General features: G+C 65.8%; 101 protein-coding genes and 1 pseudogene (1 of these 102 cut by a window edge). 61 read left to right on the top strand and 41 right to left on the bottom strand.

The window, feature by feature from the left end:
• The 6 genes from ACSFCA_RS25325 to ACSFCA_RS25300 form a co-directional block, all read right to left on the bottom strand.
• On the bottom strand, positions 1-62 hold the beginning of the coding sequence (locus ACSFCA_RS25325; RefSeq protein WP_258354963.1) for a polysaccharide biosynthesis/export family protein. 1,150 nt of this gene lie to the left of the window's left edge; the window shows 62 of its 1,212 coding nt (coding positions 1-62); the start codon lies at positions 60-62; its stop codon lies beyond the left edge, outside the window.
• 67 nt (positions 63-129) lie between these two features.
• Positions 130-1,062 carry an alpha/beta hydrolase family protein gene (locus ACSFCA_RS25320; protein ID WP_435461435.1) on the bottom strand — a complete coding sequence of 311 codons (933 nt, stop codon included), beginning with the start codon at positions 1,060-1,062 and terminating at the stop codon, positions 130-132.
• Position 1,063: 1 nt separating this feature from the next.
• Positions 1,064-1,885, bottom strand: a complete 822-nt coding sequence (locus ACSFCA_RS25315) for a serine aminopeptidase domain-containing protein (protein ID WP_258354961.1) — start codon at positions 1,883-1,885, stop codon at positions 1,064-1,066.
• Complete coding sequence (locus tag ACSFCA_RS25310; RefSeq protein WP_435461434.1) at positions 1,882-2,655, bottom strand: 4'-phosphopantetheinyl transferase family protein; 774 nt, start codon at positions 2,653-2,655, stop codon at positions 1,882-1,884. Before ACSFCA_RS25310 ends, ACSFCA_RS25315 begins: the two co-directional genes overlap by 4 nt.
• Before the next feature lie 5 nt (positions 2,656-2,660).
• Positions 2,661-7,658, bottom strand: a complete 4,998-nt coding sequence (locus ACSFCA_RS25305) for an amino acid adenylation domain-containing protein (RefSeq protein WP_435461433.1) — start codon at positions 7,656-7,658, stop codon at positions 2,661-2,663.
• Entirely contained in the window at positions 7,655-14,968 is a 7,314-nt protein-coding gene (locus ACSFCA_RS25300) for a hybrid non-ribosomal peptide synthetase/type I polyketide synthase (RefSeq protein ID WP_435461432.1), read from the bottom strand. The genes ACSFCA_RS25305 and ACSFCA_RS25300 overlap by 4 nt, the downstream gene beginning before the upstream one ends.
• A gap of 630 nt (positions 14,969-15,598) precedes the next feature.
• On the opposite strand from ACSFCA_RS25300, the gene ACSFCA_RS25295 reads away from it, so the two are divergent.
• From ACSFCA_RS25295 to ACSFCA_RS25275, 5 genes are all read left to right on the top strand, one after another.
• Positions 15,599-16,396 (top strand): class I SAM-dependent methyltransferase, encoded by a 798-nt coding sequence (locus tag ACSFCA_RS25295; RefSeq protein ID WP_435461431.1) that lies wholly within the window; start codon positions 15,599-15,601, stop codon positions 16,394-16,396.
• Positions 16,397-16,492: 96 nt separating this feature from the next.
• The gene (locus tag ACSFCA_RS25290) at positions 16,493-17,227 is read left to right on the top strand and encodes a peptidoglycan DD-metalloendopeptidase family protein (RefSeq protein ID WP_258354956.1); all 735 of its coding nucleotides are present in this window, start codon (positions 16,493-16,495) and stop codon (positions 17,225-17,227) included.
• 105 nt (positions 17,228-17,332) lie between these two features.
• Positions 17,333-17,515 carry a hypothetical protein gene (locus ACSFCA_RS25285; protein WP_258354955.1) on the top strand — a complete coding sequence of 61 codons (183 nt, stop codon included), beginning with the start codon at positions 17,333-17,335 and terminating at the stop codon, positions 17,513-17,515.
• Positions 17,516-17,614: 99 nt separating this feature from the next.
• Positions 17,615-18,727 carry a metallophosphoesterase family protein gene (locus ACSFCA_RS25280; RefSeq protein WP_435461430.1) on the top strand — a complete coding sequence of 371 codons (1,113 nt, stop codon included), beginning with the start codon at positions 17,615-17,617 and terminating at the stop codon, positions 18,725-18,727.
• A complete protein-coding gene (locus tag ACSFCA_RS25275; protein ID WP_435461429.1) occupies positions 18,724-21,351 on the top strand; it encodes an AAA family ATPase in 2,628 nt (875 codons plus the stop codon). Before ACSFCA_RS25280 ends, ACSFCA_RS25275 begins: the two co-directional genes overlap by 4 nt.
• 58 nt (positions 21,352-21,409) lie before the next feature.
• Here ACSFCA_RS25275 and ACSFCA_RS25270 read toward each other — a convergent pair whose 3' ends face one another.
• Positions 21,410-21,601: a hypothetical protein gene (locus tag ACSFCA_RS25270; protein ID WP_143062559.1), complete on the bottom strand. Its 192-nt coding sequence runs from the start codon at positions 21,599-21,601 to the stop codon at positions 21,410-21,412.
• A 300-nt stretch (positions 21,602-21,901) separates the two neighbouring features.
• On the opposite strand from ACSFCA_RS25270, the gene ACSFCA_RS25265 reads away from it, so the two are divergent.
• The 17 genes from ACSFCA_RS25265 (at position 21,902) to ACSFCA_RS25185 (ending at position 36,326) form a co-directional block, all read left to right on the top strand.
• Positions 21,902-22,504, top strand: a complete 603-nt coding sequence (locus ACSFCA_RS25265) for an aspartyl/asparaginyl beta-hydroxylase domain-containing protein (protein WP_435461428.1) — start codon at positions 21,902-21,904, stop codon at positions 22,502-22,504.
• 6 nt (positions 22,505-22,510) lie between these two features.
• Positions 22,511-23,536: a hypothetical protein gene (locus tag ACSFCA_RS25260; RefSeq protein ID WP_435461427.1), complete on the top strand. Its 1,026-nt coding sequence runs from the start codon at positions 22,511-22,513 to the stop codon at positions 23,534-23,536.
• Positions 23,533-25,275 (top strand): Mur ligase, encoded by a 1,743-nt coding sequence (locus ACSFCA_RS25255; RefSeq protein WP_435461426.1) that lies wholly within the window; start codon positions 23,533-23,535, stop codon positions 25,273-25,275. Before ACSFCA_RS25260 ends, ACSFCA_RS25255 begins: the two co-directional genes overlap by 4 nt.
• A 210-nt stretch (positions 25,276-25,485) precedes the next feature.
• Positions 25,486-25,632: a hypothetical protein gene (locus ACSFCA_RS25250; protein WP_177192718.1), complete on the top strand. Its 147-nt coding sequence runs from the start codon at positions 25,486-25,488 to the stop codon at positions 25,630-25,632.
• 16 nt (positions 25,633-25,648) lie between these two features.
• Entirely contained in the window at positions 25,649-26,233 is a 585-nt protein-coding gene (locus ACSFCA_RS25245; RefSeq protein WP_258354949.1) for an A24 family peptidase, read from the top strand.
• Between the two features lie 33 nt (positions 26,234-26,266).
• Positions 26,267-27,109, top strand: a complete 843-nt coding sequence (cpaB, locus tag ACSFCA_RS25240; RefSeq protein WP_258354948.1) for a Flp pilus assembly protein CpaB — start codon at positions 26,267-26,269, stop codon at positions 27,107-27,109.
• Between the two features lie 25 nt (positions 27,110-27,134).
• Positions 27,135-28,670: a type II and III secretion system protein family protein gene (locus ACSFCA_RS25235; RefSeq protein WP_435461425.1), complete on the top strand. Its 1,536-nt coding sequence runs from the start codon at positions 27,135-27,137 to the stop codon at positions 28,668-28,670.
• An 11-nt stretch (positions 28,671-28,681) separates the two neighbouring features.
• On the top strand, positions 28,682-28,975 hold the full coding sequence (locus ACSFCA_RS25230) for a hypothetical protein (protein ID WP_435461424.1): 294 nt from the start codon (positions 28,682-28,684) through the stop codon (positions 28,973-28,975).
• 145 nt (positions 28,976-29,120) lie between these two features.
• Positions 29,121-29,330: a Flp family type IVb pilin gene (locus ACSFCA_RS25225; RefSeq protein WP_258354945.1), complete on the top strand. Its 210-nt coding sequence runs from the start codon at positions 29,121-29,123 to the stop codon at positions 29,328-29,330.
• Between the two features lie 106 nt (positions 29,331-29,436).
• Positions 29,437-29,613 (top strand): Flp family type IVb pilin, encoded by a 177-nt coding sequence (locus ACSFCA_RS25220; protein ID WP_258354944.1) that lies wholly within the window; start codon positions 29,437-29,439, stop codon positions 29,611-29,613.
• A gap of 42 nt (positions 29,614-29,655) precedes the next feature.
• Positions 29,656-30,927 (top strand): pilus assembly protein TadG-related protein, encoded by a 1,272-nt coding sequence (locus tag ACSFCA_RS25215; protein WP_435461423.1) that lies wholly within the window; start codon positions 29,656-29,658, stop codon positions 30,925-30,927.
• A 5-nt stretch (positions 30,928-30,932) separates the two neighbouring features.
• Positions 30,933-31,391 (top strand): TadE/TadG family type IV pilus assembly protein, encoded by a 459-nt coding sequence (locus tag ACSFCA_RS25210; protein WP_435461422.1) that lies wholly within the window; start codon positions 30,933-30,935, stop codon positions 31,389-31,391.
• A complete protein-coding gene (locus ACSFCA_RS25205) occupies positions 31,388-31,816 on the top strand; it encodes a TadE family protein (RefSeq protein ID WP_258354941.1) in 429 nt (142 codons plus the stop codon). The genes ACSFCA_RS25210 and ACSFCA_RS25205 overlap by 4 nt, the downstream gene beginning before the upstream one ends.
• 19 nt (positions 31,817-31,835) lie before the next feature.
• On the top strand, positions 31,836-32,987 hold the full coding sequence (locus ACSFCA_RS25200; protein ID WP_435461421.1) for a CpaE/TadZ family protein: 1,152 nt from the start codon (positions 31,836-31,838) through the stop codon (positions 32,985-32,987).
• 42 nt (positions 32,988-33,029) lie between these two features.
• Positions 33,030-34,400 carry a TadA family conjugal transfer-associated ATPase gene (locus ACSFCA_RS25195; protein ID WP_435461420.1) on the top strand — a complete coding sequence of 457 codons (1,371 nt, stop codon included), beginning with the start codon at positions 33,030-33,032 and terminating at the stop codon, positions 34,398-34,400.
• Positions 34,401-34,409: 9 nt separating this feature from the next.
• On the top strand, positions 34,410-35,402 hold the full coding sequence (locus ACSFCA_RS25190) for a type II secretion system F family protein (protein WP_435461419.1): 993 nt from the start codon (positions 34,410-34,412) through the stop codon (positions 35,400-35,402).
• A 12-nt stretch (positions 35,403-35,414) separates the two neighbouring features.
• Entirely contained in the window at positions 35,415-36,326 is a 912-nt protein-coding gene (locus ACSFCA_RS25185) for a type II secretion system F family protein (RefSeq protein WP_258354937.1), read from the top strand.
• Positions 36,327-36,369: 43 nt separating this feature from the next.
• Here the strand turns inward: ACSFCA_RS25185 and ACSFCA_RS25180 are convergent, their stop codons facing one another.
• The 5 genes from ACSFCA_RS25180 to ACSFCA_RS25160 all read right to left on the bottom strand — a co-directional run bounded on the left by ACSFCA_RS25180 (position 36,370) and on the right by ACSFCA_RS25160 (position 41,996).
• The gene (locus ACSFCA_RS25180; protein WP_258354936.1) at positions 36,370-37,059 is read right to left on the bottom strand and encodes a response regulator; all 690 of its coding nucleotides are present in this window, start codon (positions 37,057-37,059) and stop codon (positions 36,370-36,372) included.
• A gap of 35 nt (positions 37,060-37,094) precedes the next feature.
• Positions 37,095-38,774 (bottom strand): sensor histidine kinase, encoded by a 1,680-nt coding sequence (locus tag ACSFCA_RS25175; protein ID WP_435461418.1) that lies wholly within the window; start codon positions 38,772-38,774, stop codon positions 37,095-37,097.
• A gap of 332 nt (positions 38,775-39,106) precedes the next feature.
• Positions 39,107-39,586, bottom strand: a complete 480-nt coding sequence (locus tag ACSFCA_RS25170) for a hypothetical protein (protein WP_258354934.1) — start codon at positions 39,584-39,586, stop codon at positions 39,107-39,109.
• A 224-nt stretch (positions 39,587-39,810) separates the two neighbouring features.
• Positions 39,811-41,166 carry a DUF5666 domain-containing protein gene (locus ACSFCA_RS25165; RefSeq protein WP_435461417.1) on the bottom strand — a complete coding sequence of 452 codons (1,356 nt, stop codon included), beginning with the start codon at positions 41,164-41,166 and terminating at the stop codon, positions 39,811-39,813.
• Positions 41,163-41,996: a DUF6502 family protein gene (locus ACSFCA_RS25160; RefSeq protein ID WP_258354932.1), complete on the bottom strand. Its 834-nt coding sequence runs from the start codon at positions 41,994-41,996 to the stop codon at positions 41,163-41,165. The genes ACSFCA_RS25165 and ACSFCA_RS25160 overlap by 4 nt, the downstream gene beginning before the upstream one ends.
• 185 nt (positions 41,997-42,181) lie before the next feature.
• On the opposite strand from ACSFCA_RS25160, the gene ACSFCA_RS25155 reads away from it, so the two are divergent.
• Positions 42,182-42,703 carry a hypothetical protein gene (locus ACSFCA_RS25155; protein ID WP_435461416.1) on the top strand — a complete coding sequence of 174 codons (522 nt, stop codon included), beginning with the start codon at positions 42,182-42,184 and terminating at the stop codon, positions 42,701-42,703.
• 35 nt (positions 42,704-42,738) lie between these two features.
• On the opposite strand, the gene ACSFCA_RS25150 is transcribed toward ACSFCA_RS25155, so the two are convergent.
• The 3 genes from ACSFCA_RS25150 to ACSFCA_RS25140 all read right to left on the bottom strand — a co-directional run bounded on the left by ACSFCA_RS25150 (position 42,739) and on the right by ACSFCA_RS25140 (position 46,103).
• The gene (locus tag ACSFCA_RS25150; protein WP_435461415.1) at positions 42,739-43,455 is read right to left on the bottom strand and encodes an alpha/beta hydrolase; all 717 of its coding nucleotides are present in this window, start codon (positions 43,453-43,455) and stop codon (positions 42,739-42,741) included.
• Positions 43,452-45,125 carry an AAA family ATPase gene (locus ACSFCA_RS25145; RefSeq protein WP_435461414.1) on the bottom strand — a complete coding sequence of 558 codons (1,674 nt, stop codon included), beginning with the start codon at positions 45,123-45,125 and terminating at the stop codon, positions 43,452-43,454. The genes ACSFCA_RS25150 and ACSFCA_RS25145 overlap by 4 nt, the downstream gene beginning before the upstream one ends.
• An 81-nt stretch (positions 45,126-45,206) precedes the next feature.
• Positions 45,207-46,103: a LysR substrate-binding domain-containing protein gene (locus ACSFCA_RS25140; protein WP_435461413.1), complete on the bottom strand. Its 897-nt coding sequence runs from the start codon at positions 46,101-46,103 to the stop codon at positions 45,207-45,209.
• Between the two features lie 163 nt (positions 46,104-46,266).
• Here ACSFCA_RS25140 and ACSFCA_RS25135 point away from each other — a divergent pair, with 163 nt between their 5' ends.
• The 4 genes from ACSFCA_RS25135 to ACSFCA_RS25120 all read left to right on the top strand — a co-directional run bounded on the left by ACSFCA_RS25135 (position 46,267) and on the right by ACSFCA_RS25120 (position 50,378).
• A complete protein-coding gene (locus tag ACSFCA_RS25135) occupies positions 46,267-47,238 on the top strand; it encodes a Bug family tripartite tricarboxylate transporter substrate binding protein (protein WP_435461412.1) in 972 nt (323 codons plus the stop codon).
• 13 nt (positions 47,239-47,251) lie between these two features.
• Entirely contained in the window at positions 47,252-48,367 is a 1,116-nt protein-coding gene (locus ACSFCA_RS25130; protein ID WP_435461411.1) for a DSD1 family PLP-dependent enzyme, read from the top strand.
• A gap of 21 nt (positions 48,368-48,388) precedes the next feature.
• A complete protein-coding gene (locus ACSFCA_RS25125) occupies positions 48,389-49,855 on the top strand; it encodes an N-acyl-D-amino-acid deacylase family protein (protein WP_435461410.1) in 1,467 nt (488 codons plus the stop codon).
• 88 nt (positions 49,856-49,943) lie between these two features.
• Positions 49,944-50,378 (top strand): hypothetical protein, encoded by a 435-nt coding sequence (locus tag ACSFCA_RS25120; protein WP_435461409.1) that lies wholly within the window; start codon positions 49,944-49,946, stop codon positions 50,376-50,378.
• On the opposite strand, the gene ACSFCA_RS25115 is transcribed toward ACSFCA_RS25120, so the two are convergent.
• Together ACSFCA_RS25115 and ACSFCA_RS25110 are read right to left on the bottom strand one after the other, a co-directional pair.
• Positions 50,347-51,480, bottom strand: coding sequence for a sigma-54 interaction domain-containing protein (locus ACSFCA_RS25115; protein WP_093074343.1), 1,134 nt, complete (start codon positions 51,478-51,480; stop codon positions 50,347-50,349). The two genes, ACSFCA_RS25120 and ACSFCA_RS25115, sit on opposite strands and share 32 nt — an antisense overlap.
• On the bottom strand, positions 51,477-52,664 hold the full coding sequence (locus tag ACSFCA_RS25110) for an acyl-CoA dehydrogenase family protein (protein WP_435461408.1): 1,188 nt from the start codon (positions 52,662-52,664) through the stop codon (positions 51,477-51,479). Before ACSFCA_RS25110 ends, ACSFCA_RS25115 begins: the two co-directional genes overlap by 4 nt.
• A gap of 256 nt (positions 52,665-52,920) precedes the next feature.
• Here ACSFCA_RS25110 and ssuD point away from each other — a divergent pair, with 256 nt between their 5' ends.
• The 10 genes from ssuD (at position 52,921) to ACSFCA_RS25060 (ending at position 63,652) form a co-directional block, all read left to right on the top strand.
• The gene (ssuD, locus tag ACSFCA_RS25105; RefSeq protein ID WP_435461407.1) at positions 52,921-54,084 is read left to right on the top strand and encodes an FMNH2-dependent alkanesulfonate monooxygenase; all 1,164 of its coding nucleotides are present in this window, start codon (positions 52,921-52,923) and stop codon (positions 54,082-54,084) included.
• Positions 54,081-55,271: an acyl-CoA dehydrogenase family protein gene (locus ACSFCA_RS25100; protein ID WP_435461406.1), complete on the top strand. Its 1,191-nt coding sequence runs from the start codon at positions 54,081-54,083 to the stop codon at positions 55,269-55,271. Before ssuD ends, ACSFCA_RS25100 begins: the two co-directional genes overlap by 4 nt.
• Before the next feature lie 341 nt (positions 55,272-55,612).
• Positions 55,613-56,215 carry an FMN reductase gene (gene msuE / locus ACSFCA_RS25095; protein ID WP_354336142.1) on the top strand — a complete coding sequence of 201 codons (603 nt, stop codon included), beginning with the start codon at positions 55,613-55,615 and terminating at the stop codon, positions 56,213-56,215.
• A 37-nt stretch (positions 56,216-56,252) separates the two neighbouring features.
• Complete coding sequence (sfnG, locus tag ACSFCA_RS25090; RefSeq protein ID WP_258354919.1) at positions 56,253-57,389, top strand: dimethylsulfone monooxygenase SfnG; 1,137 nt, start codon at positions 56,253-56,255, stop codon at positions 57,387-57,389.
• Between the two features lie 8 nt (positions 57,390-57,397).
• On the top strand, positions 57,398-58,288 hold the full coding sequence (locus ACSFCA_RS25085; protein ID WP_435461521.1) for an ABC transporter ATP-binding protein: 891 nt from the start codon (positions 57,398-57,400) through the stop codon (positions 58,286-58,288).
• Entirely contained in the window at positions 58,288-59,184 is an 897-nt protein-coding gene (locus tag ACSFCA_RS25080; RefSeq protein ID WP_435461405.1) for a branched-chain amino acid ABC transporter permease, read from the top strand. The genes ACSFCA_RS25085 and ACSFCA_RS25080 overlap by 1 nt, the downstream gene beginning before the upstream one ends.
• Before the next feature lie 3 nt (positions 59,185-59,187).
• The gene (locus tag ACSFCA_RS25075) at positions 59,188-60,201 is read left to right on the top strand and encodes a branched-chain amino acid ABC transporter permease (protein ID WP_435461404.1); all 1,014 of its coding nucleotides are present in this window, start codon (positions 59,188-59,190) and stop codon (positions 60,199-60,201) included.
• Between the two features lie 54 nt (positions 60,202-60,255).
• A complete protein-coding gene (locus ACSFCA_RS25070; protein ID WP_258354915.1) occupies positions 60,256-61,578 on the top strand; it encodes an ABC transporter substrate-binding protein in 1,323 nt (440 codons plus the stop codon).
• 51 nt (positions 61,579-61,629) lie between these two features.
• Complete coding sequence (locus ACSFCA_RS25065; RefSeq protein WP_435461403.1) at positions 61,630-62,889, top strand: SfnB family sulfur acquisition oxidoreductase; 1,260 nt, start codon at positions 61,630-61,632, stop codon at positions 62,887-62,889.
• Position 62,890: 1 nt separating this feature from the next.
• A complete protein-coding gene (locus ACSFCA_RS25060; protein ID WP_435461402.1) occupies positions 62,891-63,652 on the top strand; it encodes an ABC transporter ATP-binding protein in 762 nt (253 codons plus the stop codon).
• Between the two features lie 9 nt (positions 63,653-63,661).
• Here the strand turns inward: ACSFCA_RS25060 and ACSFCA_RS25055 are convergent, their stop codons facing one another.
• The 4 genes from ACSFCA_RS25055 to ACSFCA_RS25040 all read right to left on the bottom strand — a co-directional run bounded on the left by ACSFCA_RS25055 (position 63,662) and on the right by ACSFCA_RS25040 (position 70,665).
• Positions 63,662-64,741 (bottom strand): hypothetical protein, encoded by a 1,080-nt coding sequence (locus ACSFCA_RS25055; RefSeq protein ID WP_435461401.1) that lies wholly within the window; start codon positions 64,739-64,741, stop codon positions 63,662-63,664.
• Between the two features lie 88 nt (positions 64,742-64,829).
• The gene (adeC, locus tag ACSFCA_RS25050; RefSeq protein ID WP_435461400.1) at positions 64,830-66,260 is read right to left on the bottom strand and encodes an AdeC/AdeK/OprM family multidrug efflux complex outer membrane factor; all 1,431 of its coding nucleotides are present in this window, start codon (positions 66,258-66,260) and stop codon (positions 64,830-64,832) included.
• A gap of 10 nt (positions 66,261-66,270) precedes the next feature.
• Positions 66,271-69,438 carry an efflux RND transporter permease subunit gene (locus ACSFCA_RS25045; RefSeq protein ID WP_258354910.1) on the bottom strand — a complete coding sequence of 1,056 codons (3,168 nt, stop codon included), beginning with the start codon at positions 69,436-69,438 and terminating at the stop codon, positions 66,271-66,273.
• Between the two features lie 15 nt (positions 69,439-69,453).
• Positions 69,454-70,665 carry an efflux RND transporter periplasmic adaptor subunit gene (locus tag ACSFCA_RS25040; protein ID WP_097199272.1) on the bottom strand — a complete coding sequence of 404 codons (1,212 nt, stop codon included), beginning with the start codon at positions 70,663-70,665 and terminating at the stop codon, positions 69,454-69,456.
• Between the two features lie 142 nt (positions 70,666-70,807).
• Here ACSFCA_RS25040 and ACSFCA_RS25035 point away from each other — a divergent pair, with 142 nt between their 5' ends.
• Complete coding sequence (locus tag ACSFCA_RS25035) at positions 70,808-71,431, top strand: TetR/AcrR family transcriptional regulator (RefSeq protein ID WP_435461399.1); 624 nt, start codon at positions 70,808-70,810, stop codon at positions 71,429-71,431.
• A gap of 137 nt (positions 71,432-71,568) precedes the next feature.
• Positions 71,569-73,629, top strand: a complete 2,061-nt coding sequence (fusA, locus tag ACSFCA_RS25030) for an elongation factor G (protein ID WP_435461398.1) — start codon at positions 71,569-71,571, stop codon at positions 73,627-73,629.
• Positions 73,630-73,665: 36 nt separating this feature from the next.
• On the opposite strand, the gene ACSFCA_RS25025 is transcribed toward fusA, so the two are convergent.
• Positions 73,666-74,109: a universal stress protein gene (locus ACSFCA_RS25025; RefSeq protein ID WP_093058412.1), complete on the bottom strand. Its 444-nt coding sequence runs from the start codon at positions 74,107-74,109 to the stop codon at positions 73,666-73,668.
• 105 nt (positions 74,110-74,214) lie between these two features.
• Between ACSFCA_RS25025 and ACSFCA_RS25020 the strand changes: the two genes are divergently transcribed.
• A complete protein-coding gene (locus ACSFCA_RS25020) occupies positions 74,215-74,487 on the top strand; it encodes a heavy-metal-associated domain-containing protein (protein WP_435461397.1) in 273 nt (90 codons plus the stop codon).
• Positions 74,486-75,259: pseudogene (locus ACSFCA_RS25015) on the top strand (radical SAM protein); the annotation flags it as partial. The gene ACSFCA_RS25020 and the pseudogene ACSFCA_RS25015, both read left to right, overlap by 2 nt.
• A 388-nt stretch (positions 75,260-75,647) precedes the next feature.
• Here the strand turns inward: ACSFCA_RS25015 and ACSFCA_RS25010 are convergent.
• A complete protein-coding gene (locus ACSFCA_RS25010) occupies positions 75,648-76,265 on the bottom strand; it encodes a LexA family protein (protein WP_258354898.1) in 618 nt (205 codons plus the stop codon).
• Between the two features lie 209 nt (positions 76,266-76,474).
• Here ACSFCA_RS25010 and ACSFCA_RS25005 point away from each other — a divergent pair, with 209 nt between their 5' ends.
• The 3 genes from ACSFCA_RS25005 to ACSFCA_RS24995 all read left to right on the top strand — a co-directional run bounded on the left by ACSFCA_RS25005 (position 76,475) and on the right by ACSFCA_RS24995 (position 77,603).
• Positions 76,475-76,813, top strand: a complete 339-nt coding sequence (locus ACSFCA_RS25005) for a hypothetical protein (protein ID WP_258354897.1) — start codon at positions 76,475-76,477, stop codon at positions 76,811-76,813.
• A complete protein-coding gene (locus tag ACSFCA_RS25000) occupies positions 76,810-77,346 on the top strand; it encodes a hypothetical protein (RefSeq protein ID WP_354336173.1) in 537 nt (178 codons plus the stop codon). Before ACSFCA_RS25005 ends, ACSFCA_RS25000 begins: the two co-directional genes overlap by 4 nt.
• An 83-nt stretch (positions 77,347-77,429) precedes the next feature.
• Positions 77,430-77,603 carry a hypothetical protein gene (locus ACSFCA_RS24995; RefSeq protein ID WP_256216638.1) on the top strand — a complete coding sequence of 58 codons (174 nt, stop codon included), beginning with the start codon at positions 77,430-77,432 and terminating at the stop codon, positions 77,601-77,603.
• Between the two features lie 165 nt (positions 77,604-77,768).
• Here ACSFCA_RS24995 and ACSFCA_RS24990 read toward each other — a convergent pair whose 3' ends face one another.
• A complete protein-coding gene (locus ACSFCA_RS24990) occupies positions 77,769-79,349 on the bottom strand; it encodes an oleate hydratase (protein WP_435461394.1) in 1,581 nt (526 codons plus the stop codon).
• 185 nt (positions 79,350-79,534) lie between these two features.
• Here ACSFCA_RS24990 and ACSFCA_RS24985 point away from each other — a divergent pair, with 185 nt between their 5' ends.
• Positions 79,535-80,359, top strand: a complete 825-nt coding sequence (locus ACSFCA_RS24985; RefSeq protein ID WP_435461393.1) for a universal stress protein — start codon at positions 79,535-79,537, stop codon at positions 80,357-80,359.
• Positions 80,360-80,553: 194 nt separating this feature from the next.
• On the opposite strand, the gene ACSFCA_RS24980 is transcribed toward ACSFCA_RS24985, so the two are convergent.
• Positions 80,554-81,207: a BON domain-containing protein gene (locus ACSFCA_RS24980; protein ID WP_435461392.1), complete on the bottom strand. Its 654-nt coding sequence runs from the start codon at positions 81,205-81,207 to the stop codon at positions 80,554-80,556.
• A 53-nt stretch (positions 81,208-81,260) separates the two neighbouring features.
• Positions 81,261-81,764 (bottom strand): Rossmann-fold NAD(P)-binding domain-containing protein, encoded by a 504-nt coding sequence (locus ACSFCA_RS24975; protein ID WP_093060163.1) that lies wholly within the window; start codon positions 81,762-81,764, stop codon positions 81,261-81,263.
• 236 nt (positions 81,765-82,000) lie between these two features.
• Between ACSFCA_RS24975 and ACSFCA_RS24970 the strand changes: the two genes are divergently transcribed.
• Positions 82,001-82,753 carry a Crp/Fnr family transcriptional regulator gene (locus tag ACSFCA_RS24970; protein ID WP_093074280.1) on the top strand — a complete coding sequence of 251 codons (753 nt, stop codon included), beginning with the start codon at positions 82,001-82,003 and terminating at the stop codon, positions 82,751-82,753.
• Between the two features lie 17 nt (positions 82,754-82,770).
• On the opposite strand, the gene ACSFCA_RS24965 is transcribed toward ACSFCA_RS24970, so the two are convergent.
• The 3 genes from ACSFCA_RS24965 to ACSFCA_RS24955 all read right to left on the bottom strand — a co-directional run bounded on the left by ACSFCA_RS24965 (position 82,771) and on the right by ACSFCA_RS24955 (position 88,080).
• Complete coding sequence (locus ACSFCA_RS24965; protein ID WP_435461391.1) at positions 82,771-84,885, bottom strand: PAS domain S-box protein; 2,115 nt, start codon at positions 84,883-84,885, stop codon at positions 82,771-82,773.
• Positions 84,878-85,606 (bottom strand): winged helix-turn-helix domain-containing protein, encoded by a 729-nt coding sequence (locus ACSFCA_RS24960; RefSeq protein ID WP_258354891.1) that lies wholly within the window; start codon positions 85,604-85,606, stop codon positions 84,878-84,880. The genes ACSFCA_RS24965 and ACSFCA_RS24960 overlap by 8 nt, the downstream gene beginning before the upstream one ends.
• A 101-nt stretch (positions 85,607-85,707) precedes the next feature.
• On the bottom strand, positions 85,708-88,080 hold the full coding sequence (locus ACSFCA_RS24955; RefSeq protein ID WP_258354890.1) for a phosphoketolase family protein: 2,373 nt from the start codon (positions 88,078-88,080) through the stop codon (positions 85,708-85,710).
• 191 nt (positions 88,081-88,271) lie between these two features.
• Here ACSFCA_RS24955 and ACSFCA_RS24950 point away from each other — a divergent pair, with 191 nt between their 5' ends.
• Entirely contained in the window at positions 88,272-88,646 is a 375-nt protein-coding gene (locus tag ACSFCA_RS24950) for a hypothetical protein (protein ID WP_435461390.1), read from the top strand.
• Positions 88,647-88,769: 123 nt separating this feature from the next.
• Here the strand turns inward: ACSFCA_RS24950 and ACSFCA_RS24945 are convergent, their stop codons facing one another.
• The 4 genes from ACSFCA_RS24945 to acs form a co-directional block, all read right to left on the bottom strand.
• Complete coding sequence (locus ACSFCA_RS24945; protein ID WP_435461389.1) at positions 88,770-89,573, bottom strand: response regulator; 804 nt, start codon at positions 89,571-89,573, stop codon at positions 88,770-88,772.
• A 19-nt stretch (positions 89,574-89,592) separates the two neighbouring features.
• Positions 89,593-89,856: a BON domain-containing protein gene (locus ACSFCA_RS24940; protein ID WP_354336187.1), complete on the bottom strand. Its 264-nt coding sequence runs from the start codon at positions 89,854-89,856 to the stop codon at positions 89,593-89,595.
• Between the two features lie 40 nt (positions 89,857-89,896).
• Positions 89,897-90,346 (bottom strand): host attachment protein, encoded by a 450-nt coding sequence (locus ACSFCA_RS24935; protein WP_435461388.1) that lies wholly within the window; start codon positions 90,344-90,346, stop codon positions 89,897-89,899.
• Between the two features lie 211 nt (positions 90,347-90,557).
• A complete protein-coding gene (gene acs / locus ACSFCA_RS24930; protein WP_435461387.1) occupies positions 90,558-92,534 on the bottom strand; it encodes an acetate--CoA ligase in 1,977 nt (658 codons plus the stop codon).
• A gap of 125 nt (positions 92,535-92,659) precedes the next feature.
• On the opposite strand from acs, the gene ACSFCA_RS24925 reads away from it, so the two are divergent.
• Positions 92,660-92,980 (top strand): DUF485 domain-containing protein, encoded by a 321-nt coding sequence (locus tag ACSFCA_RS24925; RefSeq protein WP_258354884.1) that lies wholly within the window; start codon positions 92,660-92,662, stop codon positions 92,978-92,980.
• On the top strand, positions 92,977-94,704 hold the full coding sequence (locus ACSFCA_RS24920) for a cation acetate symporter (RefSeq protein WP_258354883.1): 1,728 nt from the start codon (positions 92,977-92,979) through the stop codon (positions 94,702-94,704). Before ACSFCA_RS24925 ends, ACSFCA_RS24920 begins: the two co-directional genes overlap by 4 nt.
• 36 nt (positions 94,705-94,740) lie before the next feature.
• Here the strand turns inward: ACSFCA_RS24920 and ACSFCA_RS24915 are convergent, their stop codons facing one another.
• Positions 94,741-95,667, bottom strand: coding sequence for a histone deacetylase family protein (locus ACSFCA_RS24915; protein ID WP_435461386.1), 927 nt, complete (start codon positions 95,665-95,667; stop codon positions 94,741-94,743).
• Positions 95,668-95,909: 242 nt separating this feature from the next.
• On the opposite strand from ACSFCA_RS24915, the gene ACSFCA_RS24910 reads away from it, so the two are divergent.
• From ACSFCA_RS24910 to ACSFCA_RS24895, 4 genes are all read left to right on the top strand, one after another.
• Positions 95,910-97,094 (top strand): DesA family fatty acid desaturase, encoded by a 1,185-nt coding sequence (locus ACSFCA_RS24910; protein WP_435461385.1) that lies wholly within the window; start codon positions 95,910-95,912, stop codon positions 97,092-97,094.
• A 39-nt stretch (positions 97,095-97,133) separates the two neighbouring features.
• On the top strand, positions 97,134-98,090 hold the full coding sequence (locus ACSFCA_RS24905) for a hypothetical protein (protein ID WP_435461384.1): 957 nt from the start codon (positions 97,134-97,136) through the stop codon (positions 98,088-98,090).
• A gap of 81 nt (positions 98,091-98,171) precedes the next feature.
• Entirely contained in the window at positions 98,172-99,209 is a 1,038-nt protein-coding gene (locus ACSFCA_RS24900) for a zinc-dependent alcohol dehydrogenase family protein (RefSeq protein ID WP_435461383.1), read from the top strand.
• 180 nt (positions 99,210-99,389) lie between these two features.
• Positions 99,390-100,928, top strand: a complete 1,539-nt coding sequence (locus tag ACSFCA_RS24895; RefSeq protein WP_435461382.1) for a bifunctional aminoglycoside phosphotransferase/ATP-binding protein — start codon at positions 99,390-99,392, stop codon at positions 100,926-100,928.
• A gap of 4 nt (positions 100,929-100,932) precedes the next feature.
• On the opposite strand, the gene ACSFCA_RS24890 is transcribed toward ACSFCA_RS24895, so the two are convergent.
• Complete coding sequence (locus ACSFCA_RS24890; protein WP_435461381.1) at positions 100,933-101,439, bottom strand: universal stress protein; 507 nt, start codon at positions 101,437-101,439, stop codon at positions 100,933-100,935.
• Between the two features lie 165 nt (positions 101,440-101,604).
• On the opposite strand from ACSFCA_RS24890, the gene ACSFCA_RS24885 reads away from it, so the two are divergent.
• Complete coding sequence (locus ACSFCA_RS24885) at positions 101,605-102,189, top strand: hemerythrin domain-containing protein (protein ID WP_093060135.1); 585 nt, start codon at positions 101,605-101,607, stop codon at positions 102,187-102,189.
• Positions 102,190-102,247: 58 nt separating this feature from the next.
• Here ACSFCA_RS24885 and ACSFCA_RS24880 read toward each other — a convergent pair whose 3' ends face one another.
• Positions 102,248-102,775 carry a flavodoxin family protein gene (locus ACSFCA_RS24880; protein WP_435461380.1) on the bottom strand — a complete coding sequence of 176 codons (528 nt, stop codon included), beginning with the start codon at positions 102,773-102,775 and terminating at the stop codon, positions 102,248-102,250.
• A gap of 194 nt (positions 102,776-102,969) precedes the next feature.
• Here ACSFCA_RS24880 and ACSFCA_RS24875 point away from each other — a divergent pair, with 194 nt between their 5' ends.
• From ACSFCA_RS24875 to ACSFCA_RS24845, 7 genes are all read left to right on the top strand, one after another.
• Complete coding sequence (locus ACSFCA_RS24875) at positions 102,970-103,392, top strand: universal stress protein (RefSeq protein WP_354336213.1); 423 nt, start codon at positions 102,970-102,972, stop codon at positions 103,390-103,392.
• A gap of 147 nt (positions 103,393-103,539) precedes the next feature.
• Complete coding sequence (locus ACSFCA_RS24870) at positions 103,540-103,698, top strand: hypothetical protein (protein WP_435461379.1); 159 nt, start codon at positions 103,540-103,542, stop codon at positions 103,696-103,698.
• A complete protein-coding gene (locus tag ACSFCA_RS24865) occupies positions 103,695-103,952 on the top strand; it encodes a high-potential iron-sulfur protein (RefSeq protein ID WP_435461378.1) in 258 nt (85 codons plus the stop codon). The genes ACSFCA_RS24870 and ACSFCA_RS24865 overlap by 4 nt, the downstream gene beginning before the upstream one ends.
• A gap of 489 nt (positions 103,953-104,441) precedes the next feature.
• Positions 104,442-105,440 (top strand): tyrosine-type recombinase/integrase, encoded by a 999-nt coding sequence (locus tag ACSFCA_RS24860; protein ID WP_435461377.1) that lies wholly within the window; start codon positions 104,442-104,444, stop codon positions 105,438-105,440.
• Positions 105,437-106,960, top strand: a complete 1,524-nt coding sequence (locus ACSFCA_RS24855; RefSeq protein WP_435461376.1) for a tyrosine-type recombinase/integrase — start codon at positions 105,437-105,439, stop codon at positions 106,958-106,960. Before ACSFCA_RS24860 ends, ACSFCA_RS24855 begins: the two co-directional genes overlap by 4 nt.
• Positions 106,947-109,283, top strand: a complete 2,337-nt coding sequence (locus ACSFCA_RS24850; protein WP_435461375.1) for a hypothetical protein — start codon at positions 106,947-106,949, stop codon at positions 109,281-109,283. The genes ACSFCA_RS24855 and ACSFCA_RS24850 overlap by 14 nt, the downstream gene beginning before the upstream one ends.
• Positions 109,276-109,704: a hypothetical protein gene (locus ACSFCA_RS24845; protein WP_435461374.1), complete on the top strand. Its 429-nt coding sequence runs from the start codon at positions 109,276-109,278 to the stop codon at positions 109,702-109,704. Before ACSFCA_RS24850 ends, ACSFCA_RS24845 begins: the two co-directional genes overlap by 8 nt.
• Before the next feature lie 16 nt (positions 109,705-109,720).
• Here the strand turns inward: ACSFCA_RS24845 and ACSFCA_RS24840 are convergent, their stop codons facing one another.
• The 5 genes from ACSFCA_RS24840 to ACSFCA_RS24820 all read right to left on the bottom strand — a co-directional run.
• A complete protein-coding gene (locus tag ACSFCA_RS24840) occupies positions 109,721-110,917 on the bottom strand; it encodes an SH3 domain-containing protein (protein WP_435477451.1) in 1,197 nt (398 codons plus the stop codon).
• A 236-nt stretch (positions 110,918-111,153) separates the two neighbouring features.
• Positions 111,154-112,350, bottom strand: coding sequence for an MFS transporter (locus ACSFCA_RS24835; protein ID WP_435461372.1), 1,197 nt, complete (start codon positions 112,348-112,350; stop codon positions 111,154-111,156).
• 16 nt (positions 112,351-112,366) lie between these two features.
• The gene (locus ACSFCA_RS24830) at positions 112,367-112,492 is read right to left on the bottom strand and encodes a hypothetical protein (protein WP_435461371.1); all 126 of its coding nucleotides are present in this window, start codon (positions 112,490-112,492) and stop codon (positions 112,367-112,369) included.
• Entirely contained in the window at positions 112,482-113,540 is a 1,059-nt protein-coding gene (gene arsB / locus ACSFCA_RS24825) for an ACR3 family arsenite efflux transporter (protein WP_435461370.1), read from the bottom strand. The genes ACSFCA_RS24830 and arsB overlap by 11 nt, the downstream gene beginning before the upstream one ends.
• 4 nt (positions 113,541-113,544) lie before the next feature.
• Positions 113,545-114,025 (bottom strand): arsenate reductase ArsC (locus tag ACSFCA_RS24820; RefSeq protein WP_435461369.1); only part of this gene is annotated, 481 nt, incomplete at its 5' end.

The following is a 114,025-nucleotide window of genomic DNA, read 5'->3' as shown; positions in this document are numbered from 1 at the left end:
TGGGCACGGATTGCGAGAGGGCGCGTTCCGCATGACTGCGTCGCTGGATCTTTGCGTTGCATGGTGATCTCCTTGACGGCCGGTTGAAGGTGGGTGCTCGGGGTGAATGAAAGGGTGAGAGGGCTCGCCTCAGGGCGCAGCCCAGGTGGTGGGCATGGCGTGTTCGGCGCCCGCGAGCGGGCGGCTCTGGCTGCGTCGTTCGGTGCTGGCGCCGAAGCAGCGGTCGGTGACCCAATCGCCGACACACTGGAGGAACAGCCGCTGCCCCTTCTCCGTGCAGACGGTGTGATCGACCTCGCCCATGAACTCGTACTGCACTGCCTGCGTGAAGGGCAGGCGGGCGAAGGCGCCGAGCTGGTCGCGGCCGCGGTCGCATACATGCAGCGAGCCCGAATACAGCAGCTGCACCGCCACCTTGCGTTCGACCAGGCTCTGCAGCGCAGTGCCGAACCAGGCCGCATTGACTTCAGGCGCGCGCTTCTCCGCGAAGAAGCCGGGCAGCGCTGTTGTCGAGTGGCTGCGCGAAAAGTGGCGCTGCAGCCAGCGCCTGGCCTTGCCGGGAAAGGACGGGTGCGCGGGCGCGGCCAGCGCGCGGCGCAGGTTGCGCTCCCAGCGGGCGCGCCGCTCGGGGAAGGCGAAGCCGTCGAACAGCGACACCGCCACCACGCGCGCATCGGCCAGGGCCGCCGACATGGCATGTTCCACGCCCGAGCACATGGCGACGATCACGAACTGCCGGGCACCCAGCATGCGTTCGGCGATGTCCATGGCCGCCTGCAGGCCGTGCACGGCACGCGCCTGCAGGTCGGGCGAGGTGTCGAGCGCGTCGCTGTCACCCACGCCGCCCAGGTCGAAGCGCAGGCTGCTCACGCCGCGCGCGGCCAGCACGTGCGCCAGCTTCACGTTGATGCGGCGCGGGCCCACGCGGTGGTTGGCGCCCATGTTGAACATGAGGCAGGCAATGCCGCCCGGCGTCTGCTGCGCGGGCGCCGTAAGCATGCCCACCAGCGCCTCGCCGGGGCCGAAGCGCATCGGCGTCTGCGTTGCTCTTGCTGTCGTCATGTCATTCATGAAGAGCCCCCTGGAGGCGGTTGAGCGCATCGGCCGGGACCATCGCGCTGTTGGGATACGGGTCGGAGGCCCAGTCGAGCTGGTGCTTGAAGTACGCGAGGCGAACCGGCATGTGGCGCGATTGCTGGTCGGCCGCCCATTGCGCGGTGCGTTCGTCGTCGGGCTCGGCCAGCACCAGCGTGTCGTGCAGGGCAGTGAGCGGCAGCGACTCGGGAACCAGCGCCGCGAGTTGCGCGCGCAGCGCGGGCGAGAGCGCGGTGCCCAGGGCCTCCTCGGGCAGCGCGTCGGGCTCCTGCACGAGGCCGCGGCGCCAGGCCAGGTCGGGAATGCAGAAGGTCGTGTCGATGGCGGCCACGTGCTGTTCGCGCAGCTGCCGCGCATAGCGGCGTCCGTCGATCACCGGTTCCCACAGCACCAGCCGCACGGGGTCGCAGCGTCCGCCGCGCGCGGCCAGCACGGCGAGCGTGGCGCCGAGCCGTGCGCCGATCCACACGATGGAGGCGCCCGGCGCGCGCCGGCGCAGTTCCTCGTGCGCCGAGCACAGGTCGCGGCGCCAGCCGTCGAGTTCGCCCTCGCTCTCGTCGCCGGGTGAGTCGCCCGATCCGTAGAAGTCGAAGCGCAGCGTGGCGATGCCGGCGCGCGAGAGGCGCTCGGCCAGCACCTTGAAGAAGCGATGGGTGCGCAGGCCCTCCTGCCCGAAGGGCGGGCACAGGAGCACCGCGGTGTTCTCGGCCCGGTCTTCGTCGGCGGCATGGAACACGCCGAAGACCTGGCGCGAGGCCGGTCCGAACATGAGCGGCGTGAAGCGGGTCATTGCGCGGCCCCTGCGTAGCGCGCTGCGGTGTTCGCCTTGGGAGCGGTCAGCTGGCTCATGCGCGTGCCGCCGTCATCCGACCCGAACGACTGGGCGCGGGCTTCGGTCTGGCGCCATTCGGCGAGCGAGCCCACGCAGTCGAGCCGCTCGGGTGCCGGCCCCACCACCAGCCACAGGATGCGGCCGGCCACCGACAGCTCGACGCTGCGGCGCTCCGGCGTCAGGCCCACCTCGAAGGTCTGCGACGACACCAGCAGGCCCACGCCGATAGCCTTCAGGCAGGCTTCCTTGCGGCTCCAGCAGGTCAGGAAGGCACGGTCGCGCTCGTGCGCGGGCAGGGCGGCCAGCGCTTCCTGTTCGCGGTGGGTGAAGTATTCCGCCGCGAGCACCGCCGCATCCGGCACCGGTCGCAGCAGCTCGACGTCGGCGCCCAGCGGGCCGCGCCCGCCGATGGCGATCAAGGCCAGGCCCTGGCTGTGGCTCAGCGAGAACTGGGTGCGCGTGTGACCCGACAGCGAAGGCCTGCCGAAGGAGCCGGTGGACAGTTGCAGCGCGGCGTTGTGCAGGCCCGTGTACTCGCTGAGCGCCTGCCGCAGCGCGATGTGCGCGGCCACAAAGCGCTGGCGGTCGATGGGGGAACGCAGGTTCTCGGCGCGCGCGCATTCTTCTTCGGAGAGCACCTGGGCGGGCAGCAGGTCGGTGAAGCTGTCCAGATCGACGTACCGGCAGACCGGCGCGTCGATGGAAAGTGCGTAGGCGGAGCTGTTCATGCTCTTCACCCCTTGCGCAGCCAGTGGCCGAGGGCGCCGAACAGCCCGCCGCGCTGTGCTTGCGCGGCCGTGCCGGCGGCCAGTTCCGCGAGGTCCGAGGGCACGCCCTGCGGCGCGGCATGGGCCGAGGAAGCGATCTGCCCGAGGTTCTCGAACAGGTAGCGGCGCGGCTCCACGCGGTGCCCCAGCATCTGCGCGGCCTGCTGCACTGCGCGCAGCACCAGCAGCGAGTCGCCGCCGAGGTCGAAGAAGTTGTCGCTGGCGCGGATGTCGCTCACGTCGATGCCGATCACGCCGGCCCAGATCTGGGCGAGCTGCGCCTGCTCGGGGTTGAGCAAGCTCTGTGGCGCCTTGTGCCCATTGCCATTGATGGCATCGGCCGGCGCGCTCTTGTCCGCATCCGCAGCTGCCAGCTTGCGCAGGTAGGCCGCGCTGGTCGAGCCTTCGGTGCTGGCGATTTCCGCGAGCGTGGCGGCGGGATCGTCGGCAACACGGCGCAGCACTTCGAGATAGCGCTCGCGCAGCTGGGCGCCGGTCTCGCGCAGGTACACGTCGGCGTTGTAGATCAGCGCGCCTTCCAGGCCGTGCGGCTTGTCCATCAGCCACACGCCGATGTCGTCGGTGGCGCCGTGCTGCATCACGTGCATCTGGCGGGTCTGCAGGCTGCCGACGCTGCGGGCGCGCTCGCGTGCATCCTGGAACGAGAACATCGCCTGGTAGGGCCCGGAGGTCTTGATCTGCCCCGCATAGCCCGGCTCGGCCATCAGGCGCTCGAACGGCACCTGCTGGTTGTTCATCATCGACAGCAGCTCCTGCTTCACGTAGCGCATGAAGGCGGGCAGCGGCAGCGACTGGTCGACCGCGAGCGAGACCGGCAGCACGTTGTTGAAGAAGCCCATGACGTCTTCCGTCTCGGCCTGCTGGCGTCCGCGCACCGGGTTGGCGATGACGATGGTGTCGTTGCCCGTTACCTGCGCCATGGTCAGCGCGTAGATGCCGAAGGTCAGCATGCTGAGCGTCACGTCCATGTCGCGCGCGATCTCGCGCAGATGCTGCGTGCTCTGCAGGTCGACGTGGATCCAGTGCGCGCCGCCCTGGCCGCTCTTGCCCGCGCGGCGTGGCATGTCGGTCTTTGGCGGGCGCACGGCCTTTGCGCCTTCGAGCCGGCCGCGCCAGAACGCGAGCTGCTCCTCGCAGGCAGGCTCGGTCAGCCACTTCTCCAGCCACTCGGCATAGTCGCCGTGGGTGGTGGCGAGCGCGGGCAGGTTGTGCGGACGGCCGCGTTCGGCGGCGTCGTACAGCGCGCCCAGCTCGCGCTGCATCAGGTCAAAAGACCAGCCGTCCCAGATCAGATGGTGCGGCACGAACAGGAAGACGTGCTCGTTGTCGTCGAGCTGGAACAGCGTCGTGTTCATCATCGGCGCGCGATGGATGTCGATCGGCCGGTCCGACATTTCCTGCATGCGTTCGGCCAGCTCGGCCTCGCGCTGGTCAGCAGGCAGGCCGCGCAGGTCGACCAGCGGCAGGGCGAATTCCACAGACTCCGCGATCATTTGCACCGGCTTTCCGCTCTGCGCATCGATGCCGATGGAAGTGCGCAGCGAGGGCTGGCGGCGGATCATTTCGCGCAGCGCGCCTTCGAAGCGCGCCGCATCGAGCTGCCCGGTCAGGCGCTGCGCCGAGGGCGCGTTGTAGACAGAGCGGCCCGGGTGCAGCTGCTCCATGAAGCGGATACGTTCCTGCGCAAGCGTGAGCGGTGCGCTGCGGCGCTCGCTGCGGAGGGCAATCGGCGCCTCCAGGCCGACGCCCGCGCCCTGCAGGGCCTGGATGGCGGCGGCCAGCTTCTCGGCCGTGGGCGCCTCGAACAGGGTGCGCAGCGGCAGCGTGACCTGGAACTCGCGGCTCAGCAGCGTGGTGAGCCGCGCGGCCAGCAGCGAGTGGCCGCCCATGGTGAAGAAGTTGTCGTGCATGTCGAGGCCGGGCAGGCTCAGCACCTTTTCCATGACGGCGAGCACCTTGCGTTCGTGCTCGTTGCGTGGGGCGGCGCCGCGCCGTACCTCGTTGCGTGCAACCGCTTGCGGCGGCGGCAGCGAGACGCGGTCGATCTTTCCGTTCGGCAAGGTCGGCAGCGCGTCGAGCGTCACCACGTGCTGCGGCAGCATGAAGGCCGGCAGGTGCTTGCGCAGGTGCACCATCAGCGCATCGAGGTCGAAGCCGGCGCCCTGGGCGAGCGCAAGGTAGGCCACCAGGCGCACGTCACCGGGGTTGTCTTCGCGGGCCACGACCACGCTGCGCGAGACACCGGCCACTTCGCAGCAGCGCACTTCGATCTCGCCGGGCTCGATGCGGTAGCCGCGCACCTTGACCTGGAAGTCGAGCCGGCCGAGGTGGTCGAGCAGCCCGTCGTTGCGCCAGCGGCCGCGGTCGCCCGAGCGGTACACCTTCTTCGCGGTGCCGAAGATGCGCACCGTGACGAAACGCTCGGCGGTCAGCTCGGGGCGGTCGAGGTACCCCAGCGACACGCCTTCGCCCGCGATGCAGATTTCTCCCGGCACGCCGATGGGGCAGGGCTGCAGGTTGGCGTCGAGGATCCAGATTTCAGTGTTGTCGACGGGCTTGCCGATCGACACGCCGCGCGATGCGATCTCTTCGGGACGAACGTGCCAGGCCGTGGAGTACACCGTTGTCTCGGTCGGGCCGTAGCCGTTCCACAGGCCTTCCATGCGCTCGCACAGCGCCAGCGCCATGCTCGGGCGCAGCGCTTCGCCGCCGGTCCAGCCACGAAAGCCGGGGGCGCCGCCGGCCCACTGGGCATCGAGCAGGAGCTGCCACATGCCGGGGGTGGCCTGCAGGAGCGTGATCTGCTCTTCTTCGAGCGCTTTGGAAAGGCGGTTGCCGTCCATGGCGACTTCGCGCTTCACCATCACGAGCTCGGCGCCCGCCGCCAGCGGCAGCAGCAGGTCGGGCACGGCCATGTCGAACGACAAGGTCGTGACGGCAGCGATGCGGTCGGCCGGGCCGATGCCCGATTCGCGCTGCATCCACTGCAGCAGGTGCGCTACGCCCCGGTGATGGGCGATGACGCCCTTGGGCAAACCGGTCGAGCCGGAGGTGTAGATCACATAGGCAGCGTCTTCGGGTCCCGGGTCGTCGGTGCTCGGCGGCAGCGCATCGCCGGACAGCTTGAGCCAGGCGGTGTCGCGGTCGATCTCGAAGACCCGCAGGGCCGCGTCGGCACGCCAGCCGCGCGGCGCTGCCGCGATGTCCGACGTGGTCAGCATCTGGCTGAGGCTGGCGTCGGTCGCGTAGTGGTCCAGCCGCGCCTGCGGAAACGCGGTGTCGAGCGGCACATAGGACGCACCCGCCTTCAGGATGCCGAGCATCGCGACGACCATCTCCAGGCTGCGCTCCAGGCACAGCCCCACGCGCTGGCCGCGGCCCACGCCGCGCATGCGCAGTGCACGCGCCAGACGGTTGGATTGCGCATCGAGCTCGCCGTAGCTGCAGCTTCGCGCGCCGTCGCGCACCGCCGGGTGGTTGGGTTGCCGCGGCACGCGTGCAAGAAAGCCGGCATGCGCCAGCGGCTCGCCGACCAGCGGAACGCGCGCGGGCTGCAGCGCCAGCAGCGAACGCGCGGCGGTGCTGGACAGCACTTCGAGCCGGCCGACCGTTTCGTCAGGCTTGTGCGAGGCCGACTGCAGCACGCACTCGAACATGCCGAGCCAGCGCTGCACGCTGACCTCGTCGAACAGGTCGGTGTTGTACTGGACCTCCACTTGCAGACCGCCATCGAGCGGGCGCAAGTTGACGAACAGTTCGAAGTTCTCGTACTGGCGGGCGATGGTGTCCTGCACGACGTCGAGGGTCGTGAACGCCTGCGCGCTGCTCGCCACGTCGGGGTCGACGTTGAAGGCCACGCTCACCAGCGGCAGCCGGCTCGGGTCGCGCTCCAGCGAAAGTTGGCCCAGCAGCGCGCCATAGGTAAGCGCCTGGTGGTCGAAGGCATCGAGCACGGCGGTGCTGCATTCATCCATCAGCGCGTCGAAGCGCATACCCGAATGAGCGGCGATACGCAGCGGCAGCAGGTTCACGCAGTGGCCGACCAGGCCGGGCATGTCGTGCGCGAGCTGGCCCGACGCCGGAATGCCGACGACGATGTCCTCATGGCTCGTGAGGCGGTGCAGCGTGGCAACGAAGCCGCTGAGCAGGCCCGTGAAAAGGCTGACGCCGGCCCTGGTGCTCGCCGTGCGCACGGCACTGACCAGGCGTTTGTCGAGCAGACGCTCGGCGCGGCGCGAATTGAAGGTGCGAACAGCAGGACGCGGGCGATCCAGCGGCAGGTCGAGCACCGGCAGCGTGTTGCCGGAGAAGCGGCCCAGCCAGTAGTCGATGTGCGGCTGCATGTCGGCACTCGCGGCAGCGGCGGCTTCCTCGGCGGCAAAGTCGGCGAAGAGCGGCGCGGTCTTGAGCTTCAGGCCAATGCCGGTTTCCTCGGCATAGAGGTGGCCCAGCTGCTCGGTGATGACGGCCCACGACCAGCCGTCGCACACTACGTGATGCGCCGACATCACGAGTTCGTGCTCGGCATCGTCCAGGCGGTACAGCGCGGCCCGGAAGAGCGGGCCATGCTCCAGCGAGAAGGGCGTGCACACCGCATCGTCGTGGGCGTCGCGCAGTGCCTGCGCACGGGCTTCAGGCTCGAGACTGCCCAGGTCCTGCTCCAGCAGCAGGTTTTCGCCCGGAGGGCTGACCAGCATGTAGGTGCCGTCGGGCGAGATGGTGGCGCGCAGCGCCTGGTGGCGCTCGAGCAGCCGGGCCATGGCACGCGCCAGGGCCGGGCAGTCCAGCGCGCCGCGCAGGCGCAGCACGACCGACTCGTTGTAGGCCATCGAGGCTTCTGTGCTCAAGGCTGCGCCGAGCCAGACTTCGCGCTGCGATTCCGTCGTCGGAATGATGCATTCGATGACACCACCGCTGGCGGTGGGCTTGAGGACGGCGTTCATGCTGCGGCCTTTCCATTGATGAGGTGTTGATGGGAGGCGGCGTCCTCGGGCACGTACCAGAAGGGCTGGCCGTCGATGTCGCGGGCCAGGACGCAGCCGTCCTCGACGGGCTTGCGCACGTCGAAGCGGGTGGGGGCGGGAGCGCGGCGCGGCAGGAAGCCGGATTCCTGCATCTCGGCGACCGAGTCCTTGAAGGCGCGCTGGATGAAGGCGATGTCCTCGGCGCTGTGCGCGCTCGTGAGGAAGCACGGGAAGTTGTCCAGGATGTGCACGCCGCGGCTGCGCATCATTGCGAACAGCAAGTCCTGCAGCGGGTGGTCTTCCAGCCAGCTCACGCGCCACAGCGAAGCGAAATGGCGGATCTCGATGGGCGCGCCGACTTCCTTGCACCAGCCCGAAAGCTCGGCTGCCATGGCGGCGGTGTTGCCCGTGAGCCCGGCCTGCAGCGCGGGCCCTGTCTCCTTCAGATGCGTGAGCGAGGCCTTGGCTGCGGCCAGCGCCAGCGGATGACGCACGAAGGTGCCCGCGAAGTAGGTCACGCCCACGCCGGGGATCGAATCGTCGCCGTACTGCCAGGGGCCGCCGTCGAGCGCGTCCATGAATTCGCGCTTGCCCGCGATCACGCCGACCGGAAAGCCGCCGCCGATCACCTTGCCGTAGGTGGCCAGGTCGGCGCGCACGCCGAACAGCTCCTGCGCGCCGCCCAGCGCGGTGCGAAAGCCGGTGATGACCTCGTCGAAGATCAGGCAGCAGCCGCTCTTGGCGGTGATGTCGCGCACCTCGTGCAAGAACTCGCGCGGCTGGAAGTCGGGGCGGCGGCTTTGCACCGGCTCGGCCAGCACGGCGGCCAGGTCGTCTGCGTTCTCGCGGATGAAGTCCAGCGCCTCGGGCGTGCCGTAGTCGAGCACGCGGATGTCGCCGAACATGCCGCTCATCACGCCCGGCGCGGCCGACAGGCCCTTGCCGCCCTTGCCGGCGCGCACCAGCACTTCGTCGAAGGTGCCGTGGTAGGAGCCGGTGAATACCACCACCGTGCTGCGGCCGGTGACGGTGCGCGCGATGCGCAGCGCGGCCATCACGGCTTCGGAGCCGGTGTTGCACAGGCCCGCGCGGTCGCTGCCGGTGAGCTCGCAGATCAGCGCCGTGACTTCGGCCGCCAGCGGGTGCTGCGGGCCGATCTCGTAGCCTTCGTCGAGCTGCTTGCGTACGGCGTCTTGCACGAAGTCGGGCTGCCAGCCGAACATGTTCATGCCGAAGCCGTTGAGCGCATCGACGTACTCGTTGCCGTCGAGATCCCACATCTTCGAACCCTTGGAGCGTTCGATGACGATCTGGTAGGTGATCTCTTTGGTGACCGGCCGGAAGCCGTTGACCACGCGCGGGTCGGCCATGTGGGCGCGGTTGGCTTCGGTGAACTGCTTGCTCTTCTGCGTGCGTTCCACGTAGCGCCGGATGAAGGCGGCGAGGCGCGCCTTCTGCCGGCCGCTGGGCTCGGCGTTGCGCTGGGTGTGGATGCGGGCGATGGCACCGAAGGCCTTGTTCACGTCGTAGCGCACGGGTTGCGCGGATTCTTCAGTTGGTGTCGCCGCAGGCGTGGCCGGTGCGGGCGCGGCCTGGGCCGGCATGGCCTGCAGCGTGACGATTGGTGCGGACGGAATGCCGCCCGACAGCAGTGCGAGCTGCTGGCGCATCAATTCCATTTGCTGCGAAATCAGCTGCGACAACTGGGCGTCGCCCGCATTGCTGCCCTGCATCGGCATGTACACCGGCATCTGCTGGCGCGGTGCGGCCTGCGGTACAGAGACCGCGTTTTCGACTGGTGCGGCTGCAACAGCCAGTGCAACCGCCGGCGCAGGCGCTGCCTCGGGCGGCAGGCTTTCGCGCAGGAAGGTGGAGAGCGCGTCGAAGCTGCGGTAGCTTTCCATCAGCTGGCGGAAGCTGAGGTTGACCTTGAAGTGCTTCTTGATCTGCGTGGCGGCCTGGGTCAGCGTGAGCGAGTCCAGACCCAGCTCGCCGAAGGGCGCATGTCCCTCCGCCTGCGCCATGTCGAGGCCGGAGATGTCCTCGAACAGGCTGCGCAGGCGCGCATCCACGTTCGAAGCGGGAGGATGAAGAGGCGAGGGCGTTGCTGCTGTCACGATCGACTCCAGAGCGGTAGGTGGAACAAGAGGGACGAAGGAAGGGGCCGGGGCGGCGGCGGGCGCGGCCACGGTGGCGATGGGCGGGACGGCGGCGATGTCGACCCAGAAGCGCTTGCGCTCGAACGGCGTGGTGGGCAGGCGCACGCGTTGCGCGCCGATGCGCGAGACGAGGCGCGACAGCTCGACATCGGCGCCGCAGGTCCAGAGGCGGCCCAGCGCCAGGTGCAGGGTGCGGGCCTCGTCGGCCGGCTCGCCCTGCAGCAGCGACACGACGCCGCTCGCGCCGTGCTGGCGCACCAGCGTGGCGAGCATGTTTCGCGGGCCTGATTCGACGAACAGCGGGTTTGCCACCTGCTCCATCGCGCAGCGCACGGCCGGCGAGAAGCGCACGGTGCCGCGCAGATGCCTGGCCCAGTAGGCTGGGCTGGTGGCTTCGGCGTCTTCGAGCGGCTGGCCGGTCAGCGTCGAGTAGATCGGCGTCTGCGGCGCGCGCAGCGCCACCTTGCTGACCAGCGCCTCGAAGGGCTCGACGGCCGCGTCCATCATGGCGGAGTGGAAAGCGTGCGAGGTCTGCAGCGGGCGGCTCGGAATGCCGTCTGCTTCCAGCGCTGCCTGCAGCGCCGCAATGGCGTCGAAGGGGCCGGCGGCGACGCAGGCCGTGGGGCCGTTCTCGGCGGCGAGCGAAATCTGCGGGCCGAGCCTGTCGAGCAACTCGGCCGCGCCCAGGCGCACCGACAGCATCGCGCCGGCCGGCTGGGCCTGCATGAGCGCGCCGCGGCGGGCGACGAGCTTGGCGGCGTCTTCGAGCCGCATCACGCCAGCGAGCACGGCCGCGACGAATTCGCCGACGCTGTGGCCGACCAGTGCATGCGGCCGCGCGCCAAGCGCCAGCAGCCGCCGTGCGAGGGCGTATTCGAGTGTGAAGATCGCGGGCTGCGTCGCGGCGGTGGGCGCCAGCGATTGCGGGTCGTCCGAGAACATGCGCTCGCGCAGGTCGAAATCGGTCGCGCCTTCGAAGGCAGCCATGCAGTCGTCGAATGCTGCCGCGAACACCGGGTCGTTCGCACGGAGGTTCTTGCCCATGCCGGCGTACTGCGCGCCTTGCCCGGGGAACATCAGCACGAGTTGCGGTGCGCGCGAGGCGATGCGGCCACTGACGCGGCGGGGCGAGTCGGCATTGCGCAAGGCTGCGATGGCCTCGGCGGTGTTGCCGGCCACGACAGCGCGGCGGAAGGCGTGGGCCTTGCGGCCGACCGCGAGGGTGTGGGCCACGTCGGCCAGCGGCAGTTCGGCGTGGGCTTCGAGATGCGCCGCGAGCTGCTCGGTGGCCAGCGCGAGCGCGGCCTCGGAGCGTGCCGACAGCGACAGGAGCTGGTCACCCATTGCGAACGGCGAGGCCGGCCGCGGCGGTGCCTCTTCGACGATGACGTGTGCATTGGTGCCGCCGACGCCGAATGAGCTGACGCCCGCGCGGCGCGGCAGGTCGGCACGGGGCCACGGCTGCAGGCTGGCGGTAACGTGGAAGGGCGTGCGCGCGAAGTCGATCGATGGGTTCGGCGCGTTGAAATGCGCGGTCGGCGGAATCTGTTCGTGGTGCAGCGCCAGCGCCGTCTTGATGAGGCCGGCCGCGCCCGCCGCCGTGACCATGTGGCCCACGTTGCTCTTGAGCGAGCCGAGCGTGCAGTAGCCGAGCGCATCAGTGTGCTCGGCGTAGGCCACGGCCAGCGCCTCGACTTCGATCGGGTCGCCCATCGGCGTGGCGGTGCCGTGCGCCTCGACGTACGAGATGCTGCCCGCATCGACATCGGCCGCCGCCAGCGCGGCGCGGATCACCGCGGCCTGCCCGTCGACGCTGGGTGCCGTGAAGCTGGCCTTGGAGCCGCCGTCGTTGTTCACGCAGGCGCTGCGCAGCACGGCGTAGATGGTGTCGCCGTCGGCTTGCGCATCGGCCAGCCGCTTGAGCAGCACCACGGCCGCGCCGTCGCTGAAGACGGTGCCCTGGGCCTTTGCATCGAAGCTGCGCGTGCGGCCGTCGGGCGAGAGCATCGAGCCCTCGTTGTAGAGATAGCCGCTGCGCGGCGGGCAGGTGACCGAGGCGCCGCCCGCGAGCGCCATGTAGCACTGGCCTGTGCGCAGCGCATGGAAGGCCTGGGCCACGGCCACCAGCGAGGTCGAGCAGGCGGTGTGCACGCTGACGGCCGGGCCGGTGAGGTTGAGCCGGTTCGCCACCCGCGTGGTGATGTAGTCCTTCTCGTTGGCCAGCATCACCTGGAACTCACCGACCGGCTCCACCAGGTCGGGCCGCGTGCTCACGTGGCGCTGGAAGTAGGTGGCGTTGTACATGCCGGCGTACACGCCGACCGGGCCCGGCGCTTCGTCGGGCACGTAGCCGGCGCGTTCCAGGCATTCCCAGCAGATTTCGAGGAACACGCGCTGCTGCGGGTCCATGAGCTGCGCTTCTTTCGGGCCGATGCCGAAGAAGGCGGCGTCGAAGTCTTCGATGCCGTCGATCACGCCGCGTGCGCGCACGTAGGCCGGGTCGCTGCGCAGGGCCTGGCTGATCCCGGCGTCGAGCGTGGCGTCGTCGAAGAAGCTGATGGTGTCGCGGCCTGCGACGAGGTTGTCCCAGAACTGCTCCACGTCGGCTGCGCCGGGGAAGCGGCCTGCGGTGCCGACCAGGGCAACGGCGTCATCGATGCCGCTGCCTGGCCGTGCCGAAAAGGTGGCCGCTGCGGTCGGTCGATCCTTGGAACCGGCCGCAGCGGCCATGGCGGGCTGATCGCCCGCCGGCTGCATCCGCTCGCCCATTGCTTTTGGCGTGGGATTGCGGAAGAAAAGGTTGGTCGACAGGGGCAGCTCGGTGCCGCGCTGCAGGTCGGCGAGCACCTGCAGCACCAGCAGCGAATCGCCGCCGAGATCGAAGAAGTTGTCGTTGCGCCCGACCTTCGAGATGCGCAGCGCACGGGCGAAGGCGTCGCACACCTGCTGTTCGATGGCGCCGCGGGCTTCTTCGAAGGGCTGCGCAAGTTCGGGGCGCGCGCCGGCCGGCTCGGGCAGCGCCTTGCGATCGAGCTTGCCGTTGGGCGTGACGGGGAGTTGCGCGAGCCACACCTGCGCGGTCGGCACCAGTGGGGCCGGCAGGCGGGCGCCGAGGTGGGCGCGCAGGGCGTCCCACGAGATCTTTTCCGAGCGCGCGACCAGATAGGCCACCAGGCGCAGCTGCCCGCTTTCGTCGGGCCGCGCGACCACTGCGCAGGACTGCACGGCGGGGTGCGCGAGGATGGCCGCTTCGACCTCGCCGGTTTCGATGCGGTGGCCGTGGATCTTCACTTGCCCGTCGCGGCGGCCGATGAATTCGACGGTGCCGTCGGGCAGCCAGCGCGCGAGGTCGCCGGTGCGGTAGAGCCGGTCATCGGGGCCGCCGAAGGGATCGGGCACGAAGCGTTCGGCGCTGAGCGCGGGTTGCCGCAGGTAGCCGCGGGCCAGCCCGTGGCCGCCGATGCAGAGCTCGCCCACGAAGCCGGTCGGCAGCAGCGCCATCGAAGGGCTCAGCACGCGCAGCACGGTGTCTTTGATGGGGCGCCCGAGCGGGACGGAACGCAGGTCTTCCGGCAGCGGCGAGGCAATTCGATGCGTGGCCGCGAAGGTCGTGCACTCGGTCGGGCCGTAGCCGTTGCTCAGCGTGAGGCCGGGCAGGGCGGCCAGCGCACGCCGCACATGCGGCACCGACAGCGCTTCGCCGCCGGTGAAGAGATGCCGCAGGCCCGCGAGGTGGGCCGGGTCGTCGTCGACCACGGCGTTGAAGAGCGCGGCGGTGAGCCATGCCGTGTGCACGTGGTGGCGCGCGATGGTTTGTGCGAGGCCGGCGCCGGTCGGCACGCGCTCTTCATGGATGACGCAGCAGCCGCCATTGAGCAGCGGACCCCAGATTTCGAGCGTGGCCGCGTCGAAGCCCAGCGGCGCCGCATGCAGCACGGCGAGGCCGGGAGCGAGCGCAACGTAGTCCACACCCACCACGAGCCGCAGGATCGAGCGATGGCAGATCTCTATGCCCTTTGGCGTGCCCGTCGAGCCCGAGGTGTACATGACATAGGCCACCGATTCGGCATCGAGGGCCGGAGGATTCCATGCAGTGCGATTTATGTTGTCTTCGTATTCGTCGAGCAACAAAACGCCGTGATGGGGGGGGACGAGGTGCTGGTGCGCCTGCGTCGTGAGCACGTGGTGCGCGCCGGCCTCGCCGAGCATGTAGGCGATGCGCTCGGACGGGAAATCCGTAGGCACAGGCACATAGGCGCCGCCGGCCTTGAGGATGCCGAGTTGGGAGACGACGGCCGCCATCGAGCGGTCGAGCAGCAGGCCGACGCCGTCGCCAGTGCGAACGCCCAGGCCCTGCAGGCGCTGGGCGAGTTCGTTGGAGCGTTGGTCGAGTTCGCCGTAGCTCATTTGCGCGTCGCCTTGCGCGAGGGCGATGGCGTCAGGGGCGACCATCACCTGGCGGGCGAACATGGCGGGTACCGTGAGGGCAGGGTCCACCGGCGCGAGGGCCGTGTTCCATTCGACGAGCTGAGCGGCCTGGTCGGCGCGCGGCAGCGTGTGGATGTCGTTCAGGGCCGCATCGGGGTGCTGCAGCAGGTCTTCGGCGGTGTCGACGAGGGCTGCGAGCAGTTGTTCGATCGCGGCGGCATCCATCAGGCTTGCGGCTGCATCTATATAGAGGGATGCCGAAGCAGCGTCGAAGCGCAGCCGCAGCGGGGCATCGGCATCGACTTCTTCGCGCAGCCACAGCGAGGTGGGCTGTGCCGTTGCTTGCGATGCCGAGCGGCGACCGAGATCCAGTTCGACCAGCCAGGCGCCAGCGGCCTTGGTGGCGTCGAAGGCGACGGTGGTCGAGCAGCGCATCGGCGCGGCGCCTGCCTCATGCAGCACGGGCCAGAGGCCTCCGAGCCAGCGCGACTGCAGCAGCAGCCATGCACCGGCGAAGAGGGTGTCCGGCAGCTGGCCGGTGGTGGCAAGCCACTGGGTCCAGCGCTGGGCGAAGCGGGGTTCGAGTGCCACCGAAGCGCTGCGACGGCTGACTGATCCCTCCGAATTGGATCGCGGCACGAACAGGTCTCCCAGAGCGAGGTCCGGAGTACCGAGTGCTTGCGAAACAGTTTGAATTTCCATGTAAATATCCCAAAAGAAATACAATGGAAGCAATTGGATGAATGGAAAATCCATTCACCCAATTAAATAAGGTGGAGCTGACTTGCGTTCTTTTCGTGTCTTCATCCTAGGAGGTTTCCCTTGGCCAATGTGTGCACTTTAGGCCTCGGTTACAACTGGATAAGGTTATTTCGAAAACGTACTACCCGAATCGTCCCGTTCGAGGTAACTGATGCGTGATTTGGAGGAAAAAGCCCGTCGCGCAGGCCCCGCAAGTGCCCGAAAGGGACCGCTGAAGCGGGGTACTCCTGGGGAGAAACAGCCGGCGCACAGGGGGAAATGTGCTGTCGACCGCTTTGCGCGCACGACCGCCCCGGGTCACGCGCTACGCCGGGGAGTCATGCGGAAAACGCACTGCCGTCACTGTCGAAAAGTGAAACATCCTTCCGGGCGTGACTGTTATGAATTGGATTAGTCTGTAACCGTATAAAAAATAACTGTACAAATTCTGAAAATCGAAAAGACTGAAAGAGTTATCGGCTTCAAATCTTCCGAGGGTAAAAAATGCTCCGCGACATCCTATTACCCGATGTAGTTCTCACGCGCTGTGATTGCTATTTGGAATCGATTCTCCCGAACAATTCAGATGCATTGACAGCCAACGCCACGTATTTCGGCAATGCGACGTGGGCCAAGGAATATCTGGACTACTGCCACCGCGACGCGCATTTCCGCAGCCGCTGGCTCGCCGCCGGGGGCGACTGGACGGACAAGGTCGTTATCGACCTGGGTTGCGGGCCGGGTAACCTCTTCGCCACGCTGGGCGGCAGGCCCAGGCTGCTGATCGGCGTCGACGTGGCCGGAGGCTCGCTGGAGCTGGCTGCGGGCCTGGGCTACACGGCCGTGCTGGCGGACGCGGCGCACACGCCGTTCCGCTCACAGGTGGCGGACATCGTGGCAATCAATGCGTCGCTGCACCACTGCGACGATATGAAAGCGGTGCTGCAGGAGGGCGCTCGCCTCGTTAAGCCCAATGGCTTACTTATTACCGACCACGATCCGCAACTCACAGCGTGGGACTACAAGGGCCTGGCCAGGCTGATGTGGGACGCGCGGCTGTGGGTCTACCGCGCGACAGGGCACGGTTTTCACAAGACCGGCAGCCAGCAGTCATGGGGGCTGAAGACCGAAGTGCATCACCGGCCCGGCGACGGCGTGACGAAGGAATTCTTCGAATCCACGCTGGAGCCGCTGGGCTTCGAGGTCCGCGTGCATCCGCACAACCACCAGATAGGAGCGCAGGCGCTGGCCGGCGACGTCGGGCCGGCGCAATGGAAGTACCGCATGGGCAATGTGCTGTCGGGCCGCGACCCGAAGGCACCCGCGAGCGCGCTGTCGCTGATGTGCGTTGCAAGGCGCAAGACCGCAGAAAAACCTCAAGCCGCCTGAACGCCAGGCGACTGCTGGTAGCCTTCCCGGATTCTTCGAGCGCGGCCCCGGGCACCCGGGAGCGCGAGATTCAGTTATCCAGGAAGGAATCCGGTAGTGGTTGTGACAGGAAGGAACTGGCGCGCGGGCATTGCGCTGACCGCGGCATTGATGGTGGCAGCGTGCTCCACCTCCCCCAAGGCGCCAGTGGCGGGGCCGGGCGAGTACGTCGTCCAGCCGGGCGACACGCTCTATCGCATCGCGTCGAAGACCGGGCGTTCGCCGGGTGACATTGCCCGCTGGAGCAATCTGCAGGACCCCGACAAGCTCGAAGCAGGGCAGGTGCTGCGCGTGGTGCCGCCCGGTGGCGGCTCATCGTCCGAGCCGCCTCCTCCCAGGAGCGCAGGTGCCGAGCGTCCGGAACGCCCTGAGCGTTCGAGGCCGCCCCGGGCCGCTGCGCCCGAACCCGTCGCACCACCAGCGTCGCGGCGCAGCGACTGGGCCTGGCCCGCGCAGGGCCAGGTCATTGCGGGCTTCAACGGCACCAGCAACAAGGGCGTCGACATCGGCGGCAGCGTCGGCGACCCGGTGGCATCCATCGGCGCCGGCAAGGTGGCAGTGACGGAAACGCTGCGCGGCTACGGCAGCGTGCTGATGGTCGACCACGGCGGCTCTTATATGTCGGTCTACACCAATGTGCGTACGGTGCTCGTGAAGCAGGGCCAGCAGGTGAAGCAGGGCCAGAAGATCGCTGAGATCGGCGGCGCGGACGGTGGGCGCGCCAGCCTCCACTTCGAGATCCGCTACCGCGGCAACGCGGTCGATCCGCGCCAGTACCTGCCGGCGAGGTGACTGGACGGGGCCGCCTCTGGCGAAAGGCATCCCCCAAATTGGCGATATCGCGGTGCCCGTGAAATGCGCAGACTCTCGCCCTTAGTCTGAAAAAAAGGGGCGGTAATGGAACTCGTGCATTGGCTGTTCATCATTTTTGGCATCGCGATGGCGCTGACCACGCAGTGGTGCCTTCTCGCACCGTTCAGCCTCGAGTGGAAGCCGCTGCGCGACCAGATCACCGAACAGGTCACGCAGTCGGCCGCGCTGCTCGAAGAGTGCGCATCGGGAATGGACGCCAGGCGCTAGCCTCCCGGCCGGTCCGGCCCGCCTGCAGCCCCAGGCCCTCTAAGATGCTCGCTCTTTCTGGATGACGTGAAGACGCGAGAGGCAAAGGGAGGGCCACGCATGATTTCTTTGCTCCACACCGCGGACTGGCAGATAGGCCGCGTGTTCTCGCAGTTCGAACCCGACGACGCCGCGGCACTGTTCGAGGCGCGTTTCAAGGCGGTCGAGCGGCTTGCCGCCATCGCGGCCGAACGCAATGTCGATGCCGTGCTGGTCGCAGGCGATGTGTTCGACCTGCAGACCGTGTCGGACAAGACCATCCGGCGCATGTTCAACGCCATGCAGGGCTTTACGGGCCCCTGGCTGCTGATTCCGGGCAATCACGACTCGGCGCTGAGCGAATCGGTCTGGAGCCGTGCGCAGCGGCTGGGCGCCATTGCACCGAACGTCACCTGCTGCCTGGAGCCGAAGCCCCACACGGTGGTGGGCAAGTTCACGCTGCTGCCGGCGCCGCTCACGCAGCGCCATACCTACGGCGACCTCACCGACTGGTTTGCCACCGCGCCAAGCGAAGAGGGGCTGCCCCGCATCGGGCTGGCGCACGGCTGCGTGCAGGGCATCCTGTCCGAAGACATCGATTCGGCCAATCCCATCGCGACCGGGCGTGCGGCGCAGGCTCGGCTCGACTACCTCGCGTTGGGCGACTGGCACGGCACGCGGCAGATCGACGACCGCACCTGGTACGCGGGCACGCCCGAGACCGATCGTTTCAGAGCCAACGATTCGGGGCAGGCGCTGCTGGTCGGCGTCTCAGGTGCCGGGGCGGAGCCGACGGTCGAGGCTATCCGCACAGGCCAATTCGACTGGCAGCAATGGGAGCCGCGGCTCACGGTGCCTTCCGACATCGATGAACTGGTGGAAAAGCTGGAGCAGGTGAGCAGCAGCGACGTGCTGCAACTTCGCGCGCAGGGCGCTTGCGATCTCAGCGGCCACAACCGGCTGAGTACCGCGCTGGACGCCGCCCGCGCTCGCGCCCGTGCGCTGGTGTGGGACGGCGAAGCGCTTCGGTTGGAGCCGACAGAAGACGACATCCAGGCGTTGCACGCCGACGGCTTCGTCGGCGAGGCGCTTCAGGAGTTGCGCGCGCAGCAAGGCGATGCCGATGCTGAACTCGCCCGCGACGCGCTGCTCACGCTCGCCCGCATCCTCGACGCGCAGGGAGCCGCCGCATGAAGTTGCAGCGTCTTCGCATCGAGAACTTCAAGCTGTTTCGCGCACCGCTCGAAATCGACGGATTCACCGACGGACTGAATCTTTTCGCGGCGCCCAACGAGTCGGGCAAGTCCACCGTTGCCGAGGCCATTCGCGCGGCCTTCTTCGAGCGGCATCGCTCCAGCGCGGTCGAGCATCTGCGGCCGTGGGGCGAAAGCTCGGCAACGCCCACGGTCGAAGTCGATTTCGAACTCAACGGCAAGCCGTGCCGGCTCACCAAGGCCTTCCTCGGCAAGAAGCGCTGCGAACTGGTCATCGACGGCAAGTCCATGGACGGTGCGGTGGCCGAAGACCACCTGGCGGCGCTGCTGGGCTTTCGCTTTCCGGGCAAGGGTGCCAGCACGCCGGAGCACATGGGCATTCCGGGGCTGCTGTGGATCAAACAGGGCACCTCGCACGACATTGCCAGCGCCGTGGGCTTCGCCAGCGACCACCTGCGCAACGCACTCGGCGAATCGCTGGGCGAACTGGCCTCCAGCAACGGCGATGCGGTGCTGAAGGCAGCGGAGAGCGAGCGCAACGAACTGCTCACGCCCGCCGCCGGAACACCGCGCGGCGCCTTCGCGGACGCCATCAGGCTGCGCACGGAACTCGAAGCCGACATCGAACGGCTGCGTGCCGACATCGAGTCTTATCAGTCGGGCGTGGACCGTCTCTCCGGTCTGCGCCGCGATCACCAGCGCGACGAAGCCGTGCGGCCCTGGACGGCGTTGCGGGAGCAGCTTGCCACCGCACGGCAGCGGCTGGACGAAGCCAAGGGCTTGAACGACAGGAAGACCGCGCAGGACGCCGCGCTCAGGCAGGTCGTCGCGCAGGTGAATTCCTGGCGCACCCAGCTCCAGGCGATGGAGCGCGAGGAAGCCACGGTCGTCCTGCGTGAGAAGAATCTGCAGGCGGCGCAGGAAAGCTTGGCCAAGGCGCAGGGCGAACTGCAGGCATGGGAGCCTCGCCACGCGGCCGCAGCGAAGGCCGATGTCGGCGCGCGAGAAAACCTCCGCCTTGCGCGGCAGGCCGCCTCCCGCATTGCGCAGGAGAAAACCGTCGAGAGCCTGGCCGAGCAGCTTGAGGCGCTCGCACAGAGCCACGAGAAGGCAAAGGGCGAGCAGGACAAGGTCACGCGCCTGCAGGCCGAGGCACAGGCGCTCGCGGTGCCGGAGGGCGAGCTCAAGCGGCTTCAGCGCTGCGCCGACGCGCATCGCACGGCGCAAGCCAGGCTCGATGCGGTGGCGACGGCCCTGGAGTTCGAGCTGCAGCCCGCTGCGCGGGTCCGGGTCGCCGGCGCCGAACTTTCCGGCTCGAAGCGCCAGACCGTCATCGCGCGGACCGACATCGAGATCGAAGGCGTAGGCCGCATCACGGTGCTGCCGGGTGGGGCTGATCTGGAAAGCCTCGCCATCGAACGGGACCGTGCACGCGACGAACTCGCCGGGCTGTTGCAGGCCCTGCGCGCGGAGAGCGTCGCAGCCGTCGAGGAACGCATGCGGCTGCAGGCGTTGCGCAAGGGCGAAGCCGGTGCGGCGGTGGCCGTGCTGGCTGCGCTGGCACCGAAGGGGCTGAGCGCGCTTGCCGCGGACATCGCCATGCGCGAGGCCCGGCTGGCTGAAGCAAGGCAGGTCCTGCAGGGCATGCCGCCGGCCGACGCGGCGATGCCGTCGAGCGCGCAGGCCGAATCGGAGGAGGGCGCCGCGCGCGCGGCGCTGGAGGCGGCATCCGCGGCGCTCAACGACGCCAAGGTCGCCGCTGGCAATGCGCGCGAGCAGGTCAAGGCCGCTGAAGACGAACTCGCGGCGGTCAAAGCCACGCTGAACGACCCGATGCGCGCCAGCCGAAAGACGGAAGCCGGCGCCGCATTGACGGATGCGCTCGCGCAGCAGTCGGCCCTGCAAGACAAGGTCGTCGAATTGGCGCAGCAGTTGCAATCCGCCAACCTGCCGGTGCTCGCGCAGGACGTGGAACGGCTGGAGCAAAGCGTCAAGCAAGCCGAGGCCACGCACAGCCAGCGGGCCAACGAGATCACCCGGCTTGAAGCCGAACTCGAAGCCAGGGGCGCGCTGGGCCAGGAAGAAGCTGCGTCGGAAAAACAGCGCGAACTCGAGCACGCAACACGCCGTTGCGCCGAACTCGAACGCCGCGCGAAGGCGCTCGACCACCTGCTGAAGCTGCTGCGCGAGAAGCGCTCGGCCCTGGCGCGACGCCTGCGTGCACCGCTGCAGAGGCACCTCGACCACTATCTGCAGATTCTTTTCCCCGGTGCGCAGGTCGAGGTCGGCGACGATCTTTCACCGGGCCGCATCACGCGGCAAGGCCTGCGAGGTGCGCAGAGCGGCGCATTCGAAGAGCTCAGCGTGGGCGCGCGGGAACAGATGGGCGTCGTCGCCCGGCTGGCCTATGCCGATCTGCTGAAAGAAGCGCGCAAGCCGACCTTGCTCATCCTCGACGACGCGCTGGTCAACACCGACGAAGAGCGCCTGCGGCAGATGAAGCGGGTGCTGTACGACGCGGCAACGCGACACCAGATATTGATCTTCAGCTGCCATCCCGAGGCCTGGCGGGATCTCGGCGTGGTGGCGCGGAGCATCCCGTGATGTCTTGGCGTCGCGACGTCCACCTGCAATCACACTATCCAGAATATTCGGCCGGTCGCTAAACTGCGCCGTCATGCGTCGCTGGCTTTGTACGTCCGCAGTTATCGCCTTTCTGTGCTGTCACGGGCTGGCCGTGCTTGCCCAGAACATGGCGGGCTTCGGGCAGCACCAGGCCCACGTCGCGCAGGTGCATCAGGCAAGCGCCTGCGAGCTTCATCAGGGCCACGCTGGAGCTTCGGTCCTGGATCACGGCATCGACTCCGATGAAGTGGACCTTGCCGCCGGAAGGCGCGAGATTTCACTGCCGCTCCTTCGACCGGAAGCTCCCCCGGAATTTGCCGTGACGGTCTTGCCGTCCGCGCCTCTCGAGCGGCCCATGCGGCCGCCACAACTCCTCTCCTTCCTCGCATAGGTCGTCCAGTTCGACCTGGGGCCTTCGGGCCCTGCTCATTGCGTGTGCTCGCGCCGTCGGCATTGATGGCCGTCCGATGCACATCGCCATCAAGAGGACGAAGAAGAGGAGAAAACAATGGAGCAATCGAGTGACGTGATGTTTGCCAGGCTGGCCGATTTCAGGATCGACGCCGAATCGCTGAGGCAGCATTTCCTGGTGCACGTCAAGCCGCTGCCGTCGACGCCATACCGCGACAACCGCGTCGACTACATCGGCTGGGCAGTCACCAGTCGCGACGGCACTCTGGTAGACGGCATCCGGCGGATTCCCGCAAAAAATGCGCGCGGCGTCACGCCGACAGACGCGTGCAGCGGCTACCTGGCCAGGGTGATGAATGCGCTGCGCAGCCATGGCCTGACGCCCTTCAGGGCCCGGATCATGCAGCTCGAAAGCGAGGGCGAGGAGATGCCGCTGCACAACGATGCAGCCAAGGAAACCTGGCGCCTGCACATCCCCATCATCACCAACCCCAATTGCTTCTTCGAATGGCAGCGCGCCGACGGCAGCATCGAGAGCGTTCACCTGCCCGCCGACGGCTCGGCCTGGCTGGTGCGGGTGGATGTGAGCCACAGAGCGGTCAATCGAAGCCAGCAGCCGTCCAACCGGGTTCATCTGCTGATGGGGCTGGATGCCAATCCATCTTTCGAGATGCTGACCGAGCCCTGGTTGCCTGTGCTCCAGCAGCAGTTGGTGGCTTGAGCTCGCATGACGAATGCGCGATGGCTGGTGTGCCTGGTGGCAGCCGTGCTACCAGTCACGGCGCAGGAAGTCGAGGCCGGCCGTTGCCGGGCGGAGCACAACGCGACGCTCTCCCAGCTCGACCGCGTCTACGTACGCGACGAGTTCCGCATCCGCTACACGCTGGAGGGAGCCCACGCGCTGCCGGACATGCGTGACCTCGACCGCAATGGCATACCCGACAAGGTGCAGGACGTGGCAACGCAACTGGTCGTGGGTCACAGGCTGTTCACCGATGTGATGAGGCTGACGCACCCCATGCGCCAGCCACGCTATGCCCGCGCCACCTCGATCGACGTGTTCCTGCTGAAGATGGAGAAGGGCAACGGAATGTCCTACGACGAGGTGATGAACTACCGCCTGGGCTCCGACGAAACGGCCGGCGGCTGTGCCCTTCGCATCGATCTGCTCAACCGCCACGCGAACCAGAACGTGACTCCGATCCACGAGCTTTTTCACCAGTACCAGTACGGCTACACCATGTTCAAGGCGCGCTGGTTCCTGGAAGGCACTGCGCGTTGGTCGGAGTACGCGCTACGCCCCGGAAGTGGACCGCAGCAGCCGTTGCCGGCCACACTGCCGGCACTGCGCGAGCTGGTGTTCTCGCAGACCTACGGGGCAAGCGGCATGTGGAACCGTCTGGCGGGCATGCTCGACCCCGACGGCCGGCTCAGGCTGCCGCCGGGCTTGGCGCAGACCACCTACGTCGATGGCAGCCTGGTCATCCAGGACGATCAACTGCACGGCGCGGCCTTCATCAAGGCGCTGCTGGAGGCGCTAGGCCCGCTCGACCGGCAGGTCGCGGCGCGAAATGGCTGGCCGGTATTTGGCTGGAAGGAGGAGGATCAGCGTTCTTCCGCGCACGACGCGGAGATACTCAAAGGCGTGCTCCAGGCGACGCGGACTGAAGCGGCGCGCTCGAAGGCCCGGAGATCGGCCGAACTGGAAGAATTTCTTGCACTGGAGGCGCTTGTGAAAAAGGATGTGCCATGAGTCTGGGTGAACTGCTGGCGTCGGCCAGGCCCGCGATTGCAACCTTGTGGGACGAATGCACGAGCGCCAGCGTCGGCATCGACGCAGAGGCCGTGGGCGTGCTCTTCATGTCGGTCTGCAACGGGAAGGAGCGGGCCCATGTCGTGACCATCCGCGGAAAGAATTTCGAGCAGGCATGGGTCAGGGGCGCGCAGTTGCTGAATGCCTGGCTGCGCAAGCAGAAGGGCGCCGCACCAATCTGGCTGCGGGTGGACGTGGTGCACACCGTGCACGCCATGTCCTGGCAGGAACTGAAGCGGGGCTTTGCGACAACCAAGCGCAACTACTTTCGCCATGGCATCGCGTTCAAGCCCGATTTTTCCCTGGCCATTCTGGAGCCCGAGATCGGCGCGCATGCCGTGCTGTACGACGGCGCACTCGAAGAGGCGACACCCAATGCGGCCAATCTCAAGCTCTACGGCAAGTACCGCTATGGGCTGGAGCTGGAGTGGCCGACCGACGCGCTGCAGCCGATCTGGGTCTTCGACACGCGGACGGTGTTCACCGACGGCAAGCAGCTTCACGCCATCGAGCATCAGGGCCGGGGCAAGGGCCATCGCGTCATGCCGAACTGGGATGCGAGCCACGTGCACGACATCGTCGCGACCAGCACCGCCTACCTCGCAAGGCAGGTCAAGCCGACCGGCCAGTACCACTACGGCTGGTTTCCCTGCTTCGACCGCCCCATTCCCACCTACAACGCGCTGCGGCACGCCAGCTCCACCTACGCGCTGCTCGAAGGCTGGGAGCTGACCCAGCGCCTCGAGCACAAGGCCGCCATCGACCGGGCGCTGGCCTATCTCACGCAGACGCTGATCCAGCGCGCCACGCTGCCCAGCGGAGAGCAGGGCGCTTTTCTCGTGGACGTCGACAACGGCAACGAGATCAAGCTGGGCGGCAATGCCGTGTGCCTGCTGGCGATGGTCAAGTACACCGAACTCACCGGCGACCAGCAATACCTGCCGCTGATGGAGCAGCTGGCCCTTGGCATCGTGCACATGCAGGACCCGGGTTCGGGCCGTTTCGTGCACGTGCTGAACCACCCCGACCTCAGCGTGAAAGAAGAGAACCGGATCATCTATTACGACGGCGAGGCCGCCTTCGGCTTGATGCGCCTGTACGGGCTGACCAATGATCCGCGCTGGCTGCAGACCGTAGAGAAAGCATTCGGGCATTTCATCGAAGCCAGACACTGGCAGGCCCACGATCATTGGCTGAGCTACTGCGTCAACGAACTCACCCTCTACAGATCGGACGAGCGCTACTACCGCTTCGGCCTGGACAACGTGCGCGACCATCTCGACTTCGTGCTCGAGCGCATCACCACCTTTCCGACGCTGCTGGAGCTGATGATGGCGGCGCAGAAGATGATCGTGCGCATGCAGGCCGACCCGCAGCACGACCACCTGCTGCGCGGCTTCGACATCGACAAGTTCTACCGGGCCCTGGAGCAGCGTGCGCGCTACCTGCTGACGGGCCACTTCTGGCCCGAGATCGCCATGTTCTTCAAGAACCCGGGGCGCATCGTGGGCAGTTTCTTCATTCGCCATCACAGCTACCGCGTGCGCATCGACGATGTGGAGCACTACCTGTCGGGCTACGTCGCGTACTGGAAGTACCTGCAAGGCGGCGGGCGGCCTTCCCTGACGCAACAGGAAGAGGCAAGGCAAGCGGCACCGGCCGCCATCGCGCAGACGTAGCGGTGCCTCCTGCTGCCCGGAAACGCTCCGGGTAGGCGTTTTGTCATGGTCCCGAGCCCAAGCGGGCAGGGCGCTTGACTCCCCTGCAAAGGGGCGCTTCGCTCATGTGCGAAGACAGCGTGATTCCTACAGTCATCCCCAGGCCGAACGCTTCTGTCCATACCGGGCAGACAGGCGGTTCAGGCCGGTCACGACAACCGGGGAACACGCATGGAACTGCTCGCATTGCTGCCGAGACCCTTCATGAACCTGCTGCGGGAAGACGCAGGCATGTCGTTCATGGAGTTCGCTCTGATCGGCGCTCTTGTGATGGTCGTGTGCCTGCTCCTGCTGCTCGCCATCCGGCGCAGCGCCTGAACCCACGGAGCCGACCATGCAAGAACTCGACGCCGTTCTCGAACTGCTGGCAATGCTGGCTACAGACGTTCGAATGCTCGCGCTTTTCGCGCTGCTCGGGGTAGCCGCCGTCAGCGACTGGCGCTCCTACCGCATTCCCAACTGGCTGACCTTCGGTGGCGCGCTCTTCGCGCTCATCTACGGCACTCTCGCTGCCCGCACGCCGGCCGCAGGTGCAATGAGCGCTTTCGGTGGCCTGGGTGTGGGCTTCGCCGCGATGCTGCCGTTCTATGTCCTGGGATTGATGGGGGCGGGCGACGTGAAGCTCATGGCCATGGCAGGGGCCTTCATCGGTCCGCAGCAGACGCTGATGGCGGTGCTCTTCACCTTCATTGCCGGTGGTATGGCGGCGCTGGTGTTCGCCATCCACCGTCGCCGCCTCGCTCACATGCTGGCCAACGTCAAGACGGCGGCACAAGGCATGGCGTTCTCGAGCATGGCGGGCATCCGCCCCACGGGGCACGTCCACATGAGCCAGTCCGTGGGAAAGCTGCCCTACGGCATCTGCATCGCGGCGGGCACGGTGGTCGAAGTGTTCGCGCATCAACTGGGCTATGTCTAGCCCTCCCATCTTTTACCTGCGACGGAGGTTCGTATGAAGAACATCAAGGCGATCGGGCTGATCCTTCTGGCCCTTCTGACGGGGCTGGCGGCCGCGGTCTACGCGGCCGGGTGGATCTCCAGGCAAAGCGGCATCGCGTCCAACAAGGTCGTGGTGGCCGCCGTCGACATCGAACTGGGCAGCCGCGTCAACGCGCAGATGCTGTCCACGGTCGACTGGCCCAGCGGCTCCGTGCCGAATGGCTCGTTCGGCGACATCAAGGCGCTGGACGACCGCGTGGTGAGGGTTGGCGTGCTGCGCGGCGAAGCGCTCATTGAAGGCAAGCTGGCGCCGGTGGGAACCCAGGGCGGGTTGTCTGCGGTGATCGCCAGTGGCAAGCGAGCCATGACGGTGCGCGTCAACGACGTGGTCGGCGTCGCCGGCTTCGCGTTGCCGGGCAACTACGTCGACGTGATGGTCAACGCCCAGCAGGACAAGGGCCGCGGTGAGGAGGCGTCGCAGATCAGCAAGACCGTGCTCGAGAAAGTGCTGGTGCTGGCGGTGGCGCAGGAGGCCAACCGCGATGACACCAAGCCCAAGGTCGTGAGCGCCGTGACGCTCGAACTCTCGCTCGAAGACTCGGAAAAGCTCGACCTGGCACGCAGCGTGGGAACGCTGTCCCTGGTGCTTCGCAACCAGATGGACAAGACCACGGTCGCCACCGGCGGCATCACCAAGGGCCAGTTGTTCGGCGCGAAGGAGATCGTGCAGGTCTCCACCGCTGCTGCGCCTGCCCCGGCCCGCCCGCGTATTCATCGTGCAGGCCCCGCCGCGCAGCCGGCTTCCCAGTGCGTGGAAGTCGTCCAGCACGCGGGCAGCTCGCTGACCTGTTTCTGATCCGGTTCATCAGGAGGAACACCAAGTGCGCCATCTCTCAACAACACTAGCCAGTCTGCTGGCGACCCTCGCGACAGTGGCGGCTCCCGCCATGGGCGCGGAGGTCGCGGCAACCGCCTCGGCCACGGCCGCCATGCCCGCCGCAGCACTTGCAACGCCTCCGGCGGCAGCGGGCAACGCCGCCAACGCCCGACGCTGCACCGCCATCATTCCGGACGACCAGCCGACCCAGGCCGTGCTGGGCAAGTCGGTGGTCATTCCGCTGAAGGCGCGCGTGGTGCGCATCGTGGTCGGCGGCCAGCCTTCGAACCGGGCGCCGGCGCCTGCGGCCGCGGCCGTGCCGGCGGGCATGCAACCCGCTCCGGCGATGGCCGCGAATGCGAATACCGGCGACGGCGTTGCCGATGTCGACGTGACGCTGCTGAGCCCGACCGACCTGTTCTTCCGTGGCCGCCAGGCGGGCTCGATGAACGTCGTGCTCCAGAGCGCCGATGGCACCTGCTACATCAAGGACGTGATCGTCACCATCGATCCGATGGCGCTGCAGGCCAAGCTGGCTGAGTTGATGCCCGAAGAGCGCCGCATCCGCGTGCGCAGCGCCGAGAAATCCATCGTGCTCACCGGCGAGATCAGCGACGCGCTCAAGCTCGACGACGTGATGAGCCTGGCGTCGGCCTACGGCGCGGACGGCAAGAAGGTGGTGAACCTGCTGCGCATCGCGACACCGCAGCAGGTGATGCTCGAGGTGAAGATCGCCGAGGTCAGCAAGACGCTGCTCGACCGGCTGGGCTCGCGCGTCGGGATTGCGCGTTCGGGCAACGGCGGGCTGAACAACTACTCGCTGATTTCCAATTTCCTGAGCACGGGCGCGGGCCTGGTCCAGGCGCTGCGCATCGGCCGCACCTCGCTGACCATCGACGGCCAGAAGGACGACGGGCTGGTGCGCATTCTTGCGGAACCCAACATCATGGCCATCAGCGGCCAGCAGGCCAGCTTCCTGTCGGGCGGCAAGATCTTCATTCCGGTGGCGCAGAGCGCCGCTGGCGGCGGCGGGACGAACATCACGCTGGAAGAAAAGGAGTTCGGCATCGGGGTCAAGTTCACCCCGACCGTGCTCAACGGCGACCGGATCAACCTCAAGATGGTGTCCGAGGTGTCGGACCTGACGCAGACCGGCTCGCCCTTCACCACGGTCTCGGGCGTTACCGCCGTGCTGCCTTCGCTGACGGTGCGGCGCGCCGACACCACCGTGCAACTCAACGACGGGCAGAGTTTTGTCATCGCCGGGCTCATCAAGAGCAATGTGAACGAGACCATCAAGCGCTATCCGGGCCTGGGCGAAGTGCCGGTGATGGGTGCGCTGTTTCGCAGCACTGAATTCCAGAACGAGCAGACCGAGCTGATGTTCGTCATCACGCCGCGCCTGGTTCGTCCGCTGGCCGAGTCGCCGCGGGTACCGACGGACAACCACGTCGTTCCCAGCCGCGCCGAGGTCTACCTCAACGGCGCCCTCGAAAGCGCCACCCCGGCCCCGGCCGCCCCGGCCAGCGAAACCCCGTGAGGAGCACTGTCATGTTCATCAGATCGACCACCGTCGCGCTCGTCTGCCTTCTTGGCGCCAGTTGCTCGACCGTCACGCCCAACTACGACGCGCGCTTCGGCGACGCGGTGCGCGACGCAAAGAAAAAGATGACGCTGAACCCGAACGCCGGCAAGAACGGCGACCCGGTCGCGGGCATGGACGGCCGCTCGGCGCGCGAGTCGATGAATCAGTACCACGAGTCCTACAAGTCGCCGCCGCCGGCGGTCAACGTCATCAACATCGGCGGCCAGATCGGTGGTCAGGGTGGCGGCTCGGGCAAGTGACGGGCTGTGTTTTTCTCTCGAATTCGATCCTCGAAGTCTTTACCTGGAAAGGAGAGCGCCACGAACTGCAACGAACTTTCTTCCCCACCACGTCATTGTTTTCAAACCTGATTTCCAACTGTTCAAACCTTGAAAGGAAAGAACCATGAAGAACTTTCTCCAGGCCATCGGCCAATCCACCCGCGGCTTCATGCTCGAGGAAGATGGCGCCCAGGTCGTCGAGTACGCGCTGATCATCGCCGTCGTCTCGATCGCACTGGTCGTTGCACTGAAGGGCCTTACGGCCAACAACGGCGGCTTCACGAGTTTCATCACTCGCGTCACGACCTGCCTGACCGGGACGACCTGCACCTGAGCAGTCTGTCGTGGAGGGAAGCGGGTCCGGTTTTCCGGCCCGCTTCGTTCCACCCACCCATCCGCTCCCACTCATTCTTCTTCAACACCGAATTGGGGTCATCACCATGTTCAAGTCATTCATGACAGACGAGAGCGGCGCACAAGTGGTCGAGTACGCATTGATCATCGCCGTGGTTTCCATCGCACTGGTGGTCGCGTTGCAAGCGCTGTCCGGCAGTACCGGCCTGGGCGCATTCATCACCCGGGTCACTACCTGTCTGGGCGGCACGAGCTGCACCTGACGCGGCTTTCCTGCGTTGTTCCAACCTGCAAGAAAGCCGATCATGTTCACCTGCCGCCAGCATCGCCGCCAGCGTGGCGCGATGATCGTCACAGCCGCGCTGTTCCTGTTGTTCCTGATGGGCTTCATGGGCATCGCACTCGACTTCGGCCACCTGTTCGTCATCAGGACCGAACTGCAGACAGCGGTGGACAGCTGCGCCCTGGCCGCCGCGCGCGAGCTCGACGGACAGGGCACAGCCCTCACGCGAGCCACGAGCGCAGGCCAGACCGCCGGCAATGCGAACCGCGTGAACATGCAATCGAGCACCTGGAGCGGGCAGGGCAAGATCGTCACGGCCGACATCACGTTCCGCGACTCGGCCTACGCCCTTACGACCACGCCCGCCGTGGCTCGCTATGCGCAGTGCACGCACACGCAGGCCAACGTCAACATCTGGCTCATGAAGGCCATGGGCGCCTTTTCGGGCAATACCACCGGCAATCCCGCTACGCGCAGCGTCACGGCGAGCGCAGTCGCCACCCGTGCCAGCGCACAGACCACGTGCCCCATTCCCGTCGCCTTGAAACCCAAGCCGGGCGGCACGGCACCGAACTACGGCTTCGCCGTAGGCGATTGGGTGACGCTCATCCAGGCGCAGAACGCGGCCGTGGGCGGCCAGATCGGCTGGGCCAATCTCGACGGCAGCAACAGCGCCTCGGAAACCGAATCCGAGCTCAACAACCACTGCGGCACCAAGGTGGGAGACACGCTCGGCACCCCCGGCGTACAGACCACGGTGGCCGACACCTGGAACCAGCGCTTCGGCATCTACAAGAACAGCGGCGATCCGAGCGTGGACCGGCCCGACTACACCGGCTATGCCTACACATCATCCAACTGGCCCACGCAGTTCAATGCCTACAACGGCGCGCCGGGTGCAGGAGCCGATGCGACCGCTCAGAACTTCGTGACCAAGCGGGCCGCCTTCGCGTCCTGCGCCGACACCGGCACCAAAGTGAAGGGCGCGAACAGCTGCGAATCGATCACGGGGCTGTCGCTCAACAGCTTCCAGAAGCTGGCCAACCCGGGCAACGTTGCCGGAGGCCACATGCAGTACGGCTTCGACCGCCGCATCGTCACGGTGCCGGTCATTGACGGCAGCAACCACGTGATCGACTACGCCTGCATGCTGATGCTGCAGCCGCTGAGCATTCCGATGACCGACACGCAGCTGGAATTCCGCGGCAACGCGGGCGCCGTGGGCAGCCCCTGCACCACCAGCGGGCTGGCCGGCGGATCGGCGGGCCCGCTGGTTCCGGTACTGGTGAGGTGAACACCATGAAAAGATCCCATCGCACACAGCACGGCGCGGCACTGATCGAGCTGGCGCTGATCACGCCGCTGCTCCTGCTGCTGACCTTCATCGCAACCGAGTTCGGCCGCGCGATGTACGAGTACAACGCGGTCGTCAAGTCGACCCGCGACGCGGTGCGCTACCTGTCCGTGCAGACGCCCGGCACGCACGTCACCGAGGCGCGCAACCTGATCGTGTACGGCAACACGGCCGGCACCGGGGCGCGGCTGGTGCGCGGGCTGAGCTTGTCGAACGTGCCGTCCGGCAGCTGCTGCACCTGGCAAGCGGCCGGCGCGAACCCGATCATTACAACGGTGACGGTGCGCGTCAGCAGCTACACCTTCCATTCGCTGTTTCCCTCGGTGATCGGCGTCGTCTTCGCCGATGCGAACGGCAACATCGTCTTCAGCGAAATCGCAGCCACCATGAGGGCGCCATCATGAGAAAACGCATTACCGGCGCGACCACGGTCGAATTCGCCTTGGGTCTGCTCATCTTCCTCATGTTCGTGCTGGGCATCGTCGACTTCTCGCGCATGCTGTTCACGTGGAATGCGGCCCAGGAGGCAACACGCGCGGGGGCCAGGTATGCCGTGGTGTGCGACGACACCGGCCAGCAGGCGCTGGTGCTTGCCCGCATGAAGGCGCTGCTGCCGCAGATCAGCACTGTGTCGGTGGCGTGGGCGCCGTCGGGCTGCACGGCCGCGACCTGCCAGGGCGTCACCGTCAGCATCACCGGGCTCAACTACCAGTGGATCTCTCCCATCGCAGGTGGTGTCGCGCCGCTGATCCCGATGCCGGGCTTTTCCACCTACCTGCCGCGCGAGGTGATGCGCAAAGACCCGAACAGCGCAGCCATCTGTTCCTAGCAACGCACCGGACACGACCATGAAGATCGCCATCATTTCCCCCAATCCGAACCATCTCCAGGACATGCGCAAGGTCCTCGAGGCGCGCTCCCACCACGTGTCGCTGTTCGAGGGCGGCAAGAGCCGGATGCAATGGGTCGTCGAGAAGGCGGCCCCAGAGCTTCTGCTGGTCGACGGCATGTGCTGCGACCTTCAGGAGCTCGTGCTGGTGGAGAAGCTCACGATGCAGCACCCGGCAATCGCGGTGGTGCTGCTGTGCGCCATGCAGACGCCGGAGTTCCTGATCCACGCGATGCGCGCTGGCGTGCGCGAGGTGCTGCCGTCGCCATCCGACACTGCCGCGCTCGAGGCTGCCGTCGAGCGCATCGGGCTCAAGATGGCCGGCACCCAGGCGCGCGGCCCTGGCCAGGTCGTGGCGTTCATGCCCTGCAAGGGCGGCAGCGGATCGACCTTTCTCGCGACCAACATCGCTCACCAGCTCTCGCGGGAGCGCTCGGTGCTGCTGATCGACCTGAACCTGCAGTTCGGCGATGCGCTGTCGTACGTGAGCGACGTGCGGCCGAGTTCCACGATGGCGGACGTTGCGCGCGACATCGGCCGCCTCGACGCGTCGCTACTCGCGGCCAGCGTGGTGCGCGTGGCGCCGGGCTTCAGCATCCTGCCCGCACCCGACGATCTTTCGCGCGCGCTGGAGGTGAAGGCCGAGCACATCGACGCGATCCTGCAGGTCGCGCTGCCGATGTACGACTTCGTGCTGTTCGACCTCGGCACGCGCATCGACACGCTCTCGATCAAGGTGCTGGACCGCGCCGACCGCATCTTCCCGGTGCTGCAGCCGAGCCTGCCGCACATCCGCAACGTGACGCGCCTGATGCAGGTGTTCAAGTCGCTCGGCTATGCCCCCGGCAAGGTCGAGCTGCTCGTGAACCGAAGCGCCGGTGGCGGGGAAATCGGGTTGTCGGACATGCGCCGCTCGCTGGTCGGCGCGACGCTCACGATCGTTCCCGACGGTGGCAAGGACGTGGATGCGTCCATCAACCGGGGCGTGCCGCTGGCGGAGATGTCGCGAGGCAGCACGCTCGCCAAGCGGCTCGCCGAGATCGCTCACTCACTCAGTCCGCGGCAGGAGGCGGCGCCCGGCTTCATCGGACGGCTCTTCCGCCGTGCCTGAGCACCACCGGCTCATTCTTCTTCAACAGCAAGGCAGGTTCCCATGTCATTCAGAGAACAGCTCAATGCGATCGACGCCGATCCCACTGCGCGGCCCGATGGGCACGCAGCCGACCTGACCGCGTCGCCCTTTGCGTCGGATGCCTACAAGTTGCTGAAGGAGCGCATGCACCTGAAGCTGCTGGAGCGCTTCGACCTGGCGGCGCTCGAAACCCTGAAGCCCGAAGTGCTGCGCCAGGAGATCTCGACCATGGTCACGCGGCTGCTGCAGGAGGAGCCCGAGGCGCTCAACGACATCGAGCGGCGCACGCTGATCCGCGACATCCAGCACGAGATGCTCGGTTTCGGGCCGATCGAGCTGCTGATGGCGGACCCGTCTGTCTCGGACATCCTGATCAATTCGCACGAGAAGGTCTACGTGGAGCGCCGGGGCCGGCTGGAGCTGACCAACGTCAGCTTCACCGACGAGAAGCACCTGCTGCGCATCATCGACAAGATCGTCTCGCTGGTGGGGCGGCGCATCGACGAGTCCAGCCCCATGGTCGATGCGCGGCTGCCCGACGGCTCGCGCGTCAATGCAGTCATCGCGCCGGTGGCGCTGGACGGGCCGATGATGTCGATCCGGCGTTTCGCGAAGATCCCGCTGCGCATGGAGAACCTCGTGAACGAGCTCAAGACGCTGACGCCGCCGATGGCGCAGATGCTCGAGGGGCTGGCCCAGGCGAAGGTCAACATGCTCATCTCCGGCGGCACGGGCGCTGGCAAGACGACGCTGCTGAATATCCTGTCGGGCTTCATTCCGCCGACCGAACGCATCATCACCATCGAGGATGCGGCGGAGTTGCAGCTGCAGCAGCCGCACGTGGCGCGCATGGAAACGCGGCCGATGAACATCGAGGGCAAGGGCGAGATCACGCAGCGCGCGCTGGTGCGCAACGCGCTGCGCATGCGGCCCGACCGCATCGTCATCGGCGAAGTGCGCGGCGCCGAGGCGGTCGACATGCTGCAGGCGATGAACACAGGCCACGAAGGCTCGCTCACCACCATCCACGCCAACACGCCGCGCGATGCGCTGGCGCGACTGGAAAACATGATCGGCATGGCGAACCTGAACCTGCCGCACCGCACCGTGCGCCAGCAGATCGCGTCGGCCATCACGGTGGTGGTGCAGGTGCTGCGGCTGGTCGACGGGCGGCGCAAGGTCACCAGCATCCAGGAGATCACCGGCATGGAAGGCGAGGTGGTCACCATGCAGGAGATCTTCACTTTCCACCAGACCGGCATGGGGCCCGACGGCATGGTGCGCGGCCATTTCCACGCGACCGGTGTCAGGCCGAAATTCGCGGAGCGGCTCCATGCCTACGGCGTGGATCTGCCCGACACCATGTTCGAGCCGAGCAAACACTACGAATAGGAGACAGCCATGTTCGACAACCTGGGGGGGCACACCCTCATCACCGTCACCGTGCTGGTCTTCGTGACCGTGCTGCTCATGATCGAGGGCCTGTACCTGCTGTGGCGCTCCTACAAGGGGCCCGAGGCGCGCAAGATCGAGAAGCGGCTGCAGGCGTTTTCCGCCGCGGTCGATCGCACGTCGCAGGCCCATCTGGTCAAGGAACGCATGCTCAGCGAGGTGCCGTGGATGCAGCGCATGCTGCTGACGCTGCCGCGGGCGCACCGGCTTGACCGCTTCATCCTGCAGGCGGGGCTGGACTGGACGGTTTCCAGCTTCCTGCTGGTATGCGGTGCGCTCGGCGTGCTCGCGTTCTTCGTGACGGCGTCGATGGCACGCCAGCCGATGCTGCTGGCGCTCGCCGCCGGGGTCTGCGCGGCGATGCTTCCGGTGCTCTACCTGCAGCGCCAGCGCAGCCGCCGGCTGGCCCGCATGGAGAGGCAACTTCCTGATGCGCTGGACCTGGTGACACGCGCCCTGCGCGCGGGGCATTCGTTCGCCAGCGGCGTGCAGATGATCGGCGAAGAAATGGCCGACCCCATCGCCAGCGAGTTCCGCATGGTCGCCGACGAGGTGAATTTCGGCGTCTCGCTGCAGCAGGCCTTGACCAACCTCAGCGAGCGCATGCCTCTCACCGACCTGCGCTATTTCGTGGTGGCGGTGCTGATCCAGCGCGACTCCGGCGGCAACCTGACGGAGGTGCTGGGCAACCTGAGCCGGCTCATCCGCGACCGGCTCAAGCTGCTCGCACGGGTGCGGGTGCTTTCGTCGGAAGGGCGGCTGTCGGCCTGGATCCTGGGGCTCATGCCATTTGCCCTGGCGGCGCTCATGAACATCTTCAACCCCGAATTCATGTCGCCGCTGTGGACGGACCCGATCGGGCAGATGGTGATCAAGTACATGCTGGTGCTGATGCTCGTGGGCATCGTGCTCTTGCGCAAGATCGCGAAGATTCGCGTCTGAAGGAGAAGGACCATGACCATGCTGTTTCCCATCCTCGTCTTCCTGGCCGTGTCGCTGGCGATAGCCGGCCTTGCGGTCTGGATGTCTCCGACTCGCACCGAGCAGCGCCTGCAGGCGGTGACGCCGTCGGCCGGCAAGTCGGCCTGGGCCGAGACTGCCGTCAAGATCGTCGGTCCCTTCGCGCAGTTGTCTTCGCCCACCAGTGACGCTGCCCTGTCGCCGCTGCGCGTGCGGTTCCTGAACGCCGGCATCCGCTACCCGGACGCCTACCTTGTCTACTTCGGCATGAAGACGCTGCTGCCGCTGGGCTTTGCCGCGCTCGCGTTCCTGGGGATGCGGGCGACGGGCGCGGCGGACGGCACGGAGATGCTGCTGTACCTCGCGGTGGCGGCTCTGGCCGGCTGCTACTTGCCCAACCTGGTGCTGCGCCTGCTCATTCGCGCGCGCCGCCGCGAGATATTCGAGAACTTCCCCGATGCCGCCGACCTGATGCTCGTGTGCGTCGAAGCGGGCCTGGGGCTGGACGCCGGCCTGGCCAAGGTCACAGAGGAAATCCAGGTCAAGAGCGTGGCACTGGCGCAGGAACTGCACTGGACCAACCTGGAAATGCGCGCCGGAGCCACGCGCGAGAAGTCGCTGCGCAACCTGGCGCTGCGCACGGGCGTGGAAGAGATAGGCACCTTCGCGACCATGCTGACCCAGTCGGACCGGTTCGGCACCAGCATCGGCGAATCGCTGCGCGTGTTCTCCGACGATCTGCGCCACAAGAGGCAGGTTCGTGCGGAAGAACTGGCGGCCAAGGTGCCGACCAAGATGCTGCTGCCACTGGTGCTGTGCATCTTTCCGTGCATCTCGATGGTGATACTCACGCCGGCGGCGATCCGGATCATCCGGATGATCATGCCGATGCTGAACGGGTATTGAACCGGGCGCCGCTCCTGGGGCAACCCGGTGCGGCGCGTTGTTTTCAGTGCACCGGCGTCGTGTCGAGCTGGTGCTTCACCGCGTAGATGTACAGCTCGAGGCGGTTCGTCACGCCGAGCTTCTGGTAGATCGACGTGAAGTGGTTGCGCAGCGTGTGCTCGGTGACGAAGAGCTTCTCGGCCAATGCCTTGTTCGAGGCGCCGCTGCCGGCCACGACGATGCGGACGATTTCCCGTTCTTTCTGCGTCAGGCTTGCCAGCCTGGCGGCTTCGGGGTCGGCCTTCGGGGGCTTCTTCACCGAAGTCAGCTGAGAGAAGACGCGGCCCATGGTTTGCGCATCGACGCAAAGCTCGCCTTTGTAGACGCGCTCGATGGCCTCGAGCACCTGCTGGGCCGGAGCGTCCTTGCGCATCACGCCGCGCGCGCCGTGCAGCACGGCAAGGTCGATCGTGCGCTGCTCGCGCTCCGCTGTGAGCACGACGACGCGCGACACCTCGTTCGACAAAAGCCTGGGCAGGATGTCGATGGCGCACCGACCGTCGAGGTCGAGATCGAGCACGATGACGTCGGGGGCGAGGTCGTCCGAGGTCGCCACGGCGTCTTCGCAACAGCTGGCCGTGCCGACGACCCGCATGCGCGGCTGCTCGCCGTCGATCAGCCTGGACAGGCCCCACAGCATGGTCTGGTGGTCGTCCACGAGCAGGACACCGATGGGATGGGCAACTGGTTGCATGACAGGCTCCTGATTTGTCTTCTGGGTTGTTTTTCTCAGATGGGAATTTCCACCAGTACCGCGGTGCCGCCACTCGCGCACTGGTGCACCTGTGCCCGCCCGCCGAGAGCCGCAGCGCGCTCGGTGATGGAGCGCGGGAGGAACTTCGTGAAGCTCTCTTCACACGCTTCGTTTTCGATTCGCAACTGCAGGCGCCCGTTCTTGCAGCCGAGGCGGATGCTGCCGTGACGCGCTTGGGTGTGCTTGCAGATGTTGTTCAATCCCTCGCCCACCAGCTGCAGGACTTCCGCGGTCATCCGGTCGTCCAGTTGGACCTGGCCGTCGACCGTAATGGCGATCTCGATGCCGTAGAGCCCCTTGATCCGCTCGGCCTGGCGATGCAGATGGGGCAGTACAAGCCCGCAGGGACTGTTCGCGCTGTGCTTGACCGCACCGGCGTAGCGGCGCAGGTCGGCGATCACGCCGTCGGCCACGCTCGCGAGCTTGTCGAGGTCTTCGCGCAGCGGGTTGTCGGCGGCCGCCTTCTTGCGCAGCGCGCACAGACCCATCCGCAGGCCGATGTACGGCTGCACGGCCGTGTCGTGCAGGTCCAGTGCGAACTTCAGGCGCTCTGTAGCGGCGGCTTCGGAGGCCATGCGGTCGAGCACCTCGATGGTCTCGATGACCGGGAAGATCTGTTCCATCAGGTGCGCCAGGAACAGCGCGTCGGACTTGTTGAACAGTCCGTCACGGGACGACACGAAGACCCGGCCCTCGCCCAGCCGCATCGGCAGCGGGGCGCTGATGAAGGCGCGGGCCTCCAGCATGGCGGCCACGGCGGCGCACTGCTGCGCGCCGTCGTCGTCTTCTATGCGCCAGCCGCTTGCGCCGGCTTCGAAGACATGACTTTGCGCGCACAGCAGGCTCAGGGGCCAGGGCAGGCGGTTGCTGAGCACGGTGTGGTCCGGCGCCAGCGCCATGAGCGGCGATTCGGCGATGCGGCCGATCGTCTCGACGCTGACGTGTTCGCAGGCGTCGTTCTTGCGCAGCGTGCGCAGGATCCAGTTGCCGGTGGATGTGTCCCGCGTCAGGAGGATGCAGTGGCTTGCCCTGAAGAAGGCCAGTGTCTTTTCCATCGTGCGGGCGACGGTGCGGCCGGCACCGAAGCGGGGGTTCGAAAGCTGACAGACATCGCCCAGGAGCGCGAGGCGCCGCTGCAGGCCCAGCTTCGAGCCGCCCCAGTGCACGATCATGTGCCCCAGCGCCAGCAGGAAGGTGGTGCGCATCAGCAGCTGCGGCGAGTCGCCGCCCGTGCTGGTGGCCAGGCCGCAGGCGGCGAACGACGCGACGGATGCGACCGTCACGCGGGCGCCTTCCTCGAAACCCCAGCGGAACGAGGAGGTGAGGATTGCGAAGAAGTAGAAGAGGAAGAAAAGACTCTGGACGCCGTCAGTCACGAAGATGATCAGCGTGAACCACAGCACGTCGGACCAGTGGATGGCCTTGCCCTGGAAATACGGGCGGCCCATTCGCGTGCACGCATACACCAGCAGGCTGTGCAGGATGTATCCGGAAAAGGCCAGCCAGACGGGAACCTGCAGCCGGTTGTCACCGGCATCGACCGCGACAGCCAGCAGTGCGGAAACCGACAGCACCATTCGCATGCGGGCCACCATGAGGGCATCCGCGGCGACGCTTGCGTCGACGTCGGGGGCAGCAGTAGTGCGAGCCAGCATGGCGAAGGATCCTTGGCACCCAGGCGCATCACGCCAGGCAGGCCATTCCTGAGTGGGCAGAGAAGCTCGACGGTGTCATTTTGGAATTCATTCTTTGCACCTGAAAGCGATGTATGTGAAGGTTTCACATTACTACTTTGGTAGTCAAAGACAATTGGGGTCGATGGGCCTGGCTGATTTGTGACGTCTGTTGCATTAAGAAACATTCATCCAAATCTCGGGCTTTTTCGAATGCCTGTCGAGGGGGGCTGCCCCGCCCGATGGCGAGAAGTACGCTATTTACAGGTACCCGTTCGATGCGTTCCAGCGAGCCGCTCGCTGCCCCTCCAAGTTCACATCCGCCGTGCGACCAGGGCCGTGCGCCCCAGGGGAGTGACCCGCAGGACGACCGCCTGCTTGAACTTCTGCTGGGTCTGCCGGGAGCGGCAGGTCGGGGGAAGCGTGGCTTCCACCATGCCCGCCGCATTCAACACGGCCACCGAGTTGATCCCCGCTGGATCGTCGATGCGCAGGGGGAAGATCGAATTGCCGATCTTGCGCAGGTAGTCGAGTGGCATGACGGGCCATTCCTGGCCCTCGGCAGTCGTTGCAACGTTGCCGGTCTGCAGGCTGGCGATCTCCGCGTGTCCTGCGTCCGTGATGGCGAACACCACGGCGCTCTCATACTGTTGGTAGCCGAAGTGATCGAGATGAAATTCGGCCTCGATGAGTCCGGTCGCCAGCAGGACCGATGCGTTCCTGATGTCCGGGTCAGCCGTGAGCGTCGCCGGAAACTTCTCGTGCAGAAGTCGAAGGAGGAGGGCAAGCGGCATACATGCTCCTATCTGGACCTTCTGTGCATATCGAGCGGTTCGTCACGAGGTCCGAGGGTCGTTCGGGTTTAAATGTGATTTTTTCACTTTAATTATTTTGTTTTACATCAACCGCCCGACCTTGTCGATAGGAGGCACTCCACGGCCATGAGGCCGTGGATGAAATTTGCTGTGGATTGCGAAAGAAGAGGGCGCCCAGGCATTGCGGGCGCCCCGCGGCAGCCTCAAGGCGTGGTGAATGTCACCCGCTGTGCGATCAGCACGCCGTCGATCACCCGGTCTCCGACGACGGTCACGCGCTGGCCGTTGGCCAGGTTCGCGGCGGTGCCGTTCTCGAAGACGGCGCCCCTGGCGTCCACTGGTTGACCGCGGACCCTGAAGTCGGCGGGGGACTGATACGCGCCGATAGCGCCGATCAGCGTGAACGAAGCCGGGCCCCCGGTGCCCGGAACGTTGCGAATGCGCAGCTTCTTCACCACCAGCACACCGCCCGACATGAAGCCGTCGACCTCGACTTTCACGCCGTTACCGAGCGAGCCCACGGGGCCCCCGGTGATCTGCCCATTGGTCGCGTCGACCGGCGTGCCCAGCACCTTGAACGAACTGCGCGAGGCGAAGTCGGTGATGACGCCTGCCAGCTGGACGGCAATGCCGTCGCTCACCGGGATGGCATACCAGCCCTGCACCGTCGTGGCCGTGAGCACGCCCGCGACCGGCGCGGCGGTGCCCCGGGCGCGCACGATGATGCCGTTGGCAAGCGACGATGCGTTCATGCCCGTGAAGGCCGCCGAGCTGAAGTTGATCGTCAGCTGGCCGAGCGTGAAGGTCTTGCGCACGGTGTCCAGGTTCTGCACGGTCCCTGTGACCAGCGGATCGGTCAGTGTGGGGGCAATCTGGATGCGCGTGGCGCGCAGGGCGCCCGGTGCGCTCGGCAGGCCCCACACCTGGACGATGCTGCCCGCGCCGACGTCCGCCAGCCCGCTCGCGTCGGCCCAGACGGTGGCCGAGTCGATGCTCACGACGGTGCCCATCACGACGAAGCTACCGGCCGAGGTGTCGATGCCCGAGGCAGCGCCGCGCAGTTCGGCAGCCGACTGGACCTGGGTGGCGATGCCGCTGGTGAAGTTGGCGTCGACCTTGCCGGCGACGCGCGCACTCATGCCGATCTGCAGCTCGGTGGCGTCTTCAATGGTGAAGGTGGCGGTGTCGGTGTCGTAGCGCAGCCCGTTGAGGATGATGCTGCCCAGGCCGTCCGCCGCGCCGATGCCGGCGGCGTCGGCAGTCACGCCAGTGCCGCCCGAACCTACGCCGGAGCCGTCGGTGTTGCTGTTGCCGGCGGTCGTATCTCCGCCCGAACCGCCCGAGCCCGTGGAACCTGTGCCAGTTCCAGTTCCTGTCCCCGCTCCTGTAGAGGTATCCCCTCCGGTGCCCGTCTGCGTGGTGCCACCCGTGCCGACACCCAGGCCGCCCACGGAGCCGCCACCGCTGCCTCCCCCCCCGCCGCAGGACAGCAGCAGGGCCATGAGGCCGACGGACAAAAGGCCGAGCATGAGCCGGCGGGGTGTCTTCATCGTGTTCATGGCTTGGGCTCGCTTTCAGGGGGGCGGGGCGGCACAGGCGCGCTCTCGTCTTCGTAATAGGTGTAGATGCCGACCCTGATGCGCCCCTTTGCTCCGGCAGGAGCGCGGTCGACTGCCTGTGTCATTTCCTGCGTCAGCTCGTGGTGCAGGGCTGCCCAGCGTTCCCGCACGAGGCGCTGGATCTGCTCGCATTCCTGCAGCGTGAGCCCGCGCGCGTACACCGCCCGCTCGAGCATTCTGGGCTCCTCGCCCAGAGTGTTGGAGACGGCCGCCAGCAGATGGTCGCGGCCGTTGTCGCCCAGGAAGGCGAGCATGGACTGGAGATCCTGCACCGGCACGAAGCCGTCGGCCGTGAGTTCGACCACTCCTGCGTCCTCGGTCACCATTTGCAGGCGCACCAGCTCGTCGAGGATGGTGCGATGGTGCACGTCGCCGCGGCTGCTCATTCGCGCCACGGCCTCGAAGGAAGGCGCGGCATTGCCTGCCGTGATGGGCAGGCGCCTGAAAGTGTCATCCTTGGTAAGCATCTGCAACCACAACGTGAAAGTCTTGGCTGCTGCCGACAGCTCGGTGTGGGGCAGGGGGTCGACGGTGGCCCGAATCTTGGCGGTCACTGCCTTGCGGTTCAGGCCGGTCGTGATGGACAACTGGCTCAGGTTGGGCTTGGGCACGCCCTGGTTGCGCCAGCTTCGCTGGGCCTCTTCGATCAGCAGGTCGCGCAGCAACTCCTCGAGGTGGGGGTGCTTGACCCCCATCGCGAGGGCGAGCCTTACCACCGGTCGCAGAATGCGAGCGCAGGCAGCGAGGGCCCAGTCCAGCCGATGTTCCATGGAGGCGAGCGTTAATCCTGAAGGTGCGATTCAACGGAGGATCAGCGGCACCAGCCGCCGATCACGGTCCGCTATTGTCATGTGCAATAGTCACATGTGAAAGCTTTGGACTACTGTTGTGTCGTCTGCCAAGAACAGGACAAATGCCCCTTTCAGTTCCCGCGCGACGTGCGCAAACTGAAGCCATGGACCCGAACCCGACCAGAAATTTCGAAAGCTTGCGTGCCGCTCTGCATGTGCTTAGAGCGGACATCGGCCCAGGCGCAACCTTGACAAAGTTGTGCACTCAACGGCACGGAACAGGTGTGCTGATTCCGGACCCATTGACCGGAATCTGTCGAAGAGTCAGGAAGACATGCGACGCATATCTGGAATTCGAGCCGACTCAGCTGAAAGGCGCGGCGCGCCTGGTACGTGCGCCCGCGGAAACCGCGACTCGCTTCTTCTGGCCGGAAGTCCCCGGCTCGAGCGTTCTTTTCCCCGTGAACGGGTTCATTGCCGGCTTCCTTTCCAGCAATGAGTTCATCGTGGACGACCAGATCACGTACTCCATCTACTCGCTGAAGCCCGCAAATTCAGCGCTCATCGAGAAGATCGTGATCCGATGCCACTGCTGCCAGCAGCGGATGCGGGTCCGGCCAAGCCGGAATCTGGTGGTCACATGCCCGTCTTGCGGAGCCGACACAGATCTGGATCCGTTCTGCTGAAGCCGCCAGGCATTGACGCACCTCTAATCTCTAGTTCAGGCTGGTGCCGCCGCCTGAGGCCCGAGGAAAAACTCGACCGCCCGCGCAACCACCCACGGCACGATGACATGGTCGCCGTCGAAGGGCTGCAGCGTCAGGTCGTGTCCGCTTTCCAGCAGCCGCCGCGCATGCGGGTGCGCGCTGGTCTCGATCGGCAACTGGCTGTCCGAGCGCCCGTGCGCCAGGAACACGCGCGGCTTCCCCATCTGCGTGAACGCGTTCATGAAGCCCGCCGACAGCCCGATCACGTGGCTGGCCACATCGCCGTTGGTCAGGCCGAGCGACAGGGCGTAGCTGCCGCCATCGGAAAAACCGGCGAACGCCAAGCGCTCGGGGTCGATGCGGAAATGCGCGGCCACCGTCGACAACGCGCCGTCGAGCCGCTCCAGGTCGGGGCCATGTCCGCCGACCACGATGTCCCACGTCGGGTACATCGACTGCGGGGCCAGCAGAAGAAAGCGCCGCGCACGTGCATGGGCCACGAGATGCGGCAGCACCCGGTTGGCCTCGCCGCCCGCGCCGTGGAACATCACCAGCAGCGGCAGCGGTGCATCGGCGGACAGCCCTTCGGGCACCACCAGCACCGCTTCGCGCCCTTCGGCGAACGAGAGGCCGTGGCGCCCGGGTGGCAGCGGGGCGGCTACGGGCGCAGCGCCCGGGCGGAAGCTCATGCGGCCGGTCAGCGCGCCGCCCAGCAGGCTGGCGTCGATCATTCGATTGCTCCCATCTGCGGCGACACCTGTGAAGAGGCACTGGCGATGCCGCGGAACACCGCGCACTGCGCGAAAGACTGCGTCGACAGCGGCAGTTCCTTGCGGCGGCAGTACTTGCTGGTGAGCTTGAGCAGTTCCTTGATGTCGCGGCCGCTGGCGCCGGCATATTCGACCACCAGCCTGTCGATCACCGTGCCCGAAAGCTCCACGCCCAGCTGGGTCGACAGCGTGGACCAGAGCCGGCGCGCGTCGTCGGGTCCTGGCGGCTGGTAGTCGATCACCGCGATGCAGCGCGACAGGATGGCCTCGTCGATGTCGCCGACCCGGTTGGTGGTCATGAACAGCAGGCCGCTGAAGTACTCCAGCGTGCGCAGGAACTCGGCCACGATGGCGTTGTGCTGCAGGTCGTTGTCGCGCCGGCGGATGTACACGTCGGCCTCGTCCAGCAACAGCACGCAGTCCCAGCGTGCGGCGCGCTGAAGGATCTTCGTCAGGCTGGCCTCCACCGAGTCGGCCGTCACGCCGAGCTGGCCCGAATGCACGCGGTACAGCGGCTTGCCGACCACTTCCGCATAGACCTCGGCGGTGAGGGTCTTGCCCAGGCCCGGCGCGCCCTTGCACAGGATGGTGGTGCCGCCCGACTTGCCGGGCACCACGTCTTCCACGAGGAAGCAGCGGTCGGCCGTGAGGATGTCGATCAGGTCGCGGTGCGCCTGCGGCAGCACCAGCCGCTCGCGCAGGCCGGGCTGGTACTTGTATTCCTGCACGTGCTGCGCATGCACCCAGATGTTGCGGTGCCAGTCGAGGTGGAACAGGTGCAAATAGCAGTGCTGGGGGATGCGGTCGAAGCCGCTGTCGACACCGCTCTCGCGCCAGTAGTGCGGATCGGCGGCCAGGTCGAAGCGGCGCTGCAGCAGTTCCTCGTCGTTCACGCAGCGCGCCACCGCGCCTTCGGGTAGCCGGTGGCACGCCATGCCTGTCCGAGGGCCTTCGCCTGCCGTCCAGGCGCTGCCGTCGATGGTGAACTGGGCACCGAACCGCGGCTGCAGCTTCGTGAAGCACGCCACCTGCTTGTCGTACTCGCGCTTGAACTCGGCGCACTCCTTGTGAAAGCCGTGGTCGGCGAAGAGGCCGGCCAGCGTGCGGCCGGGCAGGTCTTCCGCGTAGAAGCTCAGGCCCCAGGTCATGCCCGCGAAACGCAACCGCGGTTCGGAGGGAGGCTCGCGGCCGGCAGCCTGCAGCGTGTTGGCCAGCAGGCCCACCAGCACGTACGCCTCGTTGTCCGCCGGTTGCACAAGGCGCACTGCATGGACCAGCCAGGGCAGCAGTACGCCGTCTTTGCCGCGCTGGTAGAGCCAGCCATCGATCAGGTCGCGTGCGAGCCACTCGGTCAACGCCGGGACCATCGACTCCAGGCTGGAGATGGGCTGCGAAGGCGGTTCGCCGTTGAGGTTGTCCAGCGCGAGCAGTTGGAACACCAGGTCGCGCGAGCCGGCGGCCAGGCCCAGCTGGAAGAGCAGGTTGAGCGAGTGCCCGTCGAAATGGCAACTGGACACGACGCGCACACCGCTGCCGGCGCCAAGCCCACCCAGTTGAAGGCCAAGCGGCGTTTGCGCGCCGACCTGACCCTGCAGCGCAGCGGCCAGCATCTCCGGTATCTCGAGTTCCACGGTGTCTCCTCGTGTCGCCTTCGATGCTAGCCACGAGGTAGGGCCTGGCGCTTGACCTGGGTCAAGACCGGCGGCAGGACGCTAGGAGTCGTTCACCTGCGCCAGCAGCCATTGCCTGAAGACCTGCAGCGACTGCATCTGCGCCGACTCTTCCGGATACACGAGGTAGTAGCCCTTGGCATAGCGCCATTTGCGGCGCGACAACCGCCGCAGGCGCCCCGATGCCACCGACTCGTCGCTCATGTAGGGCGGCAGCAGCGCCACGCCCATGCCGGCCAGGGAGGCGTTGAGGGCCATCGACATGATGTCGTAGCGTGGCCCTTCGCGTCCTGCCTCGCTCACGATGCCTTCGCGTGCGAACCATTCGTCCCACGCGCCGGGCAGGGTCTGGTGGTGGATCAGTGCCGAACGCGGCGTGTTCGCATCGACCGCCTTGCCGTGCACGGCGATCCAGGCTGGCGCCGCGTAGGGCGAGAGGTCCAGCGGCAGCACGAACTCGCTGTGCAGGCCCTGCCGCTGGCCGTCGCCGAACTCCAGCGACGCATCGACCGGCGTGGCGCTGAAGTCCACCGGCCCCACGCGCGTGCCCAGGTTGAGCGTGATCTCGCCATGGTCGCGCGTGAACCCCGGCAGGCGCGGAATCAGCCAGTAGCTGCCGACCGAGGCGCCAACCGACAGCGACAGCTCGCCGCCCCGGCCCTTGAGCGCCATCACATTGGCGGTGGCGCGCTCCAGCCTCTGCAGCAGCGGCCCGACCTCGCCCAGGTAGTAGCGGCCCGCGTCCGTCAGGGCCAGGGCCTCGCGCCGACGCGTGAAGAGTTTTACGCCGAGCCGGTCTTCCAGTGTCTGCACCTGCCGGCTCACAGCGCCTTGCGTGAGGCGAAGCTCCTGCGCGGCAGCGGTGAAGGAGCGCAGCCGCGCGCTGGCCTCCAGGCACATCAGGGACATCGTCGAAGGAGCGCGAACGTGATGGTTCATGAGAAAAGAGCAAGTCTGGTGCATGCACCCGATGAGGTTGCCTATACGCACCGGCCTCGTGCATGAGGAAAGCTCATGCTAAACCCAGGAAACATGGCTTGTCCAACCCGGCTCGCGGGCAGATCATCCGCTCACCGATCCTTCATTGCCGGAGTTCTCTGCCATGCGTCTACGTGCCTTGCTGTTTACTCTCGTCCTCGCCGTGCTGGCGGCGGTCTCGATGCCGGGCCTCGCGGCCTATCCCGACAAGCCGATCCGCCTGATCGTGCCCTCGGCCCCGGGCGGCGCACCCGACGCGCTGATGCGTGCACTGGGCGCGCAACTGTCGCAGCAGATGGGCGTGCCCATCGTGGTCGACAACAAGCCCGGCGGCTCCTACACGATCGGCACCATGGACCTGGTTCATTCCGCGCCCGACGGCTACACGCTGGCCTACGGCAACATCGTCTCGCTGGCCACCAACCGGTCGCTGTTGCCCAACGTGCCGTACGACGTCGAGAAAGACCTGACGCTGGTCGCCAACACGCTGCGCCTGTCCAACCTGCTGATCGTCAACAACGACCTGCCCGTCAAGAGCGTGCCCGAGCTGATTGCCTACGCGAAGAAGAATCCGGGCAAGCTGGCCTTCGCGTCCGACGGCAACGGCACCACCGCGCACCTGGGCGTCGAGCTCTTCAAGGCCATGACCGGCACCGACATGCTGCACGTGCCCTACAAGGCCGCGACGGCGGCCATCACTGACCTGATCGGCGGCGGCGTGCAGCTCATGATGGTCAACACGCCGGTGTCCGGCCCGCAGGCCCAGGCGGGCAAGGTGAGGGCGCTGGGCATCTCGTCGCGCCAGCGCTCGCCCACCTATCCGAACATTCCCACCATCGCCGAGGCTGGCGTGCCGGGCTTCGAGGTCGAGGCCTGGGGCGGCATCATCGGCCCGGCCCGCATGCCCAAGGACGTGGTGGCGCGCCTCAATGCCGAGATTCGCGCCGCACTGGCCAACCCGGCATTGCGCGAGCGCTTCAGGCTGCTGGGCGCCGAGACCGATTTCGCCACGTCGGAGCAATTCCTCGACCTCTCGCGCCGCGAAACGCTCAAGTGGGCCAAGATCATCAAGGACTCGGGCGCAAAGATCGATTGAAGGCCAACTCACCATGACTCCCTGGAAAGCCGCAAGGCCCGGCGATCGCCTCGACGCCATCGACACCCCCGCGCTCGTGCTCGACCTCGATGCCTTCGAGCGCAACCTCGCTCGCATGGCCGAAGCGCTGTGCGGCAGCGGCGTGCGCCTGCGCGCCCATGCAAAGTGCCACAAGACGCCAGAAATCGCCCTGCGCCAGATCGCCTTGGGCGCGGCCGGCATCTGCTGCCAGAAAGTCAGCGAGGCGGCCGTGTTCGTAGATGCCGGCATCGCCGACGTGCTGGTCACCAATCAGGTGATGGGCGAAACCAAGCTGCGCCACCTGGCCGCGCTGGCCCGCCGCGCGCGCATGGGCGTGCTGGTCGATCACCCGCAGCAGGTGCAGGCGCTGGTTGCCGTAGCGCAGGCTGAGGACGTGACGCTGGATGTGTACGTCGAGGTCAACGTCGGGGCCAACCGATGTGGTGTTGCACCCGGGGAAGAAGCTGTGCGGCTCGCGCAGCAGATCGCGGCCAGTGCACCGCTGCGCTTCATGGGCCTGCACTGCTATCACGGGCCGGCCCAGCACCTGCGCGCGCCGCAAGACCGCGCCGCGGCCATTGCCGCTGCCGCAGAGGCCGCGCGCACGACCCGCGCCGCTATCGAAGCCTGCGGCATCGCCGTCGAGCGCGTGACGGGCGCGGGTACCGGCAGCTTCCTGCACGAGCGCGACTCCGGCGTCTTCAACGAAATTCAGGCCGGCTCCTACGTCTTCATGGACCGCGACTACGGCGATAACCAGCGCGGCGAGCACGACATCGCGTTCGAGCATGCCCTGTTCGTGCGCACCACCGTCATGAGCCGCGTCACGCCCGAGCGCGCCATCGTCGACGCGGGCCTCAAGGCCTCCAGCGTGGACTCGGGCATGCCCACCGTGTGGCAGCGGCCCGACCTGCGCTACGTGAAAGCCGCCGACGAGCACGGTGCGCTGGCCACGCCCGATGCTGCGGCGCTTTCTCTGGGCGACCAACTGATGCTGGTGCCCGGCCATTGCGACCCGACCGTCAATCTCTACGACGACCTGGTCTGCGTGCGCGGCGAGCGGGTGGAGGCCCTGTGGCCTATCGCCGCACGCGGCGCGCTGCTTTAACTCCTCAATTCAAGGCAATCGATGCAGGAAAAATTCGACCTTCTGATCCGCAACGCAAGCATCGTCGACGGCACCGGCGCGCCCCGTTTCACGGGCGACATCGGCATTCGCGGCGACCGCATCGCACGCATCGGCGATCTGTCCGCTGCGCACGGCGAGGTGGAGATCGACCGGGCAGGGCGCATCGCGGCGCCCGGCTTCATCGACGCGCACACTCACGACGACCGCCTCATGCTGTCCGACCCCGACATGGCGCCCAAGGTCAGCCAGGGCATCACCACGGTGATCGCGGGCAACTGCGGCATTTCGCTGGCGCCGATGCCGGGCGGCATCACGCAACCGGTCACGCCGCCGTTGAACCTGCTCGACGAGCAGGGCGACTGGTTCTCCTTTCCCACATTCGCCTCGTACATCGAGGAACTGCGCGCCAAGCCCGCCGCGACCAACTGCGCCTTGCTGGTGGGCCACACCACCTTGCGGGTTGCAACGCTCGACGACCTCGAGCTGCCGGCGACGCAGGAACAGATCGCCCGCATGCGCGAACTGGTGCAAGAGGCGCTGCAGGCCGGCGCCATCGGCGTGTCCACCGGCCTGTTCTACGAACCGTCGATTGCCGCGCCCACCGAGGAGGTGATCGAAACCTGCCGTCCGCTGAAGGAATTCAACGGCGTGTATTGCACCCACATGCGCAACGAGGCTGACCGGGTGATCGACTCGCTCGAAGAAACCTTTCGCGTCGGTCGCGAGGTCGGGGTGCAGGTCGTGATCTCGCACATGAAGGTGGTGGGGCCGGCGAACCACGGCCGTTCGGAGGAAGCGCTGTCGTTCATCGAGAAGAACATGGCCAACCAGCCGATCTGCCTGGACTGCTATCCCTACACGGCCGGCTCCACCATCCTGTCGGCAGACCGGGCGGCAAGCTCCTCGCGCGTGATCGTGAGCTGGTCGAAATCGCTGCCCGAACACGCCGGCCGCGACCTGGACGTCATCGCAAAGGAAATGGGCGTCACCGAGGAAGAGGCGATCCGGCGCCTGAGCCCCGCTGGCGGAATCTACTTCCGGCTGGACGAGGCCGATGTGCAGCGCATCCTGAAGTTCGACCAGACCATGATCGGCTCCGACGGCCTGCCGCACGATGCCGCGCCGCATCCGCGGTTGTGGGGCAGCTTTCCGCGCGTGCTGGGCCACTACGGGCGCCTGCTCGGACTGTTCCCGCTGGAAACCGCGATCTACAAGATGACCGGGCTGACGGCGAAGAACTTCGGCCTGAAGGACCGCGGTGTGCTGAAGGAAGGCGCATATGCCGACCTGGCCCTGTTCGACGCGGACACCGTGGGCGAAGCCGCCACGTACGAAGCGCCCATTGCACCGGCCCATGGCATCGAGGCGGTGATCGTCAATGGTGCGATCGTGTGGCGCGATGGCGGGTCGACGGGCGCGCGGCCGGGGCGGGTGCTGGCGCGCGAAGTGCCGCAGACGGCGGGCTGAGCAGCGCGCGCACCGAGCCTTTCTTCCGCGAGCGAGCTGGCACACCTGACAATCCGATGCCAACACATCAGAAAAGAATGGTGGCTCGATGGCAACCTCGATCAACGTTGAATTTTCGACTGAGCACGGCGGCACGGGCCTGATCGCGACCGTTTCGATCGGGCGCCTCTTCTGGCCCAAGACCACGACCCGATACATCTGCCACCACATCGACCCACAGACGGGGGGCGCCTGGATCAACGAAGCCACCGGGCGCTCGCCGTCGCAAAGCCTGACCTCGAAGATCAACGTTGCAGCACTCTCGGCCGCGCGACTTGCAGCGCCGCCACCCGGCGGGTCATTGAACCATCTGGACGCACTGGTCGCATTGGCTCCACGGTCCTTCACCTCCAGGCTGCTGCGCTGGCGACTGCCTTCAATGCACGGCCCTGAGCATCGACAACGGCAACGCGATGACCGCAATGCTGCGAAAGACCGAACCGGTCCGGGGACTACTTCAACGCGGAAATCTCCCGACTCTTGATGAGCCTGGAGCGCAGGATGTTGCGGCTGATCCCAAGCAGCCTGGCCGCCTGCACTTGATTGCGGTGGCAGAACTCGAAGGCGGTGCGCATCACGGTGTCCTCGATCAGTTCGAACATCTGTTCGTGAGGCTCGTTGAACAGCTCGCGCAGCACCGTCTCCAGCGCTTGCTGCGGCGTGGCGTGCGCGGAGACCTCGCTCTCGGCTGGACGCCTCTGGATGTTCAACGAGGACAGATGCAGATGCTCCGCGCCCAGCACGCCGTGCTGGCAGATCAGCAGCGCATGGTGAATCACGTTCTCCAGCTCGCGGATGTTGCCGGGCCAGGCGTGCTCGGAGAGCTTCTGTTCGGCGCTCGCATCGAGCCGCACCGCGCCGTAGCCCAGCCGCTGACGGTACTCCTCGATGAAATGCCGCGCCAGCGGAAGAATGTCGCCGGGCCGCTCGCGCAGCGTCGGCAGCGCGAGGTGCACCACGTGCAGCCGGTAGAACAGGTCTTCGCGGAAGTTGCCGGCGGCCACCGCGTCCTGCAGCCGAACATTGGTCGCGGCCACCACGCGCACGTCGATGGGCACGCTCTTGCGCGAGCCCAGCCGCACCACCTCGCGCTCCTGCAGCACGCGCAGCAGCTTGACCTGGATCGACAGTGGCAGGTCGCCGATCTCGTCGAGGAACAGCGTGCCGCCGTTGGCCGCCTCGAACCAGCCCGTCTTGGCCGAGAACGCGCCGGTGAAGGCGCCTTTCTCGTGGCCGAAGAGCTCGCTCTCGACCAGGCTCTCGGAGAAGGCACCGCAGTTCACGGCCACGAAAGGCCGGCTGCTGCGGCGGCTCAGGTCGTGTACGTGGCGCGCGATCAGCTCCTTGCCGGTGCCGGTCTCTCCGATGATGAGCACGTTGGCATCGCTGGGCGCCACCATGCGCACGCGTTCGAGCAGCGCAGCCGAGCGCGGATCCTGGAACACCTGGGCCGTGGCGCGGATCGAGGTGGTGAGCTTGCGCGGGTTGGGCAGCGTCAGCAGGGTGGGGGCATCCCAGTCCTCGTCCGATGCGGGGGAGGCGTCGGCCGGCGGCAGCACAGCAAGAGGGCGGGTGTAGGCGGTCATGAGTAGAAGGTCGGTACGGGGTATTGCTGCTTGAGGGCCCATTCGCCGAGCTCGCGCAGTTTGTAGGCCACGGGGTCATGCAGGGTCTGGGTGCGCAGGTTGCGCCAGTGGCGGTCCAGGCGCAGGCCGCCATGCGTGGCGCGCGCGCCGGCCACGTCGAACATGCGCGTACAGATGTCCAGCCCCGTGTTCGTCGCTGCGACCTTCGCGGTGGCCACGGCCACCGCGACGTCGCCGCGCTCGGCCTCGGTCAACGCGGGGCCGAGCCGCCAGGCCGCGTCGAGCCGGTCGGCCGCGCGGTCGGCCAGCACGCGCACGCTCTCCAGGCCGACCCAGAAGTCGCCGTAGTGGCCGAGCACATAGGGGTCCTCGTGCATCTGCGATACATGGGCCCCATGCCACGGGCGCGACTCGTGCAGCGTGTAGTGCCTTGCATCGTTGAAGGCCGCCTCCGCAATGCCGAGGTAGATGTTGGCCAGCACGAGTTGCGACACCAGCGGCCGCAGGCAGGCAAAGGGGGTCGAGAGCGGGCCCGGGTCGGCCAGCACCTCGTGCTGCTCGACGCGCACCTTCTCGAAGGTCACGCTGCCGCTGTCGGTCTGGCGCTGGCCGATGTTGTTCCAGTCGGGCGCGACGAAGATGCCCGAGCGGCCGGTGGGAACCGCCGCGACGATGAAGGCGCCACTGCCTTCCTCGCGCGCCGAGGCGATGAGCATTTCGGAGTCGAGCGCGCCCGAGCAGAAGCTCTTCTGCCCGGTGAATTCGCGCCAGCCCTCGTGCGCGCTGGACACCGTGCGGTCGTCCAGCGGATTGAGGGCGTTGCCCCAGAACCATCGACGGCGCGCGGTCTGCTCGAACCATGGCTGCCATTGCACGGGCCGCGCGAAGAGGCGCACCGTGGCGAGCATCAGGTGATGAAAGCCGAACACATGCGCGAGCGAGCTGTCGGCCTGCGCGAGCAGGCGCACGACATCGAGCGTCTCGCGCCAGTCAGCACCGCCGCCGCCGAATTCGGACGGAATGCTCAAGGCGAGCAGGCCGCTTTCACGCAGGGCATCGCGCTCGGCCTTCGGCGTGCCACCGCGCTCGTCGCGCTCCACCGCGGTGGCTGCGAAGCGCTGCATCAGCTCGCGCGCGATGTCGCGAGGGGATTCGGAAGCAGGAATGGAAAGAACGGAACTCACTGAACTCACACAAGGCCTCGGTATGTGCAGGCAGCACGGTTGCTGCGCCAGCAGCATGTTGGCGGCGCGCAAGCGCCCGGCCAACGATGCGATGCGTATATCGATCCTTGTTTTGCTTCCATGGCAGCAGTGCGGGCGGGCAATGTGCTGCGTGCAGCAGATGTGGTGTTCCGCTGCTGCTGGAGCAGCAGAAATCGCGCGTTTCGGCGCGTTCCCACAGGCAGGTCGACTGGCACGCTAACTGCTGAACCGCCTCATGCAACTTTTCTGGTTTCTCCCCACGCACGGCGACAGCCGCTACCTCGGCACCTCGCGCGGTGCGCGCACCGTGAGCCATCGATACCTGCGGCAAGTGGCACAGGCCGCCGACGAACTGGGCTACGAGGGCGTGCTGATTCCCACGGGGCGTTCCTGCGAAGACTCGTGGGTGGTCGCCTCGTCGCTCGCGGCTCAGACCGAGCGGCTCAAGTTCCTGGTGGCGATACGCCCCGGCATCATTTCGCCGACGGTCTCCGCACGCCAGGCCGCGACGCTCGACCGCTTTTCCGATGGCCGCTTGCTCATCAACGTGGTGACCGGCGGCGACCCCGACGAGCAGCACGGCGACGGCAGCTTCCTGACGCATGCCGAGCGCTACGAGGTCACCGATGAATTCCTGCGCATCTGGCGCGGCGTTGCGGCCGGCGAGACCGTCAACTTCTCGGGCAAGCACCTGCGCGTGGAGAACGCCAAGACGCTCTATCCGTCGGTGCAGAAGCCCTATCCACCGCTGTGGTTCGGTGGTTCGTCGGACGCGGCCATTGCACTCGCGGGCGAGCAGGTCGACGTGTACCTCACCTGGGGCGAGCCGCCGGCCGATGTGGCCGACAAGATTGCGAAGGCCCGCGCCGCGGCGGCAAAGCACGGCCGTACGCTGCGCTTCGGCATCCGGCTGCATGTGATCGTGCGCGAGACCAGCGAGGCGGCCTGGCGCGCCGCCGACGAACTCATTTCCTATGTGACCGACGACACCATCGCCGCCGCTCAGAAGGCTTTCTCGCGCTTCGACTCGGTGGGCCAGCAGCGCATGGCCGCATTGCACGGCGGGCGGCGCGACAGGCTGGAGGTGTCGCCCAACCTGTGGGCCGGCGTGGGCCTGGTGCGCGGTGGCGCGGGCACGGCGCTGGTGGGCAGCCCCGAAGAGGTGGCGGCACGCATCAAGGAATACGCGGCATTCGGCGTGGAGACTTTCATCTTCTCGGGCTATCCGCATCTTGAGGAGGCCTATCGCGTGGCCGAACTGCTGTTTCCGCTGCTGCCGCTAGACCATGTGCGCCCGGCGGGGCAAGCCAACATCACCGGGCCCTTCGGCGAGGTCATTGCCAACGACATCGTGCCGCCGTCGTCGCGAGTGCCGGTGCCCGAGAAGGCCGCCGCATGAAGCATTTCTCCGCGGAGGCCGGCGACGAAGTCGTGCCGTGGCACGCGACCGCGCAGCGCGTCGCGCAGACATTGGCGCAGACCGCCATCGAGCGCGACCAGCGTGGCGGCACCCCGAAGGTCGAGCGCGACCTGCTGCGAGACAGCGGCCTGCTGATGCTCAGCGTGCCGACCGAACTCGGCGGCCTGGGTGCAAGCTGGCAACAGACACTCGACGTGGTGCGTGGCTTTGCGCGTGTCGACAGCTCGGTGGCGCACCTGTTCGCCTTTCATCACCTGCTGCTCGCGACCACGCAGCTCTTCGCGCAGCGCGCGCAGTGGCTGCCGTGGATCGAACAGACCCGCGCGCGGCGCTGGTTCTGGGGCAATGCGTTGAACCCGCTCGACAAGTCCACGCGCGCGCAAGCCGTCGACGGGGGCTATGTGTTCTCGGGCCGCAAGAGCTTCTGTTCCGGTGCCAGCGACTCCGACATGCTGCTCGCCTCGGCCCTCGACGCGAACGATCGCCTGCTGATTGGCGTCGTGCCCACGGGGCGCGCCGGCATTGCGGTGCAGGGCGACTGGGACAACATGGGCCAGCGCCAGACCGACAGCGGCAGCGTGGTGTTCGATGGCGTGCGCGTCGAGGTGAAGGAACTGCTGCTCGACCCCGGCCCGCTCTCGACGCCGTTCGCCTGCCTGCGCCCGCTGCTTGCGCAACTGATCCTCGCGAACATCTACCTCGGGCTGGGGGAGGGCGCACTCGAAGAGGCGAAGTCGTTCACGCTGCAGCAAGGCCGCCCCTGGCTGTTCTCGACGGCTTCGGCTGCAAACGAAGACCCTTACGTGCTCACGCACTACGGCGATTTCTGGCTCGCGCTGCAAGGCGCCCGCATGCTGCTCGACCAGGCGGCCGCGGCCTTCGATCAGGCGTGGCTGCGCGGCACTTCGCTCGATGAGCACGAGCGCGGGCAGGTGGCTGTTGCTGTTGCCGCAGCCAAGGTCGCGAGCACACGCGCGAGCCTCGAGGTGGCGCACCGCATGTTCGAGGTGACGGGCGCGCGCGCCACCACCGCCGCGCTGCGCCTGGACCGCTACTGGCGCAACCTGCGCGTGCACACGCTGCACGATCCGGTCGACTACAAGCTGCGAGAACTTGGCGACTGGGCGCTCAATGCGCGCGTGCCGCAACCCAGCTTCTATTCCTGAATTTCGGCATTGCCTTGCAACGGGCCTGCGGCTTCGCGTCGCAGGCCCGTTGTGCTTTCCGGCGTGCACATCGCACTGCTGCAGGGGAAGCAGTTTCTTCATCGGATTGCTGCCTGGCGTTCATGCGACGGCCGCATACCGATCTACCCCAAACAACTATCGCGGCGGAACTGCTGGCCCATCAGCAACCCACCCGCAGCCTGCTGCCGATCCAGCATGGGCGCAGATAGCCATTTCGCTCTAACTCGTTGATTCATAAGGAAAAAGGAAGTGGCACGCCATTCGCTTATATCGAGTGCGCCGCGAATCGATCGCAGCTTCCAAACAGAGGTCATATCAACATGAGTCGAAAACTGAAAGTCGTTGCCGTCTCCGGCAGCCTGCAACGTCCCTCGCGCACCCTAGTGCTGGTCGATCAACTGCTGGCCGCGCTCGGCAACGAGATCGCCATCGATGCGCGCGTGCTCTCGCTCGGCGAGATCGGGCCGCAGTTTGCCGGCGTGCTCTACCGCAACCAGTTGCCTGCCGCCGTCGAAGAGAGCATTGCCGCCATCGAGTCCGCCGACCTGCTGCTGGTAGCAAGCCCGGTCTATCGCGGTTCGTACACCGGCCTCTTCAAGCACCTGTTCGACTTCGTTCACCACGAGGCGCTGACCGACAAGCCCGTGCTGCTCGCGGCCACCGGCGGCAGCGACCGCCACGCACTGGTCATCGACCACCAGTTGCGCCCGCTCTTCAGCTTCTTCCAGGCCCGCACGCTGCCCATCGGCGTCTACGCGGTCGAGAAGGACTTCGAGGGCTACGAGATCGCCAACCCCGCGCTGCGCGAACGCATCGCGCTGGCCGTGGCGCGCGCCGTGCCACAACTGCGCGATGCCTCGCCGGCCACCACGTCCGCCACGCCCGCCATCCGCAAGCCCGCGCCCGTTGCGCTGGCCGCCTGAAGCCCTCCCACCGACCGTTCACAGAGAGAAACCTGCCATGAGCCAACCGTCTTCCACCGCCGCCCCCGTCAAGTTCGCCTACTGGGTGCCCAACGTCAGCGGCGGCCTCGTGGTCAGCACCATCGAGCAGCGCACCGACTGGAGCCTCGAATACAACCAGCGCCTCGCACTCGCGGCCGAGAAGGCCGGCTTCGAATACGCGCTGAGCCAGATCCGCTTCACCGCTGGCTACGGTGCCGAGTACCAGCACGAGTCGGTGTCCTTCAGCCAGGCGCTGCTGCATGCGACCACCAAGCTCAAGGTGTTGGCTGCGATCCTGCCCGGTCCATGGAATCCGGCCGTGGTGGCCAAGCAGATCGCCACCATCGACCACATCTCCAATGGCCGTATCGCCATCAACGTGGTGAGCGGCTGGTTCAAGGGTGAGTTCCAGGCCATTGGCGAGCCGTGGCTGGAGCATGACGAGCGCTATCGCCGCTCCAACGAATTCATCCGCGCGCTCAAGGGCATCTGGACGCAGGACAACTTCACCTTCAAGGGCGACTTCTATCGCTTCAGCGACTACACGCTGAGCCCGAAGCCGGTGCAAAAGCCCCACCCCGAAATCTTCCAGGGTGGCAGCTCGCGCGCAGCGCGCGACAACGCGGCCAGCGTGTCGGACTGGTACTTCACCAACGGCAACACGCCCGAGGGCCTGAAGGCGCAGATCGACGACATCCAGGCCAAGGCCGCGCAGAACGGCCACACGGTGCGCATCGGCGTGAACGCGTTCGTCATCGCCCGCGACACCGAAGAGGAAGCCAAGGCCGTGCTGGCCGACATCATCAAGCACGCACACGTCGAGGCGGTGCACGCCTTCGGCGATGCGGCCAAGCAGGCTGGCAAGTCTTCGCCCGAAGGCGAGGGCAACTGGGCCAAGTCCACCTTCGAAGACCTCGTGCAATACAACGACGGTTTTCGCACCAACCTCATCGGCACGCCGCAGCAGATTGCCGAACGCATCGTGGCGCTCAAGGCCATCGGCGTCGACCTCGTCCTGACGGGCTTCCTGCACTTCATCGAGGAGGTGGAGTACTTCGGCCAGAAGGTGCTGCCGCTGGTGCGCAAGCTCGAAGCGGAACAGGCCGCTCGCGGAGAAAAGCCGAGCAAGGCAGCGCTGGAAGCCGTGGCGTGAGCCTCGTGATGCCCGATCTTTTCTTCGAGGCGGGCCCCGTCTCGTTGGGTGTCGATCCGGTGGCCTTCGTGCCGGCGGGTCGCACGGCTGCGGCAGGGGGAGATACCGCGACCTCGGCCGTGCTGCGGCTGGAGGGCATCGACCTGTCCTTCGGCGGCGTCACCGCGCTGTCGGGTGTGAACCTGTCGATCGCGAAGGGAGAGATCCGCGCCATCATCGGCCCCAACGGCGCCGGCAAGAGCTCGCTGGTCAACATCATCAGCGGGCTGTACCGGCCCGATCGCGGGCGCGTGTGGATCGGCGGACGCGGCTTCGGCCACGTGCCGACGGCGCGGCTGGCACGGCTGGGCGTTGCGCGCACTTTCCAGAATCTCGCGCTGTTCAAGGGCCTGAGCGTGCGCGACAACATCGTGCTCGGCCGCGTCGATGCGGCGCGTTCCACCTTCATCGAACAACTGGTCGGGCTGGGCCGCGCACGTCGTGAGCGCGAGGATGCGCGCGCACGGGCCGAAGCGATCATCGGCTTTCTCGGGCTGCGCACCGTGAGCGAGCGGTTGGCCGGCACGCTGGCCTATGGCCTGCAGAAGCGCGTGGAGCTGGCGCGTGCGCTGGTCGCTGCGCCTCGACTGTTGCTGCTCGACGAGCCGATGGCCGGCATGACCGTCACCGAGAAAAGCGAGATGGCGCATTTCGTGCGCGCCGCGCGCGACGAATTCGGCACCACCATCCTGCTGATCGAGCACGACATCGGCGTGGTGCTGGGCCTGTCGGACCGCGTGGCCGTGCTCGACTACGGCCGCAAGATCGCGGATGGCACACCGGCCGAGGTGCGCAGCGACCCGGCCGTGATCGATGCCTACCTGGGCGTGGCGCATGACGACGCAGAGGGGCAGGCCTGATGGACGGCGCTGACTTCAGCTTCTTCGCCGAGGTGCTCATCGGCGGCCTGCTTTCGGGCGTGATGTATTCACTGGTGGCCATCGGCTTCGTGCTGATCTACAAGACTTCAGGCGTGCTCAACTTCGCGCAGGGCGCGCAGCTGCTGTTTGCTGCGCTCACCTTTGTGAGCCTGGTCGAGCGCGGCGTGCCCTTTGCACTTGCGCTCGTGCTGACCTTCGCCCTCATGGTGCTGCTGGGCCTGACCATCGAGCGCACCGTGCTTCGCCCGCTGGTGAACCAGCCGCCGATCACGCTGTTCATGGCAACGCTGGGCCTGTCGTACGTGATCGAGGGCGTGGCCCAACTGGTGTGGGGCACGCAGGTGCATGCGCTGGAGCTTGGCATCGCGGACGAGCCGCTGCAGTTCTTCGGCATCATGGTCTCGACCTTCGACCTGTTCGCCGCCGCGACGGCGGGCGTGATGGTGGCGGCGCTCTCGGCCTTCTTCCGCTACACACGCGTGGGCCTGGCGTTCCGCGCGGTGGCGGACGACACCTATGCGGCCATCGCGGTGGGCCTGCGCTTGCCGCGCATCTGGGACACTGTGTGGGCAGCGGCCGGCGTCATCGCGCTGGTGGCCGGGCTGTTGTGGGGCGCGCGGCTGGGTGTGCAGTTCTCGCTCTCGCTCGTGGTGCTGAAGGCACTGCCTGTGCTGGTGCTGGGTGGGTTCGACTCCATTCTTGGCGCGATCGTCGGCGGGCTGGTGATCGGCGCACTGGAGAAGCTGGCCGAGGTGTACATCGGGCCTTTCGTAGGCGGAGGCATCGAGAGCTGGTTCGCTTACGTCGCAGCGCTGGCCTTCCTGCTGATCCGGCCAAGCGGGCTGTTCGGACAGAAACTGGTGGAGCGCGCCTGAGCCATGCGTACCGTTTCTGTGCCTCCATGGACCTGGCCGCTGGCCGTACTGGCCGTCGCCTTCGGCGTCGTGCCGTTTGTTGCGTCCGGCTATGTGTTCGACGCGCTGCTGATCCCGTTCCTTGCGCTGTCGCTCGCGGCTGTAGGCCTCAACCTGCTGACCGGCTACGCAGGCCAGCTGTCGCTGGGTACCGCGGCCTTCATGGCGGTCGGCGCCTTCGCGGCCTACAACTTCAACCTGCGCGTGGAAGGACTGCCGCTGCTCGTGAGCATCGGCCTCGCTGGCCTTGCTGCCACGGCAGTCGGCCTGGTGTTCGGGCTGCCGAGCCTGCGGCTGCGCGGCTTCTACCTTGCGGTGTCGACGCTGGCCGCGCAGTTCTTCGTGCAATGGGCGCTGACCAAGTTCAGCTGGTTCAGCAACGACAACGCCTCGGGGGTTATCGACGCGCCAGCGCTCGAGGTGGCGGGCATCGTGTTCGACACGCCGGTGGGGCGCTACATCTTCTCGCTGACCGTCGTCACGGTGTTGACGCTGCTGGCATGGCGCCTCGTGCGCACGCAGACGGGCCACCACTTCATCGCCGTGCGCGACAACGAACTGGCGGCGCGCGTCATCGGCGTGCCGGTGCTGCGCACCAAGCTGCTGGCGTTCGCGGTGTCGTCGTTCATCGTCGGCGTGGCGGGCGTGCTGTGGGGTTTTGTGTACCTGCGCACCGTGGAGCCGGCGGGCTTCAACCTCGACCGCTCGTTCCAGATCCTGTTCATCGTGATCATCGGCGGGCTCGCGACGATCCGCGGAGCCTTCTTCGGCGCGGCGCTCATCGTGGTGTTTCCGCTGCTGCTCTCGCGCGTGGGCAGCTTCTTCTTCGGCGGCTGGTTCGATTCGGGCGTGCTCGACATGAGCCAGCGCATCGTGCTGGGCGCGCTGATCATTTTCTTCCTCGCCGTCGAGCCGCAGGGGCTGGTCGCCCTCTGGGACCGTGCACGCAGGCGCTTCTTGAGGTTCCTGCCGGCCTGAGCGCACAGCACCTTTCTTTCCTTTTTCCTTCGCATCCCGAGAGTCTTCATCACCATGTCCTTCATCAAGCACCTGAAAACCGCGGCCGTGGCCGTCACCCTGGCCGCGAGCGGCCTGCAGCTCGCGCATGCCGACGGCAACGAACAGTTCTTCCCGCTGCAGAGCTATCGCGTCGGTCCTTACGCGGCTGGCGGCACGGGCTTCTTCGGCGGCTTCATCGACTACCTCAACCTGGTGAACACGCGCGACGGCGGCGTGGGCGGCGTCAAGCTGACCTGGGAGGAGGGCGAGACGCAGTACGAAGTGGAGCGCGGCGTGGAGGTGTACGAGCGCCTCAAGCAGCGCCCCGGCATCGCGACCTGGAACCCGCTGTCGGTCGGCATCGCCTATGCGCTGATCGACCGCGTGACGGCCGACAAGGTGCCGCTGCTCACCATCAACCACGGCCGCACCGATACCACCGACGGCCGCGTGTTCAAGTACATCTTTCCGCTGCTGCTCAATCCGTACAGCGAAACCTCCGGCATCGTGAACTACATCGCGGGCAAGGAGGGCGGCGCCGACAAGCTCAAGGGCAAGAAGATCGTGGTGCTGTACCACGGCTCGCCCTACGGCAAGGAGACCATCCCGATCTATGAGCTGCTCGCGAAGAAGTACGGCTTCACGCTGCAGCAGATCGAGGTACCGCACCCGGGCAACGAACAGCAATCGCAGTGGCTCACCATCCGCCGCGTGAAGCCCGACTACGTGGTGCTGCGCGGCTGGGGCGTGATGAATCCGGTGGCGCTCAAGACAGCGCAGAAGACGGGCTTTCCGGTCGACCACATCGTGGGCAACGTCTGGTCCAACTCCGAGGAAGACGTGATCCCTGCCGGCGATGCGGCCAAGGGCTACGTGGCCATCACCACCGTGGCGGCGGGTGCGCAGTACCCGGTGCTGCAGGAGATCACCAAGACCGTCTACGGCGCGGGCAAGGGCAACCTGCAGGACCCGAAGCGCATCGGCAGCGTCTATCACAACCTCGGCGTGCTCAACGGCATCCTGAACGTGGAGGCCATCCGCATCGCGCAGGCGAAGTTCGGCAAGCGCACGCTCACCGGCGACGAAGTCCGCTGGGGCCTGGAAAACCTGAAGATCGACGAGGCACGCGCCGCGGCGCTCGGCGCCAAGGGCCTGTTCCATTCGATCAACGTGACCTGGGACAACCACGAAGGCGATGGCCGCGTGGCCTTCCAGCAGTGGGACGGCAGCAAGTGGAACGTGGTGTCCGACTGGATCGCGCCTGACTGGAAGCTGCTGCGGCCGATCATCGAAAAATCTTCGCTGGCCTATGCCAAGGAAAAGAACGTCAAGGTGCGCAAGAGCATCGACGACTGAACCCCACGCACGTCCTCATTCGAAATCACTCGCAAGTCGAAAGGCCATCCGATGTCCGCTGTTCTCCAACCCTCCGCATCCGCACCGGCCGCAGCCAACGATGCAGTGCCCGGCCTGCCGCTGCCCGACGCGCCCGCGCATGTGATCCGCGACGACGCCGAAGCCATCGCCGTGGCGCATGCCCTGGCCGCGAAGCTGATCGTCGGCGCCTCCGAGCGCGACCGCCTGCGCCGCTGGCCCGTCGAGGAGATCGACGCCTATTCACAGAGCGGCCTCTGGGCCATCAACGTGCCCAAGGCCTTCGGCGGCGCAGAGGTTTCGTACGCCACGCTGGCCGAGGTGATCGCGATCATCTCGGCGGCCGACCCCTCGCTCGGGCAGATCACGCAGAACCACCTGGGCTTCGTCGCCGCGGTGCGCACGGTGTCCGACGCGGCGCAGCAGAAGCTGTTCTTCGCCGACTTCCTGCGCGGCGTGCGCTGGGGCAATGCGTTCTCGGAATCGGGCTCCAGGCGCGCGGCCGATTTCGAGACGCACTTCACCGATGCGGGCGACCACGTGGTGGTGACCGGCAAGAAGTTCTATTCGACCGGCGCGCTGCTCGCGCACTACGTGCCCATCGTGGCCAACGACGAGCAGGGCAACACCTGGTACGTGGTGGCCGAGCGCAATGCACCGGGCCTCACGGTGATCGACGACTGGTCGGCCTTCGGCCAGCGCACCACGCTCAGCGGCACGGTGGTCATCGACCACGTGAAGGTACCGAAGACGCACCTGATCCCGGCCTACAAGGGCTACGACACGCCCTCGGCCGACGGCGCCATCTTCCAGATCATCCAGGCGGCGGTCGACGTGGGCATTGCGCGCGGCACCATCGCGGAGACGGTCGATTTCATCCGCACCAAGACGCGCCCGTGGATAGACAGCCAGCGCGACCATGCATGGGAAGACCCGTACTCGATCCAGGCGGTGGGCGACCTGCAGATCCGGCTGCATGCGAGCGAGGCCCTGCTGGAGCGTGCGGGCCGTGCGATCGACCGCGCGGTGGCTGCGCCAGATGCCGACAGCGTGGCTGCGGCGCAGATTGCGACGGCGGAGGCCAAGGTGCTGTCTACCGAGATCGCGATTCTTGCGACCAACAAGCTGTTCGAACTGGCGGGCACGCGATCGACGCTGGGGCAGTACAACCTCGACCGCCATTGGCGCAATGCACGCACGCACACGCTGCATGACCCGGTGCGGTGGAAGTACGCCATCGTGGGCAACTACTTCCTCAATGGTGTGAAGCCGCCGTTCCATGCCTGGAGCTGAGGTGACGGCCCCCTTGTTGCGCATCGAAGCCATCGAGGCCGCGTACCAACGCTCCATCGTCGCGCTGCACGGTGTGAGCCTGGACGTGCGCGCCGGCGAAATCCACGCGTTGCTCGGCGCCAACGGTGCAGGCAAATCGACCACGCTCAAGGCGGTGTCGAACCTGCTGCCGGCCGAGCGCGGGCAGGTGACGGCCGGGCACATCGTCTTCGACGGGCACGACACGGGCCGCACCAGCCCGGCAGATCTCGTCAGGCTCGGTCTGGTGCAGGTGCTCGAGGGCCGCCACTGCTTTCGCACGCTGACTGTGGAAGAAAACCTGCTGACTGGCGGGCTCGGCCGCAGCACGCGGCGCTCGGAAGTCGCCGAAGACCTCGCGCGGGTCTACGCGATCTTTCCCAAGCTGAAGGAAAGGCGACGCACGCTCGCCGGTCTGAGCTCCGGCGGCGAACAGCAGATGACGGCCATCGGCCGCGCGCTGATGTCGCGGCCCCGGCTGCTGGTGCTCGACGAGCCGTCGATGGGGCTGGCGCCGCTGGTGGTGCGCGACATCTTCGAGCAACTGAGGCGGCTCAACCGCGAGCAGGGCCTGTCGATCCTCGTTGCCGAGCAGAACTCCACCGTCGCGCTTCAGTACGCCGACCGCGCAACGGTGCTCGAGGCGGGAGTCGCGGTACTTGGCGGCGATGCACAGGCCCTGCGCCAGCGTGCCGACATCCAGTCTTTCTATTTCGGCGAAGGCGTTCCCGAAGCCGTGGCCTGAAGACCGAACCTAGCGCCCGGCAACGTCGGCCAGCAGCGCCTGGCTGCTCATTTGCGGCGACGGGGGAAGGGCCTCCGGCGCACCGGTCGTGCGGATCACGCGGTTGCTGCTCAATACCCGGTTGCGGACCTGTTGCGCCCCTGCCGTGAGGTTGTAGTCGATGCGGTAGTCCCATGCCGCGACCGGCACCTTGCGATCACCAAGGCGCTCGATGCGCACTTCCGCCGCGCTGCGCTCGCCCGGCCTGATCTCGCTGGCCTGCGAGAAGCCCCGCCCGAAGCCGATGACCGAGCCGGCATCGTCGTACAGCGTGACCAGCACCTCGATGCCGACCAGCGCCATTTCATCCTTGCGCGTGTTGGCGAGGCGGCCATACAGCCATGTCTCGCCTTCCTGCTGCACCAGCCGCGCGCGCGTGAACTGCAGCGGCGGACCCTCGATCTTCCAGTACGGTGCCGACAGCGCATCCACCTGCAGCTCCTGCCGCGTGGGGGGTCCGTCGCCCGGCAGCTTGATCAGTACCGGCACCGTCTCGCCGGGCATCAGCGTGCCGATGGGGACAGATTCGCTGTTCTCGCCGATGCGGCTGTCGCGGTCGAAGAAGATCGCCTTGACGTTCGGCCGCTCGAGGGCCGTGCCGGTTTCGTTGCGCGCAATCACCAGCAGCTGGGGTTTGGCCGAGCTGCCGTTGCCCACCAGCACCTGGCGCGCCTCGAGCTTGAGGCCTTCGCTCGGAATGGTGCGCTGCGCTGTCGAAGCCCCGCCGGGCCTGTACGTTCCTGGCGGCTGGTTGCGGTCGATGACGTAGGCCATGACACCGAAGAAGCCTGTGACCAGCACCACCACCGCCGCCGCGCCCAGGGCGATCATCCGGGCCATGCTCTTGCTGCGTGCCGACTGCTCGATCGCCAACCGTCGGCCGGCTTCGTTCTTGACCTGCTCGAGCACCCGCTCCAGCCGGTCGGAGACGTCGTCCTCGACGACCGACATCGACCCGCAATGCGCGCAGGTGTACTGGTTGAGGCCGGCGCGTTGAAGCACGCTGCTGCCGCATTCACCGCACTTCAGCGTCTGCAGGTCGATGGTCAAAGGTGCTCCCTCGTGGCGATTGCGCCGCGGCGGCAATGCCGGGCGTTACCGTGCGCATCTTAGCGAGGAGCCGGATTGCCAACGGCGCTCAGATCGGCGTGCCAGTGTTCTCCGTCCATCCACCGCCCAGCGTCTTGTAGAAGGTCACGAGGTTCGTCAGGCGCGACAGGCGCGTGGTGATGAGGTTCTGCTGCGCCGTGTAAAGCGAGCGCTGCGAATCGAGCACGCTCAGATAGCTGTCGACGCCACGGCGGAATCGCGCGTCCGACAGCCGGTAGCTCTCTGCCGTTGCGTTCACCAGCGACTGTTGTGCATCGAGCTGGCGGCCCAGCGTGTTGCGTTGCGCCAGCGCATCCGAAACCTCGCGGAACGCCGTCTGGATTGCTTTCTCGTACTGCGCCACCGAGATGTCGCGGCTCACTGTCGCTATCTTGAGGTTGGCGCGGTTGGCGCCGCCGTCGAAGATCGGCAGCGTGATCTGCGGCGCGAAGCTCCAGCTGCCCGAGCCGCCCTTGAACAGGCCCGAGAGCTGGCTGCTCGACGTGCCGGCCGACGCGGTGAGGCTGATGCTCGGATAGAAAGCCGCGCGCGCCGCACCGATGTAGGCGTTGGCGGCTTTCAGGTCGCGCTCGGCCTGCAGGATGTCGGGCCGCCGTTGCAGCAGCTCCGAGGGCAGCCCCGGCGGAATGGTGGCCAGCGGGCTCGCTGCGGCTGCCGTGCCATCGGGCAGCGATTGCGGCAGCAGTTCGTCCGGCACGTCGGCGCCCACGAGCAGCACCAGCGCATTGCGGTCTTGCGCTACCTGCGAGGTATAGCGCTCGACGTCGACGCGCGCGGTGTCGACGCTGGTCTGCGCCTGGCTCAGCGTGAGCGCCGACGCCGCGCCCAGTTCAAAGCTGCGCTGGTTGAGGCTGTAGGAATCGCTCTGGCTGCGCAGGGTGTCGCGCGCGAGCTTCAGCTGGTCCTGGTCGGCCGCGAGCGTGAGGTAGCTCGTCGCCACCTCGGCCACCAGCGTGATCTGCGTGCTGCGGCGCGCCTCGGCCGTGGAGAAGAACTGCTCCAGCGCCTGTGCGCTCAGGCTTCGCACGCGACCGAACAGGTCGATTTCGTAGGAGCTGAACCCGACCGAAGCGCTGTACTGCCGCGCCGTGAGGGCTTCGCCGGTCGACGACAGGTCGGCCGGCGTGCGGCTGCCGCTGCCGCCGGCACTGGCGTTGACGGTGGGGAAGAGCGCCGCGTCCTGCACCCGGTACTGGGCGCGGGCCTTCTCGATGTTCAGCACCGCGACGCGCAGGTCGCGATTGTTGGCGAGGCTCATCTCGATCACGCGCTGCAGCGACGGATCGGTGAAGACGTCGCGCCAGCCGAGGTCGGCCACCGGCGTGGAGGCCGGGGCGTTGCCCGTGTCGCCGGCGAATTTGCCGGCCACGGGCGCCGTGGGTTGCTGGTAGGTGGGAATCAGGCTGCAGCCGGCCATCAGGGCGGCGAGCGCGAGCGGAGCAAGGCGGAATGGTTTCATGGCAGACACCTCAGGAAGCGGCCGCGGCCGGTTGTGCATGCGAGTCCGGCAAGGCGGGCAAAGCAGGCGAGGGCGACCGTCCCTTGAAGAGACCGCGCACCAGCACGAAGAAAAGAGGCACGAAGAAGATCGCGAGCAGCGTGCCCGACAGCATGCCGCCGATGACGGCCGTGCCCAGCGCATGCTGCGCGCCGGCCCCCGCACCGGTGCCCAGCACCATCGGCAACACGCCAAGCACGAAGGCCAGCGAGGTCATGAGGATGGGCCGCAGTCGCATGCGAGCAGCCTCCATCGCCGACTCGACCAGGCTCTTGCCATGCGCATGCAGGTCCTTCGCGAACTCGACGATCAGGATGGCGTTCTTCGACGCCAGCCCGATGGTCGTGAGCAGGCCGACCTGGAAGTACACGTCGTTCATCTTCCACGTCAGGATCGCGCCGACAAGCGCGCCCAGCACGCCGAGCGGCACCACCAGGATCACCGAGAACGGAATCGCCCAGCTCTCGTACAGCGCTGCAAGGCACAGGAACACGATCAGGATCGACAACCCATAGAGCAGGCCGGTCTGGCCGCTAGATGCCTTTTCCTGGCGCGACAGGCCGGTCCATTCGTAGCCGATGCCCGGCGGCAGTTTGGCGACTGCGGCTTCGACGATGGCGAGAGCGTCACCGCTCGATGCAGCTCCCGGCATCGCCATGCCCAGGATTTCCACCGAGGGCACCCCGTTGTAGCGCTCCAGGCGGGGCGAGCCCGAACTCCAGCCAGCCTTGGCGAACGAGGTGAAGGGCACCATCGTTCCGGCGCTGTTGCGCACGTACCAGCGGTCGATGTCCTCCGGCAGCATCCGGTACTGAGCATCGGCCTGCAGCATCACCTTCTTCACGCGCCCCTTGTCGATGAAGTCGTTGACGTAGCTGCTGCCCCAGGCGGTGGAGAAGGTGTCGTTGATGTCGGACATCGAAAGGCCCTGGGCCTGCGCCTTGTGCGGATCGATCTCGAGCCTGAATTCGGGCGTGTCTTCCATCCCGTTGGGGCGCACGGCCACCAGGCGCTTGTCCTTGGCCAGCGTGCCGAGCAGCTGGTTGCGCGCCTGCATCAGCGCCTCGTGCCCGAGGTTGGCGCGATCCTGCAGCATCAGGTCGAAGCCGGTCGCGTTGCCGAGCTCCGCCACGGCGGGCGGTGCGAAGGCAAACACCTTTGCGTCCCTGATTGTGTTGAAGAAGGCGCCGGCCTTTGCGGCCACTCCCGTCACGCTCAGTGCCTCGCCCTCGCGTTCATTCCAGGGCTTGAGCTTGATGAAGGCAAAGCCGGTGTTCTGCCCGCTGCCCGCGAAGCTGAAACCCGCCACCGTGAAGATGCCCGAGACAGCGTCTTTCTGATCGACCAGGAAGTGATGCTCCACCTGGCGGATGACTTCTTCCGTGCGCGTGTTCGTCGCGCCCGGCGGCAGCTGCACCAGCGCAAACATCGTGCCCTGGTCTTCGTCGGGCAGAAAGCCGACCGGCAGCTTCATGAAGCCGAACACCACCACGGCAAACAAGACCGCGTACAAGGCCATGTAGCGCCAGCCCTTGCCCACCATGTGCCGCACGATGCCCTGGTAGCGGCGGTTGCCGCGATCGAAGCTGCGGTTGAACCAGCCGAAGAAGCCGGTGGTGGCCATCGCATGATCCTTGTCGACCGGCTTGAGCAGTGTCGCGCAAAGAGCGGGCGTGAGCACCAGCGCCACGAGCACCGACAGCGTCATGGCCGAGACGATGGTGATGGAGAACTGCCGGTAGATCACGCCCGTGGAACCGCCGAAGAAAGCCATCGGCACGAACACCGCCGCCAGCACCAGGGCCACGCCGACCAGCGCGCCGGTGATCTGGCCCATGGACTTGCGCGTGGCCTCCTTGGGCGGGAGGCCTTCATCGGCCATCACGCGCTCGACGTTCTCGACCACCACGATTGCGTCGTCCACCAGCAGCCCGATGGCGAGCACCATCGCGAACATCGTCAAGGTGTTGATGGTGAAGCCGAAGGCCGCGAGCACGCCGAAGGTGCCCAGCAGCACCACCGGAACCGCAATGGTCGGAATCAGCGTGGCGCGGAAATTCTGCAAGAAGAGATACATCACCAGGAACACCAGCACCACGGCCTCTACGAGCGTCTTGATGACCTCCTCGATGGAGATCCGCACGAAGGGCGTGGTGTCGTAGGGCTTCTGCACCTTCATGCCCTGCGGAAAGAACTTCTCGAGCTCGGCGAGGCGCGCATCGACGGCCTTGACCGTGTCGAGCGCATTGGCGCCGGTGGCCAGCTTGATGGCCAGGCCCGCGGCCGGCTTGCCGTTGTAGCGACCGACCGTGTTGTACGACTCGCTGCCGAGCTCGATGCGGGCGACGTCGCGCAGGCGAACCTGCGAGCCGTCGGTCTGCGTGCGCAGCAGGATGTCCTCGAACTCCTGCGCTGTCTTCAGGCGTGTCTGCGAGGTGATGGTGGCGTTGAGCTGCTGGTTGCTTGCCGCAGGCATGCCGCCGAGCTGGCCGGCCGAAACCTGCGCGTTCTGCGCCGTGATCGCGTTCTTCACATCCAGCGGCGTGAGGCTGAAGCTGGAGAGCTTGTTCGGGTCGAGCCATACGCGCATGGCGTACTGCGAGCCGAAGAGCGTGGTGTCGCCCACGCCCTCGACGCGGCTGATTGCGTCCTGGACGTTGGCCGCGACGTAGTCGGACAGGTCCGACCCGTTCATGCTGCCGTCTTCGGAGGTGAAGGCCAACACGTTCAGAAAGTTGGTGGCCGACTTCGTGACGGTGACGCCCTGCTGCTGCACCTCTTGCGGCAGCAGCGGCGTGGCAAGCGAGAGCTTGTTCTGCACCTGCACCTGCGCGGTGTCGGGGTCTGTGCCGTTCTCGAAGGTGAGCGTGATGGTGACCGAGCCCGACGACTCGCTGGTCGATGCCATGTAGCTCAGCCGGTCCAGTCCCTTCATCTTCTGCTCGATGACCTGGGTGACGGTGTCTTCGAGCGTCTTGGCGGAAGCGCCGGGGTAGTTGGCGGTGATTGCGACGGCGGGCGGCGCGATGCTCGGGTACTGCGCGATCGGCAGCGTGGCGATGGACATGACGCCGCCCAGCATCACGATGATGGCGAGGACCCACGCGAAGATGGGGCGGTCGATGAAGAAGCGTGCCATGGTGGTCTTCCTGGATCAGTCCGCCGTGGTGCCGGGCGAGGGGAGGGCCGCCTTGGCAGTCGTTTCAGTGCCGGGCTTGGACTTGGGGTTCCACTGCACCGTCTTCACCTCGACGCCTGGCGCCGCGCGCTGCAGGCCGTCCACCACGAGCTGGTCGCCGGCCTGCAGGCCGCTGCGCACCAGCCATTGGTCGCCGATGGCGCGTTCCGTTTCGAGCACGCGCCGCTGCAGCTTGTGCTGGGCATCCACCACATAGGCCGTCGGCTTGCCGGTGCTGTCGCGCGACACGGCCTGCTGCGGCACCATGAGCGCCTGTTCCTTCACGCCTTCCTGCAACACGGCGCGCACGTACATGCCGGGCAGCAGGTCCGCCTTGGGGTTGGGAAACACCGCGCGCAGCGTGATGGCGCCGGTGTTCTGGTCTACGGTAACGTCAGAGAACTCGAGCTTGCCTTCGAGCGGATAGGCGCTTCCGTCTTCGAGCAGCAGCCGCACCTTCGCGGCGTTGGCGCCGCTCTTTTGCAGATCGCCGCGGGCCATGGCCTGCTTCAGCTGAAGCATCGCGGCGCTGGATTGCGTCACGTCGACATAGATCGGATCGAGCTGCTGGATAGTGGCCAGCGCGGTCGACTGGCTCGCCGTGACCAGCGCGCCGGGCGTGACTGTCGACTTGCCGATGCGCCCGGAGATTGGCGCGTCGATGCGCGCATAGGCGAGGTTGATGCGGCTCGTCTCCACATTGGCCCGCGCCGAGGCGACATCGGCCTCGCCTTGGCCCAGCGAGGCGGCGGCGTCGTCGTAGTCCTGTTGGCTCACGGCCTTGATGGCGACCAGTTCCTTGTAGCGCTCGGCCTTCAGCCGCGTGGTCGTGAGGCTGGCCTGCGCCTTGGCGAGCGCGGCGACGTTGCTGTCGTAGGTCGCCTTGTAGGTGGCGGGATCGATCTGATAGAGCGTTTCGCCGGCCTTCACGTCGCTGCCTTCGCGGAACTGGCGGGCCTTCACGATGCCGCCGACCTGGGGCCGTACGTCGGCGATGAGAAAGGGCGTCGTGCGCCCGGGCAGCTCGGCCGTGATGGCCACGCGCTGCGGCTGCACCGACACCACCCCGACCTCGGGCATGCCCTGCGCGGCAGGCGGCCCGCCCGGTGGCTTGCCGCAGGCGACAAGCATGAAGGTAGAAGCGAGGGCTGCCGTGAAGGTCAGGCCATAGGTGAGAGGTGGACGCATGGCGAATCTCCTGAAGAGCGACGGATTGGTGATGGGGTCGGCCTGCTGTTAAACAGACAGTAGTGTCCAGTAATGTATTTTGACTTCCAGAGGTTGTCAATTAATAATGAACACTGTTGTCTAGAAATGAGGAGGCATTTAGATGCGAGTCAAAACAGAGGCCAAGCGCGACGCCATCGTTCAGGTGGCCGCGGAGGTCTTCCGGGAGCTGGGATTCGAAGGGGCCTCCATGGTGGAGATCGCTGCGCGCGTGGGCGGCTCGAGGGCCACGCTGTATGGCTACTTCAGCTCCAAGGAGGAGCTGTTCGTTGCCGTGACCCATGGCACGGCCAAGGTCCATTTCGCGCCAATTTTTGAGGCGCTCGGGCAGGAGAGCGACGACGACCTCGAACAAGTGCTGCAACGCTTCGGCGAAAAAATCCTGGCGGTGGTGTGTTCGCAAGAGGCCATCCAGGCGCGCAGGGCCGTGATCGCGGAGTCAGGCCGCAGCGACATCGGGCGGCTGTTCTACGAAGGAGGGCCCAAGAAGGGGCTGACGGAGGTGGCGGGGTTTCTGGAACTGCAGATGCAAAAGGGCCGGCTGCGCAAGGCCGATCCGCAGGTAGCGGCGCGCCACTTGACGGCATTGCTGGATTCGGAGACCGTCATGCCGGCTCTTCTCGGTATCGAAGGACCGTTATCCCGAAAGGATTTGCGGGAAGCAACGCGACGGGCTCTGCAGACCTTTCTCGGAGGCTATGCGCCCGAAGGAAAGAAGGCCAAGTGAGCTTGCGACATGCGCGCCGCGCGCACCCAGCTTGCGTTGGCACGGTCAATCCCGTACGCTGACCCGGCGTCTTTGCGCACCGCCCGAGCCCCTGCGGGCCGCCGGGCCAGCCTTGCGGACGCCAAGGAGTCCATGCCATGCCAAGCCGATCGAACGGCCTCGCGGCCGAAGTGGAAGCACTGCGAACGCTGGCGCTCGTCGGCGCCGCGGCCGCCGGCAAGACCTCTCTTGCCGAGGCCTTGTTGTACAAGGCAGGCGCCATCGGTGCCTGCGGCAGCATCGAACGCGGCAGCACCGTCAGCGACCACGACCCGCTCGAGCGCCGCATGCAGCACTCGCTCAACGCATCGGTGATGCACCTCACGCATGCCGGCACGCGCATCCACTTCATCGACACGCCCGGCGGCCCGGACTTCCTCGGCCAGAGCCTGCCGGCGCTGGAGGCGGTCGAAACGGCGGCGGTGGTCATCAATGCCGCCACAGGCATCGAGCCGATGGCGGTGCGCATGATGGAGTACGCGGCCTCGCGCCGCCTTGCCCGCATGATCATCGTCACCAAGATCGACTCGCAGGGCGTCTCGCTGGCGGGCCTGCTGGCCGACATCCAGGCCACCTTCGGCCGCGAATGCCTGCCGCTGAACGTGCCCGACGGGGTCGGCAGGCAGGTGGTGGACTGCTTCTTCAACCGCTTCGGGCGGTCCGACTTCGGCCCTGTAGAAGCGGCGCACCGCGCGCTGGTGGAGCAGGTGGTCGAGGTCGACGCGGCCTTCGTCGACCGCTACCTCGAGGAAGGCGACGTGGATCCGGCCGAGCTGCATGCGCCGCTCGAGCAGGCGCTGCGCGAAGGCCACCTGATCCCGGTGTGCTTCGTCTCGTCGCGCAGCGGCGCCGGCGTGGCCGAGCTGCTGGACGTGATCGTCAAGCTCCTGCCAGACCCGACCGAGGCCAACCCGCCGGACTTCATCGTTGGCGAGGGCGCGCAGGCCAGGCCCATGGAGGCCAGGCCCGACCCGTCGCTGCACGTGCTGGCGCACGTGTTCAAGGTCACGATCGACCCCTATGTCGGCAAGATGGGCATCTTCCGCGTACACCAGGGCACGCTCACGCGCGACAGCCAGCTCTACATCGGCGACGGCCGCAAGCCCTTCAAGGTGGGGCACCTGTTCATGCTCCAGGGCAAGGACCATGTCGAGGTGTCGCACGCAGTGCCCGGCGACATCGTGGCGGTGGCCAAGGTCGAGGAGATCCATTTCGACGCCGTGCTGCACGATGTGGCCGAAGACAGCCACGTGCATCTCGCGCCTCTGGCGTTCCCGGTGCCGGTGTACGGCCTGGCCGTGGAGCCCAAGCGCCATGGCGACGAGCAGCGCGCCTGGGAGATCCTCGGCAAGCTCACGGCCGAGGATCCGTGCCTGCGCATCGAGCATGTGGCCGCGACCAACGAGACGGTCCTCTACGGGCTCGGCGAACTGCACCTGCGCATCGTGCTCGAACGGCTGCGCGAGGTGTATCGCTTCGAGGTCCAGACGCGCCCGCCCCGCATTGCCTACCGCGAGAGCGTGACCGTGCCGGCCGAGGGCCACCACCGGCACAAGAAACAGACCGGCGGCGCTGGCCAGTTCGGCGAAGTCTTCCTGCGCATCGAGCCGCTGGCGCGCGGCGCGGGCTTCCAGTTCGCCGATGAGGTCAGGGGTGGCGCGATTCCGGGCCAGTTCATCCCCGCGGTCGAGAAGGGCGTGCGCGAGGTGCTGGTGTGCGGCGCGATCGCCGGCTACCCCGTGGTCGATGTGCGCGTTGTTGTGCACGATGGCAAGCACCACAGCGTCGACAGCAAGGACATCGCCTTCGCAACCGCTGGCCGCAAGGCCTTCATGGCCGCCATCCGCGAGGCCCGGCCAGTCGTGCTCGAGCCGATCGTCCAGATCGAGATCGACGTGCCGGAGCATTCCGTCGGCGATGTCACCAGCGACCTGTCGTCGCGGCGCGGCCTGGTCACCGGAACGTCGGCCCTGGGGGGCGGTGTTGTGACCGTCGGCGGGCAGGTGCCCATGGCCGAACTGGCCAACTACCAGTCGCGACTCAATGCAATGACCAGCGGCCAGGGGCGCTACACCATTGCGTTGTCACACTACGAAGCGGTGCCACCGGCTGTCCAGCAGACGCTGACGGACCAGTACCGGGTGCATGAAGAGGACTAGGGGAATTGTGTTTGCGAGATATCGCAATGGGCCCGGCTAGCGAAGCACCAGCACAGGCAGCGCCGAATGCGCCAGCACGTGCTGCGTCTCGCTGCCAAGCAGCAGCCGCTTGATGCCCTTGCGGCCGTGCGAGGCCATCACGATCAGGTCGCTCTTGTGCTTTTTCGCCGCGGCGATGATCGACTCCGCCACCAGGTCCGAGTTGGCCGTCGCCGTCTTGACACGCACGCCGCTTTCCTTGGCGCGTGCGCTCACGGTGTCGAGCATTGCCTGTGCCTTCTCGGCCCATTGCTTCTCGACGCGGCCGATGTCCTCTGGCGAAAAGGTCATGGAGCCCTCGAAGTAGCTTCGGGGGTAGCGCGGAACCACGTTGAGCGCCACCAGGTCGGCATCGTTCTGAGCGGCGAGAGCGATCGCGCTCGCGACAGCCTTCTTCGAAAGTGTGGAGCCGTCGGTGGCGACGAGGATGCGCTTGAACATGTGAGGTCTCCAGGGATAGGTGTGCCGCGAGCTTAGGCAGGCCACGGCTTCGGACGTTGATGCAGATCAAAGGGCACCGCGAGGCCCGCCCTTAGCCTCGCTCCGATGCAAGCTGCGCTCGCCCCGTTCTCTACGCATCCGTCAGCCGCTGCGGCCACCGCCGACACCTGGCAGGTGCTCGACGACCCGGCCGAATGGCCGGCGTTCGGCCAGCTGGTGGAGGGCGATGCAGCCACCGGCCAGTGGGCATCGCAGGTCGCGGTCGAAGGCATGCACTGCACCGCTTGCGCTTTCACCGTCGAGGCTGCGCTGCTGAAGGTGCCCGGGGTGCGCGAGGCACAGGTCAATGGGGCCAGCCGGCGGGCGCGTGTGGTGTGACTCGGAGTTGGGCGAGCTCATGGCGCTGCTGCACCGGTCTTTCGCCTTCGTGCCCGGAGGCGAGCGCTCCATCGAGATCGATCCGCGCACGGTCGACGCGCAGCGGCTGGCGAACCTGGCCGCGCTGGGCTTCAATCGCCTGAGCTTCGGCGTGCAGGACTTCGACCCCGAGGTGCAGCAGGCGGTGCATCGCATCCAGCCGGCGTCGCAGGTCTTCTCGCTGATGGATGCGGCGCGCACGCTGGGTTTCGAATCGATCAACGTGGACCTGATCTACGGCCTGCCGCGGCAGAACGATGCCTCCTTCGAGCGCACGCTCGCGCAGATCAACGAGCTGCGGCCCGACCGCATCGCGCTGTACGCCTATGCGCATCTGCCCGAGCGCTTCAAGCCGCAGCGGCGCATTGCGGCCGAAGAATTGCCCGATGCCGCCACGCGGGTGCGCATGCTCGCAAGCGCGATCACGCGGCTGACCGAAGCGGGCTACGTCTACATCGGCATGGACCACTTCGCGCTGCCCGACGATCCTCTCGCGGTTGCCAGGAGGCAAGGGCGCTTGCAGCGCGACTTCCAGGGCTACGGGACCAGGCCCGAGGGCGACCTGATCGCACTCGGCGTCTCCGGCATTGGCCGCGTGGGCGCCACCTACAGCCAGAACGCAAAGAGCCTGGACGAGTACTACGACCTCCTCGACCAGGGGCGCCTGCCCGTGGTTCGCGGCCTTGCGCTATCTCGCGACGACCTGTTGCGGCGGGACGTCCGGGCTGCTTTGGGTCGCGCTGCCTTGCGGGCTGCTCTATTCGGCCCTGATGCTGGCCAGCCTGGGCAACGGACCATTGCAGGGTGCCGGACTGATGGCGTTGTTTGCGCTGGGAAGCAGTCTTTCGCTACTGATCGGGCCGTGGCTCTGGCAGCGCTTGCGGTGGGGCGGCGGCGGGGCACGCCAGACCTGCGGGGCGAGGGTGGCCGGCCTGCTGCTGGCGGCCGTGGCGGTACAGGCTCTGTGGTCGGACCTCATTCGCCAGATCGACGCCTGGTGCCGCTGAGCCGGGCGTCGATCTGTGCCCACCGGATGCGATTCAGGCCGTTGCTGCGTCAGGATGAAAAATGTATCTTTGCTTAGAAAATCTATCTACACCGTCGTGCGTTTTTCGCGACGGCTATCGAAAACGCTTGGTGAACTCGCGCACCACGCCGATGACCTGGGCGTCGCCGAGCGGCTTGATGGGATAACGGCTGTTCAACGGCTTGAGATACAGGTCTCCGCCGTCTTTCACGAGCTGCTTGAACGTGGTCTCGCTGGCGTCGTTCAGCGCAATGACATAGTCGCCGGGCACCGCCTCCATCTCCGGCTCCACGACCAGGATGGATCCGGCGGGAAACGAGTCGCCGGCCTCGCTGACCATGCTGTCGCCATGCACCCGCAGTGCATAGGTGTGCTTCTTGACCGGCACGCTCACCGGGATGGTGTCGAATTGCGTCGTCGGCTTGAAGTTGTCGATGACGGTGTAGTTGCCTGCCTCGACCTCGGACACCAGAGGAACCTCAGCGCGCACATCGACCCCTCGTGCGCCCGCCGACACACCCGAGACCAGTTCTGCAACGGAAATTCCAAGCAGCTTGGCCACACGCGCCTGGTTGGCGCGCTTGGGAGCTGTGCCGCCTTGTTTTTCCCATTGCTGTACTGCGCCACGGCTCACCCCCAGCGCATCAGCAAATTGCTGCTCGCTCATCTGGAGGCGCTTGCGTCCTTCGCGAATTAGTTGACGGCTGTTCACAGCCCTAGGGTAGGCGCTGTTTCGGATAGAAAGAAAATCGATGATAGCTCTTCCATCGTCAAGCCAGAGGGCATTCCGGCAGTTTGATAGTTTTGTACCTGCTCGACGAAATTTCTATCCTGGTTTTAAAGCTTTCGCAGTCTTAGGATGACCCAACTGTCAGCCCGCGTAACAATCAGTCCATCGCTGGCGGTTTTGGGGGGAGTCCCATGCCCATGCTGTTGCTGCATCGCCTGGTCGAAGGGGCATTGCCGGCGAGAACCTTCTCGCTCGATGAAATCGAGGAGATCAAGGTTCTGGTTCTTGGTGGTCTCGTGCGCGCGGATCTGCGTGTGGACTCGACGCCTTCCACCGGGGGCAAAGTGATCATGGCGACGATGTTCCAGATCACGGAGAACGGCCGTCGAATGGCTGCTGCATTCCCTTCCTGCGAGAGCAAGCCAACGCACATCCACTTGCGCACCGCTCTTTCCGCTGCATCAGCCAGTGCTTCATACGTGCTTGCGAAGATCGGCCCGCCATCGGCTGCCGCCGCGCGCAGGCCATGACGGCAATGTTCCACGATCTGCGTGTGACTCCACCCAGTGAAGTCGCCGTGGGCACAACGCTCGGTGCGCGTATAAGGGCCGCCTGCCAGGCGCCGTTTGCGCCGAAGCCGATCGAGTACACGACCGGCTGGGTTCAGGAGCGTATCGACCGTCAGTTCCAGTACTTCGAGGCGCTCGGAAAATTCAGCATGTTCGCCGATGGTGCGGTCTTCGTTGGAGCTCGCGTGACCTCCATCGATGACAGGGGTGCGAGCATTCGCTGGAAGTCCGCTTTCTTCCCCGGGCCGCGTTATCGGCAAGCCGTCCGGCAGGAGCATGGTGAATTGCTCCCTCTCGGCTTTCATGGGCGCTTCGATCTGTACCTGCAGCAAGTGGTGGAGACGCCGGGTGGCGCGCAGGCTGGCGTCGTCGCGAGATCGGGCGCAGGCGAGGCAACCACCTTTGATTCAAGGAACGGCATGTCCGCCGATGTTGCCCGTGCCTTGCGCGAAGGCATGGTGCGCGCAAGGCTCCTGGCTGCCGGTCCTGCGTAGGGGAATGGTTTGGCCGGATCTCCAGGAATACGCAAGGGAAGCGAATGACGAAAAGGCGGACCATCCACAGCGCGACCATCACCTTGAAACTGCCGCTCGGCATGAACGCGCGCGATGAAATCGAGGCTCTGCGAACCGCAGGCATTCCAGTCGACTGGCTGGGTAACGCGAAAACCGGCTTCCTCTTCGTGCGGACTGGAGGTAGCTCGGAGAGCCGGCAGAACATCTTTCGATGGTTCGCCTCCAGCATCCGATAGCTTCATCTACCCGCGACGCAACGGTGCTTCCTCTTCAGGCGCATCCGCGGCAAGGGTCTTCCATCCCCGGGGCGTGATCTCGAATACCGTGGCCGCGTCCTGACGCTGGCAGTCGTCGCAGTCCACGTGGGCAGGAGGAATCCGCACCCTGACGTGGCCGGCGGCTCAACCCATCAACGTGCGCAGGCTCGCGAGCGCCACCTTCGGATCAGCGATGCCGTGGTAGATGGGCGGCACCTCGAGGTCCAGGCCCATGAGTCCGTACACCCCGTGCATCGCGCCGCGCACCGAGTACTCGACCGTGAAGACCACATCCTCCGGAATCTCCACGTATTGGCCCAGCAGGGCGAAGTTCTTCGCGCCGGCCGGTATGACGGGCGGGCGGTCCGATGCGCTGCGGCATGCGAACTCGCTGGTGATGTAGGGCATCATCACCGGCACCACGGTCGTGGTGCGCCGCACTTCCTCGAGGATGTCCTCGAAGCCCAGGTGATGCATCAGCTCCGTGAGAATTTCCTGGCCGCTGGCCTGTGCCATCGTCTTGTCGACGTGATTGCCCTGGGTGTCGATCAGCAGCCCGTAGCCCCACAGCGTGTAGACCCCCTCGGGCTGGCCCTCGAAGTGCGGCGCGTGCGGCACCACGATCGACATCAGCCAGCTCGAATCCTTGAAAGTCATGAGCCCGCCGGTGCCGGGCGGATTGCCCGATAGCGCCTGGATGCGCTGTATCAGCAAGGGGCTGCGCATCGTGAGCGTGAACGACTCCCACTTGCTCTCGTCCACGTTGCCGCAGAAGGTTTCCGGCCTGCCGAGACCCGGTGCCTTGCGGGCCATGTTGCGCCACAGGGTCCAGGCCCCGTCGCTCTGGTCACGCACCAGTTGCGGCGCCTGATGGTCGTTGCCGTTGCGCGAGTCGGCGGTCATGGAGCCGATGGTGATGAAGGCACATTCCTCTGCGCCGAGGCGGTATGCCAGAGGTCGGCCTTCCTTGACGCAATGCAGGGTCTCGAGCCGCAGGCCGTCTGCGCCGGCGGCAAAGTCCGCGTCGACCACGCGCATGCCGTAGTCGAACCGGACCCCGCGATCCAGCAGCCACCTCACCATGGGGCGCACGATGGTGTCGTACTGGTTGAATTCAGTGCGTCGCACGCCGCCCAGCGTGTGGATGCGCGGTAGCTCCTGCAGGAAGCGCAGCATGTAGCGCTTCAGCTCGACGGCGCTGTGCCAGTTCTGGAATGCGAAGGTCGTGCGCCACATGGCCCAGAAATGAGTGTCGAGAAAGTGGGTGGAAAAGCATTCCTCGATGCGCCGCCTGCCCAGCACCCGTTCGGGCGTGGCCAGCAGGCGCATCAGCTCCACCCGATCCTGGAAATTGAAACCCAGGTCGCTGGCATCGAGGATGCGGCGATGCCGGTCGATCAGCCGGGCGTGCGCATCGGAACGCCACAGCGCATTGAAGGCCTGAATCTCGTCGCGCACCGTGCGGTTCGGCGCGCCGCGAGAGGGAATGCTCTGCAGCACATTCCACAGGCAGGTGTAGGTCTCATCGGTGAACATGCGGCCGCCGCGCGTCACGTATCCCTGGATGGCATTGCCGCTGCCATCGAGAGCGCCACCGGGTGTCGACCCCTCCTCGAGGATGCGGATGTGCGATCCGGGCATGCCGGCGTCGCGAATCAGAAGCACGGCCGCGGAAAGCGCGCCGATGCCGCTACCGACGATGCAGGCCTGTTGGAGAGAGGTCATGGAGTGGTGCCGTGATGCGAAGACGAGGTCCGAGGCTAGGCCTGCGTGCCCGGCCCGGCCTTGCGCTCGATCAAGCATCGGCGCTGTCGCGTGGAAGTTCGCGGGCGGTTGATTCAGCGCAAGGCTGTGCCTGGTGGGCAGGCCTAAGGTGAGCGCATCACATCCCGCCAGCCCAAGGAGCCTTCATGCAGACCCCGAAATCCATCCTGCTTCACCTCGACGGCTCGGCCCGTACCGTGGAGCGCATCAAGCTGGCGCGCCAGCTCGCAGAGACCTTCGATGCCGAGGTAACAGGCCAGCCGTGCACCCTGTCCGCGCTCATGCGCTACCCGTTCGCCATCGAGGCTGCCGCGGAGGCGGTCGCGATCATGCAGGAGATCGACAAGGACGCGCGCGACAGGATGCACGCGACCTTCATGGAGCACAGTGCAGGCTCCCAGCGCCTGCACTGGGCCGAGCCTGAGAGCGATGGTCCGTGGGGATTCGCGCGGCGCGCGCTCTACGGCGACCTGATGGTCCTCGGCCAACGCGACGGGAACGACCCGATAGACGGCGAGCTCCCCGGTGATTTCCTGCCCAGCGTGCTGGTGCAGAGCGGTCGGCCGGCGCTGGTGCTGCCGTATGCAGGGCCGGTCGGTTCCGTCGGCCGCAACGTGCTGGTGGCGTGGAAGGAAACCCCCGAGTCCGCGCGCGCCGTGACCGCCGCGCTGCCATGGCTGCGAAAGGCGACCCGGGTGCATGTCGTGGCCTACGGCGAGGACGCGGAGGCGTCGTTGCAGAGACTGCAGAACTACCTGCGGATGCAGGACGTCCAGAACATCACGCTGCATCCCGGCGGCGACAAGGAAGACGATATCGGCAACAAGCTGCTGTCCTTCGCTGCCGACCTGGGCTCGGACCTGCTGGTGATGGGCTGCTACGGCCACAGCCGGGCGCGCGAATGGGTGATGGGCGGCGCCACGCTGTCCATCCTTCAGTGGATGACTCTGCCCGTGCTGATGTCGCACTGAGGCCACTGGGGCGCCAGTGCGAAGAGGGGGCTGCAATGCGCTTGACTACCCGCAGCTACCGCGAATTGCGCCCCCGCGCGATAGCCTGTTCCCCCGGAGCCGGGCCCGGAGATGTTGCATTGCTCCAGTTCGAGTGGCGCCAGTGCGGCATTCACGGCAGGTCTCGCTCAAAAGACAGCCCGGGCGTTGCCGCCTCAGGCGTCCACCAGCAGGTCATTCACCACCACAGTGACGCCTGGCGTGGCCCACGCGGCACCCTGCACCGCATCGCGCTCGGTCCAGGAGTGGACCGTGCCGCGCAGCGTGACCTGCGAGCCGTCGACCGTGATGGCGAGCTGGCGGGCTTCGCGGTCGGCCTGGCGCGAAAGCGCGTCGTGAATCTTCTTCTCGACGTCGGCAGGGCGCACCTTCGGCTTGACTTTCACGAGGTTCGACACGCCGGTCACCCCCATCAGGTCGCGCACTGCGCTTTCGGCGGCGCTGCGCTGATATCCCCACTCGACTTCGCCAGCCAGCGTGATCCAGCCGTTTTCCACCAGGGGCTGGATCTTGTCGTCGGGAACGAGCGCGTTCCAGTCGAGTGCACATTCGACCGCCATGGCTATGTCGGCATCGGTGCGCTGGTTGTCGAAGGGCAGCTTCACCGTCAATTCGACGGCCAGCGCCTTGACACCATGCACGCGCTGCACGGCGCGCTCGACGGCGTACTTCTCGGCGTGGCTGGCGAGGTGGCCCGTGAGGGTGACCACGCCGTCCTTGACGATCACGCCGACGTCGGAGGTCTTGACCTCGGGCGCCCAGGTCAGCTCGGCCTGGATGTCGTTGCGCAATTGGGTATCGGTCTTCATGAAGATTCCTTGCGGTGAATGAATGGAAGGGCAGTTGCCTCGGGCCCGGCGGCTCAGGCGATGGCGTCCAGCAGCAGGGCCTGGAGCACGAAGCACCGGTTGTCGGCCAGCGGGGTCTTGTCTCCGAGAAGCCCGGCCAGTTGCTCGGCCGGATGGCCTCGCATGGCGGCACCATCGAAGACCGGAATCCCGGCATGCTGGCCGATCTGTTGAACGAGCACGGGCTCCAGGCCCTGGCACTCCACGGCCTCGTAGAGGCGGCCGAGCATGCGGGCGGTGTGCTGCACTTCCTGCGGCGTACTTGCTGACGACAGGCTCGAGCGCATGACGGCTACGTGGGCGCCCAATGCCTCCGCGGCACGGCGGAACAGCGCTTGAGCCTCGTCGGGCTGCGTTTCGCACAGCAGCCCCAGGTTCTTGCCGCGCAGCAGCTGGCGGGTGGTCCCGTCCAGCGAGGCGCGCTGGAGGATGCGCGCGTGGCACAGCAGGCTCGCCACGTTCAGGGGAGAGAGCTGCGGCTCGGCCTCGGGACTGCGGGCGTTGTTGGAAAGGGGCATGGCAATGGTCAATGTGTGACTCGCCAAGGTTAGAGACGCCAACGGTCGCGGACTTGATGCAGGTCAAAGCGCGGAGCGTGTCCCGTGTGACTTGCAGCACGCCGAATGCCGTTGATACACGCCGGACACACTTCATTCACCGAGCGTTACCCATCGATTCCGACCGTTGTCATTGCGTTGCCGAGGGCTTCCTAGCATCCATCCATCGACACGCGACAGATCACCAAGGAGTCCAGATGCTCAATACCGCCACTTCCTCGAAGACCACACCGGTCCTGCCGACCATCGGCCGGGAGTGCGCGGACCGGAGCACCGGCGATACGCTGAAGCTGCTTGCCGAGCAACTCAAGCCGCAGCGCCGTGTGGTGCACACGGGCGACACGATCTACCAGGCGGGCGAGCGCTTCGGCAATCTCTACATCCTGAACTCGGGCTTCTTCAAGATCGTGAATCTCTCGGCCGACGGGCGCGAGCAGGTGGTGGGTCTCAAGTTCCGCGGTGACTGGCTCGGCTTCGACGGCATCGCGGGCAGCCGCTATTCATGCGATGCGGTGGCCATGGATACCGGCGAAATCTGGGTGGTGTCATACGAGGCCCTGCTGGCCGCCTGCGTCACGCATCCCGGCTTGCTGCAAGTTCTGCACACCGCCATGAGCCGGGAGATCTCGCACGACCGGGACTCGCTGATGTCCGTCTGCACACTGCCGGCCGACGCCCGCGTGGCCGACTTCCTGCGCTACTGGGCCGAGACGCTGGCCGAGCGCGGCATGCGCACCGACGAGATCACGCTGCGCATGACGCGCGCCGAGATCGGCAACTACCTGGGCATGACGCTCGAGAGCGTGAGCCGCGCGCTGTCGCGGCTGGCGCGCGACAACGTCATCGGTTTTGCCACCAAGGGGCGCCGCGATGTGCAGATTCCCGACGTCGGCGCACTGTCGGCCTTCGTGCAGCGCTGCCTGGCACCTGCACCCGCAATGCTCCAGTAAAAGTCGCAGCCACGCGTTCAGGCGTGGCCGGCCAGCACCTTGGCCATGGCGCGCGCCAGTTCGGAGCGCGAGTAGGGTTTGCGCAGCAGTTCCCAGCTCTGCGGCACCTCTCGGTCGGCATCCAGCAACTCGGACGAGAAGCCCGACATCAGCAACACCGCCAGCCGGGGAAAGCGCTGCTGCACCTCGATGGCCAGCCGCGTGCCTCGCATGCCGGCGCCCAGGGCGATGTCGCTCAGCAGGAGGTCGAAAGGCCCGGCGCCTGCGTCCAGCGCCGACAACGCCTGCTCGGCCGTGGCAGCCGTGACGACATCGCAGCCCAGCGTGGCAAGGAAGGTGTGCACCACCTTGCGCACCTCCGCGTCGTCCTCGACCAGCATCACACGCAAGCCGGGCGGGATCGTTTCGTCGGCACGTTCGTCCTCGGTGGCTGGCGGTCCGGCCTCTTCCTGCTGCGGCAGGTAGAGCGTCACGGTAGTGCCCCGGCCCGCCTTGCTGTCGATCGCGACCGCGCCCCGGGACTGATTGACGAAGCCGTGCACCGTGCTCAGGCCCAGTCCGGTACCGCGGCCGGCCTCCTTGGTGGTGAAGAAGGGCTCGAAGGCTCGCTCCTTGACCTCCTCGGACATGCCCGTGCCGCTGTCGGCGATGGAGATTGCGACGAAGCGCGCGGCTGCGTTGCTGTTCGGGTCGTTGCGTTCGCTGCGCAGGGCCTCCGGCAACGCACCGCACAGCTCGGTGCGAAAACGCAGCGTGCCGCCTTCGGGCATGGCGTCACGCGCATTGATCGCAATGTTGAGCAGCGCCGATTCCAGCTGCCCCGCGTCTGCCACCACAGGCGGACAACCAGGCGCGGTGTCGATTTCGATGCGAATGCGCTGGTCCAGCGTGCGCCGGAGCATGTCGGCCAGGGAGTGCAGCAGCGCATGTGTGTCGACGGCGATCGGCTGCAGCATCTGCCGGCGCGAAAACGCCAGCAGCTTGCCGGTGAGTTCGGCTCCCCGTCGCGTGGCGCGTGTGGCAGCACCCAGCAACTGCTGGGCGTAACTGTCCTGCGCAAGTGCGGGCATCTCTTCCAGGACCTGGAGGTTGCCCTGGATGATGGTCAACAGGTTGTTGAAATCGTGCGCGATGCCGCCCGTGAGCTGGCCGACGCTTTCGAGCCGCTGCGCATGGTTGAGCGCCTCCTCGGTCTGCACGCGCTGAAGGCTGGTGGCAAGCAGGCTGGAAAGCGATTCGAGAAAGCGCACTTCTTCGTCGCCGAAGCGTTTGGACTCCGTCGAGCGCACCGACAGCATGCCGATTACCCGTCCCCGGTCAGACAGCGGCACCGCGAGTGCGCTGACCAGTCCGGCGTCGAGGTAGGCCTGGGGCACGGCAAAGCGATGTTCCTTGCCATAGTCCGGCACCACGACCGGCCGCCCTTGGGAGAGCACGAAACCCGGCGGGGTGTCGGGGCGGTTGGCAATGCGCGAACCTATCTCTTCACCGGCGATCAGGCCGATACCGCTGACTACGCGAAACTCGAGGCCGTTGCTGTCGAGCAGCCACACCATCGCGACCTCGACTTGCAAGGCCGTTGTGATGATTTCCGGCACATGCTCGAGCACCACCTGCAGGTCGCGCGTGTCGACCGCCAGGCGCCCCAACTGGGCCAGTTGTTCGCTGTAACGGGCGCGCTGCAGCGCCTGCTTCACGCGCGGGTAGGCGCCGATGTCGCGGATGGCGGCCACGACGAAGGGCAGGCCATGGTTCTGCAGCGGGCTGAGCGCGATCTCGACCATGACCTCGCTGCCATCCTTTCGCTTGGCCACCAGCTCCATCTGCGTGCCCATGGGGCGCGGGCGGGGGGAGCGGCCATAGGCTTCACGGTAAGAGGCATGGCGCGGGCGGATGCTGTCGGGCACGAGCACATCGACGTTCAGGCCCACCAGTTCTTCCACCGCATAGCCCAGCAGCGCGGCTGCCGAGGGGTTGGCGAGCATGATGCTGCCGGACTGGTCTACCAGCAGCAGCGAATCCGGGTAGGCGATGAAGAGCGAGCGGAACACGCTGCCTTCCTCGATGCCCGACGGCAAGCCCTGGATGGGCACGTCGGGCAGGAAGGGCGGGTTGCCTGCAGCGTCAGCCATGGGAAACCGGCGGCACCAGGATGTAGCCAGCGCCTCGCACCGACTTGATGAGCTGCGGATCGTCGGCGTCCGCCTCGATCTTCTTGCGCAGCCGGCCGACCTGCACGTCGATCGTGCGGTCGAAGGGGGCGGCTTCGCGACCGCGTGTCTGCTCGAGCAGGAAGTCGCGCGACAGCACACGGCCGGGATGGCGGGCAAAGGCCTGCAGCAGGTCGAACTCGCCCCCGGTCAGGGGCACTTGCTCGCCTTGCGGATTCCTGAGGCTGCGCGCGGCGGTGTCGAGCTGCCAGCCGGCGAAGCTCAGCTTGTCGGGAGAAGCTGCAACAGGCGCCGGGGACGCGGGTGTCTCGGGCGTGAGCCGGCGCAGCACCGCCTTCACGCGCGCCACCAGCTCGCGCAGGTCGAAGGGCTTGGTCACGTAGTCGTCGGCACCCACCTCCAGGCCCACAACTTTGTCCACCGCATCGCCCCGGCCCGTGACGATGACGAGGCCGCAGCGCCAGCTTTCGCGCACGCGGCGCGCAATGGTGAAGCCGTCTTCGCCGGGCAGGCCGAGATCGAGCAGCACGAGGTCTGCGGGGTCGGTGTCCATCAGCGTCATGAGGCTGCGGCCGTTATGGACCTGGGTCACACGAAAGCCGTGGCCCTGCAGGTAGTTGGCCAGCAGCAGCGTGATGTCGACCTCGTCGTCGAGCACCGCGATGTGGGAGGCAGGTTTCATGCGTGGGCAAGGAAATAAAGCACGAATGTTGTAAACATCCTGAATCGGAGGCGAGCGTAGCACGCACGCTTCGCCGACGGCACCCCTTGCAGCCCCGTTGGCTACCGCGTCCAGCGCCAGTTCTCGATCTCCGGCATGTCCCGGCCGTGGCGGGTGATGTAGGCCCGGTGCTCCAGCAGCCTGTCGCGCAGATGCTGCTGCACATGCCCCGTGCTGTCGCACAGACGCGGCACGCGTGCTATGGCATCGGCGGCCAGGTGAAAGCGATCCAGCCGGTTGAGCACCGTCATGTCGAATGGCGTGGTGGTGGTGCCTTCCTCGCAATAGCCGTGGACGTGGAAGCCGGGGTGGTTGCGCCGCTTGTAGATCAGCCGGTGAATCAGCGCCGGGTAGCCGTGGAACGCGAAGATCACCGGCCTGTCGGTAGTGAAGATGGCGTCGAAGTCGGCATCGGAAAGGCCGTGCGGGTGCGCGGCAGGCGACTGCAGCGCCATCAGGTCGACCACGTTCACCACCCGCACCTTCAGCTGCGGCACCTTTTCGCGCAGCAGGTCGACGGCTGCCATCGTCTCCAGCGTGGGCACGTCGCCGGCGCAGGCCATGACCACGTCGGGCGTGCCGCCTTCGTCGTTGCAAGCCCATTCCCAGATGCCCAGGCCCGTGGCGCAATGGCGCACCGCGGCATCGATGTCCAGCCACTGCGGCGCGGGCTGCTTGCCGGCCACGATGACGTTCACGTAGTCGCGGCTGCGCAGGCAATGGTCAGTCACCGAGAGCAGGGTGTTGGCGTCCGGCGGCAGGTACACGCGCACCACCTCGGCCTTCTTGTTGACCACGTGATCGAGAAAGCCCGGGTCCTGGTGGCTGAAGCCGTTGTGGTCCTGGCGCCAGACATGGCTCGTGAGCAGGTAGTTCAGCGACGCTACGGGCCGCCGCCACCCGATGCCGCGCGCAACCTTCAGCCACTTGGCATGCTGGTTGAACATCGAGTCGATGATGTGGATGAAGGCCTCGTAGCACGAGAAGAAGCCGTGTCGCCCGGTCAGCAGGTAGCCTTCGAGCCAGCCCTGGCAAAGGTGTTCGCTCAGCACTTCCATCACGCGGCCATCGGGCGAAAGGTGGTCGTCGCCCGGCCATATCTGGGCGGTCGTCGTGCGTTCGGTTACCTCGAACAGGGCGCCGAGCCGGTTCGACGCGGTTTCGTCAGGCCCCATCACCCTGAAGTTGCGCTCTTGCGCATTGGCGCGCATGACTTCGCGCAGGAAGTTGCCCGCGACGCGCGTGGCCTCGGCGTCGACCGCACCCGGCGCCACCACCGGCACGGCGTGTGCGCGGAAGGGCGGCATCGTCAGATCCTTCAGCAGCAATCCGCCATTGGCGTGCGGATTGGCACTCATGCGGCGAAGGCCCACGGGCGCGAGGGCCGCGATTTCGGGGCGCAGCGCGCCGCGCGCATCGAACAACTCCTCGGGCCGGTAGCTGCGCAGCCACTGTTCGAGCAGTTCGACGTGGCCGGGCTTGGCTGCAAAGTCGGTGAGCGGCACCTGGTGCGCGCGGAAGGTGCCTTCGACCTGCAGGCCGTCAACCTGGCGCGGTCCGGTCCAGCCCTTGGGAGATCGCAGCACGATCATGGGCCAGCGCGGCCTCGTGTGAAAACCGTCCTTGCGGGCGCTGGCCTGGATGGCGCGAATGCTGTCCAGCGCTGTATCGAGCACGGCCGCCATCTGCCTGTGCATCCCGGCCGGCTCGTCGCCCACGACGAAGTACGGTTCGTGCCCGTAGCCACGCAGCAACTGCGTCAGTTCTTCCTCGCCGATGCGCGCCAGCACGGTGGGGCCGGCAATCTTGTAGCCGTTCAGATGCAGGATCGGCAGCACCGCTCCGTCGCGCTGCGGGTTCAGGAACTTGTTGGAGTGCCAGCTCGCCGCCAGCGCACCGGTCTCGGCCTCGCCGTCGCCGATCACGCAGCAGGCCAGCAGCGAAGGGTTGTCGAACACCGCTCCGTAGGCGTGCAGCAGCGAATAGCCCAGCTCGCCGCCCTCGTGGATGGAGCCCGGCGTCTCGGGCGCGACGTGGCTCGGAATGCCGCCCGGGAACGAGAACTGAGTGAACAGGCGCTGCAGGCCCTCGGCGTCCTGCCCGATGGCGGGATACACCTCGCTGTAGGTCCCTTCGAGGTACGTGTTGGCGACCACGCCCGGCCCGCCGTGGCCCGGACCCGCGATGAAGATGGCATCGAGGTCCCGCGCGTTGATGGCGCGGTTCATGTGCGCGTAGATGAAATTCAGGCCCGGCGTGGTCCCCCAATGCCCCAGCAGGCGCGGCTTGATGTGCGAGAGCACAAGCTTCTCGCGCAGCAGGGGGTTGTCCATCAGGTAGATCTGGCCCGCCGAGAGGTAGTTGGCGGCGCGCCACCAGGCATCGAGCAGCGCGAAGTCGTCGTCCGGAATTGCCGGTGCAGGGGAGAAGGCCATGTCGAGCTGCTTTCTGGGTGGACGGACGTTCCAGTATGGGCATGCGAGCGTGCGCAGGGTTGATGTCGCTCAAGCCGGTAACAACCGATACAGGAAGCGTGGCTTTGTGTTGCCTTGATCCCGCGCAAGCCGGGCAGGGCGGTGCGGCGTCAGCATTCGTGTGAATGCCCCTTCGGGCAAGAGGACACACCATGAACTCCGGCTTCACTTTTCCGCTTGCGCTGTGCAAGGCGCAGTACGGCATCTGGCTGCATTCGCTCGAAATGTTCGAGACGATCGGATCGCGCATCCTGCAGGACGGCATCGCACTGACCCGCGCCGAAACGGATGCCGTCATGCGGGCCGAGGACTGGCGGGCGTTGGCCATGGCGCCGATGCATGCGTTCCGGCGTTCGGACACGGACGGTGTTTCCCACACGCCACCGGTAGCCATCGAGGCCACACCATCCCGGCGGGCCGTGGTGAACGACGCCCTGCGCACCCTGCACGGAGCATTGGCCGCGGCACCGTCCGCACGCCGGCTGCAAGCCGGTCGCAAGGCAACCCCAACGCGGAGGAAAGCGTGACGCTCTCGACATGGGCATCGTGCCGACCGGCCTGCCAGTCGGATGCAACCCGGCGCCGCCACCTGCTTGCGCGGAAGAAGCGGCCGATGGGCCGATGTGCTCGTGGCGCACTGACGCGCGCGGCTACAGCAGCCCCTGGTTGGCGGCCGCGATCACCGCATGCGCACGCGTACGCACCTGCAGCTTGAGGCAGATGTTCTTCATGTGGGCGCAGACCGTCCGCCCGCTGATCGAAAGATGGCGGGCGATGTCCCCTGTGACATGGCCTTCGGCAACGAGCCGGAGCACCTCGCGTTCCCGCGCCGAGAGAACTCCGCGGGGGCCGCCTTCGGCTTCCCGCAGTGCAAGGGGGGCATTTCCAAGTCGCATCAGCAGGTGCCGGATCACGCTCGGCGACACCGCCGCACCGCCATTGACGACCTGCAGCACCGCCTGCGCGAAATTCTGGAACCAGGAGTTCTTGACGAGATAGCCCCACGCACCCGCGGTGAACGCCCGGCGCACATGAACCTCGTCTTCCAGAGCCGAATGCACGATGACCTCAGCCGAACCGCAATGGCTTTTGGCGCTCTCGATCAGTTCGAATCCTTTGCCGCCGTCGAGCCGGACGTCGACGATGAGAACGTCGAATTCATGCTGTGCCAGAAGGCGCTTGCCTTCCCGCAGGCTGCCCGCTTCGCCGACGATGCGCACGCGCGCATCCATGGCCAGTTCGTGGGCAATTGCACGCCGCGCACCGGCGTCTTCGTCGATCACCAGCACCCGCACCGGCTTCTCGGGCTGGCCGGACAGGAAGCCCGGCCATGAATTCACCGGTACCCGATTCGTCTCCTGCGCAGGGGCGCTTTCGATCTTCGCGAGCCAGTGCGGGGCGCCACGCGTCAACGGTGACGGCTCGGGTGGGACTGCATCCAAGGATGGCTTCATGCTGTTGCTGAAGTTCAGTTCAGGCTGAATGAGCGCTGGATGCCGCGGCATCCAGCGCCCGTTCACGGGGCGGCCGAACGGTGAGCCCGTTCAAGAGCGTCGTCAGGCCCTCGGTGCGGCGTGCGGCGCATTCCGCAGCCGCGCGCTGGGCCTCGTCGGCCACCTTGCCCAGCAAGGTCACCACGCCGTCTTTCACACGTACATCGATATCACAGGCGTTGACTGCGGGGTCCCAGTTGAGTTGAGCGAAAACATCGTGTCTGAGTTGAATGTCCGGGTTCATGGCAATCCTTTCTGAAGTCGGAGGAAACCTGTCCATGGCGTCAGAGCACTGCGGACCACGAGCCCGAGATGCGGCTTTCGAGTTCCGCGATGCCCACGTGGCACAGGTCGTTGTTCAGCGTGGCCTTGAGCCGCTGGGTGACCGCTTCGCTCAGCTGCGCCTTCAGTTCGCCCATGAAAGGGTTCGAGGCGAAAAGCGTGAGCGAGGCGTACTCACCGGCCTTCAGGCCCGCGTCCAGCCGGTGGGCGATTTCCTTCGCGAAGCGCTGGTGCTCATTGCGCCGTGCGTCGCTGCGCGGCTCGAAATGGTTGAGGCCCCGGCTGTTGTCGGCGGCCTGGCTGCCGGGACGGTCCGACTCGAGTTCCCTGGCGTGCAGCCGGCTTGCATCGTGTGCGAGGGTTGCGACCGGCACCAGCGGCGACTTGGCGGTGTCTCGGCGAAAGATGCGTGCCGATGCGGCATTGGCGATGACGATCAATTGGGTCTTCATGACGCTTCCCGGAGTAAGGGCGATGCCCAAGACTAGGACGCGGATTCACGACAGACTTTGCGCTGGATCAACTTCCGGCCTCTTGCCCGAGCTGCTTGCACGGCTAGCGAGTGCCCAGGCCGACGACAACGGTGTTGCGTACCTGCGCATTCCGTTGAATGCGCTCCCGGTGCACCGCCCCTCGGCCCAGAGCTAGCCGGGCAGGGCGGGTTCAGTGCGCCTCGGTCAGCTGATCGAGGATCGCCGGGTTCTCCAGCGTCGACACGTCCTGCGTGATCGCTTCGCCCTTGGCCACCGAGCGCAGCAGGCGGCGCATGATCTTTCCGCTGCGGGTCTTGGGCAGGTTGTCGGCGAAGCGGATTTCCTTGGGCTTGGCGATGGGGCCGATCTCCTTGCCGATCCAGGCGCGCAGCTCGGCCGCCAGGCGGTCGGCTTCCTTGCCCTCGGGGCGCGGCTGCTTGAGCACCACGAACGCGCAGATCGCCTCGCCGGTGGTGTCGTCTGGCCGGCCGACCACCGCGGCCTCGGCCACCAGCGCCGTGCAGGCCACAAGCGCCGATTCGATTTCCATGGTGCCCATGCGATGGCCGCTGACGTTCAGCACGTCGTCGATGCGCCCGCCGATGGTGAAGTAGCCCGTGAGCGCATCGCGCGCGGCGCCATCGCCCGCCAGGTAGTAGCCGCGCAGCTCCGGCGGGTAGTAGCTCGAACGGTAGCGCGCGTCGTCGCCCCACACCGCGCGGATCATGCTCGGCCAGGGCTTCTTGATGACCAGCAGGCCGCTCTCGCCGTTGGGCACGTCGTTGCCCGTCTCGTCGACGATGGCCGCGGCGATACCCGGAAAGGGCAGGGTGCAGGAGCCCGGCACGAGGTCGGTGGCACCCGGCAGCGGCGTGATCATGTGGCCGCCGGTCTCGGTCTGCCACCAGGTGTCGAGCACCGGGCAGCGGCCGCCGCCCACGTGCTTGCGATACCACTCCCACGCGGCCGGGTTGATCGGTTCGCCGACCGAGCCCAGCACGCGCAGGCTGCGCAGGTCGTAGCGGTCGGGGTGAACGGCGGAGTTGCCTTCGGCTGCCTTGATGAGCGAGCGGATGGCCGTGGGCGCGGTGTAGAAGACCGTGACGTAGTGCCGCTCGATCATCTGCCAGAAGCGCCCCGCGTCAGGGAATGTGGGCACGCCCTCGAACATCACCTCCGTCGCGCCAATGGCCAGTGGGCCGTAGGCGATGTAGGTGTGGCCGGTGACCCAGCCGATGTCGGCCGTGCACCAGAACACGTCGTCGTCGTGCATGTCGAAGGTCCACTTCGTGGTGAGCGCCGCATGCAGCAGGTAGCCACCGCTGCAGTGCTGCACGCCCTTCGGCTTGCCGGTGGAGCCCGATGTGTAGAGCAGAAACAGCGGATGCTCGGCGCCTACCCATTCGGGTTCGCAGCTGTCGCCCTGTGCTTCAGTGATCTCGTGCATCCACAGATCGCGCGGCGTCCACGCAATGGGCCCGCCGGTGCGGCGGTAGACGATGACCGACTCCACCGCCTCGCAGCCGCCCAGCGCAAGCGCCTCGTCGACCATTGTCTTGAGCGGCAGCTGCTTGCCCGCGCGCACCTGCTGGTCGGCCGTGATGACCACGGCGGCGCCGGTGTCCGCGATGCGGTCGCGCAGCGCGTGCGCCGAGAAACCGCCGAACACCACCGAGTGCACTGCGCCCAGCCGCGCGCAGGCCTGCATCGCGACCACGCCTTCGACCGACATCGGCATGTAGATGACGACGCGGTCGCCTTTCTTTACGCCGCGCGCCTTCAGCGCGTTGGCCATGCGGCAGGTCTGCGCGAGCAGTTGCGAATAAGTTGTGTGGGTGATCTTGCCGTCGTCCGACTCGAAGATGATCGCCACCTTGTTGCCCTTGCCGGCCTCCACCTGGCGATCGAGGCAGTTCCACGAGACGTTGAGAGTGCCGTCCTCGAACCAGCGGTAGTAGGGCGCATCGCTGCTGTCGAGCGTCTTGGTGAACGGCGTTTTCCAGCCGATGAATTCGCGCGCAAGGCGAGCCCAGTAGCCCTCGTGGTCGGCATCGGCTTCGGCCACAAGGGCGTCGTAAGCGGCGCGACCGGCGATATGCGCGGTGCGGGAGAGTGCTTCCGGGGGCGCATAGATCGGAAGGCGGGACGGGAGATCGGGAGCGTTCATGTCTCGTGTCTTTCGTGGGGTGATGGCGCGATCTTGCCGGCGGCGAAGGAGAAAACCTTGCGCCAGCGCAAGCTTCGATGCGGCGCGTGCACTCCTAATCGGGCCATTGCACACAAGGAGACTCCATGGAAGACGATCTGGTCGCGCGCATTGCCGCGAATCCGCAGTACAAGCAACTCAAGCGCCGGCGCGACCGCTTCGGCTGGACGCTGGCGGTGCTGATGCTCGCCGCCTACTACGGCTTCGTGCTGCTGGTGGCCTTCGACAAGGAGTTCCTGGCGCGACGCATGGGCGAAGGCGTCATGACCCTTGGCATGCCGATCGGCTTCGGCGTGATCATCTTCACCGTGGCCATCACCGGCTACTACGTGCGCCGTGCGAACGCGGAGTTCGACACCCTGTCGGACGCCGTGGTCAAGGCCGTGCAGAAGGTGGCCAAGCCATGAACACACATCTCCTGCGCGTGCGGTCCGCCGCCGTCCTTCTTGCGCTGGGCGCGGTCTCGGCGGGCGCTCTTGCGGCTGGCGCCGACCTGGGCCAGCTGCAGCGACAGCCCACCAACTGGACCGCCATCGGCATGTTCGCTCTGTTCGTGGTGGGAACGCTCTTCATCACCAAGTGGGCCGCGGCGCGCACCCGATCGGCATCCGATTTCTACACGGCCGGCGGAGGCATCACGGGCTTCCAGAACGGGCTTGCCATTGCCGGCGACTACATGTCGGCAGCGTCGTTCCTCGGCATTTCAGCCGCGGTGATGGCCACCGGCTATGACGGGCTGATCTATTCCATCGGCTTCCTGGTGGGCTGGCCTGTCATCACCTTCCTGATGGCCGAGCGGCTGCGCAACCTCGGCAAGTTCACCTTCGCCGACGTGGCGGCCTTCCGCTTCAAGCAGACCCCGGTGCGCATCTTCGCGGCCTCGGGCACGCTGGTGGTGGTGGCGTTCTACCTGATCGCGCAGATGGTGGGGGCGGGGCAGCTCATCAAGCTGCTGTTCGGCCTGGAGTACTGGATCGCGGTGGTTATCGTGGGCTCACTCATGATGGTCTACGTGCTCTTCGGCGGCATGACGGCCACCACCTGGGTGCAGATCATCAAGGCCGGCCTGCTGCTGGGCGGCGCGAGCTTCATGGCGGTGTCGGTGCTGTGGCACTTCGGCTTCAGCCCGGAGGCGATGTTTGCCGGTGCGGTGAAGGTCAAGACCGACCTGGCGCTCAAGGACGGCAAGACCGCCCAGGTGGCAGCGAGCATCGGACAGTCGATCATGGGCCCGGGCAACTTCGTGAAGGACCCGATCTCGGCCATCTCCTTCGGCATGGCGCTCATGTTCGGCACGGCCGGCCTGCCGCACATCCTGATGCGCTTCTTCACCGTGCCCAGCGCCAAGGAGGCGCGCAAATCGGTCATGTGGGCCACGGGCTGGATCGGCTACTTCTACCTGCTGACCTTCATCATCGGCTTTGGGGCCATCACCTTCGTGCTGACCAACCCCGACTTCCTCGACGCCAAGGGCGTGCTCAAGGGCGGCGGCAACATGGCGGCGATCCACCTGGCCAATGCGGTGGGCGGCAACGTGTTCCTGGGCTTCATCTCGGCGGTGGCCTTCGCGACCATCCTCGCGGTGGTGGCGGGCCTTACGCTGTCGGGCGCGTCGGCCGTGTCGCACGACCTGTATGCCACCGTCATCAAGAAGGGCGACGCCGGCAGCGCGGCCGAGCTGCGGGTGTCCAAGATCACCACGCTGGCGCTCGGTGCGCTGGCTGTGCTGCTGGGCATCGTGTTCGAGAAGCAGAACATCGCCTTCATGGTGTCGCTGGCTTTCGCCATCGCGGCCTCGGCCAACTTCCCGGTGCTCTTCATGTCGGTGCTCTGGAAGGGCTGCACCACGCGCGGCGCGGTGATCGGCGGCTTCCTCGGGCTGGTCTCTTCGGTGGCGCTGACGGTGGTGTCGCCTTCGGTCTGGGAGGCCACCTTCGGCTACCCGGCGGGGTCGGCACCGTTCCCGTACACCTCGCCGTGCCTGTTCTCGATGAGCATCGCGTTCGCGGGCATCTGGCTGTTCTCGGTGCTGGACCGCAGCGCGCGCTCCCAGGTGGACCGCGGCGGCTTCCTCGCCCAGCAGGTGCGTTCCGAGACCGGCATCGGCGCACACGGCGCGAGCGGGCACTGAACGAGCCTGCACGCTGACCACGGCCCGGCGCCGTGGTCAGTCAGCGCCTATCAGCACCTTGACATGCGCAGCGGCGCTGCGGGCGAGGGCACTGAGCGCATAGCCGCCTTCCAGGCAAGAGATGACGCGCCCATGGCAATGGCGCTGCGCCACATCCATGATCTGCCGCGTGACCCAGGCGTAGTCGCGCTCCACCAGGCCGAGGTTGCCCATGTCGTCCTCCCGATGCCCGTCGAAGCCCGCGGAGATGTAGACGAGCTGCGGCGCGAAGGCTTCGAGCGCGGGCAGCCAGCGCCCGGTGACAGCCGCGCGGAACGCATCGCTGCCCGAACGCGCGGGCAAGCCAATATTCACCATGTGCGAGCCGTTGTCGTCTTCGCCCGAGAAGGGGTAGATGCCCTTCTCGAAGATGGAGCACATGAGCACGCGATCGTCGCCGCGGAAGATGTCGACGCTGCCGTTGCCGTGGTGCACGTCGAAGTCGATCAGGGCCACGCGCTGCAGGCCGTGCACGTGCAGCGCATGCCGGATACCCACTGCCACATTGTTGAAGAAGCAAAAACCCATGGCCGCTTCGCGCACCGCATGGTGGCCGGGCGGACGTACGTTGCAGAAAGCCGTGGACGCCTTGCCCGCCAGCACCAGGTCGGTTGCCAGCACCGCGGCACCGGCCGCTCGCAACGCGGCCTGCACGGTGTGCGGGTTCATGAGGGTGTCGGGGTCGACGAAGTGGAGGCCTTCGGTGGGAGCGGCGGCAATGAGTTCGCGCACGTACGACATCGTGTGTGCGCGCGCCAGCTGGGTGCGCGTGGCAAGGGGCGCATCGTACGGCGCCATGTAGTCGAGCATGCCCGCGATCAGCAGCCGGTCATGAATGGAGGAAGACCGCTCGGAGCATTCCGGGTGGCCCGCGCCCATGTCATGGCGCGCGCAGTCGGGGTGGGTGATGTAGGCGCTGAGCATGCGAGTCCTTCGGAGTCCCGGGGGCGGTACGCGCGGAAGACTCGCTGCCAGATGCGACCCCGAAGTGGGTTGGGGAAGCTTCACTCTAGGCAAACAGGCGCGTGCCGCTGTTGCGCTGGATCAAGCAAGCGGACGACAAGCGCCGCATTCGCTACGGCCGGATGCCGGCACGGTGTTGACGTGCATCAAAGGCCGTGGGAGGTGCGGTCCGCAGAATCGCCCGCACTGTTCACGAGGTACGAATGCAATCCCTTCTCTATTCCGGTCTTCTCGATCTTCCATGGTGGGGCGCGATGCTGGCCGCGCTGGCGCTCACGCACGTCACCATCGCTTCGGTCACCATCTTCCTGCACCGCCACCAGGCGCATCGCGCTCTCGAGCTGCACCCGGCGGCGAGCCATTTCTTCCGCTTCTGGCTGTGGCTGACCACCGGCATGGTGACGAAGGAGTGGGCAGCGGTGCACCGCAAGCACCACGCCAAGTGCGAAACACCCGAAGATCCGCACAGCCCGCAGGTGTACGGGCTCAACAGGGTGCTGTGGGGCGGCGTGTTCCTCTACGTGCGCGAAGCGGGGCATGCGGAAACCCTCGAGCGCTACGGCCACGGCACGCCCGACGACTGGCTGGAGCGCAATCTCTACTCGAAGCACAAGATCCTCGGCATCGTGCTGATGGGCATCGTGGACATGGCAGTCTTCGGCGTGGTGCCTGGCGGCCTGGTCCTGCTCACGCAGATCGCGTGGATCCCGTTCTGGGCGGCCGGCGTGGTCAACGGCATCGGCCACTACTGGGGCTACCGCAACTGGCCCGCCCGTGACGCCAGCACGAACATCTCGCCGATCGGCATCCTGATCGGCGGGGAAGAGCTGCACAACAACCACCACGCCTTTCCCAGCTCGGCCAAGCTCTCGAGCAAGTGGTTCGAGTTCGACATCGGCTGGCTCTACATCCGCACGCTGCAGGCCCTGGGCCTGGCGACGGTAAAGCACGTGGCACCCACGCCGCGCCTCGTTGCGCCCAAGGCGAATGTCGATCTCGCCACGGTGCAGGCAGTCATCCGCTGCCACTACGACGTGCTGTCGAACTACACGCGCTCGCTGAAGAAGGCCTGCGCAGTGGAGCTCGGTCGCCTGCGCCGCATGTCGCCTGAAGCCGCGCGTGCCCTCAAGGCTGTGAAGCCATTGCTGGGCAAGGACCAGGGCCTGCTCGGCCCGTCGCGGTACCAGCAGGTGATACAGGCGTTGAATGCATCGCAGGCACTGACTACTATGTATTCCATGCGCGGGGAGTTGACCGCCCTGTGGAGCCGTTCCGCCGCCACCGGCGAGCAGCTTGCCAGGCAGTTGCAGGACTGGTGCCAGCGCGCCGAGGCGAGCGGCATCGCACCGCTGGCGGACTTTTCCCGCCGCCTGCGTTCTTACGCCTGAACGGCCCTGCGCCGAGAGGATGCGATCGAGGCTTGCGTAATGGTTTGGCGATTCGATGTCTGCAACGGCGATGCCGACGGCCTCTGCGCCGTCGTGCAGTGGCGGCTGCACGAGCCCGGGCCGGCAGAGCTCGTGACGGGGCTCAAGCGCGACATCGCGCTGCTCGGCCGCGTTCCGGGACAAGCCGGCGACGAAGTCAACGTGTTCGACATCTCGATGCAGCGCAATCGCGGCGACCTGCTGCGCCTGCTCGACGACGGCGTGCGTGTGCGCTACTTCGATCATCACGCCGCTGGCGAGGTGCCGGTGCATCCGATGCTCGAGGCACACATCGACGAGGAAAGTGCTGTCTGCACCAGCCTGCTGGTCGACCGCCACCTGGGCGGAGCGTATCGCGCCTGGGCGCTGGTCGGCATCTATGGCGACAACCTGGGCGCGGTGGCCGACCGGCTGGCGCTCGAAGGCGGCTTCGAGCCCGGCGACTGCGCCGGGCTGCGCCGGCTGGGCGTGCTGATCAACTACAACGCCTACGGCGAGTTCGAGCACGACGTGCGCATCGCACCCCGCCTGCTGTTTCCGCTGATGGCGCGCTATCCGGACCCGCGCGACATGATGGCGCACGAGAGCGTCGTCGACGAGATCGATGCAATGCGCCACAGCGACCTGCAGTTGGGCGCGGACGCCGCCGTGCTTTGGCAGGGGCCCCAGGGTAGCGTTCGCGTGCTGCCCGACGCGCCGTGGAGCCGGCGCGTGCAGGGCTGTCTCGCCAACGAGCTGGCAAACGGCGAGCCCGGCTGTGCGCACGCAGTGCTGAAGGTGCAGGGCGACGGCTATGTCGTCAGCGTGCGTGCGCCGCTGGCACTTCCGCGCGGCGCCCATGCGCTGTGCAGCCGCTTCGGCGGCGCCGGCCGCTCGCGCGCGGCGGGCATCGACCGATTGCCGCGCGGCGACTTGTCGCGCTTTGTCGAGGCTTTCGCCGGGGCGTCCTGGAGTTAGCGCGCCGAATGACGTCGCAGACGCGAGGATTCCTTGCGCTATCTCAAAGGGAGGGCGGGCAGGGACGCATAACGTTGCGGCATGAAAGCACTCGTATACCGGGGCCCCGGCCTCAAATCGCTCGAAGACCATTCCAAGCCGGAGATCCAGGCGCCGGGCGACGCCATCGTCAAGATACTCAAGACGACCATCTGCGGCACCGACCTGCACATCCTCAAGGGCGATGTGTCGACCTGCACGCCGGGCCGCATCCTCGGGCACGAGGGTGTGGGCGTGGTCGAGAGCGTCGGCGCCGGCGTCACGGCCTTCAGGGCGGGCGATCATGTGCTGATCTCGTGCATCTCGTCGTGCGGCAAGTGCGAGAACTGCCGCCGCGGCATGTATTCGCATTGCGCCACCGGCGGCTGGATTCTCGGCAACACCATCGACGGCACGCAGGCCGAGTACGTGCGCATTCCGCATGCGGACACCAGCCTGTATCCCGTTCCGCCTGGCGCGGACGAAGAGGCGCTGGTGATGCTCAGCGACATCCTGCCGACGGGCTTCGAGTGCGGCGTGCTCAACGGCAAGGTCGCGCCCGGCAGCACGGTGGCCATCGTGGGCGCCGGGCCGATCGGGCTGGCCACGCTGCTCACGGCCCAGTTCTATTCGCCGTCGCAGATCATCCTGATCGATCTGGACGACGGCCGGCTGGAGGTTGCGCGCCGCTTCGGCGCGACGCACACGATCAACAGCACCGACGGCAAGGCGGCCGAGGCGGTGCTCGCGCTGACAGGCGGGCGCGGCGTCGACGTGTCGATCGAGGCGGTCGGCATACCGGCCACCTTCGTGCTGTGCCAGGACATCGTGGCGCCCGGCGGCACCATCGCGAACATCGGCGTTCATGGGCACCCGGCCGAGCTTCACCTGGAGCGGCTGTGGTCGCAGAACATCGCGATCACCACGCGGCTGGTCGACACCGTGTCCACGCCGATGCTGCTGAAGACGGTGCAGTCCCACAAGGTGGACCCGGCCCTGCTGATCACGCACCGCTTCACGCTGGACCAGGTGCTGGATGCCTACGACACCTTCGGGCGCGCAGCCGAGACGCATGCGCTGAAGGTGATCATCGAAGCGTAGGGAGCGCCCATGACCGCGCGACGCAATCCGCAATGCGCCTGCGCGAGCGCATTCTGGGCGGCGTGACGCGGCAGATACTCGAGCAGATGACGGTACCGGTCTTGATGGCGCACTGAGGCGGCAGGGGGCCTTGGCGCCTTCTCGCCATTTTTTGATGTCGCTGAGTCGCAAACAAGCCATATGCACACCACACTGGTCAACGCACTGCGAGAGCAACTCCAGCGGGAGACCGGGCAACCCGTAGCCTTGCTCGAGACGCACATTTCCTGGGTGCTGCTGACACAGACGCAGGCCTTCAAGCTCAAGAAGCCAGTGCGCCTGCCGTTCCTGGACTTTGGCAGCGTCGAGGCCCGAAAGCACTTCTGCGAGGAGGAGCTGCGCCTCAACCGACGCTTTGCTCCTTCGCTCTACATCGACGTGGCACCGGTCTGCGGCACGCGCGAGTCGCCGCGCATCGGTGGCGCCAGCACGGTGATCGACCACGTGGTGCGCATGCTGCGTTTCCCCGATTCGTCGCTGCTGCGCAATCTGCTGGTGGAAGACCGGCTGCAGCCCGCGCTGCTCGACGGCTTCGCGCAGCGGCTGGCCGCCTTGCACGCGGCTGCGGAGCAAGCGACGCCGGTGTCAGGCTTCGGCAGCCCCGACTCGATCGTTCGAGCGGCTACGGATGTGCTGGCCGCGTTGCGAGCACAGGGCGACGACAGCCGTCTCGCCACCCTTGCCGCGCTGGACACGTGGATTCGGGAGCAGGGCCAGGTGCTGCGCATCGCATGGATCGCCCGCCAACAGGGCGGTTCGATACGTGAATGCCACGGCGACCTGCACATGGCCAACGTGGTCCTGGTCGACGGTGCGCTCATGCCCTTCGACTGCATCGAGTTCGACCCGGCGCTGCGCTGGATCGACGTGATGAGCGACCTTGCATTCCTCACTGTGGACCTGAAGGCCCATGGCCACGACGATCTTGCGTTCCGCTTCCTGGATGCCTCGATGCAGCACAGCGGTGACTACCCGGGCCTGCAGGTGTGGCGCTTCTACGAGGTTTATCGGGCGCTGGTGCGGGCCATGGCCACGGGGCTGGGTCCAAGGCCCCCGGATGGCGAGGCCCGCCCCGACTACCTTGCCTGCGCGACGCGGCTGACGACGCAGCCGGAGGAGGGCGCCCGCCTGATGATCACGCACGGCTTGTCGGGCTCAGGAAAATCCAGCGTTGCCTTGCAGCTGTTGTGCGCCGCGGGCGCTGTCCGCGTGCGGTCGGACGTGGAGCGCAAGCGCCTGTATGGCCTCGATCCGCTGGCGCGATCCGTCGCCCTTGGGCTCGACATTTACGGCGCGCAGGCAACCCTGCGGACTTTCGAGAGACTGCGCGCCTGCGCCCGCGATGCGCTGCTGGCGGGCTATCCGGTGATCGTGGACGCGGCCTTCCTGCGCGGCGCCGAGCGACGCAGCTTCCAAGCCCTGGCAACCGAGCTCCGCGTGCCTTTCACGATCCTGGATTGCCGCGCAACCCCGGCCACGCTGCGCCGCCGCGTGGCCGAGCGCGACGCGGCAGGCACGGACGCCTCGGAAGCCAGCCTCGCGGTGCTGGAGCGTCAGTTTGAATGGCAAGACCCGCTGGCGGCCGACGAGCGCGCGCTGGCCATCGAGGTCTCCACGGAAGACACCGTAGACATCGCGCTGGTCGCAGCGCGATGGCGCGCCACGACCGCGAACCGCTGAACCCTCACTGGCTGGCGAGCGACCCGCTCGGCAGCGTGAAACGCTCGTGTTCGGTCTTCGCGCTTTCGGGCGCACGCACCAGCAGCACCGGCACGGGCGACAGGCGCAGGATGTGCTCCGCGCTGCTGCCCATGACCCAGCGGCCGATTCCTCGACGGCCGTGAGTGCCGATCACGATCAGCTCTGCCTTCGATGCTTCCGCCTCGGCAATGACCTGGTCGTGCACGGTGCCCTTGAAGCTGTCGAGCAGCACTGTGTCGGCTTCGACGTCTGCTCCCGCAGCCGTGGCCCGCGCGGCTTGGAGCAGCTTCGTGGCGTTGCCGCGCAGTTCTTCGAGCCAGTTGCCGGCATGGCCCGCGTAGGCATCCATGGCCAGCGCGAAGGACAGCTCGTCGATGACGTGCGCCAGGCGCAGGCGTCCGCCCGTGAGCTTTGCCAGTTTGATGGCTTCGGCCAGGCCATGGCTGGATGTGGAACTGCCGTCAATGGGAACAAGAATTCGCTGGTACATGGCACGACTCCGGTTTGTTGAATGGATCGGTCCAGTATCCGCACGGGCGCTCCGCACGGCTTGACATTGATCAAGCGCGAAGCCGTGACTGGCCGGGACTTGATCTGGAACAAACCCGCGCGCGAACGAAAGCGCCACCCTTGAGGCATGCACAGGACAACCCTCATGACCCACGCCACCGTTCGCATCATTCGCCAGGAGCACGCCGCGCTCGCCGCCGTGCTCCGTTCCATCGTCATGCTGCTCGAGCAACACCGAAAGAAGGGCACCTTGCCCGATTTCGCGACGCTGCGAGCCATGCTTTTCTACGTGGACGAGTTTCCGGAGAAGCGCCACCACCGCAAGGAAACCGAACTGCTGTTTCCCAAGCTGCGCGCCAGAACGCCGATCTCGCGGGATCTGCTCGACAAGCTCGACGGCGACCATGCCAAGGGCGAACGCAGGATCCGCAACGTCGAGCACGCCCTGCTGGCGTTCGAGATGCTGGGCGAGTCGCGGCGCGAAGAGTTCGAGAAAACGGTCGGCGAATATGTCGACTTCTATTTGAGCCACATGGCGCTGGAGGAGCGCGAGATCCTGCCGCTGGCCGAGCGCGTGCTGACCGAGAACGACTGGCGCGACCTGGACGAGGCCTTCGCGCAGAACCGCGACCCGATGACCGGACACGTGCCCGACCTCGAATACAACGCGCTCTTCACGCGCATCGTGAATATCGTTCCCGCACCCATCGGCCTGGGGCCGGCGCTCTGAGCCGGTAGCCGCAGGCCGATCGGAAAGAGAAGGGCGGTCATCAATTGGATTCCGCCCCTCAGATCGATTGCGGCGACAGCGTGATCGGGCACACCACGTCTCGCGAATCTTCCGCGCTTCTGACGGCAGTGCCGAAGGCCTGAAGACGCGCTGCACAACTGCCGTCGTCGACCTCGCGCATCGTGACCGAAGAGTTCAGGATCGGCGCGCGTCCCATGAAGTCGCCGATTTCTGCCGCCGTGTTCGGCACCCCCTGGCCACCCATGACCGAGAGCACGGCGACATCGGGCAACCGATAGCGTTGGCGCGCGACAAAGCTGCGCATGGGGCCGGCGAGCTGCAGCATCCAGATCGGCGACACCAGCACGACGGCATCGAAGTCGCCGGGCGGCGGACCGTCGTAGTGAATGGTGGGCTGTCGCCGGAAGAACGAATCGAGCACGCAACGCAAGCTGCCGAGGGCGCCGCTGCGAGGGCGCACCTCGGTGATGCTCGCGAGTTGCCAGTTCTGCTGGCTGCACAGGAGCTCCGCGACCCGGCGGGAAGTGCCCGTGTAGGAATAGACGATCACCAGGACGTTGTTCATGCTTGCCTCTGCTGCGTTCATGGACAGTCAATGTAGGCAGCGTCGAGGGATACGGATTTGCGCTGCATCAAGAACCGGCGGTGTCGTGCCGGCGCGCCGCGAGCCATCGGATTTCTTGATTTGGCGCAAGGCGAGGCGCCGGGTGCGCGAGGACCATCCTTGCACCGGGGAACGTCTCCGCCGAAGGAACCATCATGAAAATCCTGCTTGCCGTCGATGGCAGCGACTACACGAATCGCATGCTGTCCTACCTGACCACGCACAAGGAATGGGCGAATGCGGGCCACGCCTTCACGGTCTTCCATGCGGTGCTGCCGGTGCCGCACCGAGCCGCGGCCTTCGCAGGGCCGGACATCGTGCACGGGTACTACGAAGACGATGCGCGGGTGGTGCTCGAGCCTGTGCGCGCGTTGCTGGCCAGGAACGGCATTGAAGCCCGCTTCGAGCACCGCATCGGTCATCCCGCCGAGGAGATCGCTTCGTTCGCGCAGAAGGGGCAGTTCGATCTCGTGGTGATGGGTTCGCGGGGCCATGGCACCTTGACCAACCTGGTGCTTGGGTCGGTTGCCACCAAGGTGCTGGCTGCGTGCACGGTGCCGGTCTTGCTGGTGCGTTGAATGAGTGCCACAACCCTGGCACGGGGCGTGAGCGCGGGCGATGCCACCGCACGGACGCCGTGAGATTGATCCTGCGCAAGGCCGCGCGCGGCCGCTCGCCCAAGAATGATCGCAGGCAATGCCGATCACCCATAACGAGGTCGTCCCATGAACAACATCACATCGAGCGGAACCCTGCAAATCCTGGGGTTCTGCATCGCCACGCTCCTGGCCACGGGTGTTCTCGTGCTTGCGGGTCTGAGCGAGCGCAACTCTGCGTCGGGCAACCTGATTTCCGTCTCCCACACAACGAAAGACTCACGATGAACTCCAGCCGCCGCACTTTCATGCTCACGCTTGCCGCGACGGGCGCTGCCATTTCCGCCCCCAACTCGTTCGCGCAGGCCCGGCTTGAAGAAAAGGATCCGCAGGCCGCCGCTCTGGGCTACGTGGCCGATTCGTCGAAGGCCGACGCGAAGAAATTTCCCAAGCACGACAACGCCCAGTTATGCAGCGGTTGCGCGCTCTGGCAATCCAAGCCGACGGACGCGCAAGGTAACAGCGACCGCCGCATCATTTAACATAATGCACATTGTGTTCCTGGGCGGAACCAAGCTAGGGCGTTGCTTTATCCGGCTGCTTCAAGATCCGGGTGGTCAAGGTTTCTTGCCTGCGAATTTGAGTTCTTCTATAAAAGGCTGTTGGGCAAGCGAAGCGCGTCAGGCCGAAGGCAAGCGTCGAGGAGCTGTGGGCAAGTCACGCACCCCGAAGGGGCTGTCCACAGGCTTGTCCTGTGGGCAGGTGACTTGTCCATAGCGGACGGGCACAACACCGTTTCGAGATCTCATTGCGTTCAACAAAGCCGAATCACAACAATGCTCCATGAAGGGATACAGAAGCGACCCATCGCGCTTGACAGGCATTTTCGTATTCGGTTTTGGGCTACCGCCTGGTCAGAGCTCGTCAATGTGGGTCTTGCCCCATCGACCCGACGAGATCGACTTTCTCACGTTGACGCTCTGTACTCTCACACCGACGAGGCACATGGCGACGGAGCCCTTGATAACGCGTTGAGCGAACTGGACGTCGGGCGCGTCCAGTCATTTCTCGAAGCGTTTCTGCTCTCTTTGCAGCTTGGGACGCAATCGACACCACCAACGCGTGTCATCCGCTGGAAGACTGCCTTTGGATTTGTTCGCTGGACATTACTTGCCCTGGGCTCGGTTGTTGACAGCCAAGAGGTGCTACAGGCTCTTGACAGGAGGGTTCAGGCGCTTAGCCAGCTATACGGCAGTCTTCGACCTCATCGTCGCCTTCCTGCACACGTTGTGCGAACAATTCCCACGGCTGTGCTCGAGGAGTTATGGGAGCGGATCACACCAGGTGCGACGACCAATCCTTTCCGAGATGAAGCGCTTCAGTGGAGAAATCTCGTTTTGTTCAGCATGCTGCTGCTTCTCGGCCTTCGATGTGGTGAATTGCTCTCCGCAGCTTCCGACGCAATCAAGTCAGAGCGATCACGAGACGGACTCATGCGACATTGGGTCAACATCCAGTTCAATAAATACGAGGACGATCCCAGGTCGACGCCTGCATCAATAAAAACTGGGAACTCCGTGCGGCAGTTGCCCATTTCAATCCAAATGGAGGCGATGGTTGCCAACTACATCATGAACCATCGCGGTCGAAAGGACAGCAGCTATCTCGTGCTCAATCGATATGGAGCGCCGCTTTCCACGCGTGGCCTCAGGCGAGTCTTTGAGACCTTGACTCTGAGTCTTACACCTGCTGCGCGGAGGTTGTTGCGGGATCGAACTGGGATGGAATGGCTATCGCCCCACGATCTTCGCCATACCTGTGCGGCCTTCAGAATGCAGCATCTGATTGGCACAGGCACCGCGATGCCCGACGCAATGCAACTGATGCGCGCATTTTTCGGCTGGTCGCATGAGTCGCAGATGCCCAAGCTATACGCACGAACTGCATTCGAGTCCAAGCTGAACTCGGTGATGGACAGTCATTTCAATGCTCGCGTGGCTGCGATGAGAGACCTTCAGAGGAAAGAATGACGCTCGTCTCTCAAGTCAAGAATCCACGGGACGGCACGCTTCACTCTGCCCTCTCGGCTAACTTACCAAAGTTGCCATCTGTGCTGCGCTACGAAGACGACTATGACGGCCGTATTCATGCGATCAAAGAACCTGAGATCCTGGATCACTGGGAGATTGTGGAAAACGGATTCACTTCCAAGCTGGACATGACGGGCCACACGCCAACCATTCGGCGGCTCACGAGATGGCTCGTCGCAGATACGTTGACGCATTTAGCGCCAGCCACCGCTGCCTTTTATGGGAGAAATCTCCTCTATATCGACAGCGACATCATTGAATATTTGATACTTGCTGGCCCTTTCTGTGTCACAGAAGCTTGGCATGACCAGTTTCCCAAAGCCTTGGACGGAGGGAAGGCTCGCGCAGCAAAGTCGCTTCTGCGACTCTGCTGCGCGTTGCACATACTCGCATGGTCACCGGAATATATGCCGCTGGTCTCAAGCCTAAGGGAACCTCGCCGCGATCCATATAGCAAACTGAGAGAAGGCGATGCGTTCCTTCACGTTGACGAAGAGAGCATCTTGGTCGGGCTATTTGATCGCACTGCGCATCAAATTCTGATCGAAGCTAGCTCGGTTTCGGAAGCCGAACTTCAGGACATCGGGATGCTGCTCATCGGCTACCAGTTTGGAATGCGGCCGGTGCAAATCGGGCGGCTGGCGTTGTCTGGCTATACAGCTCGAACTCACGAGTCTGGTGAAGTCAGTGTGCATCTCTCGTTTCCGATGGCCAAGCAACGCTCTTCGGTCGCACGCTCTCTTACTCTAAATCGCCGTGTAAAGCGCGAATGGGCATCGATATTTGTGGAACTGCATCGACGCAGAACACAAAGAGCTGCGCACCATTCTGAGAAATTTTTTCAGCAATCATCGGCGCGCTCAGTTGGGACGCGTATGCGCGAGGCACTGAAGAAAAATGGCCTTCCTGGTCGCAGTGCATATTCATTGCGGCACACCGCTGCACAACGCCTCGCAGATTCCGGCGCAAGTGCTGAAGAGCTCGCAGAGTTTTTGGGGCATTTGACTTGGAGCACATGCTTGGTCTACTTCGAAGTCTCGCCAGCTCAAGCTGCTCGAGTCAACAAGGCTCTCGGGATCTCTGAGACATACAGACAAGTCCACACTATCGCGGAGCAGCGATTCATATCATCGGATCAGCTTGCGGCTCTCAAGGGAGATAAACAGATCGCAGGAGCTCCACACGGAATCCCCATTTCTGGGATTGGTGGCTGTGAAAGTGGGCAACCAGCCTGCCCTTTCAATCCAGTCGTGTCGTGCTACGGTTGCCCGAAGTTTATGCCGGTTTACGACATATCCGTGCATAGAGGCACACTCACGGCCATGCGCTCGATCGTCAAGGTCTTTGAAGAAGCGTCACGACTCGAAGCTGCATCGCCAGCGTTCATGCAGCTGCAGCGAACAATCGCCGACATTCAGCAGGTCATACTTGATGCGGAGGAAAGCGATGCTCAGCGCTGAATCTCTCTCCGACACTGACGGGGCGCCGCCCTCTTCTTTTCAAGCCTATATTGCGACCGGGAAACGACTGGCCATTGAACGTGGATTGCAATGGGCGATCATATTGAATGCTCACGGCGAGTGTGAAAGAGACGATGCTTGGGATATTGCTGCACTAACTGGGCGCCCGAAGCGTGGCCAATTGCTGCGGCAATTTGGCCCTCCCGCGTCGATCAAGCTTGCAGGAGAGCGGTTGAATAGCTCGGGCGAGCTTGCGATCGAAGTTCGCCCATGCCCAACAGAAGCTTGGTGTGATTTGATGAAGTCGGTTGCGATTCGATCGATAGCAGATGGACTGACGCCGATACACGTGCTTGGGCAAGTCCAAGCTCTTCGGAGCATCGCAGCTTGTACAGCTTCAGAGCCCTGGGAGCTCCGCGGTGAGGACCTGAGGATCGCACTGGCGGCTGCGGCGAATTCTGAAGGTGAAGGTGGCGCGCAGGAGAAGATCAGAACGGCCATCCGGCGCGTGTTTGATCGACATCACATTTCGGACTTTGGCCCACTGGCTTCTTATGTTCGAGACGTCAAGGCTCACGCTCTACCGAAACGGTCCAAATATCTGAATGAGCATCGACTTCAGAAAGAACTGGCAGAGCGCAAGAACTCCGATCGGTTGCCCGACCGAGACGCGTTCTGGGAATTTGTTCGTATCGTGTTTACTGAGAAGCCGCAGACGTTCAATGACTTCATGCGTTTCTCGATCGGCAAGCTCTTGATCTTTACTGGCCTCAGGGTCGGCGAAGCGACCGCCCTCCCCTTGGACTGGCAGAGGTATCGCGAATATGTGGACTTTGACGGCACGCCTGCGGGGCAAAGAGGCGGATATTCCACCGCCTCTTTGATTCGCTTTTTTTCGGAGAAGCAAGGCGAAGCAGTTGCTTCGGGCTCTGTCCTTTACGAAGACCTTCAACCTGTGCCGCTAATGTTCGCGGAGCAAATCACGGAAACACTAGATGCAGTAGCCAAGGCGACACAGCCGCTTCGAGAAACCTTGGAACTCCAAACACGGACGGGTCGCCCTCTTCCATGGTTTGCTACAGATCAGTGTGTCGACGTCCAAATTCTGTATCCGATCCTCAGTGGAAATCCCTACTGGCTTGATGTCGATGTCGCGCACATGGATCGACTAACCGCGCGCTATGTCGATTCTTCATTTGATCCTATTGTGTTCAAGGAGGCGGAAGCATTGCAGTGGAAGGAGATTGGCGGAAAGAGGAGCGCCGCGTTCTACATGTATTTTCATCGCCTCAAGAGCGATGGCGCCATAAAGCTACGAGATCGAAATGGAACAGAGCTGAGAGGTAGGATCGATTGGGACCATGTTTATCTACATATCGGTGAGTTGGAGAACTATCTGCGGACCCGGATGACTACGAAACTCTCAGATGTGTACACGCTGTCAGTCTCGGGTGGAGGATCAATGCGCTCCCATGAGTTTCTTTTCCTCCAGCCGAAAAGATCCTTGGGAGAGGCACGAAGTGGTGCCCCGGTTGACGTGTCCAGATACTTTTCAGTTGGTGTCATGGAGCCCACTTCGATCCAGATCGCTTTGGGTGGAGCGCAGGATCAACGCTCGCTCTTCGAAGCGTACGGCCAAACCGAGGCTGATAGAACTTTGCGTGTGAACACACATGCCTTTCGGCATCTACAAAATACCGAGCTCTTTAGGCTCGGCGTTTCCGATGCGATCATCACGAAGCGGTTCAAGCGGCGTAGCGTCGCTGAGAGCTATGAGTACGACCATCGAAGCCTTCAAGAGCAACTGGACCAGATGGAGCTCCCCGAACACTGGGACACCATACTCGGTGGGAGTAAGGCTGCGGAGGTCGGAAAGATGATCAAGGCGGGGATTGCAAACGGACCAATCGTCAACGAGTTCAAGGCAATTCAGAGGACCGACGGTGAAGACGCGGCATTGAATTTCTTGCGCGTTGAGGCGGACGGTTTTCATTCAACGCCGTACGGCCACTGTCTCAACAGCTTCACGGTAGATCCCTGCCCCAAGCACCTCGAATGCTTTGCAGGATGTCGGCACTTGTCAGCCACGAACCTATCGGAGAACCGTCGGCATCTTGTTGAGCTTCGCGGTCGACTGAAGAGCGCGGTGGAAGCAGCATCCGAACGACCACCCTCCTCCATTGGTCGCACGAATCAGATTGCACACGCGCAAGCCCGACTCGACGGAGTTGAACGCTTGCTTGCGACACCACCTGGCCAGCAAGTGTTTCCTGAAGGTAAGGACTTTTCTCGCCCGGAAAGAGGGAGTGTTCTGGATGGGTAGACGAAAAGCGGATGCCGACGATGAGGAACTGCGCGAAGTTCTTGAGCAACTTCTGGTCGAAGATCTGAACATCACCGCTCGGGCCGTCGCACGTCGACATTCGCAGCTCGCGAATGCTTCGGCAGTCGTCCGAAGTCCTGAACGATCCGCTTTGCTAAAGCTGTACCAGGAGCGGCAAGCACATACGCGTTCGCTGGTTCGGCAGATTGGCAAGAGGTCGTCTACCGAGGCTGCACGAATGATCGAGGATCGGGATCAGGAAATTGCGCGATTGAAGGAAAACCTCGCGGTATTGGTCGAATCACACAGACTGATGCTCGTCGCGATGGGTGAGCTCGGAGGCACCAAGAAGTTGGCGCAGCTCTACGAGCGGCATCGCGAGACTCGAGAAAAACTCGCCAAGTTGCACGCGATCCGCTGAGCACGTCAGGGCTGTTTCACTCACCCAAAGGGCGAACGTATCTACGAAATACCCAGCCAGACATCTCGCGGCCTTCGGCACTGCGCCAGGTGATCAAAGCCCAGTCGGATGTCGTCGCCTCGAGGTGTACGATTTCCCCCTGTCTTATCGTGCCGACCACGGGGGATAGATTGCGAGCGTTCAGGTGCGCCTTGAGTGCCTTGATAGCAATACGACGATTTTGTAGAAAAAGCGGGGGGACGTCGTTCTCCCTGATTGCTTTCGCGATTTCACGAGCCATAGCCCGGCGGTCCTCCTGTTGAGAAGCCCTTCCCAACAAGTCCTTCACGTAGTAGTCCAACGGAGCGGTCAGCATCCAAAGCACGATTCCGATGAGGATCTGTAGCCAAATCTCGGGACTAACACGCTGCGCAAGAGCGAGAAATACGTTGCTTGCAGTGTTTGCCGTAGAAGGTGTGCTGGAGCCGTCGTGCAATCCCGAGTCGGCGACGACTTGGCGAATGGTCTGGATCTGTGATGGCGCTACCGTCAGGCCAGCGGCCTCGATTGCGGATGCGAGGCCGTCGAATTTGTGTTGTGTCAGCTGAAAGACGCTGAGCATTCGGGCGATGGGATCATCAGCATTGCCTTCGCCCAAGATGCTTCCGACCAGCCCCTTGGGCATCAGAGCATGCGCCCACCTCTCATGCCCCGTCAACGCAGCGACACCCGCGAGGGCTGGAAAGGATCCGGCCCCCAGTGACGCTAGCGCGGCGCTTTGACCAATTAGGTCGTTCGAGAGAGCACCCATGTGCAGCGACTTCAAGGCACTGGCCGCAAGAGTTGTCGCGTTCAGTGATTTCAAAAAATCGCTTGACACGATACCGATGTTCAACGGTTTCATCGCGTGGCTGAGGGCCGTTGCTGTATTCAATGACTCAAAAAGCTTGTTCGGAAAAATCCCAGCGTTCAGTGCCTTCGTCGCAGCTCCGACACGCGTGATCGCATTCAATGACTTCATGAGGTCATTGCCTATGCTCATTGATTTCAACGTGCTCGAAAACAACTTGCTGCCACTCAGCGCGTTGATTTTTTCACCTATTTGTGAGCTCGATTGCAATGCCTTCAGCACCTGGAATGGCTCCTTGGCTGATTTTTTCGGGGGCGGCAGTTCCGACGATCTCTCCTCATCCATTTCGACCTCCATCTGACTTGTTTTTGTGCCGAAGATCACAAATGAAACGCCAAATTCCTCGCACCCATAGTGCACGTTCTTTGGGTTGCCAAGCAAAGATACCACCTCGCTTAAACCACCAAGTCATACCCCAGCTTGAAAAATCGAATGCGTTGACGGCAGTGCACTGTCCGTTCTGTTCTTGTCGCTCTTGGCTGAGGAGCCTTTGGGCGGTGCCGGTCGGGCTTTCACCCTGCAGGAGCCGCCCCGAAATACCGCCGATCGCTTTAGCAAGCTCAGCGAGCCTCGATGGCGAACGCGACCTTCTTCATGTCGGCCGTCATTACCACCAGCGCGAGGCAGGCGGACAAACCAAGCATGGCGGAGAGCCATAGCGCACCGTTGCCCCACCGTTCGACGGCGATGCCAAACAGAAATGGCGCGCCGGCTTGGACAATGCGCGCCGGCACCATGAGGAATCCCTGGCGCTGCCCGTAACCCTTGGCGCCGAAGATCAGGAGCGGAAGTGTCCCTATGGCGATGGTCAGAATGCCATTGCCCAAGCCATGCAGCACCGCGAAGGCCGCCGCGGCCGAAGTGCCGATCAGACCGAGGCAGAGCGCACCCAGCGGGTGAGCCAGCGTGGCCAACCGGGCCGACAACAGCGGATGTGCGTGCTTGAGGAAAGTGAACTCGATCACCCGACCCACCACTTGGGCCGGCCCGACGAGGGCGGCGATGCCAACTGCCGCGGCCAATGTGGCACCGCTGGCCAGCAGCAGTTCCGGCAAATGCGCGGCCATCGCTGTGCTGATGAACCAGGTCACGGCGAAGACATACGCCATCAGGACCGTGGCGCGACGCTGTTGTGCCGCGGAGAGCCCTACACCTACATCCTGCGCGGCGGTGGCGGACTTCGGTACGGGGACGGCATGAGAAGCACGTGGCAGCAGCGTGTTGAGCGGCAGACCGATCAGTAGATGCATGGCAGCCCAGGCAAGGCACGCCCCGCGCCACCCCACAGTGCTTTCCAGGTACGCCGACAGTGGCCACCCCACGGTGCTCGCAAAACCTGCGAACAGCGTGATGCCGGTGATGGCTCGTCGCGCATCCTGGCCGTGCAGCCGCACCACGGTGGCAAACGCCGCTTCGTAGAGGCCACTGCCCATGGCCAGACCCATCAGCGCCCAGGCGGCGAACACATGGCTGGCATGCGTGGCCTGGCTCAGTGCGGCCAACCCTGCAGCAAACACCAGGTTGCTGGCGATGAGCACCGAGCGCCCGCCCAGGCGGTCGATGCGCCGGCCGGCGAGGGGCCCGATACCGGCCGCGACAAGCAGCGCCACCGAGAAGGCGCCGAAGACCGTGGACGTGCTGATGCCGATGTCCTTGCCCATGGCACCGGCCAGAACCGCTGGAAGGTAGTACGACGAGGCCCACGCCAGGCTCTGAGCCACACCCAGCATCACCGTCGTCGTGGTCCTGCTTTGCACCCTGGGGTCGCCTCGCTCAGATGCTGCGCAGGTTGACCCGCTTCCACAGAGCTTCTGCGCTCTCGCGCCGCTCGCGGTAGCGGTCGACCAGGCAGTCGGCGCAGTCGCGCGCGAGCAGCTTGAACTTCAGCTCACGACTCATACCAACCCTTCGACGAGTTCACGACCTTGACCACGGCCAGCATGATCGGCACCTCGATCAGCACCCCGACTACTGTGGCCAGCGCAGCGCCCGAGTGGAAGCCGAACAGGCTGATGGCAGCGGCCACCGCGAGCTCGAAGAAATTGGACGCGCCGATCAGCGCGGAGGGGCATGCGATGTTGTGCTTCTCGCCGAGCTTTCGGTTGAGCCAATAGGCCAGGCTCGAATTCAGCACCACCTGGATCAGGATCGGCACCGCGAGCATCGCGATCACCAGCGGCTGCTTGATGATGGCTTCGCCCTGGAATGCGAACAGCAGCACGAGCGTCAGCAGAAGCGCCGCGATCGACCATGGACCGATGCGATGCATGGCGCGCTCGAACGCCGCAGGCCCGGCCTTCAGCAACTGCTTGCGCAGCACCTGCGCGAAGATCACTGGCAGGACGATGTAGAGCGCCACCGAAGTGATCAGCGTGTCCCATGGCACCGTGATGGCCGACAGGCCCAGCAGCAGGCCGACGATGGGGGCGAAGGCGAACACCATGATGGCGTCGTTCAATGCGACCTGCGACAGCGTGAAGACCGGATCTCCGCCGGTTAGGCGACTCCAGACGAAGACCATGGCCGTGCAGGGCGCGGCGGCCAGCAGGATCAAGCCAGCCACGTAACTGTCGAGCTGGTCAGCGGGCAGTGAGTCGGCGAACACCTGGCGCACGAAGAACCACGCGAGGAAGGCCATGGAAAACGGCTTCACAGCCCAGTTGATGAACAACGTCACGCCGATGCCGCGCCAATGGTTCTTCACCTGCGCAAGGGCCGCGAAATCGACCCGCAGCAGCATCGGGATGATCATCACCCAGATCAGCACGCCCACGGGGATGTTGACCTTGGCGACCTCGAGGCGGCCCACCGCCTGGAACACCGTCGGGAACAGTTGCCCCAGCGCGATGCCGACGACGATGCAGAGGAACACCCACACCGTCAGGTAGCGCTCGAAGACGCTCATGGGGGCCGGGCTTGCGCGTGGACTTTCGACGACAGTGCTCATGGTGTCAGTTCGCAGAGATGCGCTTCAGCCGCTCTTGCAGCTCAGCGTCGCTCATTGCTTCCGGGTTGTCCAGTGCGAGCAGTTGCAGCATGCGATAGGAAAGCGCCTGGCGTGTGAGCTCGAAGGCCTGCCGTTTGGCGGCATCGCCGCCTTCGGTGTTCGATGGGTCCGGATAGCCCCAATGAATCTTGACGCGCGTGCCCGGCCAGTAGGGGCACGCCTCTTGTGCCGCGCTGTCGCAGACGGTGATGACCACATGCATGACCGGCGTGGCGAATTCATCCCAGCTCTTGCTGTGAAAGCCTTCGGTATTCACGCCGGCCGCCTGCAGCACCTCGATGGCGAACGGGTTGATTCTTCCGCTGGGTGCGCTGCCGGCGCTGAACGCTTTCACGTCCTTGCCAAGCTTCTGGGCCCAGTGGTTGAGCATGCCCTCGGCCAGCACGCTGCGAGCCGAGTTGTGGGTGCAGAGGATGAGTACGTTG

This window comes from Variovorax multivorans, assembly GCF_051216835.1.
Taxonomy (GTDB): Bacteria; Pseudomonadota; Gammaproteobacteria; order Burkholderiales; family Burkholderiaceae_C; genus Variovorax.
This window is presented reverse-complemented; position numbering and strand designations above follow the sequence as displayed.

Bases quoted from the DNA above. Each gene is read 5' to 3' on its own strand.
- ACSFCA_RS25120 (WP_435461409.1), top strand. From the start codon at position 49,944: ATGGCAACCTCGATCAACGTTGAATTTTCGACTGAGCACGGCGGCACG.
- ACSFCA_RS24945 (WP_435461389.1), bottom strand. From the start codon at position 89,573: ATGAAGCCATCCTTGGATGCAGTCCCACCCGAGCCGTCACCGTTGACG.
- ACSFCA_RS25315 (WP_258354961.1), bottom strand. From the start codon at position 1,885: ATGACCCGCTTCACGCCGCTCATGTTCGGACCGGCCTCGCGCCAGGTC.
- ACSFCA_RS25175 (WP_435461418.1), bottom strand. From the start codon at position 38,774: ATGCTGGCTCGCACTACTGCTGCCCCCGACGTCGACGCAAGCGTCGCC.
- ACSFCA_RS25260 (WP_435461427.1), top strand. From the start codon at position 22,511: ATGACGAATGCGCGATGGCTGGTGTGCCTGGTGGCAGCCGTGCTACCA.
- ACSFCA_RS25245 (WP_258354949.1), top strand. From the start codon at position 25,649: ATGCAAGAACTCGACGCCGTTCTCGAACTGCTGGCAATGCTGGCTACA.
- ACSFCA_RS24915 (WP_435461386.1), bottom strand. From the start codon at position 95,667: ATGCTCAGCGCCTACATCACCCACCCCGACTGCGCGCGCCATGACATG.
- ACSFCA_RS24975 (WP_093060163.1), bottom strand. From the start codon at position 81,764: ATGCCCCTTTCCAACAACGCCCGCAGTCCCGAGGCCGAGCCGCAGCTC.
- ACSFCA_RS25140 (WP_435461413.1), bottom strand. From the start codon at position 46,103: ATGAACCATCACGTTCGCGCTCCTTCGACGATGTCCCTGATGTGCCTG.
- ACSFCA_RS25265 (WP_435461428.1), top strand. From the start codon at position 21,902: ATGTTTGCCAGGCTGGCCGATTTCAGGATCGACGCCGAATCGCTGAGG.
- ACSFCA_RS25275 (WP_435461429.1), top strand. From the start codon at position 18,724: ATGAAGTTGCAGCGTCTTCGCATCGAGAACTTCAAGCTGTTTCGCGCA.
- ACSFCA_RS24830 (WP_435461371.1), bottom strand. From the start codon at position 112,492: ATGAGTCGTGAGCTGAAGTTCAAGCTGCTCGCGCGCGACTGCGCCGAC.
- ACSFCA_RS25020 (WP_435461397.1), top strand. From the start codon at position 74,215: ATGCAAGCTGCGCTCGCCCCGTTCTCTACGCATCCGTCAGCCGCTGCG.
- ACSFCA_RS25065 (WP_435461403.1), top strand. From the start codon at position 61,630: ATGTCCGCTGTTCTCCAACCCTCCGCATCCGCACCGGCCGCAGCCAAC.
- ACSFCA_RS24940 (WP_354336187.1), bottom strand. From the start codon at position 89,856: ATGAACCCGGACATTCAACTCAGACACGATGTTTTCGCTCAACTCAAC.
- ACSFCA_RS25070 (WP_258354915.1), top strand. From the start codon at position 60,256: ATGTCCTTCATCAAGCACCTGAAAACCGCGGCCGTGGCCGTCACCCTG.
- adeC (WP_435461400.1), bottom strand. From the start codon at position 66,260: ATGAAACCATTCCGCCTTGCTCCGCTCGCGCTCGCCGCCCTGATGGCC.
- ACSFCA_RS25250 (WP_177192718.1), top strand. From the start codon at position 25,486: ATGGAACTGCTCGCATTGCTGCCGAGACCCTTCATGAACCTGCTGCGG.
- ACSFCA_RS24985 (WP_435461393.1), top strand. From the start codon at position 79,535: ATGCAGACCCCGAAATCCATCCTGCTTCACCTCGACGGCTCGGCCCGT.
- ACSFCA_RS25170 (WP_258354934.1), bottom strand. From the start codon at position 39,586: ATGCCGCTTGCCCTCCTCCTTCGACTTCTGCACGAGAAGTTTCCGGCG.
- ACSFCA_RS25150 (WP_435461415.1), bottom strand. From the start codon at position 43,455: ATGATCGACGCCAGCCTGCTGGGCGGCGCGCTGACCGGCCGCATGAGC.
- ACSFCA_RS24880 (WP_435461380.1), bottom strand. From the start codon at position 102,775: ATGAACAACGTCCTGGTGATCGTCTATTCCTACACGGGCACTTCCCGC.
- ACSFCA_RS24850 (WP_435461375.1), top strand. From the start codon at position 106,947: ATGCTCAGCGCTGAATCTCTCTCCGACACTGACGGGGCGCCGCCCTCT.
- ACSFCA_RS24965 (WP_435461391.1), bottom strand. From the start codon at position 84,885: ATGGCTGACGCTGCAGGCAACCCGCCCTTCCTGCCCGACGTGCCCATC.
- ACSFCA_RS24885 (WP_093060135.1), top strand. From the start codon at position 101,605: ATGACCCACGCCACCGTTCGCATCATTCGCCAGGAGCACGCCGCGCTC.
- ACSFCA_RS24920 (WP_258354883.1), top strand. From the start codon at position 92,977: ATGAACACACATCTCCTGCGCGTGCGGTCCGCCGCCGTCCTTCTTGCG.
- ACSFCA_RS24900 (WP_435461383.1), top strand. From the start codon at position 98,172: ATGAAAGCACTCGTATACCGGGGCCCCGGCCTCAAATCGCTCGAAGAC.
- ACSFCA_RS24875 (WP_354336213.1), top strand. From the start codon at position 102,970: ATGAAAATCCTGCTTGCCGTCGATGGCAGCGACTACACGAATCGCATG.
- ACSFCA_RS25155 (WP_435461416.1), top strand. From the start codon at position 42,182: ATGGACCCGAACCCGACCAGAAATTTCGAAAGCTTGCGTGCCGCTCTG.
- ACSFCA_RS25200 (WP_435461421.1), top strand. From the start codon at position 31,836: ATGAAGATCGCCATCATTTCCCCCAATCCGAACCATCTCCAGGACATG.
- ACSFCA_RS25035 (WP_435461399.1), top strand. From the start codon at position 70,808: ATGCGAGTCAAAACAGAGGCCAAGCGCGACGCCATCGTTCAGGTGGCC.
- ACSFCA_RS25255 (WP_435461426.1), top strand. From the start codon at position 23,533: ATGAGTCTGGGTGAACTGCTGGCGTCGGCCAGGCCCGCGATTGCAACC.
- ACSFCA_RS25005 (WP_258354897.1), top strand. From the start codon at position 76,475: ATGCCCATGCTGTTGCTGCATCGCCTGGTCGAAGGGGCATTGCCGGCG.
- ACSFCA_RS25100 (WP_435461406.1), top strand. From the start codon at position 54,081: ATGAAGCATTTCTCCGCGGAGGCCGGCGACGAAGTCGTGCCGTGGCAC.
- ACSFCA_RS24910 (WP_435461385.1), top strand. From the start codon at position 95,910: ATGCAATCCCTTCTCTATTCCGGTCTTCTCGATCTTCCATGGTGGGGC.
- ACSFCA_RS25195 (WP_435461420.1), top strand. From the start codon at position 33,030: ATGTCATTCAGAGAACAGCTCAATGCGATCGACGCCGATCCCACTGCG.
- ACSFCA_RS25080 (WP_435461405.1), top strand. From the start codon at position 58,288: ATGGACGGCGCTGACTTCAGCTTCTTCGCCGAGGTGCTCATCGGCGGC.
- fusA (WP_435461398.1), top strand. From the start codon at position 71,569: ATGCCAAGCCGATCGAACGGCCTCGCGGCCGAAGTGGAAGCACTGCGA.
- ACSFCA_RS24950 (WP_435461390.1), top strand. From the start codon at position 88,272: ATGAACTCCGGCTTCACTTTTCCGCTTGCGCTGTGCAAGGCGCAGTAC.
- ACSFCA_RS25210 (WP_435461422.1), top strand. From the start codon at position 30,933: ATGAAAAGATCCCATCGCACACAGCACGGCGCGGCACTGATCGAGCTG.
- ACSFCA_RS24980 (WP_435461392.1), bottom strand. From the start codon at position 81,207: ATGAAGACCGATACCCAATTGCGCAACGACATCCAGGCCGAGCTGACC.
- acs (WP_435461387.1), bottom strand. From the start codon at position 92,534: ATGAACGCTCCCGATCTCCCGTCCCGCCTTCCGATCTATGCGCCCCCG.
- ACSFCA_RS25225 (WP_258354945.1), top strand. From the start codon at position 29,121: ATGAAGAACTTTCTCCAGGCCATCGGCCAATCCACCCGCGGCTTCATG.
- ACSFCA_RS25135 (WP_435461412.1), top strand. From the start codon at position 46,267: ATGCGTCTACGTGCCTTGCTGTTTACTCTCGTCCTCGCCGTGCTGGCG.
- ACSFCA_RS25160 (WP_258354932.1), bottom strand. From the start codon at position 41,996: ATGGAACATCGGCTGGACTGGGCCCTCGCTGCCTGCGCTCGCATTCTG.
- ACSFCA_RS25085 (WP_435461521.1), top strand. From the start codon at position 57,398: ATGCCCGATCTTTTCTTCGAGGCGGGCCCCGTCTCGTTGGGTGTCGAT.
- ACSFCA_RS25125 (WP_435461410.1), top strand. From the start codon at position 48,389: ATGCAGGAAAAATTCGACCTTCTGATCCGCAACGCAAGCATCGTCGAC.
- ACSFCA_RS25190 (WP_435461419.1), top strand. From the start codon at position 34,410: ATGTTCGACAACCTGGGGGGGCACACCCTCATCACCGTCACCGTGCTG.
- ACSFCA_RS25025 (WP_093058412.1), bottom strand. From the start codon at position 74,109: ATGTTCAAGCGCATCCTCGTCGCCACCGACGGCTCCACACTTTCGAAG.
- ACSFCA_RS25300 (WP_435461432.1), bottom strand. From the start codon at position 14,968: ATGGAAATTCAAACTGTTTCGCAAGCACTCGGTACTCCGGACCTCGCT.
- ACSFCA_RS25115 (WP_093074343.1), bottom strand. From the start codon at position 51,480: ATGACCGCCTACACCCGCCCTCTTGCTGTGCTGCCGCCGGCCGACGCC.
- ACSFCA_RS24845 (WP_435461374.1), top strand. From the start codon at position 109,276: ATGGGTAGACGAAAAGCGGATGCCGACGATGAGGAACTGCGCGAAGTT.
- ACSFCA_RS25130 (WP_435461411.1), top strand. From the start codon at position 47,252: ATGACTCCCTGGAAAGCCGCAAGGCCCGGCGATCGCCTCGACGCCATC.
- msuE (WP_354336142.1), top strand. From the start codon at position 55,613: ATGAGTCGAAAACTGAAAGTCGTTGCCGTCTCCGGCAGCCTGCAACGT.
- ACSFCA_RS25205 (WP_258354941.1), top strand. From the start codon at position 31,388: ATGAGAAAACGCATTACCGGCGCGACCACGGTCGAATTCGCCTTGGGT.
- ACSFCA_RS25280 (WP_435461430.1), top strand. From the start codon at position 17,615: ATGATTTCTTTGCTCCACACCGCGGACTGGCAGATAGGCCGCGTGTTC.
- ACSFCA_RS24955 (WP_258354890.1), bottom strand. From the start codon at position 88,080: ATGGCCTTCTCCCCTGCACCGGCAATTCCGGACGACGACTTCGCGCTG.
- ACSFCA_RS24865 (WP_435461378.1), top strand. From the start codon at position 103,695: ATGAACTCCAGCCGCCGCACTTTCATGCTCACGCTTGCCGCGACGGGC.
- ACSFCA_RS24935 (WP_435461388.1), bottom strand. From the start codon at position 90,346: ATGAAGACCCAATTGATCGTCATCGCCAATGCCGCATCGGCACGCATC.
- ACSFCA_RS24960 (WP_258354891.1), bottom strand. From the start codon at position 85,606: ATGAAACCTGCCTCCCACATCGCGGTGCTCGACGACGAGGTCGACATC.
- ACSFCA_RS25075 (WP_435461404.1), top strand. From the start codon at position 59,188: ATGCGTACCGTTTCTGTGCCTCCATGGACCTGGCCGCTGGCCGTACTG.
- ACSFCA_RS24870 (WP_435461379.1), top strand. From the start codon at position 103,540: ATGAACAACATCACATCGAGCGGAACCCTGCAAATCCTGGGGTTCTGC.
- ACSFCA_RS24855 (WP_435461376.1), top strand. From the start codon at position 105,437: ATGACGCTCGTCTCTCAAGTCAAGAATCCACGGGACGGCACGCTTCAC.
- ACSFCA_RS24970 (WP_093074280.1), top strand. From the start codon at position 82,001: ATGCTCAATACCGCCACTTCCTCGAAGACCACACCGGTCCTGCCGACC.
- arsB (WP_435461370.1), bottom strand. From the start codon at position 113,540: ATGAGCACTGTCGTCGAAAGTCCACGCGCAAGCCCGGCCCCCATGAGC.
- ssuD (WP_435461407.1), top strand. From the start codon at position 52,921: ATGCAACTTTTCTGGTTTCTCCCCACGCACGGCGACAGCCGCTACCTC.
- ACSFCA_RS25305 (WP_435461433.1), bottom strand. From the start codon at position 7,658: ATGAACGCCGTCCTCAAGCCCACCGCCAGCGGTGGTGTCATCGAATGC.
- cpaB (WP_258354948.1), top strand. From the start codon at position 26,267: ATGAAGAACATCAAGGCGATCGGGCTGATCCTTCTGGCCCTTCTGACG.
- ACSFCA_RS24890 (WP_435461381.1), bottom strand. From the start codon at position 101,439: ATGTACCAGCGAATTCTTGTTCCCATTGACGGCAGTTCCACATCCAGC.
- ACSFCA_RS25215 (WP_435461423.1), top strand. From the start codon at position 29,656: ATGTTCACCTGCCGCCAGCATCGCCGCCAGCGTGGCGCGATGATCGTC.
- ACSFCA_RS25285 (WP_258354955.1), top strand. From the start codon at position 17,333: ATGGAACTCGTGCATTGGCTGTTCATCATTTTTGGCATCGCGATGGCG.
- ACSFCA_RS25310 (WP_435461434.1), bottom strand. From the start codon at position 2,655: ATGAACAGCTCCGCCTACGCACTTTCCATCGACGCGCCGGTCTGCCGG.
- ACSFCA_RS24990 (WP_435461394.1), bottom strand. From the start codon at position 79,349: ATGACCTCTCTCCAACAGGCCTGCATCGTCGGTAGCGGCATCGGCGCG.
- ACSFCA_RS25165 (WP_435461417.1), bottom strand. From the start codon at position 41,166: ATGAACACGATGAAGACACCCCGCCGGCTCATGCTCGGCCTTTTGTCC.
- ACSFCA_RS25230 (WP_435461424.1), top strand. From the start codon at position 28,682: ATGTTCATCAGATCGACCACCGTCGCGCTCGTCTGCCTTCTTGGCGCC.
- sfnG (WP_258354919.1), top strand. From the start codon at position 56,253: ATGAGCCAACCGTCTTCCACCGCCGCCCCCGTCAAGTTCGCCTACTGG.
- ACSFCA_RS25000 (WP_354336173.1), top strand. From the start codon at position 76,810: ATGACGGCAATGTTCCACGATCTGCGTGTGACTCCACCCAGTGAAGTC.
- ACSFCA_RS24925 (WP_258354884.1), top strand. From the start codon at position 92,660: ATGGAAGACGATCTGGTCGCGCGCATTGCCGCGAATCCGCAGTACAAG.
- ACSFCA_RS25180 (WP_258354936.1), bottom strand. From the start codon at position 37,059: ATGCAACCAGTTGCCCATCCCATCGGTGTCCTGCTCGTGGACGACCAC.
- ACSFCA_RS25185 (WP_258354937.1), top strand. From the start codon at position 35,415: ATGACCATGCTGTTTCCCATCCTCGTCTTCCTGGCCGTGTCGCTGGCG.
- ACSFCA_RS24905 (WP_435461384.1), top strand. From the start codon at position 97,134: ATGGTTTGGCGATTCGATGTCTGCAACGGCGATGCCGACGGCCTCTGC.
- ACSFCA_RS25045 (WP_258354910.1), bottom strand. From the start codon at position 69,438: ATGGCACGCTTCTTCATCGACCGCCCCATCTTCGCGTGGGTCCTCGCC.
- ACSFCA_RS25320 (WP_435461435.1), bottom strand. From the start codon at position 1,062: ATGACGACAGCAAGAGCAACGCAGACGCCGATGCGCTTCGGCCCCGGC.
- ACSFCA_RS24895 (WP_435461382.1), top strand. From the start codon at position 99,390: ATGCACACCACACTGGTCAACGCACTGCGAGAGCAACTCCAGCGGGAG.
- ACSFCA_RS25040 (WP_097199272.1), bottom strand. From the start codon at position 70,665: ATGCGTCCACCTCTCACCTATGGCCTGACCTTCACGGCAGCCCTCGCT.
- ACSFCA_RS25220 (WP_258354944.1), top strand. From the start codon at position 29,437: ATGTTCAAGTCATTCATGACAGACGAGAGCGGCGCACAAGTGGTCGAG.